Source organism: Streptomyces sp. TAA040, assembly GCF_000424845.1.
Map to the genome: position 1 here is coordinate 1 of NZ_AUKR01000022.1, position 87,731 is coordinate 87,731.

General features: G+C 72.1%; 73 protein-coding genes, 1 tRNA gene and 2 pseudogenes. 41 read left to right on the top strand and 35 right to left on the bottom strand.

From position 1 onward, the window contains the following. Nucleotides 1–251: 251 nt before the first annotated feature. From H300_RS27500 to H300_RS27515, 5 genes are all read right to left on the bottom strand, one after another. Nucleotides 252–5,468, bottom strand: coding sequence for an RHS repeat domain-containing protein (locus H300_RS27500; protein WP_486583924.1), 5,217 nt, complete (start codon nt 5,466–5,468; stop codon nt 252–254). A gap of 31 nt (nt 5,469–5,499) precedes the next feature. After that, nucleotides 5,500–7,581: a hypothetical protein gene (locus H300_RS32530; protein WP_028428485.1), complete on the bottom strand. Its 2,082-nt coding sequence runs from the start codon at nt 7,579–7,581 to the stop codon at nt 5,500–5,502. A gap of 65 nt (nt 7,582–7,646) precedes the next feature. Next, nucleotides 7,647–9,137: an FG-GAP repeat domain-containing protein gene (locus tag H300_RS27505; RefSeq protein WP_199779204.1), complete on the bottom strand. Its 1,491-nt coding sequence runs from the start codon at nt 9,135–9,137 to the stop codon at nt 7,647–7,649. A gap of 436 nt (nt 9,138–9,573) precedes the next feature. Beyond that, a complete protein-coding gene (locus H300_RS27510; protein ID WP_078516100.1) occupies nt 9,574–10,662 on the bottom strand; it encodes a choice-of-anchor A family protein in 1,089 nt (362 codons plus the stop codon). A gap of 171 nt (nt 10,663–10,833) precedes the next feature. Next, a complete protein-coding gene (locus H300_RS27515; RefSeq protein WP_051270152.1) occupies nt 10,834–12,855 on the bottom strand; it encodes an MFS transporter in 2,022 nt (673 codons plus the stop codon). Nucleotides 12,856–13,091: 236 nt separating this feature from the next. Between H300_RS27515 and H300_RS29385 the strand changes: the two genes are divergently transcribed. Both H300_RS29385 and H300_RS0117615 read left to right on the top strand, forming a co-directional pair. Continuing rightward, nucleotides 13,092–13,979, top strand: a complete 888-nt coding sequence (locus H300_RS29385) for a peptidoglycan-binding domain-containing protein (RefSeq protein ID WP_028428486.1) — start codon at nt 13,092–13,094, stop codon at nt 13,977–13,979. Between the two features lie 215 nt (nt 13,980–14,194). After that, the gene (locus tag H300_RS0117615; protein WP_051270153.1) at nt 14,195–14,893 is read left to right on the top strand and encodes an HAD-IA family hydrolase; all 699 of its coding nucleotides are present in this window, start codon (nt 14,195–14,197) and stop codon (nt 14,891–14,893) included. A gap of 64 nt (nt 14,894–14,957) precedes the next feature. Here H300_RS0117615 and H300_RS0117620 read toward each other — a convergent pair whose 3' ends face one another. After that, nucleotides 14,958–15,542, bottom strand: coding sequence for a TMEM165/GDT1 family protein (locus tag H300_RS0117620; RefSeq protein ID WP_028428488.1), 585 nt, complete (start codon nt 15,540–15,542; stop codon nt 14,958–14,960). Nucleotides 15,543–16,058: 516 nt separating this feature from the next. Here H300_RS0117620 and H300_RS0117625 point away from each other — a divergent pair. Continuing rightward, a complete protein-coding gene (locus H300_RS0117625; protein WP_078516101.1) occupies nt 16,059–16,751 on the top strand; it encodes an HNH endonuclease family protein in 693 nt (230 codons plus the stop codon). Between the two features lie 172 nt (nt 16,752–16,923). Then, nucleotides 16,924–18,969, top strand: coding sequence for an FAD/NAD(P)-binding protein (locus tag H300_RS27530; protein WP_078516102.1), 2,046 nt, complete (start codon nt 16,924–16,926; stop codon nt 18,967–18,969). Between the two features lie 12 nt (nt 18,970–18,981). Here the strand turns inward: H300_RS27530 and H300_RS0117635 are convergent, their stop codons facing one another. Beyond that, nucleotides 18,982–19,617, bottom strand: a complete 636-nt coding sequence (locus tag H300_RS0117635) for a superoxide dismutase family protein (protein ID WP_078516103.1) — start codon at nt 19,615–19,617, stop codon at nt 18,982–18,984. Between the two features lie 167 nt (nt 19,618–19,784). On the opposite strand from H300_RS0117635, the gene H300_RS0117640 reads away from it, so the two are divergent. Beyond that, complete coding sequence (locus tag H300_RS0117640; protein ID WP_028428491.1) at nt 19,785–20,429, top strand: VTT domain-containing protein; 645 nt, start codon at nt 19,785–19,787, stop codon at nt 20,427–20,429. A 132-nt stretch (nt 20,430–20,561) separates the two neighbouring features. Here H300_RS0117640 and H300_RS0117645 read toward each other — a convergent pair. Next, nucleotides 20,562–20,633, bottom strand: a tRNA-Val gene (locus H300_RS0117645). A gap of 114 nt (nt 20,634–20,747) precedes the next feature. Here H300_RS0117645 and H300_RS0117650 point away from each other — a divergent pair. After that, nucleotides 20,748–22,010 (top strand): coiled-coil domain-containing protein, encoded by a 1,263-nt coding sequence (locus tag H300_RS0117650; RefSeq protein WP_199779207.1) that lies wholly within the window; start codon nt 20,748–20,750, stop codon nt 22,008–22,010. A 32-nt stretch (nt 22,011–22,042) separates the two neighbouring features. After that, entirely contained in the window at nt 22,043–22,261 is a 219-nt protein-coding gene (locus tag H300_RS0117655; RefSeq protein WP_028428493.1) for an FmdB family zinc ribbon protein, read from the top strand. A gap of 102 nt (nt 22,262–22,363) precedes the next feature. Here the strand turns inward: H300_RS0117655 and H300_RS0117660 are convergent, their stop codons facing one another. From H300_RS0117660 to H300_RS0117670, 3 genes are all read right to left on the bottom strand, one after another. Next, nucleotides 22,364–23,158 carry a hypothetical protein gene (locus H300_RS0117660; RefSeq protein ID WP_028428494.1) on the bottom strand — a complete coding sequence of 265 codons (795 nt, stop codon included), beginning with the start codon at nt 23,156–23,158 and terminating at the stop codon, nt 22,364–22,366. A 116-nt stretch (nt 23,159–23,274) separates the two neighbouring features. Next, complete coding sequence (locus H300_RS0117665) at nt 23,275–25,797, bottom strand: phosphoribosyltransferase domain-containing protein (protein WP_028428495.1); 2,523 nt, start codon at nt 25,795–25,797, stop codon at nt 23,275–23,277. A 180-nt stretch (nt 25,798–25,977) separates the two neighbouring features. Next, the gene (locus H300_RS0117670; RefSeq protein ID WP_028428496.1) at nt 25,978–27,150 is read right to left on the bottom strand and encodes an HpcH/HpaI aldolase/citrate lyase family protein; all 1,173 of its coding nucleotides are present in this window, start codon (nt 27,148–27,150) and stop codon (nt 25,978–25,980) included. A 199-nt stretch (nt 27,151–27,349) separates the two neighbouring features. Here H300_RS0117670 and H300_RS0117675 point away from each other — a divergent pair, with 199 nt between their 5' ends. Further along, a complete protein-coding gene (locus tag H300_RS0117675) occupies nt 27,350–28,264 on the top strand; it encodes a TerD family protein (protein WP_028428497.1) in 915 nt (304 codons plus the stop codon). A 68-nt stretch (nt 28,265–28,332) separates the two neighbouring features. Here the strand turns inward: H300_RS0117675 and H300_RS0117680 are convergent, their stop codons facing one another. The 6 genes from H300_RS0117680 to H300_RS0117705 form a co-directional block, all read right to left on the bottom strand. Next, a complete protein-coding gene (locus H300_RS0117680) occupies nt 28,333–29,088 on the bottom strand; it encodes a Tellurium resistance (RefSeq protein WP_051270154.1) in 756 nt (251 codons plus the stop codon). 156 nt (nt 29,089–29,244) lie between these two features. Next, nucleotides 29,245–30,390: a DUF475 domain-containing protein gene (locus H300_RS0117685; RefSeq protein WP_028428499.1), complete on the bottom strand. Its 1,146-nt coding sequence runs from the start codon at nt 30,388–30,390 to the stop codon at nt 29,245–29,247. 73 nt (nt 30,391–30,463) lie between these two features. Continuing rightward, on the bottom strand, nt 30,464–31,051 hold the full coding sequence (locus tag H300_RS0117690) for a TerD family protein (protein WP_028428500.1): 588 nt from the start codon (nt 31,049–31,051) through the stop codon (nt 30,464–30,466). Nucleotides 31,052–31,245: 194 nt separating this feature from the next. Next, nucleotides 31,246–31,821: a TerD family protein gene (locus H300_RS0117695; protein WP_028428501.1), complete on the bottom strand. Its 576-nt coding sequence runs from the start codon at nt 31,819–31,821 to the stop codon at nt 31,246–31,248. Nucleotides 31,822–31,921: 100 nt separating this feature from the next. Then, nucleotides 31,922–32,389 carry a peroxiredoxin gene (locus H300_RS0117700; protein ID WP_028428502.1) on the bottom strand — a complete coding sequence of 156 codons (468 nt, stop codon included), beginning with the start codon at nt 32,387–32,389 and terminating at the stop codon, nt 31,922–31,924. Between the two features lie 172 nt (nt 32,390–32,561). Then, nucleotides 32,562–33,002: a DUF3052 domain-containing protein gene (locus H300_RS0117705; protein ID WP_028428503.1), complete on the bottom strand. Its 441-nt coding sequence runs from the start codon at nt 33,000–33,002 to the stop codon at nt 32,562–32,564. 491 nt (nt 33,003–33,493) lie between these two features. Between H300_RS0117705 and aceE the strand changes: the two genes are divergently transcribed. Together aceE and H300_RS27535 are read left to right on the top strand one after the other, a co-directional pair. Continuing rightward, nucleotides 33,494–36,226 (top strand): pyruvate dehydrogenase (acetyl-transferring), homodimeric type, encoded by a 2,733-nt coding sequence (gene aceE, locus H300_RS0117710; RefSeq protein WP_028428504.1) that lies wholly within the window; start codon nt 33,494–33,496, stop codon nt 36,224–36,226. Nucleotides 36,227–36,418: 192 nt separating this feature from the next. Next, complete coding sequence (locus H300_RS27535; protein WP_051270155.1) at nt 36,419–37,156, top strand: potassium channel family protein; 738 nt, start codon at nt 36,419–36,421, stop codon at nt 37,154–37,156. Here H300_RS27535 and H300_RS0117720 read toward each other — a convergent pair. Continuing rightward, complete coding sequence (locus H300_RS0117720) at nt 37,087–37,602, bottom strand: peptidase inhibitor family I36 protein (RefSeq protein ID WP_078516104.1); 516 nt, start codon at nt 37,600–37,602, stop codon at nt 37,087–37,089. The two genes, H300_RS27535 and H300_RS0117720, sit on opposite strands and share 70 nt — an antisense overlap. A 308-nt stretch (nt 37,603–37,910) precedes the next feature. Between H300_RS0117720 and H300_RS27540 the strand changes: the two genes are divergently transcribed. Beyond that, nucleotides 37,911–39,119 (top strand): alpha/beta hydrolase, encoded by a 1,209-nt coding sequence (locus tag H300_RS27540; RefSeq protein WP_486583923.1) that lies wholly within the window; start codon nt 37,911–37,913, stop codon nt 39,117–39,119. Between the two features lie 56 nt (nt 39,120–39,175). Next, entirely contained in the window at nt 39,176–40,075 is a 900-nt protein-coding gene (locus H300_RS0117730) for a DUF4429 domain-containing protein (RefSeq protein ID WP_028428506.1), read from the top strand. Between the two features lie 64 nt (nt 40,076–40,139). Here H300_RS0117730 and H300_RS0117735 read toward each other — a convergent pair whose 3' ends face one another. Continuing rightward, nucleotides 40,140–40,661: a MerR family transcriptional regulator gene (locus tag H300_RS0117735; protein ID WP_028428507.1), complete on the bottom strand. Its 522-nt coding sequence runs from the start codon at nt 40,659–40,661 to the stop codon at nt 40,140–40,142. A gap of 132 nt (nt 40,662–40,793) precedes the next feature. Between H300_RS0117735 and H300_RS0117740 the strand changes: the two genes are divergently transcribed. Continuing rightward, complete coding sequence (locus H300_RS0117740; RefSeq protein WP_028428508.1) at nt 40,794–41,621, top strand: serine hydrolase domain-containing protein; 828 nt, start codon at nt 40,794–40,796, stop codon at nt 41,619–41,621. A 129-nt stretch (nt 41,622–41,750) separates the two neighbouring features. On the opposite strand, the gene H300_RS0117745 is transcribed toward H300_RS0117740, so the two are convergent. Beyond that, the gene (locus tag H300_RS0117745) at nt 41,751–42,422 is read right to left on the bottom strand and encodes a pirin family protein (protein WP_028428509.1); all 672 of its coding nucleotides are present in this window, start codon (nt 42,420–42,422) and stop codon (nt 41,751–41,753) included. Between the two features lie 141 nt (nt 42,423–42,563). On the opposite strand from H300_RS0117745, the gene H300_RS0117750 reads away from it, so the two are divergent. The 5 genes from H300_RS0117750 to H300_RS0117770 all read left to right on the top strand — a co-directional run bounded on the left by H300_RS0117750 (nt 42,564) and on the right by H300_RS0117770 (nt 47,744). After that, the gene (locus H300_RS0117750) at nt 42,564–43,769 is read left to right on the top strand and encodes a helix-turn-helix domain-containing protein (protein ID WP_028428510.1); all 1,206 of its coding nucleotides are present in this window, start codon (nt 42,564–42,566) and stop codon (nt 43,767–43,769) included. A 94-nt stretch (nt 43,770–43,863) separates the two neighbouring features. Further along, on the top strand, nt 43,864–44,838 hold the full coding sequence (locus tag H300_RS0117755; RefSeq protein WP_028428511.1) for an ACP S-malonyltransferase: 975 nt from the start codon (nt 43,864–43,866) through the stop codon (nt 44,836–44,838). Nucleotides 44,839–44,852: 14 nt separating this feature from the next. Further along, on the top strand, nt 44,853–45,857 hold the full coding sequence (locus tag H300_RS0117760) for a ketoacyl-ACP synthase III (protein ID WP_028428512.1): 1,005 nt from the start codon (nt 44,853–44,855) through the stop codon (nt 45,855–45,857). A gap of 41 nt (nt 45,858–45,898) precedes the next feature. Next, nucleotides 45,899–46,147: an acyl carrier protein gene (locus tag H300_RS0117765; protein ID WP_028428513.1), complete on the top strand. Its 249-nt coding sequence runs from the start codon at nt 45,899–45,901 to the stop codon at nt 46,145–46,147. A gap of 331 nt (nt 46,148–46,478) precedes the next feature. Continuing rightward, nucleotides 46,479–47,744, top strand: coding sequence for a beta-ketoacyl-[acyl-carrier-protein] synthase family protein (locus tag H300_RS0117770; protein WP_028428514.1), 1,266 nt, complete (start codon nt 46,479–46,481; stop codon nt 47,742–47,744). Nucleotides 47,745–47,870: 126 nt separating this feature from the next. Here the strand turns inward: H300_RS0117770 and H300_RS0117775 are convergent, their stop codons facing one another. Then, the gene (locus H300_RS0117775) at nt 47,871–48,365 is read right to left on the bottom strand and encodes a DUF3145 domain-containing protein (RefSeq protein ID WP_028428515.1); all 495 of its coding nucleotides are present in this window, start codon (nt 48,363–48,365) and stop codon (nt 47,871–47,873) included. 313 nt (nt 48,366–48,678) lie between these two features. Between H300_RS0117775 and H300_RS0117780 the strand changes: the two genes are divergently transcribed. From H300_RS0117780 to H300_RS0117790, 3 genes are all read left to right on the top strand, one after another. Next, a complete protein-coding gene (locus H300_RS0117780) occupies nt 48,679–49,596 on the top strand; it encodes a GDSL-type esterase/lipase family protein (protein WP_028428516.1) in 918 nt (305 codons plus the stop codon). Between the two features lie 496 nt (nt 49,597–50,092). After that, nucleotides 50,093–51,259 (top strand): mandelate racemase/muconate lactonizing enzyme family protein, encoded by a 1,167-nt coding sequence (locus tag H300_RS0117785; RefSeq protein WP_028428517.1) that lies wholly within the window; start codon nt 50,093–50,095, stop codon nt 51,257–51,259. A gap of 44 nt (nt 51,260–51,303) precedes the next feature. Next, a complete protein-coding gene (locus tag H300_RS0117790) occupies nt 51,304–52,359 on the top strand; it encodes an alcohol dehydrogenase catalytic domain-containing protein (RefSeq protein WP_051270162.1) in 1,056 nt (351 codons plus the stop codon). A gap of 366 nt (nt 52,360–52,725) precedes the next feature. Here H300_RS0117790 and H300_RS0117795 read toward each other — a convergent pair whose 3' ends face one another. Continuing rightward, entirely contained in the window at nt 52,726–53,742 is a 1,017-nt protein-coding gene (locus H300_RS0117795) for an MDR family NADP-dependent oxidoreductase (RefSeq protein ID WP_028428519.1), read from the bottom strand. 86 nt (nt 53,743–53,828) lie between these two features. On the opposite strand from H300_RS0117795, the gene H300_RS0117800 reads away from it, so the two are divergent. Then, nucleotides 53,829–54,296 carry a MarR family transcriptional regulator gene (locus H300_RS0117800; protein WP_037980862.1) on the top strand — a complete coding sequence of 156 codons (468 nt, stop codon included), beginning with the start codon at nt 53,829–53,831 and terminating at the stop codon, nt 54,294–54,296. A gap of 95 nt (nt 54,297–54,391) precedes the next feature. Here H300_RS0117800 and H300_RS0117805 read toward each other — a convergent pair whose 3' ends face one another. From H300_RS0117805 to H300_RS27545, 4 genes are all read right to left on the bottom strand, one after another. After that, entirely contained in the window at nt 54,392–55,255 is an 864-nt protein-coding gene (locus H300_RS0117805) for an SMP-30/gluconolactonase/LRE family protein (protein WP_028428521.1), read from the bottom strand. Further along, nucleotides 55,252–56,031: an IclR family transcriptional regulator gene (locus tag H300_RS0117810; protein WP_078516106.1), complete on the bottom strand. Its 780-nt coding sequence runs from the start codon at nt 56,029–56,031 to the stop codon at nt 55,252–55,254. The genes H300_RS0117805 and H300_RS0117810 overlap by 4 nt, the downstream gene beginning before the upstream one ends. A 220-nt stretch (nt 56,032–56,251) precedes the next feature. Continuing rightward, a complete protein-coding gene (locus H300_RS0117815) occupies nt 56,252–57,415 on the bottom strand; it encodes a PucR family transcriptional regulator (protein ID WP_051270163.1) in 1,164 nt (387 codons plus the stop codon). Nucleotides 57,416–57,465: 50 nt separating this feature from the next. Beyond that, nucleotides 57,466–57,711, bottom strand: coding sequence for a hypothetical protein (locus H300_RS27545; protein WP_037980864.1), 246 nt, complete (start codon nt 57,709–57,711; stop codon nt 57,466–57,468). Between the two features lie 221 nt (nt 57,712–57,932). Between H300_RS27545 and pgfA the strand changes: the two genes are divergently transcribed. From pgfA to H300_RS29390, 12 genes are all read left to right on the top strand, one after another. Continuing rightward, nucleotides 57,933–58,910, top strand: a complete 978-nt coding sequence (gene pgfA, locus H300_RS27550; protein WP_037980866.1) for a cell envelope lipid trafficking protein PgfA — start codon at nt 57,933–57,935, stop codon at nt 58,908–58,910. 131 nt (nt 58,911–59,041) lie between these two features. After that, nucleotides 59,042–60,262, top strand: coding sequence for a glycosyltransferase family 4 protein (locus H300_RS27555; protein WP_037980868.1), 1,221 nt, complete (start codon nt 59,042–59,044; stop codon nt 60,260–60,262). Between the two features lie 10 nt (nt 60,263–60,272). Beyond that, entirely contained in the window at nt 60,273–61,013 is a 741-nt protein-coding gene (locus H300_RS0117835; RefSeq protein ID WP_028428524.1) for a class I SAM-dependent methyltransferase, read from the top strand. Then, the gene (locus H300_RS27560) at nt 60,997–65,295 is read left to right on the top strand and encodes an alpha-(1->3)-arabinofuranosyltransferase domain-containing protein (protein WP_051270156.1); all 4,299 of its coding nucleotides are present in this window, start codon (nt 60,997–60,999) and stop codon (nt 65,293–65,295) included. The genes H300_RS0117835 and H300_RS27560 overlap by 17 nt, the downstream gene beginning before the upstream one ends. Beyond that, a complete protein-coding gene (locus tag H300_RS31165; protein ID WP_106966867.1) occupies nt 65,292–66,647 on the top strand; it encodes a condensation protein in 1,356 nt (451 codons plus the stop codon). Before H300_RS27560 ends, H300_RS31165 begins: the two co-directional genes overlap by 4 nt. After that, nucleotides 66,647–67,369 carry a class I SAM-dependent methyltransferase gene (locus tag H300_RS0117850; RefSeq protein WP_028428525.1) on the top strand — a complete coding sequence of 241 codons (723 nt, stop codon included), beginning with the start codon at nt 66,647–66,649 and terminating at the stop codon, nt 67,367–67,369. The genes H300_RS31165 and H300_RS0117850 overlap by 1 nt, the downstream gene beginning before the upstream one ends. Nucleotides 67,370–67,371: 2 nt before the next feature. Continuing rightward, entirely contained in the window at nt 67,372–68,451 is a 1,080-nt protein-coding gene (locus tag H300_RS27570; protein ID WP_199779205.1) for a DMT family transporter, read from the top strand. Then, nucleotides 68,441–68,653 carry a Trm112 family protein gene (locus H300_RS0117860; RefSeq protein WP_028428526.1) on the top strand — a complete coding sequence of 71 codons (213 nt, stop codon included), beginning with the start codon at nt 68,441–68,443 and terminating at the stop codon, nt 68,651–68,653. The genes H300_RS27570 and H300_RS0117860 overlap by 11 nt, the downstream gene beginning before the upstream one ends. Next, on the top strand, nt 68,650–69,534 hold the full coding sequence (locus tag H300_RS27575; RefSeq protein ID WP_078516107.1) for an FkbM family methyltransferase: 885 nt from the start codon (nt 68,650–68,652) through the stop codon (nt 69,532–69,534). The genes H300_RS0117860 and H300_RS27575 overlap by 4 nt, the downstream gene beginning before the upstream one ends. Beyond that, a complete protein-coding gene (dnaG, locus tag H300_RS0117870; RefSeq protein WP_028428527.1) occupies nt 69,504–71,405 on the top strand; it encodes a DNA primase in 1,902 nt (633 codons plus the stop codon). The genes H300_RS27575 and dnaG overlap by 31 nt, the downstream gene beginning before the upstream one ends. 237 nt (nt 71,406–71,642) lie before the next feature. Next, a complete protein-coding gene (locus H300_RS27580) occupies nt 71,643–72,839 on the top strand; it encodes an RNA polymerase sigma factor (protein WP_486583925.1) in 1,197 nt (398 codons plus the stop codon). 161 nt (nt 72,840–73,000) lie between these two features. Then, nucleotides 73,001–74,122, top strand: coding sequence for a hypothetical protein (locus H300_RS29390; RefSeq protein ID WP_158678381.1), 1,122 nt, complete (start codon nt 73,001–73,003; stop codon nt 74,120–74,122). Between the two features lie 81 nt (nt 74,123–74,203). On the opposite strand, the gene H300_RS0117890 is transcribed toward H300_RS29390, so the two are convergent. The 4 genes from H300_RS0117890 to H300_RS31545 form a co-directional block, all read right to left on the bottom strand. Then, nucleotides 74,204–75,655: an FGGY family carbohydrate kinase gene (locus tag H300_RS0117890; protein ID WP_028428528.1), complete on the bottom strand. Its 1,452-nt coding sequence runs from the start codon at nt 75,653–75,655 to the stop codon at nt 74,204–74,206. A gap of 175 nt (nt 75,656–75,830) precedes the next feature. Next, complete coding sequence (locus tag H300_RS0117895) at nt 75,831–76,241, bottom strand: rodlin (RefSeq protein ID WP_028428529.1); 411 nt, start codon at nt 76,239–76,241, stop codon at nt 75,831–75,833. A 361-nt stretch (nt 76,242–76,602) separates the two neighbouring features. Beyond that, complete coding sequence (locus H300_RS0117900; RefSeq protein WP_028428530.1) at nt 76,603–77,013, bottom strand: rodlin; 411 nt, start codon at nt 77,011–77,013, stop codon at nt 76,603–76,605. A 471-nt stretch (nt 77,014–77,484) separates the two neighbouring features. Continuing rightward, the gene (locus H300_RS31545) at nt 77,485–77,640 is read right to left on the bottom strand and encodes a hypothetical protein (protein WP_158678382.1); all 156 of its coding nucleotides are present in this window, start codon (nt 77,638–77,640) and stop codon (nt 77,485–77,487) included. Between the two features lie 161 nt (nt 77,641–77,801). Here H300_RS31545 and H300_RS0117905 point away from each other — a divergent pair, with 161 nt between their 5' ends. Next, complete coding sequence (locus H300_RS0117905; RefSeq protein WP_028428531.1) at nt 77,802–77,972, top strand: hypothetical protein; 171 nt, start codon at nt 77,802–77,804, stop codon at nt 77,970–77,972. A gap of 215 nt (nt 77,973–78,187) precedes the next feature. Continuing rightward, complete coding sequence (locus H300_RS31910; protein ID WP_199779206.1) at nt 78,188–78,364, top strand: hypothetical protein; 177 nt, start codon at nt 78,188–78,190, stop codon at nt 78,362–78,364. 113 nt (nt 78,365–78,477) lie between these two features. Here the strand turns inward: H300_RS31910 and H300_RS0117915 are convergent, their stop codons facing one another. Next, complete coding sequence (locus tag H300_RS0117915) at nt 78,478–79,563, bottom strand: lytic polysaccharide monooxygenase (RefSeq protein ID WP_028428532.1); 1,086 nt, start codon at nt 79,561–79,563, stop codon at nt 78,478–78,480. Nucleotides 79,564–80,650: 1,087 nt separating this feature from the next. Here H300_RS0117915 and H300_RS27590 point away from each other — a divergent pair. Further along, nucleotides 80,651–81,079 (top strand): annotated as a pseudogene (locus tag H300_RS27590) (SAM-dependent methyltransferase); the annotation flags it as partial. A 372-nt stretch (nt 81,080–81,451) separates the two neighbouring features. On the opposite strand, the gene H300_RS30430 reads toward H300_RS27590, so the two are convergent. Next, complete coding sequence (locus H300_RS30430; RefSeq protein ID WP_486583926.1) at nt 81,452–82,531, bottom strand: ISAs1 family transposase; 1,080 nt, start codon at nt 82,529–82,531, stop codon at nt 81,452–81,454. An 813-nt stretch (nt 82,532–83,344) separates the two neighbouring features. Here H300_RS30430 and H300_RS0117930 point away from each other — a divergent pair. The 3 genes from H300_RS0117930 (at nt 83,345) to H300_RS0117940 (ending at nt 84,625) form a co-directional block, all read left to right on the top strand. Further along, nucleotides 83,345–84,010 carry a Crp/Fnr family transcriptional regulator gene (locus H300_RS0117930; protein WP_028428534.1) on the top strand — a complete coding sequence of 222 codons (666 nt, stop codon included), beginning with the start codon at nt 83,345–83,347 and terminating at the stop codon, nt 84,008–84,010. An 84-nt stretch (nt 84,011–84,094) separates the two neighbouring features. Then, nucleotides 84,095–84,268 (top strand): hypothetical protein, encoded by a 174-nt coding sequence (locus tag H300_RS31550; protein ID WP_158678383.1) that lies wholly within the window; start codon nt 84,095–84,097, stop codon nt 84,266–84,268. Between the two features lie 33 nt (nt 84,269–84,301). Further along, entirely contained in the window at nt 84,302–84,625 is a 324-nt protein-coding gene (locus H300_RS0117940) for a hypothetical protein (RefSeq protein ID WP_028428535.1), read from the top strand. Nucleotides 84,626–85,352: 727 nt separating this feature from the next. Here H300_RS0117940 and H300_RS27595 read toward each other — a convergent pair. From H300_RS27595 to H300_RS31555, 3 genes and pseudogenes are all read right to left on the bottom strand, one after another. Next, a pseudogene (locus H300_RS27595) lies at nt 85,353–86,440 on the bottom strand (IS3 family transposase); the annotation flags it as partial. Nucleotides 86,441–86,639: 199 nt separating this feature from the next. Further along, nucleotides 86,640–86,828, bottom strand: coding sequence for a hypothetical protein (locus tag H300_RS31170; protein WP_106966869.1), 189 nt, complete (start codon nt 86,826–86,828; stop codon nt 86,640–86,642). Nucleotides 86,829–86,883: 55 nt separating this feature from the next. After that, nucleotides 86,884–87,033 carry a hypothetical protein gene (locus H300_RS31555; RefSeq protein ID WP_158678384.1) on the bottom strand — a complete coding sequence of 50 codons (150 nt, stop codon included), beginning with the start codon at nt 87,031–87,033 and terminating at the stop codon, nt 86,884–86,886. Nucleotides 87,034–87,196: 163 nt separating this feature from the next. On the opposite strand from H300_RS31555, the gene H300_RS0117960 reads away from it, so the two are divergent. Next, nucleotides 87,197–87,731: IS630 family transposase (locus H300_RS0117960; protein ID WP_028428536.1), on the top strand; the 535-nt coding region annotated here is incomplete at its 3' end.

Consider the following 87,731-nt stretch of genomic DNA (forward strand, 5'->3'; position numbering starts at 1 on the left):
GGATGGCGTACTCCTCGCGGATCGCGTGGATCCGGGACCGCCGCCAGCCGCTCCAGCAGGCCGGGCACGTCCCGGCCCAGAGCCGGAGGATGAGGGCTGAGCTGGTCAAACGCGGGCGATATCAGAGATGATGCGTCGGCAGGCACGGGCTTCCCAGGATCACAGAGCGCAGAGAACTCCATGATCACGGACGTCCGTGCCTGCTTCGTACCGGACCCCACCCAACCCGGTAAGACGTCAGCAACCGGACGTCATCCGACTACGCCGAAGCCCTGGGCCAGGCCGGTCGGGTCCGACAGTGTGACGGGGCTGTTGTTGGCGTAGGCGTAGCCGTTGATCTGCTGCGGGCTGGTGTAGTCGATGAGCGGGTCTACGGAGATGAACTTGCCCAGCCCGGGATCGTACTCGCGTGCCCCGATATGGACGAGACCGGTCTGTTCGTCGATCGTGCCGCCGACGAAGCCCTTCTCGCCGGGCCACTCACCCGTCGCCTCACCGCGTTCGAGTCCGTAGGGATCCGAGCGCCGCTGCGACACCGCTCCGGTGGCCGAATCGACGGCGAGTTCACCCGTGCCGTGGTGGTCGGACGCGAGCAGGGCGACCTTGTTGTCGTCCGTGCGGACGGCGACGGTCTTTCCCGCGAACGAGTAGTAGCGGGTGGCTTCGACCTTGCTGGAGCCCTTCGCCTGGCGTAGCTCCATCCCGGGCAGGTAGATGGTGGTCGCGCTCGCGTCGCGGCGCAGGACCCGGTTGCCGCCGGCGTCGTAGACGTAGGTCGCCTTGGTGCCGTCGGCCTCGGTCGACTCCTCCAGCTTGCCCTGGGAGTCCCACTTCAGCTGCTGCTCGTTGCCGCCGATGACCCGCTCGGTGGTGTTGCCGGTGGCGTCGTAGGCGTACGTGGACTGGCTGTTGACGTCGGCCGTCTCCTCGACGACCTTGGTCACCGCGTGCGGGCCGGCCGCTCCCTCACCGTAGGTGAAGGTGCGGGTGGCGTCCTTCGAGGCGTCGAGTCCGGTGTCGTGCACGACCTCCTTGGTCCGGTTGCCGATGGCGTCCGTGGTGTACGACTTCCAGTAGGGCGCCGGGCCGCCGAGCGCCTCGGTGCCCGGTGCCGCCTCGCAGGCGGTGGGACGCGAGCCGTCCAGCGTGCCGCCGACCGTGCCGTGCCCGGTGGCCTGCTCCACGGTGGCCTGCGGTGTCCACGCCTCTGCGAGCCGCTGGCCGGTGTCGTAGGCGAAGCACTGGGTGTCCGCCTCGCCGGTGGCCGCGGTGTCGGAGACCGACAGGACGTTGCCGGCCTGGTCGTAGGAGTAGTGGGACTCCTTCAACGTCTCGGTCTGTGAGGACAGGTCGACCACCGCACGGGCGAGGCGGTCGGTCCCCTTCTCGTACTCGAAGGTCTGCCACAGCCGCTGTCCGTCACCGGTGGAGAGGGACAGCTGCTGGAGCTGGCTGGTGTTGGAGTACCGGGCCGAGGCGTAATTCGCCTTGCCCCGAATGGAGGTGGGGCGCTGGAGGTCGTCGTAGCTGAAGACGACCGACTCGGTGCTCAGCCCGCCGGCAGCCGGCATTCCCATGCCTTGCTGGCTGCCGTCCCGGTTGTAGGTGTTGGTGAAGACGTAGACGCCGGCCAGTTCGTCCTCGGAGTCCGGAACCGAGTACGCCGTCTTGAGCGGCCGGTACATCTCGTCCATCGACTGAATGACGGTCGCGAAGTACTCGTCGCCGCCATTGACGTAGCGCAGCGAGGCCCATGCCTTGCCGAGCCAGCCGGCCCGGTCGTAGCGGGTCTCCGTGAGCTGGGTGCCGGTTTCCGGCTCTCCCCCCCAGGTGCTCAGGGTGCGGCCGAGCTTGTCGTAGACGGTGGAGGTCTTCTCGCCGCGGGCGTCCGTCGTGGAGACCGGCCGGTCCAGCGCGTCGTACACGGTGGTGGACGTTCCGGCGTCCGGGTCGATGCTCTTGACCTTGCGCCCGAGCTGGTCGTACTCGTAGCGCCAGGCGTTGCCCTGGGCGTCGGTCACCTTGGAGAGCGAACCGGCGGGCGTGTACGCGTACGTGGTGGCGTCGTAGCCGTTGCCGGGGCCGGCGGAGCCGTCCGGGTCGGGTGCGGCGCCGTGCCAGTGGCGCAGCTCGGTGGTCTGGCCGTCGGCGTCGGTCAGGGTGGTGGTCGGCACGCCCCCCTGGGGCGGGTCGACGTGGGTGCGGTCGCCGTCGTACTCGGTGGTGGTGCGCCACTGCTCCTCGCCGGCGACGGCGAAGATCTCCGCAGTGGGGCGACCGAGGCCGTCGTACTCCGTCCTGGACTGTGCGCCCACCTCCCCGTCGCTCACGATCAGCAGCTCGTCCGAGGGAGCGCCGGTCGCGTTGTACGTGGAGTTGGTCTGCTTGATGTTGCCCGTGCCGTCGTAGAACGAGTCGGCGACCATGCGGCTGCCGTCCGGCCCCTCGGTCTGCTTCTGCCGGGGTCTCAGCATGCCGTCGAAGAACTGGTACTCCACGCCGTAGGAACCGCTGATCTCGACCTTCTCGGTCTTGATCACGACCGGTTCGTCCCGGCGGATGTCGTAGGAGTACTTGAAGCTCGGAGTCTGACCCTTCCTCCGTTCCGGCATCCAGACCGAGGCCAGCCGTCCCAGGGGGTCGTAGGCGAGGTCGGTGCGCACGCCGTTGGGGTCGGTCTGGCCGGTCGACTGGCCCCAGGCGGGTGCGTAGTCGGTGGTGGTGACGTGCCCGAGTGCGTTGGTGACCTCGGTCTGCGAGATCAGGCCGTTGACGTCGGTGTAGTCGGTGGTGGTCTCTGCGCCGTCGGCGTCGGTCTGCGAGGTCGCGCGGCCGAAGGTGTCGTAGGCCGTGGTGCCGGTGAGCTGGTAGGTGCCCTCGCTGCCGTCGTGTTCGGTCAGCCGCTCGGTCGTGGTGGCCTCGCCCCTGGTGGGCGTGTCACCGAAGTCGCCGCCGTCGTAGCCGGTGCGCTCGTCGGCGAGGACCTGGGTGCTGCGGTCCGGCGTGGCCGAGCACCTGACGGAGACCTTCTCACTGCGGGAGGGCAGTTCGTAGAGGTGCTTGGCGGGGTTGTCGGCGTACCACAGGCGGGTGCAGGTGTCGTCGGCCGCGGTGGAGGTGTCGCCGAGGTCGTCGGTCCTGAGCACCCGTCCGTTGTTGCCGGCACCGGTGTCGTAGGTCGACACGGATTCGGTGGTGCGCCAGCCGCCGTCGGACAGCCGCCGGTAGCCGCGGGTCGACTCGGTCCGGACGAGCGTGGCCTTCGTGGTCTTCCACGGCTTCGTCTGGGTGGCGGTGTCGTGCTTCCACGGCTCGTTGATCACCTTGGCGATGACCTCGGAGCCGTCGTAGGTCCGCGACTCCAGCTCGAACCCGGTGTAGTCCTGGTGACCGGTGTAGGTCTTTCCGGTGGAGTCGGTCACCTTCTCAGTGCGGCTGCCGCCGCCGGGCTTCTTGTCGCCGTGCAGGCCCTGAAGGTAGGTGTGGTCGACGCGGTTCGGCATGGTCTCGCCGTTGCCGCTGGTGACCGTGACCTTGCCGTAGCCCTGCCACTGGTCCCAGGTGAGGTTCTCCTCGTCGGTGATGCCGTCGGGCTCGGCGTGCCGCCAGCCGGCGGGCCCCTGGTAGTCGTACCGGGTGACGAGGTCCTCGCCGCCGCCGGTGCGGTCGGTCTCGATGATCTCGGCGACGACGTACTTGTGGAACCAGTCGGTGACCGGGTCGATGCTGCCGGGCGGAGTCCACTTCACCGGGTAGCAGCGCTTGGTCTGCTCGCCCGGTTCGGGCAGCGCGTCGGCCTTGCACTGCGTCGGCGCGTAGTTGACGTCGAGCTGCGAGCCGGTCTCGGTGAGGACGGCAGCGAGGCGGAACCGGTGGAAGGGGGCGATGTTGTCGCCGTCCTTGTCGACCCGGTTGACCAGTTGCGTGCCCTGGAGTTCCAGCGAGGGCAGCTTGGCGCTTCCGCCGACCTTGCCCTCGTGGTCGATCTCCGACAGCCACAGGGTCTTGGAGTCGTCACCGTTGTCGGTGAAGAGGTGGGTGAACTTCCAGGCGTCGACGTCGGTCCAGCTGTCGGCGCCGGACCGCATCTGGGTGGTGATGCCCGTCAGCCGCTTGCGGGTCCAGAAGGTGGCGGCGGACTGGCCGGCCTCGCACTCGGTGCCGGCCTTGCAGTAGCGGTCGACCGGGGTGTCCGGCCAGTGCCGGGCGTTGGAGTCCTTGAAATCGGCCGGGTCGCAGTCGAAGTCGGACGTCGGCAGGCACCGCTCGGCGGTGTGGAAGACGACCCGGGCCGGGGCGGCCTCCTCGAACACCTCGCCGTCGCGCTGGCCGTACTCGACGCGCTTGAGGTACCCGCCGCGGGTGTACGCGGTGCCGTCGACGTCGGTCTTGCCGTTCAGCGCGTAGTGGTTGGTCTCCTTGCCGTACACGTACGACATCACGTTGCCGCGGCTGTCCTTGACGTAGTCCAGGTTCCAGCGCCACGCCTGCCGGCAGTGTGACTTGCTGAACGTGTCGTCGTAGCAGGGCTCGCCCTTGTCGTCGCCGAAGACGGGGACGGTCCACGTGGAGTCGGTCTCGGCCTTGCCGGACGTCCAGCCCGGGCGGCGGTTGAGGCCGAAGGAGTACTCGGTGCCGTCGGTGGTGGTCACCTTCCAGTGCTCACCGTCGTTGTCACCGTTGGTGGCGCCGGTGAGCTTCTCGATCTTGGCGCCGCTCTCGCCGGTGACGTGCCACTTTCCGGTGTCGTCGTCCTTCAGCAGTTCACCGGAGGCACCGTCCAGCATGAGCGTGGCGTTCTCGAACGCCCAGCACTGCTCCGCCGAGCTCTTGTGCCCGTCGTCGGCGCAGGGCTTGTAGCGGCGCTCGATGTAGCCGGGCTCGTAGGAGAAGCCCTCACCGACCCAGCTCCCCTGGTTGTTCGTCGCGGCCGTGCGGCCGTCGACGGCCTGCGAGGAGTAGCTGAGCCCCAGGGTGGGAGTCAGTCCGCCGGGGGTCGGGACTGTGCGGAACGGGTAGCTCCACGAGAAGCCTCCGGAAGCACCGGCCATCGACCAGCTCGACGAGGGGGAGAGCGGGGTGGCCTTGTAGTCGCCCTGCTCGGAGGAGTCCCCCGCGGTGACGGCGAGCAGCGGGGTCGCCTGGCCCGCCTGAGTGGAGACGCCGGACTTCGCGGGCAGCGCCTCGACGTCCGCGGTCAGCGTGCCGCTGGCGCGGTCGTTGACCGAGCGGAGCGGCTTGGGGAGTTCCCGGCACTTCTTGCTGCCGGGGTCGGCGTGGGTGGCGCATGCCGGGAGTTCGACGAGTTGCAGACGTCCGGCGTAGTCGCCGCCGAACGCCTCGGCGAACTTCGTGTAGTCGACGGAGAGCTTGACCCGGCCGGGCTGCTCGGAGCCGTCCGTGCGCTGCACCTTCAGCAGTGCGGCGCTGCCCAGTTGCTTCGCGCGGCCGTGGTCGAGCGAGATCACGTCGACCGTGGCCGGGGTCGCCGCCGCAGCCTCAGCCCGGGAGTTCGCCGGGGCCTTCTTCTTCGCCGCCGGTGCGTCGGCCTTGCTGACCTTGACGGGGACGCCGCCGACCTTCGTGGCCTTGCCGGCCGACTCGGGAACGGCGAGGGACTTGGTGTCCGCGTCGGGCCAGGACGTCTTGCCGAGCGTCTTGACGGCCGCCTTCGCGGCCGGGTCGGCCGGACGCGGGGCTGTCGTGGCCTTGCGCCCTTCGGCCGGTTCGCTCTGCCCCTGGACCTCGGGGCGCTCTCTCTCGGTCTTCAGGTCGATCGGTGCGGCCTGCACCGTGCCGGTGGTGACCACCATGCACAGGCCGAGCACGAGCGACCCGAGGAGTCGGCGTGGTATGCGCCGACTCAGCAGTCGTCCCTGAAAGGACTTCACATGCCTCGGCGCGGATGACCGGCGGCTTCTCCGTGTAGGGGCGGTCCTCGCGCCACACGCACGTGCCGCCCGGGTTGGACGACATCAGCCGGTGGTCGACCTGCTCGGGCGGGTTGTTGTAGCTGACCGAGAGATAGGTGTTGCCGCAGACGCGCTTCCACTCGCCGAAGCGGCTCTCGTCCTCGGCGCGCAGCCCGAGCGACAGCGACGACCAGCCGCCGTTCGCCGCGGACCGCACCTCGCTGGTGAGTTCGCCGCCCTCGAAGTGCAGGTTGGCCTGGCTGGAGCAGGACGTCGGGGAGATCTTCCGGTCCACCGTCATCAGGTAGTCGTCCCAGTCGTCCTTGGTGTTGCTCCAGTTGCTGGACGAGGTGACGGTGTAGTTCTTGCCTCCGATCCGGTAGAGCCGGACCGGCTCCGCCTTGGCGTCGGCCCAGTACACGTGGTTGAGGCGGGCGGAGAGCGTGGCGCCCAGGATCTGCTTGTTCTTGTAAAAGGACATCGGCATCGTGTAGAGCAGCCGCCGCTTGCCGACGCCGTTGCAGGAGACCGGGTTGTAGTCGGTCGGGCAGCGGCCCATCCCGGCGCTGCCGGAGTACTTCCAGTCCTTCGCGGTCGGCTTGCCGGACATCACGGAGGTCCACGCCGTGCGCGAGGTGGTCTTCTGGATCGGGTCGATGACGACCGGGAAAACGGTGTCCTCCGCGTCCAGCACCTGCTGGTCGGGGAGCAGCGTGACGGAGTCCGCATCCACCTCCATCTCCACCGGGAAGGTGCGGCCGCCGCCGCTCGGGCCCTCCAGGTCGGCCCGCTCGGCGGACCGCCTGTTCCCGGCGTCCCGCTCCTCGGCGACCGGTCCGTTCCGGTGGGCCGCCGGGCGCACCCCGGTGGGCTGGGCGGTGCTGCCGGAGTCGTCGGCCGGTGGGCCCTCGGTCATGGCGGCGGAGTCCCACATCACCGGCGGCGCGGCTTCGAAGACGGTGCCTCCGACCTCCGTGTCGGTGGCGCGCAGCGCTCCGTCCTCGGTCTCGCCCATGGTGAGGCCGTCGGTCCGGACGCCGATCTCGACGCGGTCCAGGGCCTCGTTCTGCGCGGCCTCCGGTGTCCTGACCACGAGCAGGTGGCCGAGCCCGTCCACCTCGGCGCGGGCCACGAGGTCCACTCCGGGCAGCACGTCCGGGTAGGTGGCCCTGTTGCCCTCGACGGTCGGTTCCGGAAGCGCACCGCCCGGCCAGCTGAGCGCGAACTCGCGGCCCGCCTTGCGCATCCGGGCGAACGGCCCGTCGCCACCGGCGGAGAACTCCAGCTCGACGGTGGCCGCCTTGGGCGAGTAGTTGCCGTTGGAGCGCTTCGCCAGGGTGTCGTCGACCTTCACCCAGGCGCCGTCGCGGACCGTGCGCACCGGCTCGGCGTACTCGACGGCGGTGAACGAGCCGTCCGGGTTGGCGAAGACCTCCCGCCGCTCCTGGCGGAGTGCGGTGACCTCCACCCGCTCGCCGTCCTGCTCGGCGGTCCGCTGCGCCCGGTCCTCGGCCCGGCGGACCGGGTCGGTCGCCGGATCCGCCTGGGCCAGCGGCTCGGTGGGCAGGTGCGGATCGGGCGCGGCGACCAGCGTCGCCAGCACTCCGAGCGCGACGGCCGCGACGGCCGCGGTGCGCGATGCCGCAGTGCGGCGCGGTCGTGCGGACACGGTGGTGCTTCCCCGTTCTGCCTGGCGTCGTCGCCTGTCCGTGAGAGGTCTGCGGATACCGCGCATCAGCGCACCACCGCCCCGAAGGCCGTCCGGTCGGCGGGCAGCCCGTCGGCTCCGGGCCGGTGCGCGGTGACCGGGTCGGTGCCGTCGGCCACGACGTTGCCCCACGGCAGCCGGTGGACGCCGTGGTCGGCCTGCGGGCCGTAGGGCACGGCCACGTACAGCTCCTGGGCGGTGGCGTGCAGGCTGGTGCCCAGGTACTCCTGGTTGCCGGGCTCGCCGGGCAGTCCGGTGATGCCCTTGCTCAGCCAGACGTCGCTCGCACCGGCCTCTCCCACCAGCGGGAAGACGTGCACGGCGCCCGCGTCGCGCACCCCGTCGCCGCCGTCCTTGCCGGGGATGCCGACGGCCAGCAGCATGGTGTCGGGACGGCCCACGGACGACGGCGCGGTGTTCACGGCGGCCAGGTGGCGGCCGAAGTAGTCGCCGTCCTCGCCGACTCCGTGCACTCCGGAGTACGCCTGGTGGATGTCGGCGGTCTGGAGGATCGTTCCGGCCGCCTTCACCTCGATGACCACGACCCGGCCCGCGTCCTCTCCCGTGGAGGTGTCCTCACCGGGTGAACCGATCGCCAGCAGTGAATGGGTGGGCGAGGAGGTGTTGTCGGTCCGGAAGGGCACCATCTCCAGGGCGGCGCCGAACTCGTCGCCCGCCTCGGCGAGGCCGTTGACGCCGGGAGTGTCCTGGTCGATGCCGGCGAGCGGCGTGGGGACGTCGTCGGAGTTGACGGTGTGGCTCATCACCTCGACGGCGCCGGAGAAGGTCTCGGTGCCGATGGCCTCTCCCGGTACGCCGAGGGCGAGATGCCTGGGCGACGCGGCGACGGCGTAGCCGAGGCGGTCGTCCTGCTCCACCACTCCGGACACCCCGGGCTTGTCCTGGTGGACGGCGATGTTGTGCGAGCCGCGGACGTAGTGGGAGGAACCGGCATCGTGGATGGAGCCGAGGTCCTCACCCGGGACGCCGATCAGAAGGAACGGTTCACCGGACGCGGTGTGTCCGGCCGCGAGCGAGAAGCCCATCCAGTCCCCGGCCTCGGCGGCGGAGCCCGCCATGCTTCCGGTACCGGCGCCCTGACGGTACTGCTTGGCGGCCGGCCCCTGGCCCAGCCCGTCGGGCGAACCGTGGATCACCTGGACGAGCCCCGCTTCGGGAACGTCGCCGAGTGCCTCGTACGGAATACCGACGACCAGGTCGCTGCATCCGTCCTGGTTGGCGTCGTGGACGGCGAGCGCGTGCCCGTAGCGGTCGCCCGCCTCCGGGGCGCCGGGTATGACGTCGAGGGCCTGCGATATCTCCGCGGTGCCCTTGCCGTCCCCGTACACGATGTCCACCAGCCCGGCCCGCTCCTGCCCGTCGACCGTCGCCTCGGGGTCGGCGACCGCGACGTCGGTGACACCGTCGCCGTCGAAGTCGGACTCCGTTCCTGCCTGGCAGCCCGCGGCCGCCTGCGCGGCGGTCGCGCCCCCAGCGGTCCGAGCGGCAGGGCACACCACGCCACTGTCAGCCCGGCGGCGGCGATCATGGCCAACCGCCTCGTTCTTCGCTTCCGCACCGCAATGCCCTCCGTCGTGATGCCAAGATCACCGAGCATCCTCACGGAGCGCTAACACTGCTGACAACAGGTCATATCCGGTATAGGCCAGTACGGATCGTCACGGATTGATCACGATGCGCGGGCGGGTGGAACCGGAGTGGGAGACTCCGCACTTCGCCACCCGACCCGCGCCGAGGCACGGCGGTGAACTGCGGGAACACCGCGCGCCGCCGGCACGGAACGGCCCTCGTCACCCCGCCTCGCCCCGTATCCGCCCGCTGCGGGGCGTGTTGGGCGGCAACGGCCCGCACTGACGCCGTGCGGGCGGTGACCGCGCCTTACCCGCGGCTCCGGCGCACGGCGGCACCGCGCCCGCGCCGGGCCCTCCGAGGTCACCCCCCGGAGGGGCGTCGGCCTCGCGAGCGGAAGAAGGCAGCCGTGTACAGTCCGGCGCCCGCGAGCAGCGCGCCGGTGGCGCCGGAGAGCAGGGCGCGGAGTTGGCCGGGGCCGGTCTCGGCGAGGTCGCCGCTCCCGGTCGCTCCGTTCGGCTCGTGCTGCGGCGCGCGCGTGGTGTCCGTGACGGTGAGGCAGCCGGTGAACGCCTCGTGCCGCGTCTCGACTTCGCTCCCGGAAAGGGTGCGGGCGATCACCGTGCCGTCCACCGAGCCGCCGATGCCGAGGCGGACCTCGGCGGCGGGCGCGAGGACCGTGCCCGGCCAGGTGGTGCCCTGCTGCTTCACGACCAGTTCGGCCTCGGGGAAGTTCCACAGCAGCCGGCCGGCCAGCCCTTCGGGGCCGCTGATGCGCGAGGTGCCGGCGGACGACATGTCGTACGCGTCCCCGCTGACGTTGACCAGCGCGGTGGCGCCCTCGGGGATGTCGAGGACGATCCGCTCCGCTGCGGCCAGCCGCTCCGCGCTCACCGGGAAGACGTTCAGGTCGGCGTAGGTTCCGGCGAAGATGGTGACCACCGTTCCGTCCTCGGTGGTGGAGGTGGTCTCGCCGTGGGCGGGGAGGTCCGCGAGTTCGGCGGCGAGGGCGCGCAACTGCGCGAACTGCGCCGCGAAGTCGATCGGTACCGCACCCTCGGTGGTGTCTCCCGAGCGCAGTACCGGGGTACGGCCGCGCAGTTCGCCGTAGACGGCCGTGCCGCGCTCCAGGACGGTGAACGCGTCGCTCCCGGCGGCGCCGTTGTGCAGGACGCCCCCGACGACGAGGGTGTCACCTCCCGGGACGGGAGCGTTCTTCGGGACGCGGCCGCCCACGCTGAAGCCGTCGGTGAAGTCCGCGTCGCCGCCGACGGCGACGGCTCCTCCGCTGCCGGAGCCGCGTACCGCGTCGTGCTCGACGAACTCGCTGTAGGAGCGCGCGGTACCGAGGCGGTCCGCGCAGGCGGGGGCGGCAGCGCCGGCCTGGGGGGCCAGCACCAGCGCCAGCATGCCGCCGGACAACAACGCAGCGGCGCGTGGGGGGAGGCGCATATCACGAATGATCGCCAGCTGACGACCCCCGGTCAAGCCCGTATTGCCGGATCTGCCGGGACCGCTCCCGAACCGTTGCGGAGTGCCGCCCCGAACCGTTGCCCGGCAGGCCGTTGCCCGCCGGAGAACGCCCGCCCTGCCGCTGCCCGTTCGACGGCGCCGGGCCGCCGCTCAGACGTGGTCCGGGTCCTGCCGGGGCGACTCACCGTCGCCACCGCCGAGTTCGGCGGAGAGTTCGTGGACGAGTGCGATCAGGTCGCGTGGACGGTCCGGGCCCCACCAGTCGCCGAGCAGTTCGGCGAGCGCGTTCTCCCGTGCCACGGCCAGCCGGGAGGCGGCGTCGTGGCCGGTGGCGGTGAGCATCATCGGCAGACCCTCGCGGTAGGCCAGACCGCGTTCCTCGACCTGCCGCGCCCCGGCGGCGACGATCGCGCGGTCGATGCCCACCCGGTCTGCCAGCAGGGCCGGTTCGACGGACCCGTGCCGGTGCATGCGCAGGAGCAGCCAGCCGGCGGCCGGGCGCAGGTCCAGTCCCGCCGCCCGGGTCAGCCGGGCGTACAGGTCGCGCTGCCCCTCTCTGCTGCTGAGCACGGTCAGGGCGCGGAGCAGTTCGTCCCGGGAGGAGCGGTGCACGGGGTTGGCGGCCAGCGTCTCGCTGCTGTCGGGGGCCTGCACACTCGCCCGCAGCGGGGTCTCCTTCAGGAACCAGGCGAGGACGAAGGCGAGGAACGCCGCGGGGGCGGCCCACAGGAAGACGTCGGTGATCGAGTCGGAGTAGGCGGCCAGGGCGTCGGTACGGGTGTCCGGTCCGAGTTCGGACACCGCGCGCGGGTCCTCCGCGAGCGAGTCCGCGGTGACTCCGGGAGGCAGGGCGCGGCCCTCCAGCGCGTCGTCGAGGCGCGGCGCGAGCCGGTTGGCGAAGATCGTCCCGAAGACGGACACCCCGACCGAGGCTCCGATGGAGCGGAAGAACGTGGCTCCGGAGGTGGCCACGCCCAGGTCCCGGTAGCCGACGGCGTTCTGGACGACGAGCACCAGGACCTGCATCACGAGGCCGAGGCCGAAGACGAAGACGAGGAAGGCCAGGCTCATGCGCAGGTCGCTGCTGCGCTGGTCGAGGTCGTGCAGCAGCAGGAGTCCGGTCACGATCACCGCGGTGCCCACCACCGGGAAGACCTTCCACCGGCCGGTGCGGCTGATCAACTGCCCGGAGAGCGTCGAGGTGGTGAGGATGCCGAGCACCATCGGCAGCATGTGGACGCCGGAGAGCGTGGGCGAGATGCCGTGCACCACCTGGAGGAAGGTGGGCAGGTACGTCATCGAGCCGAACATGGCGAAGCCGATGACGAAGCCGATCACCGAGCAGATGGCGAAGGTCCGGTTGCGGAAGAGGCGCAGCGGCAGGACGGGTTCGGCCGCGGTGCGCTCCACTGCGACGAAGCCTGCGAGGGCCGCCGCGCCCAGCAGGCCGACCCCGATGAGCTGCCCGGAGTCCCAGTCCCAGGTGGTGCCGCCGAGGGAGGTCACCAGGACGACGCTGATCGCCGCCGAGGCGATCAGCGCGGTGCCGAGGTAGTCGATCCGGTGCTTCTCGCGGTGGCGCGGGATGTGCAGCACGGCGGCGACGACGGCCAGCGCGGCGGCGCCGAGCGGCAGGTTGATGTAGAAGACCCACCGCCAGCTCAGTTGGTCGGTGAAGACCCCGCCGAGGAGCGGCCCGAGCACGCTCGTGGTGCCGAAGACCGCGCCGAAGAGGCCCTGGTAGCGGCCGCGTTCGCGGGGCGGCACGAGGTCGCCGACGATCGCCATGGACAGCACCATCAGTCCGCCGCCGCCGAGTCCCTGCACCGCCCGGAAGGCGATCAGCTCCCCCATGTTCTGGGACAGCCCGCAGAGCGCGGAGCCGATCAGGAAGATGACGATGGCGCTCTGGAAGAGCTTCTTCCGGCCGTACTGGTCGCCGAGTTTGCCCCAGAGCGGGGTGGCGGCGGTCGCGGCGAGCAGGTACGCGGTGACGACCCAGGACAGGTGGTCGAGCCCGCCGAGGTCGCTGACGATGGTGGGCAGGGCGGTGGAGACGATCGTCTGGTCGAGCGCGGCGAGCAGCATGCCCATCAGGAGGGCGCCCATCGCCAGGTACAGGTGACGCCGGGGCTGACCGGTCCCCGGCTCGGCCGTCGGCGCGTGCGTCATCTCCCCATGGTGCGCCCCGGGAAGGGCCGCGTCCTGTCGGATTCGGCCATCGGCGCCCCGCCGCGCGGGGCGGGCGCGGGCACGGGCGCGGGCGCGGGCGCGGGATGGTGGGGCGACCGGTGCGGCGGCGAGGCGGTGGGCGGGCGGGAACCGTCCGAGGGGGCGCGACCCGTCCGAGGGGGCGCGACCCGTCCGTTACGCTGTGGCACGCTCTTTCGAGGAGGGGACCCAGGAGAGTGAACGGAGCAGAGAGCAACCGCGGCTGCCCGGATTGCGGCGGCCCGGAGGGCTGCCGGTGCACGGCGGTCCAGGCCGTCGTGCAGCCCTCGGAGTCCCCGGGTCCGGGCCCGGATCCGGCGGACCTCGCGCTGTTCGCTCCGGAGCCGGACCGGCGTACGAACGAACGTGTGGCCCTCGGCGGGAGCGGGCACCGCAGGCCGGTGGACCGGTGGGCGGCGGTGGGCGGTGCGCTGCTGGCGGTGACGGGCTGCGCGGTACTCACCGGGGCCCTGATGTCCGGGGGCGGCACGGAGTCGGCACTGCCCGACGGCGGCCTCACCCCTCCGGCTCCGAGCCTCACCGCTTCCGAGGAAAGAGTTCCGAGCCCGTCCGGGTCGGCCTCGTCCGGCGGCGCCGCGCCGGAGGCGGACGCCTCCTCGGCCGAACCATCGGCCGGCAGCAGCAGTGCCTCCGCCGCGGCGGAGGACGCACCGACCGAGAACGCGTCCCCGACGTCCGCCGCGCCCGACGGGGACGGGGGCGCGGCGAACGAGCCGGAGGCGCCGCCCGCCCGGGACGGCGAGCCGGAGGCGGGCCGCGGGGACGGGGACGACGGCGAGCGCGGCGAGGACACCGGCGGGGACGGGGACGACAACGGCGGGCAGGGCGACGGGCAGGGTCAGCGGACCCTCCGGGAGGGTGACAGCGGTCCGCCGGTGCTGGAGTTGCAGTACCGGCTGTGGCAGGCGCGTTCGTACCAGGGCGCGTTCCACGGGGAGTACGACCGTAACGTGGTGTCCGCGGTGAGCCGCTTCCAGAGCGTCCACGGCGTGCAGGGCGACCCGCCCGGCCAGTACGGGCCGAACACCCGCAGGGTGCTGGAGGAGCGGACCGGACGGCGCTGAGCCCCGCGGTGCGGACGGTCCGGGCAGCGAGGCGGTGCGGTGGGGCCGGGCGTCCGGTTCGGTGCGGTTCGCACCCCGAGCAGTATGGCGCCGGGGACCCTTCTTTTTGTAATGTGGAAAAACAAATTGGTTCCGCATGCCGTGCCGCGTCCGACGGCGGGGTCCCCACGGTGGGTGGAACCGCTTCTGTCCTTTCCACCTTGGAGCCGCCAGCCATGGCAGAGACCACACCCCCCGCCCCGGCCAGCCGCCCGTCCCCGGCGCCCGTCACCCTGACCGCTCGGGCGCTGCTGCTGGACATGGACGGCACCCTGCTCAACTCCGACGCCTCGGTCGAGCGGGTCTGGCGCGAGTGGTCCGCCGAGCACGGACTGGACGCCGACGAGGTGCTCAAGGTCGTGCACGGCCGCCAGGGCTACGCCACGATGGCGATCGTCCTCCCCGACCGCCCGATGGAGGAGAACTACGCCGACAACCGGTGGATGCTGGCCAGGGAGACCGCCGACACCGAGGGCGTCGTCCCCGTTCCGGGCGCCGCCGCCTTCCTCGCCTCGCTGATCCAGCTGCCGCACGCCCTGGTCACCTCAGCGGACGTCGCTCTCAGCGACGCCCGGATGCGGGCAGCGGGACTGACGATGCCCGCCCGCCGGATCAGTGCGGAGTCGGTCAGTGCGAGCAAGCCGGACCCGGAGGGCTTCCTGAAGGGCGCCGCGGAGCTGGGCGTCGCCCCGGAGGACTGTGTCGTCTTCGAGGACTCCGAGGCGGGCATCGCCGCGGGCACGGCGGCCGGTATGCGGGTCGTGGGAGTCGGCCACCGCGCCGCGGCCTTCGCGCCGACGGTCCACGTGGAGAATCTGGAGGACCTGCGGGTCATCGCCCTCCCCGACGGCCGTATCGAGCTGCGCCTGCCCTGACGGCGGCCTCCGGTCCCGGCGGGCCGCCGGGGCCGGAGGCGGTTCAGCCGTTGAGCGCCTCGGCTCAGCCGTTGAGCGCCTCGACGAGGCTCCAGACACCGAGCACGCACATCACACCCGCGGCGATCCGGGTGATCAGACGCAGTGGCACCCGGCGCATCAGGGCGCGGCCGCCCAGGATGCCGAGACCGGCCACCGACCAGAGCGCCAGCACCGCACCGAGCCCGACGGAGAGCGGATCGTCGTACCGGGCGGCCAGGTTCGCCGTCATGATCTGGGTGAGGTCGCCGAACTCGGCCACCATGATCAGACCGAAGCCGCTGCCGGCCACCCGCCAGAACGACTGGTCGGCGGGCTCCTTCACCTCGTCGTCCTCGTCCTCCCCCTTCTGCCGGAGCAGGACGGCGGCACCACCGAGGAAGAGCAGGCCGGTGACAGCGGCCAGCAGCCGCTGGGGCAGCAGCCCGAGCACGCTCCCGGCGGCGACCGCCAGCAGCACGTGCACGGTGAAGGCGGCGGCGACTCCGACGAAGACGTAGGAGGCGCGGTAGCGGGTGCCGAGCACCAGGCCGGCCAGAGCGGTCTTGTCGGGCAGTTCTGCCAGGAAGACGACGCCGAACACCACGGCGACGACGGTCATGCTGAGCACGGGATTCCTCGTTCGTTCGGGCCGCGACGACCGGCCCACGGGAGTTTGCGGACACACCTCGGCACGACAGCGTCCAGGACACTGCGGCCGAAGGTCTCGCCGGCACCACCTGCGGTGGTGCTCCGGGCGCCGGGGCGGACGAGCCGCCCGGTATGTCGACGTTCCGGCGAGGAGCCACTCCCCTTCAGACCCGCCCACCCTACGGCATCGCCCCGTCCCCCTCCCCTGGCCGGGCCGCTGCCCTCCGGGCCAGGCGTACGGGCTGTGCTGCGCGCTCCACGGCGGACGGAGTGCGCCGTCGGCGGTCCGCCCCGGCCCCGGTGCCCCTGCCGGGACGCAGAAAGGGGCCCCGCCCTCTTGATGTGACGTGCGCATGTCGCCACGCTGTTACCTGCTGCCCGCGGAACGGCAACCCCGCGCGGACAGTATGCGTCGGGCAGCAGTCCCGCCGCAGACAACAGACAGTCCCCCGCAGCCCCTCGATCGGCTGCGACCCCCACACCCCAGGGAGTCCGTATGGGCAGGGCACGCATCGCACTCACTCGTCTCTACGCGCGTCACCCCTCCCCTGTCCGGGCCCGCCCGCGGCGGCCGGTCGCCGTCGGAGCCGCACTCGCCGGGCTGCTGGGCGGCTCCGTCCTGCTGACGGCGCCCGCCCAGGCCGCGCCGCCCGCACCCCCCTCCGCATCCCAGGCCCGCACCATGCTCGCCGGGCTGACCGTGAGCGCCGAGGCGTCCATGGACGGCTACGACCGGGACCTGTTCCCGCACTGGCTGAGCCAGGGCGGCAACTGCAACACCCGCGAGGTCGTCCTCCAGCGCGACGGCAGCAACGTCCAAACCGACAGCGCCTGCCGCGCGGTGAGCGGCACCTGGCACTCGGCGTACGACGGCGCGTCCTTCACCGACTCCTCGGACCTGGACATCGACCACATGGTGCCGCTCGCGGAGGCCTGGCGGTCCGGTGCGCGGGGCTGGTCGGACGCCAAGCGGCGGTCCTTCGCCAACAACCTGAGCGCGGCCCAGCTGATCGCCGTCTCCGCGAGTTCCAACCGCTCCAAGGGCGACCGGGACCCGGCCGACTGGATGCCGCGCGCCTCCTACCGCTGCACCTACGCCCGCTCCTGGGTATGGATCAAAAACAACTACGACATGACACTCGATTCCACCGAGAAGTCGGCACTGACCAACACTCTGGCCGGTTGCTGACCGAAAACCACCGCTCACGGCCCGTCCGGTGCGTGATCCGCCCCACAGCGTTGGCGGATCTTCCGGACGGGCCGTCGGATGTTCCGGACACACGGCATCATGGCCCCCGACCGCACCGCACAGCACCGCACCGCACAGCACCGCACCGCACCGCACCCAGGGGAGTCACCAGGTGGCCGCACTCCATGACCGTTCCGTAGCCGTCGTGGGAGCGGGCCCCCGCGGCACCAGTGTGCTGGAGCGACTGTGCGCCTCCGCGGGGGAGTTGGCCCCGCCAGGCGGACGGCTCGTCGTGCACCTCGTCGACCCCTCGCCCCCGGGGGCCGGGCGGGTGTGGCGCACCGGGCAGCCCCCAGAGCTCCTGATGAACACCGTCGCCTCGCAGGTGACGCTCTTCACCGACGACAGCGTCCCCTGCGAGGGACCGATACGGCCGGGCCCGAGCCTGTACGCGTGGTGCCGGCGCCGGCACCCGGGCCTCCTCGGTCCCGACGACTACCCGACCCGCGCGCTGTACGGCGCCTACCTGGAGTGGGTTTTCGAGGAGATCGTCCGAACCGCCCCGCCCGAGGTGACGGTCCGGGTGCACCGGGATCGCGCCGTGCGGCTGACGGAGGCCGCCGACGGCACCCAGACGCTGCGACTGGCCGAGCAGAGGCCGCTGTGCGGACTCACCGCGGTCGTCCTCGCCCAGGGCCATCTAGCGGTGGCCCCCGACGCGTCCCAACTCCGCCTCTCCGCGCACGCCGAGGAGCACGGGCTGACGTACCTGCCACCGGCGAACCCCGCGGACCTGACCGAGCACCTCGACGCGCTCGCCTCAGACCGCCCGGTGCTGCTGCGCGGTCTGGGCCTCACCTTCTTCGACCACGTGGCGCTGCTGACCACCTGCCGGGGCGGCCGCTTCACCGGGGACGCCGCCGGCCGGCTGCACTACGAGCCGTCCGGCCGGGAACCCGCGCTGCTGGCGGGGTCCCGGCGCGGTGTGCCATACCACGCACGCGGAGACAACCACAAGGGCGCGCACGGCCGCCACCTCCCGCTGCTGCTCACCCCGGACGTCATAGCGCAGTTCCGCAAACGTGCCGACTGCGGCGACCCGCCGGACTTCCTCGACGACGTCTGGCCCCTGGTGGCCAAGGAGGTGGAAACGGTCCACTACGAGGCGCTCCCCGCCCTGCGGAAGGCGTTCGCCCGGGACGCGTCCGCCGCGGGCGCCTTCCGCAACCGCTTCCTGGGGGCCGCGCACGGCAGCTCCGAGGAGGCGGCCGTACTGGACGACTTCGGCATCCCGGCGGAGCAGCGCTGGGACTGGCGCGCCCTCGGCCGTCCGACGGCGGACCGCACCTTCGCCTCCCCGGCGGACTACCGCGACTGGATCCTGGAGCGGCTGCACGAGGACGTCGCGGAGGCCCGGCTGGGCAACCTGCGCGGGCCGGTCAAGGCCGCCCTGGACGTACTGCGGGACCTGCGCAACGAGTTGCGGCAGATAGTCGACCACCGCGGCCTCGGCGGCACCTCCCGGCGGGACCACCTGGACCGCTGGTACACCCCGTTGAACGCCTTCCTCTCGATCGGCCCGCCCCGGCAGCGCATCGCCGAACTCGCCGCCCTCGTCGAGGCCGGCGTTCTGCGGCTGATCGGACCCGCCCTGGAGGTGCGTGCCGACCCGACCGGGGTCTTCACCGCCCGCTCCCCCGAGGTACCCGGCTCCGAGGCCGCGGCGACCGCCCTGATCGAGGCGCGGCTGCCCGAACCCGACCTGCTGCGCACCGCCGACCCGCTGTTGGCCGACCTGCACGCGACCGGCGGCTGCCGTCCTCACCTCGTGGACAGCTACCGCACCGGTGGCCTCGACGTCACCCCCGGCCCCGGACGGCTGATCGACGCCTCCGGCCGGGCGCACCCGCGCCGGTTCGCGCTCGGGGTGCCCACCGAGGGCGCGCGCTGGGTGACGGCCGCCGGAGCGCGTCCCGGCGTCGGCTCGGTCACGCTGCTGGACAGCGACACCGTCGCCCGTGCGGCCCTGCGCGCCGTCCGGGAGACCGCCGCCCCCGGCCGCCCGGCCCCGACCGGTGGCCACGGGGTCCCGTCCCCCGCAGGCGGCGCCTCTCCCGCCGTCCCCGGCTCCGAAGCGGCACCCGCATGCACGGCGGACGTGCCGGAGCAGGCCGCCACCGCACGAGCGGGCGGCGGCGAGCGCCCCGTCACGGCGTGACCGCCCGTACCGCTATGCGGGGGCGAAAGGCACGGTGAAACAGGCGAGGCGGCCTCCCGCCGTGCCCGCCTCCCCGTGGCCGGCGCGCGTCGGCCGCTCGTGGAGCACCACCGACCGGGCCTCCCCCACACGGAAGGACCACTGCTGCCACGCCGTGGCCTCCCCTGCACCCTCCGGCCCGGTGGTGAGGTCGAGCCACACCTCGTTGTACGGATTGGCGAAGGACGGGTCGGTGGAGGGCTGGAGCGGGTCCTCACGGTGCTGGTAGTGCGGCCCCGAGTCCGCGGGCGCGGCGCCGCACGGCCGGGTGTGCACGTGGGCGCCGTACGCGCGCTCCGGCTCGACACCGCGCACCGCGAGGCGCACTGCCGTCCGTCCGCCCCCGGTCCGCTGCTCGACCGTGACCCGGGCGCCCTCGGGGACCACCGACCGGTCGTAGGTGACCGCGCGCGGCACTCCGTGGCGGCCGGGAGCGGCGAACGTCCCGCTCGCCGGCAGGAGCGGCTCGGCGTCCACGCTCCGCCCGGACGCCGCCGCGACGGCCCGGCCGTCCTGGCCGGGGTGTCCCGGCGGTGCGGCCTGAGCCGCGCTCAGCGGAACTGTCATGAGCACCGCTGCCGTCGCGGCGGTGGTGAAGGCTGCTGCCATGCTGCTTCTCCCGCTTCCTCGTCCTCCCGGCGGCACGCCGGACGGGGGCCACTGTGACCCCCGCTCCCGGGTGAAGTCCGCGACACAACCCCGCAAAACCCGTGCGGGGGAGCCGGGCGTAGGCTGGACGGCGGAGCCGAGCCGCAGGGGCCGGGCGAGGAGTCAAGGTGCTGGAAACGCTGGGAACACTGATCTACGCACCGTGGATCTACGCCCTCATCGCGCTTTCCGTGATCCTCGACGTGTTCGTCCCCCTGCTCCCCAGCGGGGTCCTGGTGATAGCGGCCGCCACCGTCGCCGCGGGCACCACGGCCGCCGACATGTCGCAGCTGGCCGTCCGACCGGCCGGCAGCGCGCTCCCCGAGACCTTTCTGCTCGTGCTGTGCGCCGCCACCGCCTCGGTTCTCGGGGACCTCGCCGCCTACCACGTGGCCCGACGCGGCGCGCGGTGCACCGCGCGGCTGGAGCGCTCCCGACGGGTCGCCGAGAGCCACCGCCGACTGGGCAGGACGCTCGCCCGGGGCGGACCGCTGATGGTGCTGGCCCGGTTCGCGCCCGCCGGCCGCTCCGTGATGAGCCTGGCCGCCGGGGCGGCGCACCGCCGCCCGGCCGACTTCGTGGCCTGGTCAGCGGTGGCGGGGTTGGCCTGGGCCGGCTACGGCGTCACGGTCGGCTACTTCGGTGGCCAGCTCTTCGGCGTGAGCTGGGGCAGCGCGGCGCTGTCGGTGGTCGCGCTGGCAGCGGCCGGCACGCTCGCCGGCTTCGTGCTCCGCCGCCGCCCCGCCGAACCCGTCGAGCCGGCCGAACACTGACTGACCGCATCGGTGGGCACGCTCGGGCCGGGCGGTCCGGAACGGGCGTCTTCCGCAGGCGGAAGCCGCGGCGCCGGAAACACGCCGAGGGCCGCCGCAATGCTGCGGCCCTCGGAGCAGGCTGCTGTGGGGTGGGCGCAACAGGGATCGAACCTGTGACATCTTGCTTGTAAGGCAAGCGCTCTACCGCTGAGCTATGCGCCCGGGACACGATTGCCGTGACAGCGTACCGCAACGGCACCCGTGTGTTCGTGCACGCCGGATGGGACAATGGAGCCCGGTGGACCCACGGAACTCGGAGAGGACTGCGTGACAGCGATGAGCGGGGGCGGTGCGCGGCGCTGGGGCTGGGGCAGTGGACGCGCGGAGGCGGTACGTGCCGATGCGCAGGCCGCCAAGGACGCCGCCGCCGCCGCCTTCTACGAGCTGGACACCGCACAGCGCGACCTGCGCGTCTCGATCGAGGCCATCGGCGCGGTCGACCGCTCGCCCCCGGCGCGGAAGGCCGTCGGCGACTTCGCCAAGTTCGGCCGGCGCATCGACCAGGTGAGCCACGACTACATCGCGGTGGTCGACGGCCACGACCTGGACGGCGAGGGGCTGGACGCGAGCGCCGCGAACCGGGCGCTACAGGAGTTCAACCGGGTCAAGGGCCAACTGGGCCAGGCCCGGTGGGATCTCGACCGTTTCGGCCAGAGCCTCGGCTCGCTGCTGGAGCACGCCGAGAACCAGCTCGCGCAGGTGGCTCCGGCGGTGGGACGCGCCCGGCAGTCGCTGCTCGCCGCCACCCAGGCGCTGGACGAGATCCGCTCGGGTGGCCTGAAGGCCGGCGATCTGGCCGCGAGGCTCGCCGAGCTGGGTCCGGAACTGACCAAGCTGAACGAGGGCGCGGGGCAGCACGGCGTACGCGAGACCATCCGCCGGGCCGAGCGGGTGCAGCGGCAGGCCGAGACGATCGGTGAGGAGGCCCGCCGGCTGCCGGAGCGCGCCGCGGAGCTGGACCGCAGGCTGGCCTCGCTGCGGACCCGGGCGCAAGCCCTGGCGACTCGGGCCGAGAAGGTCGAACCGGTGCTGAGCGAGCTGCGTCGGCGCTTCTCGGCGGATTGCTGGCAGGACCTCCAGCAGGTACCGCAGCAGGCGGCCGCGGCCGCGCGGGAGGCCGAGGAGAAGGTGCGCGACGCGCAGCGGGCGCGGGAGGCACAGCGCTGGGCGGACGCGACAGCGCTGCTCGCCTCGGTGCGGGCGCTGCTGCACACCGCGGACGACGCGGTGGCAGCCGCCGGGGACCGGCTCCAGCGGTTGAACGAGGTGTCGTTCGACCACGCGAAGGAGACCGAGCGGGTCCGGTTCTCCCTCCGCGACGCGCAGCGGCTGGCGATGGCCGGTCGCAGCACCCCGGAGCTCCGGCACGCCCAGCCGCTGGACGACGCCGTGGCGCGTCTGGAGAAGGCGCTGGCCGAACTGGAGAGCGGCGGGCGGCACCCGGACTACTGGCGTTTCCTGACCGAGTTGGACGCGATCAAGCAGACGACCGCCCAGGTCGTGCAGGACATCCGGGACTCCCGCGCCGCCGGCAGGTGAGCGAGGGCTGCCCGGGTGGCTATCCTGCCCCCATGCCCAGATACGAGTACCGCTGCCGCGAGTGCGGGACGGACTTCGAGCTGTCCCGCCCGATGGCCCGGTCCAGCGCCCCCGCGACCTGCCCCGGCGGACACGAGGACACCGTGAAGCTGCTCTCCACAGTGGCGGTCGGCGGCAGCGCCGCCCCCTCCGCCGCCCCCGCACCCGCCTCCAGTGGGGGCGGCTGCTGCGGTGGCGGCTGCTGCGGCTGAGGCCCCGAACGGCCGGTCGGCCGCTCCTGCCGCCCTGCCGCCGCTCGGGTGCGGCGGCAGGGCGGCTCCGGCCGAGGGGGGCTCCGGCCGGGGGCTTCGTGTTCAGTCGACGACCCGCAGGGCCTCGCGCAGGATGCGCTCCCCGGCGCTCACGCCCGTCTCGGGCAAGCGGGCGATGTGCGGGGCCGTCCAGCCCGTCTCGGCCAGCTCCCCGTGGCCGGGCTGCCAGCCACCGTCGGCTGCCTGCAGTAGGTCGGCGTCGAGCAGCGAGTCGCCGGCCCCCAGGACGCGGGTGGCACCCGTCCGGCGAGCGACCTCGGCGACGGCCGCGCTCTTCGTCAGCGGCTGTGGAACCGCGTACACCTTGCGCCCCTGCAGGGACACCCGCCAGCCGAGCGGCCCGGCCCACTCGGCGAGTTCCTTCACCCAGTTCGCGGGCAGCAGGGAGCGGTCCACCACGAGGTAGGCGAAGAGGTCCTCGGCGACCCGTTCCTTGAGCAGCCAGGAGGAATCCGCCGCGGCCCGCAGGTGCTCGCGGACCTCGGCGAGCGGAGCGCACTCCGCCCCGAGCCGATCGGCCACGGTGCGCTGCCACTCCGGGTCGGACTCGCCGTCCACCAGCAGGTGGCCGCCGTTCGCGCAGATCGTGAAACGTGCCGCCGGGCCCGGCAGTCGGATGCGCGCGTACTGCTCGCGAGTACGGGTCGTGGTCGGGACGAAGACGGCGCGGGCGGCGAGTTCGGCCAGCAACCCGGCCGCGGTCTCGGTGACGTAGGACAGCGGTTTCGCCTGGTAGACCTCGACGCACAGCAGTCGGGGGGCCTCGGCGTCCGGCATGTCCAGCGCCAGCGCGGCGGCCGAGTAGATGAGCGTCCGATCGAGATCGCTGGCGACCATGGTGCTGCCCGTGGCCGGGCCACGCGACGTGCCGGCCGGGTCGATGTCGCGGTGGGCCCGGGTCTCCGGGGTCTCCGGGGTCTCCGGGCTGGTCGGAGTGCCGGGGAGGGTGGGGGTCACCGGGCGGCCTTTCCGTCGGCACCGGTGGCGCCGCGCGTGTAACGGGGATGGATGAGGCCGACGCAGGTGTACGGCAGCCCGTCGACCTCCTCGACGGGTACCCCGCGCTGCTCGGCGAGCAGCCGGACGTGGTCGAGGTCGGCTCCCGCGTCGCGGCGGGCCAGGATGCGCCAGGGAACCCGGCGCAGGAGCACCCGGGTGGTCTCGCCGACACCGGGCTTGATCAGGTTGACGTCGCCGATGCCGTACTCCTCGCTGATCCGCTCCACTGCCCGCCAGCCGTCCCAGGTGGGGATGCGGTCGGCGCCGGCGAGGTCGCGGGCGGCCTCCCGGACCTCGGTGACGACATCGGCGAAGTGGGTCTCGACCTCGTCCAGGAAGTACCGGGAGAGGTCGGCGTCGGCGAGTTCGCGGTAGAACTTCGCGCCGTGGAAGTCGTCCGGGCCGACCAGGTCCGGCCGCAGGACGGTGCGGGATACCAGCCCGGAGACGGTCGAGTTGAGGCAGGCGGAGGGGATCAGGAAGTCCTCGCGGGTGCCGTAGGTGGCGACGCAGCCGCCCGGGTCCGCCAGCACCGCGAGCGAGGGGTCGAAGCCGGGGAAGCCGACGAGGGCCTCGCGGAGTTCGTGGGTGATGGCTCCCTTGCCCGTCCAGCCGTCCACGAACACCACCGAGGCGGGGTCGTGGTGGGCGGCGAGCCAGCGCAGCGCGGTGGTGTCGATGCCCCGGCCCCGGACGATGGAGACGGCGTAGTGCGGCAGGTCCAGCCCGTGCGAGTGCCGCGCCCAGCGGCGCATCAGCACGCCGACCGGAGTGCCCGCCCGTGCCAGCGAGGCGAGCACCGGCCGGACTCCCGGGCGTTCGGCGAGAACCGTCTCGGTGACGGTGCCCACGGCGAGAGCGATACGGCGGGCGGAGACCTTCAGCGCGGCGTGGAAGAGCTGCTGGTACTCCGGGCTCGGCTGGTACTCGATGGGCAGCGACTCGGCGTAGTGCGCCCCGCCGCTCTGGATGGACTCCTCGCGCTCCTCGGTCGGCGCCTCCAGCGAGACGGCGGAGAGGTCCTGGAGGAGCCAGCCGCAGTCGTCCGGCGCGTAGGAGGAAAACGCCGGTCCACGGAGCGGACTCGGCAGCGACGACCCGCGGAGCGGTTCCGCCTGCCGGGGGGCGGAGTGGTGCACGGGGTCGGGGAGGACAGTGAGGACCACCCGGCGGGTGTGGGCGGCCAGGCGGGCGAGCAGCCCGTCCGGGGCGTGCAGCGCGGGGGTGTCGCCCGCGGTGTCCGTGACGAGGACGATCGCGTCGTAGCCCGGCCCGCCTGCGTCCTGGACGTTGTAGGCGTACCTCGTCCCCGGCCCGTCCACCGGGTCGTCGTGCGCGGGGAACACGATCCGGGTGCGGATGGCGTACCCGGGGTCGTCCACCGGCAGCACGGGCGAACGGGTGGTCGTGGAAAAGCGGACCTCCGCGTCGGCCGCGCCCGTCAGGGCGTCGGCCAGCCGCAGCGGAACGTACATCAGCTCCTCGGTCCCCAGCACGAGCACGCGTGCCGGGTCGCTCGGCAGTTCCGACGCGATCCGCCCGGCGAGCGCGGGAAGGGCGGTCTCCAGGCGGTGCCGGTCCGCCGGGGTGAACCCGTGGCGGCCGCCCACCGGGAGCCCGGTGGGCCAGTCGAGCACCGCCCGCACCACGTCACCGACGGGGGCGTCCCCCTCGCTGCCGGGACCGGGGGCTTCTCCCTCGGAGGTATCGGCTCGGGCGGGGGCCGGGGCGGCGGGGGCCCCGGGAGCGGCGTCACCGGTGGGGCCGTACCGCTCCAGCAGTACGGCCGCGCGGTCCAGCACGTCCGCGGGCAGCGCGACGGTACCGCGGCCCAGGGCGACGACGTCCACCCTGGCTCCCAGGTCGGCGGCGAACTTGTCCAGCCCCGAGACGTCCTCGGGCGCGCGCATGTCCACCAGGGCCACCACGACGTAGTGCCGGCGAGGGTGGGCGCGGTGCAGGGAGGCGAGAGTGTTCCGCAGCGTACGGCCGGTGGAGAACTCGTCGTCCACCAGGACCAGCGGGCCGTCACCAGCGAGCATCCGGGGATCGTGCGGCAGCAGCAGGTGGGAGGTGTGGTGGGAGTGCTCCTCCTCGAATCCGCCCGCTGGAGCGACACCGGGGACCGGACGGCGAGTGGAGTGCACGTAGGGGGCCGCCCCCAGCCCGTCGGCGACGCACTGCCCGAGACCGGTGGCGGTCTCGGCGTAGCCGAGGACGACGGCACGGGCGCTTCCGACCTCGCCCAGCAGCTCGCGCACCCGGTCACCGAGCCCGAAGGCGGTGCCATAGACCACGTCGGGGCACTGCGGCACGTGCTTGCCGAGCACCTGGGAGACCAGCAGGTGGGCGCGGCGGGGGTTGCGGCGCAGCGCCAGACCGAGGAGGTCCCGGACGCCTTCGCCGGTCAGCTCCACCCCCAGCTGCTCGGACACCCACGTGCCGGACCAGGTCGTGCTGTCGTTGTTCTCGCTCACGGTGTTCATCCTGCTCGCAGTGGGACGGGGCGGCCGCGCGGCCACGCGGGCCGTGGCGCGGTACGGGGGCGGACGGGCGGCGGCGGAGGGCGGCCGGTGCAGTGGCGCCCGTGCCTCGCAGGCACACACGGACGCGGCCCGGAACACGGTCTGGAACGCGCGGACGGGCGCGGGCCCGGGTCACTTGAGGCCGGCCGCGAGCAGATCGACGAAGTCGACTTCCTCCCGGGCCACACCGAACACCTCAGCCCTGAGCAGGGTGCGTTCGGCCCAGGCCCGGTGCGGCTTCACCTCGTTCATCTTGTTCGTGTAGGCCGAACGGAGCACGCCGCCGCCGGTGCGCTCGGGCCTGAGGATGTCGCCGGCGTCGCTGAACTCCTCGTGGCTGACCACGGACAGCGCGTGGACCGGCGCCACATGCGAGGGGTGGATGCAGGTCTTGCCGAGCAGCCCGTTCACCCGGTCGAGCTGTATCTCGCGCAGCAGTCCGTCCATGTCGTGCTGGATCAGGTCGGCACGCAGACTCTCGGCGCCGCGGCCGGCGAACGGGCTGCGGCGGAGCTGCGGCTTGAACATGCGCTCCTGGATGCGGAAGTACTCCCAGACCGGACCGGTGATGGTGAACCCGGTGCCGTCGAAGCGGCCCAGGACGTTGACCACGTCCGCGATCACGGTCGCGACGAGCTTCACATCGTAGGCGGTCATGTCGGGGGTCCGGCGCAGGCCGTACGCCGAGCAGAAGTCGGTGACCCCGATCCGCAGCGCGAGCACCCGGTCCCGGTACTTGTCGACGGCGCGGGCCACTCCGGCGAGGGTCGCGGTGCGGCTCTCCAGGTACATCAGTTCCGGCGACTCCAGGACCGGCATCGCGAACAGCCTCCGGCCGGCGCAATGCTCCGCGTCCGAGAGCGCCTCCAGAAACGGGACCCCGCGATCCTCGGTGAACTTCGGCAGCACGAACCCGGAGAGCAGCCGGGCGGCCGAGCCGAGCCGGCGGACCAGGTCGGTGATCTGCTCCGGCTCACGCACCCGGACGAAGACCAGCGGATGATCGGCCGGAGTGTCCGGAATGACGCGGTGCAGTTCCACGAGCTGGGCGACGAGGTTCGTCTCGGCCGCGGCGACCTCGTCGTCGGCGATGGAGTCCTCCAGGCAGAGCACCATGGAGACCACGCCTCGGCGGACCTGCTTCACGATGTCCTCGGCCAGCCGCGGACGCGTGGCGGGGCTGTACAGAGTCGCCCCGAGCGCGACGGACAGGGTCCGGCTCGGGCCGTCGGGGGTGAACTCCCCCGGCTCGCGGTGGAAGAGCGAACGCCGGACGTCCGGAGGAAGATGTCGAAAATGACGCATGGGCCCCCGTTTCGCCGCTGGTTCACCGGGCTCACTTCTGGGGCCCCGCATGTCATCGTACGTGCGAGAACCGGCCAAAGGTCCCCACGGCCGTGAACTTCGCCTTGCCGCCCGCTTGACCTGGGCGGTCCTCGCGGGGCCGCGCCGCCTGCGGCCGCTGCGTTGTCCCGGACACCGCCCGAAGGGCAGGATGACGGGTATGACGCACGCAATGGCCAAGGGCTCGAACATCCAGCTACAGGCGGCGGCGGTGCGGGCGGTGCTGCGCTGGACGTCCGGAGCGGACGCACCCGACGTCGACGCCTCCGCGCTGCTGCTCGGCGCCACGGGCCGGGTGCGCTCCGATGCCGATTTCGTGTTCTACAACCAGCCGAGGCACCCGTCCGGCCTGGTGCGTCATTTGGCCAAAACCCGTGAGCCGGAGGGCTTGACCGACACCGTCGAGGCGGACCTCACCGCGCTGGACGAGACGGTCGACCGCGTGCTGCTCACCGCCTCGGCCGACGGCGGGACGTTCGCCCAGGTGGAGGGCGGTCTCAGGCTGCTACTGCGGGACGCCGCCAGTGGTGAGTCGCTGGCCCGCTTCGATATCGCCCCGGAGACCGGCGAGGAGACGGCGCTGATCTGCGGCGAGCTGTACCGGCGCCAGGGCGGCTGGAAGTTCCGGGCTCTGGGCCAGGGGTACACCAGCGGCCTGGTCGGACTGGCGACCGCGTTCGGGGTGTCCGTGGACGACGGCGCGGACGTGGACGACGGCGCGGACGCGGAGCCGACCGGTCCGGAGGCGGCGGCAGTCCCAGGGGCCCGCGGGTCCGCGGAGTCGGCCAACCGGGATGGGACACCGGCCGCAGGGCCGGAAACCGACCCGGAGGCGCCCGAAGCGGCTGCCCCGGAGCCGCCGGGTCCGGCGGAGCCGGCTCCGCTGCCGCCGGAGCCGATGCCCGGCCATCCGACGGTGCCCGCTGCCGCTGGCTACGGCTATCCGCAGCAGCCCGGGCACCCGCCGGCGGGCTACGGGTATCCGCAACCGGTTCCGCAGCAGGCCTACGGTTACCCGCAGCCGGATCCCGCCTTCACGCTGCCTCCGCAGGGACCGCAGTTCCTCGAGCGCTGACTCCGCCAGCGCCGTGGCGGGGCGGAACGCTGGGGGTCGCGGCGGGGCGGGGACGGGCAGGGGGCGGCTCAGCGGCGGGAGGGCGACTTGTAGCCGCGCCCCCAGGTCAGCCCCCAGCCGTAGAGCCGGTCGAGGTCGGCCTGGAAGCCGTAGACGTAGCGGACCTCCCGGCGCACGACGAACTCGCCCTTCTCGTGCTCCATCATCAGCACCGCGCAGGACCGGGCGTCCGGGGCCCGCTCGTCCAGGCCGACCTCGATGTGGGAGCCGTTGCTCGGGACCAGCGTCACCACGGCGTGGGTACGGTCGAACGCCGGGGTGCCGTCGTAGATGTACACGAACACGAGGAGCCTCTTGAGGTTCTCACACTGGTCCATGTTGACGTAGATCGTCTCGCCGCTGCCCGAACCGAAGCGGTCGTCGCCGCTGAGTTTGACGTAGGGCGGCTCGTTCATCGCCCCCTGGAAGCCGCCGAGCGGCTGGACGACGCCCTTGGTGCCGTCCGTCAGTTCGTACATGCAGGCCAGGTCCAGGTCGACGTTAACCATGCCCTGCGTGTGGGCGTGGACGGGCTCCGGCTTCAGCATCTCCAGCGGATGCCGCAACGAGGCGCGGCGGCGGGGGCGCTCGTGCAGGTCGGAGGGCCTCATCCGCCAGGAGAGGTTGATCCGCATGGTTCCACTCGCCGCGCCCTCCCGGGTGAGCGAGATCCTCGGGTAGCGCTTGGTGAGTTCGGTCGCGTAGGTCGACGAACCGCCCACGGTGTCGAACTTCGGCCCCCGGCGGGTGATACCGCTCCTCCAGTGCTGCCACAACGAAACCACACGTGCCCCCAATCCCCGACGCCCCCGGGCTCGATCATGCCGCGGGGCGGCCGCCCGCCGGACCGCTCCGAGCCTCTCGGCCCGGACCGCCGTGACAGCCGCCCCGTAGAGAGCGTTCCGCAATCAGTCCCCGGTGACACCGGGTTTACGCGACATTCACACGCCGGAGGTCACCTTCGGCTTCGCCGCGGCACCACCCTCTTCTCCGCCCTCGCCCGCTTTGCGGCGGTTGTGGAGGATCGAGGACCAGAACGAGATACCGATCAGCGTGATCCCGATCATGCCCGTGATCACCTCGTGGATCTCCCACCGGATGGTGACGAGCAGGATCGCGGCCAGCGCGCCGATCGCGTAGTGCGCGCCGTGCTCCAGGTAGACGTAGTCGTCGAGCGTGCCCTGGCGGACCAGGTAGACGGTGATCGACCGGACGTACATGGCGCCGATGCCCAGGCCCAGCGCCATCCAGAAGATGTGGTTGGTGATGGCGAAGGCGCCGATGACTCCGTCGAACGAGAAGGACGCGTCCAGCACCTCGAGGTACATGAAGAGGAAGAAGGCGGCCTTGCCGGCCACGCCCACCGCGGTGGTCTCCTTGCCGGAACGTTGCGCGGCCTCCAGCGCCTCCTGCTCGCGCTCGTCGTCCTCCTCCAGCTTGTTCTCGAAGTGGCCGGAGAGGCCTCCCACGATCAGATACGTGATCAGGCCGGCGATTCCGGCGAGCATCACCGTCCCTGACTTGTCCGCGTGGCCGGCGTACTGGTGCGCCACCGGGGCGAGCAGTGTCGCCGTGCCGAGCAGCACGATCAGGGCCAAGCAGACGGCGAGCCCGTCGACCCTGCCCAGGCGGGACAGCGGGCGCTCCAGCCAGCCGATCCACTTGTGCTCGCGCTCGTCGAAGAGGAAGTTCAGGAAGATCATCAGCAGGAACATCCCGCCGAACGCCGCGATCGCCGGGTGGGCGTCCGTGACGATCTGCTCGTACTGGCCGGGCTCGCGCAGGGCAAGGTCCACCGCTTCGATCGGCCCCAGTTGCGCGGTCACCGCCACGATCGCGACGGGAAACACCAGCCGCATACCGAAAACGGCGATCAGAATGCCGATCGTGAGGAAGATCTTCTGCCAGAAGGCGTTCATCTTCTTCAGCACACCGGCGTTGACCACCGCGTTGTCGAAGGACAACGAGATTTCCAGAATGGAGAGGATCGCCACGACGGCGAAGCCCTCCCACCCCCAGAAATAGGCGGCGAAGGCCAGCCCGGCGGCAGTGACGCCGAAGGACCAGCCAAAGGTTCTCAGAACCACTGCATTTCCCATCTCTCGCACGAAGATCCCCCACGCACCGAGCGCGACCGGACCGCGTGGCGCGCGCCGTCCTCTACGTCACGTTGACGCCGAAGTCTAGAGCGATGCCGCGCAGGCCGGACGCGTACCCCTGCCCAACAGCCCGGAACTTCCACTCGGCTCCGTAGCGGTAGAGCTCACCGAAGATCATCGCCGTCTCGGTGGAGGCGTCCTCGGTGAGGTCGTACCGGGCCAGTTCCTCGCCGTCCGCCTGGTTGACCACCCGGATGTAGGCGTCGGCCACCTGACCGAAGGTCTGCCGCCTGGCGTCCGCCTCGTAGATCGAGACCGGAAAGACGATCTTGCCGACACCGGCCGGCACCAGGGTGAGATCCACCAGGACTGTTTCGTCGTCGCCCCCGCCGGTCCCGCCGGTCCCGCCGACGAGTTCGTCACCGGTGTGCTCGACCGAGCCCTCGGGGCTCTTCAGGTTGTTGTAGAAGACGAAGTGGTCGTCCCCCAGCACCTTTCCCCCGGAACACAGCAGGGCGCTCGCGTCCAGGTCGAACGCGGCGCCGGTAGTGGACCTGGGCAGCCAGCCCAGCCCGATCCGTACCTGCGCGAGGTTCGGCGCGGCCTTCGAGAGGGAGACGTTGCCCCCCTTGGCGAGTGTGACACCCATGTACTGCTTCCTCTCCCCGATGTGTGACGACTACTCCAGCCGAACCGAGCGGCGCCGCACACCTCCTGAAACGGGAAGTCTGCGGCGCCTGCTGCTGCCGGGACCGGGAGCGCCCGCCCGGGAGCCGTCCCGCTGGAGGGCTCGGCCTCCGGCCCGGTCCCCTCTCCAGGGACGTTGCTGCGGTGCGGAACGGTTCAGACGTTGACGCCGAAATCCTGTGCGATGCCGCGCAGCCCCGAGGCGTAGCCCTGGCCGATCGCCCGGAACTTCCACTCGGCACCGTGCCGGTAGAGCTCACCGAAGACCATGGCTGTCTCGGTGGAGGCGTCCTCGGTGAGGTCGTACCGGGCCAGCTCGACGCCGTCCGCCTGGTTGACCACCCGGATGTAGGCGTTGCGCACCTGGCCGAAGCTCTGCTGCCGGGTCTCGGCCTCGTAGATCGAGACCGGGAAGACGATCTTGTCGACGTCCGCGGGCACCGCGGCCAGGTTGACCTTGATGGCCTCGTCGTCGCCATCGCCCTCACCGGTGGTGTTGTCACCGGTGTGCTCGACGGAGCCGTCGGGGCTCTTGAGGTTGTTGAAGAAGACGAAGTTCTGGTCGCTCGCGACCTTGCCCTGCGGGTTCGTCAGCAACGCGCTCGCGTCGAGGTCGAACTCCGACCCCGTGGTGGTACGGGCATCCCATCCCAGACCCACCAGGACGGCCGTCAGGTTCGGGGCTTCCTTGGTCAGCGAGACGTTGCCGCCCTTGCTGAGGCTGACTCCCACAAGTCCTCCCAATAGTTCTTGATCCGGGAGCACGGTGCGTGCCCCCGTTTCTGCGGATGCTTACTGCGGAACGACTCGATCCTAGTGATCGGTTCCCTGCTCAGGGGGAGCGAAGTTCCGCGAGTACCTTCAGGTACTCCTCCGGGTCGCGAGCGTCCGGGAGGCCGTTGACGACGCTCCAGCGCACCGCGCCCTCCTTGTCGATGACGTAAGTGCCGCGCACGGCGCAGCCCTTGTCCTCGTCGAACACCTCGTAGGCGCGCGACACCCGGCCGTGCGGCCAGAAGTCCGAGAGCAGCGGGAAGGCGAATCTCTCGGTATCGGCGAATACGCGCAGGGCGAACGTCGGGTCGTTGGACAGCGCCAGCAGTTGCACCTCGTCGTTGACGAGCTCGGGCAGCACTTCACCGAGCGCCTGCAGCTCGCCGGTGCAGGTGCCGGTGAACGCGTACGGGAAGAAGACCAGCACGACGTGCTTCCTCCCACGGAAGCCGGGGAGCGCGACGGTCTCTCCGTGCTGGTTCCGCAGCGAAAAGTCGGGAGCGGCAGTGCCGACCTCGATGGCCATGGGCGGGTTCGTCCCTCCACTCGTTCGGGCTCCCAGCCTACGGGCTGCGCCATCGGCCCCCGGTGCCGGGAAAGCCGCGCGCCCCCGACGGCGGAAGCCGTCGGGGGCGCGCGGAACTGCAGCATTGTTCAGGGGCAGCGGACCGGAACGCCGTGCTCCGGGTCGGCTCGGATCAGCCCTTTCCGGCGCGGCTGGCCTTCGGGGTGACCAGACGGCTTCCCGTCCAGTCCTTGCCCAGGTTCAGCGGCTTGGTCTGTTGCAGTCCGGCCGTCTGGGCGGCCTCGCCGATGTCACTCGCCTCCACATAGCCGTCGCGGCCGGTCTTCGGCGTCATCAGCCAGATCGGGGCTCCGTCGTCGACCAACCCGATGGCGTCCACCAGCGCGTCCGTCAGATCGCCGTCTTCCTCGCGGAACCACAGCACCACGGCGTCAGCCAGGTCGTCGTACTCCTCGTCGACCAGCTCACTGCCCGTGATGGCCTCGATTCCCTCGCGGAGTGCCTGCTCGGTGTCCTCGTCGTAGCCGAGCTCCTGGACCACCTGTCCGGGCTGGAAACCCAACCTGGCGGCAGGGTTCGTCCGCTCCTCCGCGTGGTCCGCGGTCGCGCTCACGGATTGCCTCCTGACATCTTTCGAATGTGTTGGTGTCCCCGCGCAGGCGCGAGGTACTTGGGCGTAGTCCACACGTGCCGGGCGGATCGCGCAAGTACCCAGCCGTCTGTCCCGCCCAAACGTTGACGTCTCGCCCCACAAGGCGCAAGTCGCGGTGATCTGCGACACAGCGGCCGGGCCGGCCGCCGCCCGCCCGGCTCCCGGTCGCCCGTTGACCCGACAGCAGGATCACGGAGCGACCTCCCCCGGCCGCCCCGGCCACCGCAGGGGCGACAGGGCCGAACGGCCGTACGCCGCTCCTCGGCGGGGTGGGCGTAAGGTTGCGGTTTGGCCGACCGCGCCGGCGACGGCGTGCGGCCGCGTTCGACGGGCCTTCGCGGCCGGAGGCAGCCGCAGTTACCTCGCAGTAGAGATGACGTACGCGCCCCAGCGGTACACGATGGGAGTCGGCGCGACACCAGCAGAGCAAGACCGAGCAGCGAAGGAACAGCGTGGCTTCCGGATCCGATCGCAACCCGATCATCATTGGCGGCCTTCCCAGCCAGGTCCCGGACTTCGATCCCGAAGAGACCCAGGAATGGCTCGACTCGCTCGACGCAGCCGTCGACGAGCGGGGCCGGGAACGTGCCCGCTATCTGATGCTCCGCCTCATCGAGCGCGCCCGCGAGAAGCGTGTGGCCGTGCCGGAGATGCGCAGCACGGACTACGTCAACACGATCGCGACCAAGGACGAGCCGTTCTTCCCCGGCAACGAGGAAATCGAACGCAAGATCCTGAACGCGACCCGGTGGAACGCGGCGGTGATGGTCTCCCGCGCGCAGCGGCCGGGCATCGGGGTCGGCGGGCACATCGCCACCTTCGCCTCCTCGGCCTCGCTCTACGACGTGGGCTTCAACCACTTCTTCCGCGGCAAGGACCAGGGCGACGGCGGCGACCAGGTGTTCTTCCAGGGGCACGCCTCTCCCGGCATCTACGCACGTGCCTTCTTGCTGGACCGCCTCTCGGAGACCCACCTGGACGGTTTCCGGCAGGAGAAGTCAAAGGCACCGGACGGGCTCTCCAGCTATCCGCACCCGCGGCTGATGCCGGACTTCTGGGAGTTCCCCACCGTCTCGATGGGTCTGGGTCCGATCGGTGCGATCTACCAGGCCCGCATGAACCGCTACATGGAGGCCCGCGGCATCGCCGACACCTCCAAGTCGCAGGTCTACGCCTTCCTCGGGGACGGTGAGATGGACGAGCCGGAGTCTCTCGGCCAGCTCTCCATCGCCGCACGTGAGGGACTGGACAACCTCACCTTCGTGGTGAACTGCAACCTCCAGCGCCTGGACGGCCCGGTCCGCGGCAACGGCAAGATCATGCAGGAGCTGGAGTCGCAGTTCCGCGGCGCCGGCTGGAACGTCATCAAGCTCATCTGGGACCGCTCCTGGGACCCACTGCTCGCCAGGGACAGGGACGGGGTGCTGGTCAACAAGCTCAACACCACGCCCGACGGCCAGTTCCAGACCTACGCCACCGAGACCGGCGCCTACATCCGGGACCATTTCTTCGGTGGTGACCACCGGCTGCGGGCCATGGTCGAGAACATGACCGACGAGCAGATCCTGCACCTGGGCCGCGGCGGCCACGACCACCGCAAGGTGTACGCAGCGTACAAGGCGGCCAAGGAGCACAAGGGCCAGCCGACGGTGATCCTGGCGCAGACCGTGAAGGGCTGGACGCTGGGCCCCAACTTCGAGGGCCGCAACGCGACCCACCAGATGAAGAAGCTCACAGCCGAGGACCTCAAACGCTTCCGCGACCGGTTGCACCTGCCGATCACGGACAAGGAGCTGGAGGACGGCGCGCCGCCCTACTACCACCCGGGCCGCGACTCCGAAGAGATCCAGTACATGCACGACCGGCGGCACGAGCTCGGCGGTTACGTGCCCACTCGGGTGGACCGCTCCAAGCCGCTGCAACTTCCCAGCGACAAGACCTACGCCACGGTGAAGAAGGGGTCGGGCCAGCAGTCGATCGCCACCACGATGGCCTTCGTCCGCCTGCTGAAGGACCTGATGCGGGACAAGGAGATCGGCAAGCGGTTCGTGCTGATCGCGCCGGACGAGTACCGCACCTTCGGCATGGACTCCTTCTTCCCGTCGGCGAAGATCTACAACCCGCTCGGGCAGACCTACGAGTCCGTGGACCGGGAGCTGCTGCTCGCCTACAAGGAGTCGCCGAACGGGCAGATGCTGCACGACGGCATCTCGGAGGCGGGCTGCGCGGCCTCGCTGATCGCCGCGGGCTCCGCCTATGCGACGCACGGCGAGCCGCTGATCCCGATCTACGTCTTCTACTCGATGTTCGGCTTCCAGCGCACCGGTGACCAGTTCTGGCAGATGGGCGACCAACTGGCCCGGGGCTTCGTGCTCGGCGCCACCGCGGGGCGGACCACCCTCACGGGTGAAGGCCTCCAGCACGCGGACGGCCACTCGCAGCTGCTCGCCTCGACGAACCCGGCCTGCGTGGCGTACGACCCGGCCTTCGGCTTCGAGATCGCGCACATCGTGCAGGACGGTCTGCGGCGGATGTACGGGGAGAACGCCGAGGACGTCTTCTACTACCTGACCGTCTACAACGAGCCGACCCCGCAGCCGGCCGAGCCCGAGGGCGTGGACGTGGAGGGCATCCTCCAGGGCCTGCACCGCTACCGCGAGGGGGAGCGGGGCAGCCACGCGGCACAGATCCTGGCCTCCGGGGTGGCGGTGCCCTGGGCGCTGGAGGCCCAGCGAATCCTCGCCGAGGAGTGGGACGTCAAGGCCGACGTGTGGTCCGCCACCTCCTGGAACGAGCTGCGCCGCGAGGCGGTCTCGGTGGAGCGGCACAACCTCCTGCACCCGGACGAGGAGCAGCAGGTGCCGTACGTGACCCGCAAGCTCCAGGACGCTCGGGGGCCGGTGGTCGCCGTGTCGGACTGGATGCGGTCGGTACCGGACCAGATCTCCCGCTGGGTGCCGGGCACCTACCAGTCGCTGGGTGCGGACGGCTTCGGTTTCGCCGACACCCGCGGGGCGGCCCGCCGCTTCTTCCACATCGACGCGCAGTCGATCGTGCTCGGGGTGCTGACCGAGCTCGCTCGGGAGGGCAGCATCGACCGCTCGGCACCGAAGCGGGCGCTGGACCGCTACCAGCTCCTCGACGTGAGCGCGGCGGACCCGGGCGCTGCTGGCGGCGACGCCTGACGAACGGGACGAGTCCCACTGCTGCGGCCCCGGCGGGGCAGGCCACCCGGCCGCCCTCGCCGGGGCCGCGGTGTGCCCGGCTCCGGGGCCACAGTGCCGCCCCCCATAAGATGCGGCAGCGTGAACGCACAGAGGGAGACCGAGCGGGGGATACGGGCCCGGGAGTGGCAGCGGCGCACGGAGGCGCCCCTGATGGCGATGGCGGTGCTGTTCGCCGTCGCCTACGCGGTGCCGATCGTGGTCGAGGACCTGAGCAGGCTGCTGCTCCGCGCCTGCCAGGTCGTCGAGTGGACGGTGTGGCTGGCGTTCACCGTCGACTACGGGGTACGGCTGGCCCTGGCGGAGGACCGCTGGCGCTACGTGCGCCGGCACCCCTTCACTCTGCTCGCCGTCCTGGTGCCGCTCCTTCGGCCGCTGCGGCTGTTGCGGCTGGTCTCGGCGCTGGTCCTGGTGGGCCAGCGGGCCCGGCTGGTCAGCCAGGTACGGCTGACCACCTACGTGGCCGGTGCCTGCGCGGGGCTGCTGGTCTTCGGCTCGCTGGCGGTGCTGGAGGTGGAGCGCGACTCCCCCGACGCCACGATCCACACGCTCGGGGACGCCGTGTGGTGGGCCTTCACCACGATGACGACCGTGGGGTACGGCGACACGGCCCCGACCACGAGCATGGGCCGGGTGCTGGCCGTCGGGCTGATGCTCTCCGGGATCGCGCTGCTCGGTACCGTCACCGCGAACATCGCCGCCTGGTTCATCGCGCGCTCGGACCAGGACGAAGCGGACTACGCACGGCACACCGCGGCGGTGAACGAGCTGACCGAGGAGGTGCGGCAGCTCCGCGAGCATGTGGCAGAGCTCTCGGCCGCTCATCGTTCCCAGACCTTGAACGCGCGCACGGCGTACGGGGACTCCGGGGCCCATGAGCCGGAAGGGTAGGTTTGGAAGTCACCGGTGTCGTCGCAGACAGCGCTCTGGTAGGCCGTGACCGGTCTGCCCACGCGGTTCGCCAGGGCAGCCGCGCCGGCGCTCTCCGGAAAGGCCGTGCACTCCCCCGTTCCGGTGTCGAGCAGCTCGTAGGAGTAGCGGTCGCCGTTGAACCCCGGGTACTGCCACAGGCAGACACTTCCCTGCGCGCAGTCCCCGAGCCGGGGCGCCGCGTGCGCCGGAGTCGCGGGGCCGAGCGTCGTGACGAGGGCCGCCGAGGCCGCCAGGACGGACAGGCGGCGGAAGAGCACCGCGGGACTACGGGACGGCTCGGCACCGGAGGCTCGCCCCTCCCTTCGTCGGCCGGTTCCCCGACGGGTGGCGGCCTCGCGTCCGACGGTGGGTGTGAAGGGAGAGACGGCGCGGCAGCTCCGGGCGGGGGTGGTGGTGCTCTGCATCGGGGGCTCCTCGGCAGGAATCTGCACCGGCTGCGGGAAGCCCCCGCGACCGGTCTGTGACCAGGCTCGATGCCCGTCCCTCTCCTCGCCAAGAGCAAGCCGCCCGGTTCACCGGGACGAAGGCCGGAGTTGTCCACAGTCGCGTGCCCGTCCACAGGTTCCGCCCCATGGAGGCAGCCCGGCGTCGTCGTCCGGCAGAATTCGGACCGACGGCCGACCCGCGGGCCGCCGGGGAAGAGCAATCGAAACGTGAGATCCCTCACGCCTCCCCTTCCCCTACGTACTGCGTCTCCTAGGGTGTGTCCCCTGTGAACTCCCTGCCCGAATTCGCCCCGCCACTCCCCGCTCCCGGCCTCACGGACGTCGCGCTGACCGACTCCGCCGGCTGGCGGGTCGTCCTCACGCTCGCGATCGTGCTCGTCCTGTTGGCGACCACCGGATGGACGGCGCTGCACAACCGCCACAGCGAGCCGGGACCGCGCGCCGTCGCCCTCCAGGAGTGGCGTGACGACACCGTCGGCGGCCGCTCCCTGCCTCCGGCCGACGCGGACCCGACACAGATCGCCGTGTTCTTCGGCTCGCTCGGGCGGGCGACGCAGCGGAGACTGGCCCGGCGCCATCCGCTGATGGTCGGAAACCTTGACGGCGTCCCGGTACCACTGCGCTACCGGGCGAACCGCTTGGCGCTGACCGCCGCGGTGGAGCAGGAGAGGCGGCGCACCACCGACGACCGACTGACCGAGGCCGGGCAGCACACCGCGGGGCGCCGGATGAACCGCTTCGCCTCCCTGCTGAAGGCCGGTCGGCAACTCCTCGCCTTCGACCCCTCCGGTCGCGGCCGGGCCGCCGAGGTGTTCGGCGACCTGAGCACGGCGAGGCGGATATCGGTGGTGGTGCCCGGCGTGGACACCGATCTGCTCACCTTCGAGCGGACCCGTCTGAAATACACCGCCCCGGTGGGGATGGCGCAGGCGCTGCACGCCGGCCAGAGCCGCCCAGGCGGCGACGAGGGCACTGCGACGATCGCCTGGGCCGACTACGGCGCCCCCCGGGGCGTGGGCACGGACGCCGCCACCGGCGAGTCGGCCCGCAAGGGTTCGGAGCGGCTGAACCGGATGGTCGGCGCACTGCCGGGAGCGGCGACGGTGGCGCTGATGTGCCACAGCTACGGCTCCGTGGTCTGCGGGCTCGCCGCGCACGAGGCACCGGAACGGGTGACGGACATCGCCGTCGCCGGCAGCCCCGGTGTGCGGGCCGACCGGGCGGCGGACCTGGAGGGCGGGAACATCAGGCTGTGGGCGGCCCAGGCCACGGACGACTGGATCGCCGAGATACCGCACCTGGAACTCGGCGGCCTGGGCCATGGCCCCGACCCGGCCGCGCGCCGGTTCGGCGCCCGGCTGCTGAGCACCGAGGGCGTCACCGGCCACACCGGCTACTTCGTGCCGGGAAGCACCACGCTCCGCAGTCTGGCAGCTCTCGGAACCGGTGATTACGGTTCCGTCGCCCGGAAGTAACGAGTGTGCATGCTTCCGGGGGGACGCACGGGCGGAGGACGCATACGATGGCCCTCATGGGTGACGTACTGGCTGGGATCCACTCCACCTGGGAGTTCGGGACCGACTCCGTGCTCATCCGCTTCGAACGGGGTATCCGCACACCGAAGCTCTTCCATGTGCTCCGCGAGCGGCGTGTCCCGTACGAGGCGCTGAGCAGGATCGACGTGTCGCCGGGTGGCCGGCGCGGCACGGTGGCGCTCCGGGCGGTGCCGCGCTCCGGCGCGGACCCCCTGCTGGAGGTGGCCGGCGGGCAGCTCAAGGAGGCCACCGACCCGTACCGGCTGCTGCTGCCTGCCGAGCGGGTGGAGCAGGCCGAGCGGTGCGCCTCCGCCGTGCGCGAGCGGCTGGGTCCGGAGGCCGCCGAGGCGTCCGACTCGCTGCTGGTGGCGCCTCCGCAGGCACCGCTCCAGTTCAAGGCGTACGACGGCAAGGCGGCCTTCGACGGCGAGGCGGTGACCTTCCGGTGGTTCCGCACCGGCGCCAGCTCGGCGAAGTGGAAGGCGGGGAACCAGAGCTTCCCGATCGAGGAGCTGACCGGTGTGCGGTGGCGCTCTCCGGAGCTGCTGAACGGCCACCTGCGGCTGCTCCGGCTCGCCGACCCACCGGACGGCCCGGCGGAGCCAGCCGACCAGGACCCGGCAGCAGTGGTCTTCGGCCTGGGCTACGGCCTGGTGCACGAGTCCCTGCCGCTGGCAGCCGCCGTGCTGGCCGCGGTACGGGAGACCGACCGGGCGGCGGTCCCCGCGCACGCCTCCGGGGTCTCGGCGCCGGGGCAGCAGGCCGCGGCGGCCCTTCGGGCGGATCCGGCGGACATAGCGGAACGCATCCGCCACCTCGGCGAGCTGAGGGACGCGGGCCTGGTGACGGCCGACGAGTTCGCCGAGAAGAAGTCGGAGCTGCTGGCGGAGCTCTGATCCCTGCGGGCGCGGCCACGGGGGCACGGACCTGCGGCCGCGCCGGGTGAGCACCGGCCGGGGCTCACCCGGCGCGGCCGCCCCCCGGAGCAGCCGCGCCTTCCGCGCTCCGCACATCCGCACGCTGCCGGGCGTCCGCGTAGAGGTCGATTTTGTAGTCGAGCACAGAGAGGGTGCCCCGGAGCTCGTCGATCCGTCGCAGCACGTCCTCGCGGGTCCGGACGAGCAGCTGCTCCCGCTCGACGACGGTCTGCGCACCTTCCCGCACCAGCTCGGCGTAGCGGACCATGTCCGCGACCGGCATACCCGTCAGCCGGAGTTTGCCGACCAGGGCGAGCCAGTCGAGGTCCCGGTTGCTGAAGCGCCGCTGCCCGGTGTGCGACCGGTCGATGTGGGGCATCAGGCCGATGCGCTCGTACCACCGCAGGGTGTAGACGCTCAGGCCGGTGGAAGCGGCGACCTCACTGATCGTGTACCGGTCCTCGCCGTCCGGTCGTCGAAGCACCGCCTGCTCCGCCGCCCCCGTCCCGGCCGGACGGTCGGGGCGGGCGACTGCGGTGCAGGCATGGGGTTCGGTGACAGCCATACCGAAACGCTAAGGGGTTCGAGCGCGCTCCAGGCAAGAGGGCACCTCACGGTGTGTTGGCCGGCCGTCCGGGGCCACGCTCCGGCCCCGGCGCCCACGGGGCGGTACGGCACAACGCTTAGGCTCGGGGTCATGGACAGCCTGCGGAAGATGGACAACTGGCCGGTGCCCGCGGCGGCTGCCGCCGTGGTGCGCGCCGACGGGACCCTGGCCGGCAGCCACGGGCCGGCGGATCGGCGCTTCGCCCTCGCCTCGGTGACCAAACCGCTGGCCGCCTACGCCGTGCTGCTCGCCGTCGAGGAGGGAGCGGTCGAGCTGGACGAACCGGCCGGACCCCCCGGTTCGACGGTCCGCCATCTACTCGCCCACGCCTCCGGGCTGGCTTTCGACGAGCACCGCACGATGTCGGAGCCCGGCAACCGGCGGCTCTACTCCAACGCCGGTTTCGAGGTACTCGGCGACCACCTGAGCAAGGTGACGGACATCCCGTTCGCGGAGTACCTGCGGCAGGCGGTGCTGGAGCCGCTCGGCATGGACTCCACCGAACTGACCGGCTCCCCCGCGAAGAACGGCGTCTCCACCCTGTCCGATCTCACCCGGTTCGCCGCGGAGTTGCAGCACCCCCGCCTGCTCGCCCCGCAGACCCTCGCCGAGGCGACAGCACCGGTGTTCCCCGGGCTGTCGGGTGTCCTGCCCGGCTACGGGCACCAGCAGTCCAACGACTGGGGGCTCGGCCTGGAGATCCGCGACGGCAAGTCCCCGCACTGGACCGGGTCCCGCTCCTCCCCGCGGACCTTCGGCCACTTCGGGCAGGCGGGCACCTTCCTGTGGGTGGATCCCGACGCCGGCGCCGCCTGCGTGGCTCTGGCGGACCGCGCCTTCGGGACCTGGGCCATCGAGGCCTGGCCGCCCTTCACCGACGCCGTGCTGGACGAGCTGCGGGCCTCCGCGCCGGCCTGAGGAGTCGCGGCCGGACGGCGGAGGAAAGCCAGTCGTCCGGCCGCGTATTCCCGGCGCGCGCGACGCGCCGGAGCAGGCACCCCCGGCGCACGCCGTTCCCGGAGCGCCTCCGTGTGCCAGGGGGTGCTCTCAGCCGTAGGAGGGCTCGGCGTGCATCTCCCACATCAGGCACTCGCTGTACCCCGCCGCGGTGGCGTCCGCCGGTTCCGCCCCGATGATCCGCGCCGCGTCGCCCGCGGCGAGTTCCTCGCTGTCGAGCCGCAGCCCGCCGCGGACGAGGTGCACGTATGTCCACGGTGACTGAGGCACCGCGGTCCGCTGCCCGTCGGCCATCCGTCGCACGTGCAGCACCGCGTCGGCCCGGGACAGGGCGTAGGGGGTGCCGTCGGCGATGCCGCGCACCACCTCGTACTCCGGAACGCCGCCGAAGACAGTGGGCACCAGCCACATCTGGAGGAAGCGCAGCGGTTCCGGACCCGCGTTCCGCTCGACGTGCCGGATGCCGCCGCCGGCGCTGAGCCGCTGCACGTCGCCGGGTCGGACGACGCACGTGTGCCCAGCGCTGTCCTGGTGGGTGAGTTCCCCGGAGAGCACCCAGGTGACGATCTCCAGGTCCCGGTGGGCGTGTTCCGTGAAGCCCGCTCCGGGCTCCAGCCGCTCCTCGTTGCAGGCCACCAGCAGGCCGAAACCGGTGTTTCGCGGATCGTAGAAGCCGGAGAACGAGAAGGCGTGCCGCGTCTCGATGCCGGCCCGGGGCTCGCCTCCCCGGTACCTCTCCGCCGCGCGTCGCACCGTGAGCATGGCTGCCACCGTACCCGCGGGCCGGCGGGATCACGTGGGACGCGCGGGGGGGCCGGACACTTCCGCGCCCGGGTCGGACGCCGGAGGGGGAGCGGGTACCCGTGTCGTCCCGAGCGGGTGGAATGAGGCAGGCTTGACCCCGTGCCCGAATTCGCTGAGTCCACCCCGAGCCCCCTGCCGGAACACCCGCATGCCGCCACCCTGCGGCGTCTGGAACAGTTCTCCGGCAAGCTGGCGAACGCCGCGATCAGCCGGATGGACGACCAGTTGTCCTGGTACCGGGCGATGCCTCCGGAGAACCGTTCCTGGATCGGTCTGGTGGCCCAGGCGGGAATCGCGGCGTTCACCGAGTGGTTCCGGCACCCGGAGGCACCGCAGGCGATCAGCACCGACGTGTTCGGCACCGCGCCCCGGGAGCTGACCAGGGCGGTCACGCTCCGGCAGACAGTGGAGATGGTCCGCACCACCATCGAGGTGGTGGAGACGGCCATCGACGAGGTGGCCGCGCCGGGTGACGAGTCCGTGCTCCGCGAGGCCCTGCTGGTGTACGCCAGGGAGATCGCCTTCGCCACCGCGCAGGTGTACGCGCAGGCCGCCGAGGCCCGCGGGGCGTGGGACGCCCGACTGGAATCGCTCGTGGTCAACGCGGTCCTGTCCGGGGAGGCGGACGAAGGCACCGTCTCCCGGGCGGCGGCTCTGGGCTGGAGCGCTCCGGAGCACGTGGCGGTGGTGCTCGGCACCGCGCCGGACGGCGACAGTGAACTCACCGTGGAGGCCATCCGCCGCGCGGCCCGGCACGCCAGGATCCAGGTACTGACCGGGGTGCTGGGCACCCGGCTCGTGGTGGTGGCCGGCGGGTCCGACGATCCGCTGAAGACCGCCCGGTCACTGATCGGACCGTTCGCGACCGGGCCCGTGGTGGCCGGTCCGGTCGTCGGCGACCTGCTGTCGGCCACCGGTTCGGCCAAGGCCGCCGCGGCAGGGCTGCGAGCGTGCGACGCCTGGCCGGACGCCCCGCGGCCGGTGCTCGCGGACGACGTCCTGCCGGAGCGCGCGATCGCCGGGGACCCGGCCGCTCGGGACCTCTTGGTGGAGGAGATCTACAGGCCGTTGGAATCGGCGGGCTCCGCGCTGCTGGAGACACTCAGCGTGTACCTGGAACAGGCCAGTAGTCTGGAAGGCGCGGCGAGGATGCTGTTCGTGCACCCCAACACCGTCCGCTACCGGCTGCGACGTGTGACCGACGTCACCGGCTGGTCGCCCTCCGACGTGCGTTCGGCTTTCACCCTCCGCATCGCCCTGATCCTGGGACGACTCAGGGCGGGCGAGGAGCGAGTCCGCGTCTGACGGACGTCTTTGTCGAGGCCCCACAATTCCCCCGACCGTTCTTCGTCCCGGTCCCCACCGGCGGGGACCCGCGCCCACAAGAGAGAGTGGGAGAGTGCTCGTACTCGTCGCTCCAGGCCAAGGCGCTCAGTCGCCCGGCTTCCTGGCTCCCTGGCTCGAACTCCCCGGTGCAGCGGACCGCCTCGCGGCATGGTCCGAGGTCGCCGGGCTTGACCTTGCCCACTACGGCACCGAGGCCGACGCGGACGCGATCCGCGACACCGCGGTGGCCCAGCCGCTGCTGGTCGCGGCCGGCATGCTCGCCACGCACGCGCTGCTCGACGGCTCCGAGCCCGGCGACACGGCGGCCCCCGGGACCCTGGCCCAAGCCGCAGCCGCCGCGGGGGTGGCGGTGGTCGGCGGACACAGCGTCGGAGAGATCACCGCAGCGGCGACCGCCGGTGTGCTGAGCCCCGAGGACGCCATGAAGGTCGTCCGCAAGCGGGGAGAGGCCATGGCGGAGGCGGCGGCCGTCACCACCACCGGCATGTCGGCGGTGCTCGGCGGCGACTCCGAGACCGTGCTGGCCCATCTGGAGAAGCTCGAACTAACCCCCGCCAACGTCAACGGTGCCGGACAGATCGTGGCCGCCGGCACCGCCGAGCAGCTCGCGGCGCTCGCCGCGGACAAGCCGGCCGGCGCCCGGGTGATCCCCCTCAAGGTCGCGGGGGCGTTCCACACCCGCCACATGGCGCCGGCGGTCGACGCGCTGACCGAGGCGGTGCAGCAGGTCCGGGTCAGCGACCCGGGGCTGCCGATCGTCTCCAACAAGGACGGCGGGGTCGTCCCGGACGGCACCGGCTTCCTGTCGCGACTGGTCGGGCAGGTGGCCAACCCGGTGCGCTGGGACCTGTGCATGGAGACCTTCCGGGACCGCGGCGCCACGGCGTTGATCGAGGTGTGCCCGGGGGGTGCCCTCACCGGCCTGGCCAAGCGCGCCATGCCGGGAGTGAGAGCTCTCGCGCTGAAGAGCCCCGCGAACCTCGACGCGGCCCGCGCGCTGATCGCCGAACACGGCACTGCCGAATAGGAGCCCCGAAGTCCATGACCTCGAGAATCAAGCCCCCGCAGGGCGCCCCGTACGCGCGCCTCCTCGGTGTGGGCGGATACCGGCCCACACGTGTGGTGCCGAACGAGGAGATCCTGAAGCACATCGACTCCTCCGACGAGTGGATCAGGTCCCGCTCCGGGATCGCGACCCGCCACTGGGCCGGACCTGACGAGACCGTCGCCGAGATGACGCTGGCCGCGGCCGGCAAGGCCATCGCGGACGCCGGACTGGCCCCGGAGCAGGTGGACGCGGTGATCATCTCCACCGTCTCCCACCTGAAGCAGACGCCGTCCATCGCGACCGAGATCGCGCACCGGCTGGGCACCGACCGGGCGGCGGCGTTCGACGTGTCCGCCGCCTGCGCCGGATTCGGCTACGGGCTGACAATCGCCAAGGGACTGATCGTCGACGGCAGCGCCCGCTATGCGCTGGTGGTCGGTGTGGAGCGCCTCTCCGACCTGACGGACCTGGAGGACCGCTCCACCGCCTTCCTGTTCGGCGACGGCGCCGGCGCCGTCGTGATCGGCCCCTCGGACGAGCCGGCCATCGGCCCCAGCATCTGGGGCTCGGAGGGCGACAAGGCCGACGCCATCAGCCAGACGGTCTCGTGGGAGGAGTACCGCCACGGCCGTCCGGAGAAGTTCCCCGCGCTGCGCCAGGAGGGCCAGACGGTCTTCCGGTGGGCCGTGTACGAGATGGCCAAGGTCGCCGCCCAGGCGCTGGAGGCCGCGGGCGTGGCTCCGGAGGACCTGGACGTCTTCATTCCGCACCAGGCGAACATGCGGATCATCGACTCGATGGTGAAGACTCTCAAACTGCCGGAGCACGTGACCGTCGCCCGTGACGTGGAGACGACCGGCAACACCTCGGCCGCCTCCATCCCACTGGCGATGGAGCGGCTGCTGGCAACCGGCCGGGCGAAGAGCGGCGACACCGCTCTCGTCATCGGCTTCGGGGCGGGTCTCGTGTACGCCGCGACGGTCGTTACTCTCCCCTAGTCCGCTCATCCCCAACGAAACACAGCAGAAGGAGCGCCAACATGGCCGCTACGCAGGAAGAGATCGTCACCGGTCTCGCCGAGATCGTCAACGAGATCGCCGGTATCCCGACCGAGGACGTCCAGCCGGAGAAGTCCTTCACCGACGACCTGGACGTCGACTCGCTGTCGATGGTCGAGGTCGTGGTGGCCGCCGAGGAGCGCTTCGGCGTGAAGATCCCGGACGACGACGTCAAGGGCCTCAAGACCGTCGGTGACGCCACCGAGTACATTCTCAAGCACCAGGGCTGATCCCGTGCGGCTGCGGGGCGGCACCGGACGTCCCGCACCGCCCGGCCCCGGTTCGGGGCAGGCGGCCCGCGCACACCGGGTACGGCACCTCTGCCGCAGAGGGACCGCGTCCGGCACCGCGGGGAGCGCCGGGCCACTGCCCCGCAGGGACCTGGTCCCTCCCGGCGACGACTGCGTGTCGCAGCACGTTTCCCACGATGTCCGACTGCTCCGGAACATCCTGTCGTGCCCGGACGTTCCACGACTGCCGCATTCTTCGTACCGTCGCAGCAGGTAGCTGCGCACAGCCAACTGCTCAGGGAAGGCCAGCCCTTCCCGGCAAGGAGTTCAGGTGACCGCGAACGACCGAACCGTGGTCGTCACCGGTATCGGCGCCACGACGCCGCTTGGTGGCGACAGCGCATCGACCTGGGAGGCGCTCACCGCCGGACGCTCCGGCGCCGCGCGGCTCACCGAGGAGTGGGCGGCGGAGCTGCCGGTCCGGATCGCCGCGCGAGTGGCGGTCGAGCCGTCGGAGATGCTCCCGCGGCCGCAGCTCCGCAAGCTGGACCGCTCGGCCCAGTTCGCGCTGATCGCCGGCCGCGAGGCCTGGAACGACGCCGGGTTCGAGGGCCGTGCCGGCGAGGACGCTGCGGAAGTCGATCCCACCCGCCTCGGGACGGTGATCGCCTCCGGGATCGGCGGGGTCACCACGTTGCTCGACCAGTACGACATCCTCCTTGAGAAGGGGGCCCGCCGCGTCTCGCCGCACACCGTGCCGATGCTGATGCCCAACAGCCCGTCGGCGAACGTCGGCCTGGAGGTCAACGCACAGGCCGGGGTGCACACCCCGGTGAGCGCCTGCGCGTCCGGCGCCGAGGCGGTGGGCTACGGCGTCGAGATGATCCGCACGGGCCGCGCCGACGTGGTCGTCTGCGGCGGCACCGAGGCGGCGATCCACCCGCTGCCCATCTCGGCCTTCGCCAACATGATGGCGATGTCCAAGAACAACGAGGACCCGCAGGGCGCCTCCCGCCCGTACGACACCGGCCGGAGCGGTTTCGTCCTCGGTGAGGGCGCAGGCGTGGTGGTCCTGGAGTCGGCAGAGCACGCCGAACGGCGCGGCGCCCGCGTGTACTGCGAGGTGCTCGGGCAGGGCCTGTCCGCGGACGCGCACCACATCGCGCAGCCGGAACCGACCGGGCGCGGGATCGCCGCCGCCCTCCAGAACCTGCTGGACCGCACTGACCTCAAGCCCGAGCAGGTCGTGCACCTCAACGCGCACGCCACCTCGACCCCGCAGGGCGACATCGCCGAGATCAAGGCGCTGCGGCAGGTACTGGGCGAGGACCTGGAGCACGTGGCGGTGTCCGCGACGAAGTCCATGACCGGCCACCTGCTCGGCGGAGCGGGCGGTATCGAGACGGTCGCGACAGTCCAGGCGCTCCAGTTCCGGACGGCCCCGCCGACGATCAACGTGGTGGACCTCGACCCCGAGGTCGACGCCGACATCGTGCGCGACACCTCCCGGGCCCTGCCCGAGGGGACCATCGCGGCACTCAACAACTCCTTCGGCTTCGGCGGCCACAACGTGGTGCTGGCCTTCCGGAGCGTCTGAGCAGCGCCGCGCCCCGCACGGGCCCTTCCTTCCCCGGTCGTACCCGGGGAAGGAAGGGCCCGTGCCGTATCCGTGCGGCGAGGGCCGGCGCGGGTCGACTGGTCGAAGGGTCGGCGTCGTGGCTGGTCAGACCACCTGGTGGAGCCACCGGACGGGGGCACCCTCGCCGGCGTGGCGAAACGGCTCCAGTTCGTCGTCCCACGGCTTGCCCAGCAGCTGGGCGACCTCCGCAGCGAGCTCGCTCTCGCCCGCCGCTGCCCTGACCATCGCGGCCCTCAGCCGGTCCTCCGGGATCAGGATGTCGCCGTGCATGCCGATGACGGCGTGGAAGATGCCCAACTCTGGGGTGGCGCTGTAGCGCTCGCCCTCGACACCGGTGGAGGGCTCCGCCGTGACCTCGAATCGCAGCAGGTGCCAGCCGCGCAGGGCCGAGGCGAGTTTCGAGGCGCAGCTCGGTTCACCCTGCCAGGAGAACTCCGCGCGCCAGGCGCCGGGAGCGGCGGGCTGTCTGATCCAGTCGAGTCCGGCGCGGTCGCCGAGCACGCCCGCGACCGCCCACTCGACATGCGGGCACAGCGCGCGCGGCGCGGAGTGCACGTACAGGACACCTCGTGTCGTCACCGGGACCTCCACTGCGGTTCGAGGGTCGCCTTCCCCAGCGGCCTCGAATCCCTACCGGTCGGTGCGCCGGTCAGCGCCTGACATTGTGCCCCATCAGCCGCTCCCTCACCAGCTTCCGGGTCACCAACAGTAAACACCATCGGCGAGAATTCTTCGCAAAAGGGACGGCCGGTGACCCGTGGTGAAATGACGCTCGCTCAGCGGCTCCGACCGCTCCGCACGGGAGGCGCGTTACGCGTCCGGACGGCGTGTCGCGGTACCGTCGGCGTCAGGGGGAGCCGGTCCGATCCAGTCGAGGAACAGGGGAAGCTGAGTGGTGGTCAGGAGAACGGGCCCGCACGGCCGCGCAAGGGCCGCCGCGGCCGCCCTGTCGTTCGTGCTTCTCGCCGGTACGGCGGCGTGCAGCGGCGGGGAGGACGGCGGCACACCGCAGGAACCGGCACCCCGCAGCAGCACAGGCAGCCCTCCCGCCTCCTCCCCCGGCACGCCCGGCACGGTATGGGGAGGTGCGCCGGAGACGATCGCCGCGCTCGGGGACTCGATCACCACCGGCTTCGACACCTGCGCGCTGCTCGTCGACTGCCCGGAGGCCTCCTGGTCGACCGGTTCCGAGGACGGCATCGGCAGCCTGGCACAGCGGCTGCTGCCCGAGCCGGAGGGCCGCACCTGGAACCACGCCGTCGCCGGGGCCGTGATGGCCGATCTGCCGGGGCAGGTGGAGAAGGCGGTCGCGAACGGACCCGACCTGGTGACGGTGCTGATCGGCGCCAACGACGCCTGCGCTCCGACGGTCGCCCGGATGACGCCGGTCGCGGAGTTCCGGGAGGACTTCGCCTCGGCGCTGGCGAGCCTGCGCGCCGGGTCGCCCGACTCCCGCGTCTACGTGGCGAGCGTGCCCGATTTGCTGCGGCTGTGGTCGGAGGGGCTCAAGAACGAGCAGGCCGCCCAGGTCTGGGAGTTCGGAGTCTGCCAGTCGATGCTCAGCGAGCCGGACGCCGTGGACGCGGCCGCCGGGGAGCGCAGGGCGCAGGTCGACACCCGGGTCCAGGAGTACAACACCGCGCTGGGCGAGGTCTGCGCCGAGGACGAGCTGTGCCGGTACGACGGCGGCGACGTGCACGAGTACCGCTTCACCGGGGACGAGCTCAGCGCGTACGACTGGTTCCACCCGAGCAGGAGCGGTCAGCGGATCCTGGCGAGGCTGGCCCACGAGAACCTGACCGGAGGCTGAGGGAAGGGCGACGGTGTAGAGCGGGACGACCTTCCGGCCCGGACGGAAGCCGGTGTCCCGCAGCCGCACATGCGCCCGGTGCCCCCTCGTCCTCCGCCGCCCACGTCGACGGAGAGGTAGCTCCACTCGGTGTGGCCGAGTCCGTGACCGAGGGAGATGGCCGGGACGGCACCGCCCGCTTCCCCCGGCGCAGCCGACGAACACCCCTCCTCGTGGTGCGGCTCACCCCCCGGCGGGTGTTCCTTTCGGCGGTACGGTCGCACCCGGCCGGACACCGGAGGCCTCAGGGCTCCTCCCCCGCGTGCCGGATGGTCGAACCGCCGCGTCGGCGGGCGCCCCGCCGCTGGTGCGCGACACGTTCAGCGAGTACGTGCGCGGCCATTGACGCGCAGTGCGGCACCTCATTACGTTCGATCCACTATTTCGAACGGTTGACGAAATTTCGAACAGCGCGCCGCCGTGCGCGCCGGCACACCGAGCGAGGGGTCCCACTGCCGTGCGCATCACCCACCTCACCACCCATGTCGTCGGAACTCCCTGGCGCAACCTGACGTACGTCCGGGTGCACACCGACGAGGGTCTCGTCGGTGTCGGGGAGACCCGGATGCTCGGGTGCACCGACGCCGCCCTCCTCGGCTACCTCAAGGAAGCCGGGACCAACCACGTAGCGGGGTCCGACCCGTTCGCCGTCGAGGCCCCGGTCCGCCGGATGAAGTACGGCGACTACGGGCGCGCCGGGGAGTTCGTGATGCCCGGCATCGCCTGCGTGGAGACGGCGTGCTGGGACATCAGGGGCCAGGCGCTCGGGGCGCCGGTCTGGGAGCTGCTCGTCGGGCGGGTGAACGACCGGGACAAGGCCTACGCCAACGGCTGGTACACCGTGGAGCGCACCCCGGAGGAATTCCCCCGGGCCGCCCGCGGGGTGGTCGAGCGCGGTTACCGGACGCTGAAGCTGGACCCGTTCGGCGCGGGCCGGTTCGAGCTGGACCACCCCGAGACGCTGGGCGCGGTCGCCCTGGTGGAGGCGGTGCGGGACCCGATCGGGCCGGAGGCGGAGCTACTGGTCGCGATGCACAGCCGGTTCGGCCCGTCGACGGCGGTGCGACTGGCCGGCGAGCTGGCGCCGTTCCGGCCGGCCTGGCTGGAGGAGCCGGTGCCGCCGGAGAACCCCAAGGCGCTGGCCAAGGTCGCGGACAGGGTGGACCTGCCGATCGCCATCGGGGAGCGGATTCACGACCGCGCGGAGTTTCGGGAGCTGTTCGAGTCGCAGGCCGCCGACATCACCCCGCCGGACGTGGGCCACCTGGACGGCCTCTGGGAGACCCGTAAACGGGCCGCCACCGCGGAGACCCACTACGTGAAGGTGGCCTCGCACAATGTGGGCGGGCCGGTGCTCACCGCGGCGAGCCTCCATCTGGGGGCCTGCACCCCCAACCTCAAGATCCTCGAACACTCCAACGACTTCGCCGACGCCGGCATCCGCTCGGTGGTCAAGGGTGCACCCGAGGTCGTGGACGGCTGGTTCCCCTCCTCGCTCTCCCCCGGGCTCGGTGTCGAGCTGGACACCGACGCGGCGGCGGAGTTCCCGCAGCAGCAGGCCCGGTTCGACCCGTGGGCCGAGGGCTGGGAGAAGCGAAACCGCCAGGCGGGGACGGCGGCGTGAGCGCCGCGGGCGGGGGCGTCGCGACGTCCGCCGGCGGCGCCGCCGTGAGCCGTGCGGACGGGGACGACCGCGGCAGCAGGGCGGACGGAAGCGTCCGCGCGGTGGTCGTGGACCGGCCGGGCAGCCACCGGCTGGTGACGGGACCGGCCGCCGACCCGGGGCCCGGGGAGGCCCGGATCGCGGTGGCCGCCGCGGGCGTCTGCGCCAGTGACCGCGAGATCTGGGAGGGCACCAGAGCCCCCGGTTACGTCCGGTACCCGATCACCCCCGGCCACGAGTGGTCCGGCACCGTCGAGGCGGTCGGCGAGGGGGTCGGTGAGGACCTGCTCGGGCGCCGGGTGGTGGGCGAGGGGTTCCGCGCCTGTCTGTGCTGCGCGCGCTGCCGGGAGGGGACGCCGAACCTGTGCGAGGCCGGCTACCGGGAGACCGGGTTCACCGAGCCGGGTGCCTTCGCCGAGGTGCTGACCGTCCCCGCGCGGCTGCTGCACGTGCTGGCCGACGGCGCGGACCCGGCCGCCGCGGCGCTGCTGGAGCCCGCCGCCGTGGTGGCCGCGGCACTGCTCGCAGCCCCGCCCCGGGCCGCCGACCGGGTCGCGGTGATCGGCGCGGGCACCCTCGGGCTGCTCGCCGTGCAGTTGCTGGCGGCGGCCTCTCCGGCCGAGCTCGCCGTCGTCGACCCCCGGGTGGGCCGGGCGGAACTGGCCCTCGGCATGGGGGCGTCGGCCGCCCTGCGGCCGGCCGACGCGGTGGCCGAGCGCGGGCGGTTCGACCTGGTGGTGGAGACCGCCGGCGCGCCGGGCACGGCACGCGACGCCTGCCTCCTGGCGCGGCGCGGCGGGCAGGTCGTGCTGACCGGCATGTTCCAGGAGGGGGCCGAGGGCATCGATCCGGTGGCGCTCTCCGTCGGCCAGTTGACCATCCGTTCGGTCTTCGGTGCCTCGCCCGCGGCCTGGGCCCACGCGGTACGGGCCTTCGGCGCGGGGCTGCTCGACCCGGCCCCGCTGATCACCCACGAGCTCCCGCTGAGCGGTTTCGCGGAGGCGGTCGCGCTGGTCGGCAACGGTTCCGCCGAGGTGGGGAAGGTGCTGCTGAGGCCGTGACCCCGGCGGCGGCCCCGCCGACCCGTCGCCCCCACGCCCGTACCCCTCCCGCCCCGGGCCCCGTGCCGTCCCGGACCGCTCCCACCATCCCGCGCCGCCGCGTATTTGCCTCGGCCTTGGCCCACTCGTCCGCCGTGGTCAGCGCGGCGATCCGCTCACGCGACTGAAAGGTCGGACAGATGGCGCTCGAGAGCGAGCAGGTAGGACACGTCGGTGGTGAAATGGTCGCACCCGACGCGCCGGAATCTGACCGGGCACTCACCCCCACCGGCCTGGACGTGGGAGGGCTCCTCACATCCCCCCTGACAGTCTCGTTTGAGACGCCCGACGCGTCCCGCGAGGGGCGCGTCGGACGGGGCGTGCTGCTCACTCGCCGAGGTTGACGACCATCTTCCCGGTGTTCTCACCGCGCAGCATGCCGAGGAAGGCGTCGACAGCGTTCTCGACACCGGCGACCTCCGTCTCGTGGTACCTCAGCTCGCCCGAGCGGATCCAGGCCGCGGTCTCCCGGACGAACTCCGGCCGCACGGAGTCGTGATCGGCGACCAGCATGCCCTGGATGCGCAGCCGCTTGCCGATGAGGAGGGCGAGGTTGCGCGGGGCCGGGGTCGGCTCGGTGGCGTTGTACTGCGAGATCATGCCGCAGACGGCGATCCGGCCGTGCAGGTTGAGCCGGCCGATCGCCGCCTCCAGGTGGTCGCCGCCGACGTTGTCGAAGTAGACGTCGATGCCGTCCGGGGCCGCCTCCTTCAGCTGCTCGGCCACCGGGCCGTCCTTGTAGTTGAAGGCCGCGTCGAAGCCCAGCTCCTCGGTGAGCAGGGCGACCTTCTCGTCGGAACCGGCGCTGCCGATGACCCGGGAGGCTCCCTTGAGCCGGGCGATCTGTCCGACCTGACTGCCGACCGCTCCCGCCGCGCCGGAGACGAACACCGCGTCGCCCGGTCGGAGGGAGGCGACCTCCAGCAGTCCGGCGTAGGCGGTCAGCCCTGGCATGCCCAGGACGCCGAGGTAGGTGCTGAGCGGCGCCTCGTCCGCGGAGACCCGCTGGACCCGGTCGGCGTCCGCGGTCGCGTGAGTGCGCCAGCCGAGGCCGTGCAGTACGTGGTCGCCGGGGGCGAAGCCCTCGGCCTCGGAAGCGAGCACCTCGCCGACGGCGGCGCCGTCCATCGGGTGGTCCAGCCGGAACGGGGGAGCGTAGGACTTGACGTCGTTCATCCGGCCGCGCATGTACGGGTCCACGGACATGTACAGGTTCCGGACCAGGATCTGCCCGGCCCGCGGGGCCGTGACCGGTACCTCGCGCAGCGCGAAGTCCGCGGGGCGGGGCCAGCCGTCCGGACGCGCCACGAGGTGCCATTCACGGCCGGTGGTGGGCAGGGTCATCGGACTACCTCCAGATGGTTAAGGTGATGAAACAATACTGCATCTGCATATTTCACGTTGTCAAACAAGTGGGTATCGTGTCGGGCATGACACCGCGCAGGAACCCGCCCGATCCGCTGACCCGGGAGGTCGTCACGCTGATCGGCGCGGTGGTGAGCCGCTACCACGAGGAGTACGACGAGGCGGCGGCCGCGTACTCCCTCACCGGCGCACAGGCCCGGGTGCTCGCCCTGCTGGCCCACGGGCCCACACCGATGCGCAGGATCGCCGACCGGCTCAAGTGCGAACCCTCCAACGTGACCGGCATCGTGGACCGGTTGGCGGCCCGCGGCCTGGCGGAGCGGCGGGCGGATCCGGCCGACCGCCGGGTGAAGTTGGCGGCCGCGACCGAGGAGGGCGCACGGACGGCGGCCCTGCTGCGGGAGTCCCTCGGCGATTTCGCCGGGGAGCCGCTGGGCCGGCTCTCCGTACCGGAGCGCACCTCGCTGCGCGACCTGCTGCAGCAGATGCTCGACGCCCCCCGCCGCGGAGAACGCGCCGACGGCAGCCGCTGAGCGGGCCCGGACCACCGGGGGCCGCTCAGCAGCTGCCGTCGGCCGGGGTCCGCTGAGCCGTTCCGTCCGCCGGAGGGCTCAGCCGTCCCGTCCACTCAGCCCGCGAAAGGCAGCTGCGGGAGTCCCTGGCCGGCGTCCGGCAGGACGAGCACCGATCCGGCGAGCGGCTGCCGCGCCGGATCGGTACCGATCCGGGCGGTGGTGAGGTAGAGGTCGCGCAGGCCGGGACCGCCGAAAGTACAGGCCGTCACCCGGTCGGCGGGCACGCGCACCGTCCGGTCCAGTCGGCCGTCCGGCGTGTAGCGCCGCACGGCGCCGCCGTCCCACAGCGCGACCCAGACGCAGCCGTCCGCGTCCACCGCGATGCCGTCCGGGCAGCCGGCGCCCGACTCGACCGCGGCCACCGGCCGGCGGCCGGCGACCTCCTGTCCGCGCACGTCGAAGACGTCGATCCGGCCGGTGGGAGTGTCGACGTAGTACATCAGCGAGCCGTCCGGGCTCCAGCCGATGCCGTTGCTCACCGACACACCGGTCAGCACGGTGCGCGTGGTGCCGTCGGGTGCTGTACGGGTCAGATTCCCGCCGCCGTCCCGCGCGTCGTAGCGCATGGTGCCCGCCCACAGCGAACCGTCCGGGGCGACGCCCGCGTCGTTCCCGCGCCGCCCGGACACCGGGTCGCGGTGCAGCCAGCGGAGGGGGCCGCCCGGACGCTGCACGGCGACGCCGTCGCGCAGGTTGAGCACCAGCCCGCCGTCAGCGGTCGGCTTGGCGGCGCCGACGTGCTGCTCGGTGGTGCGCACGGTGCGGCGGCCGGACCCGGGGTGCCAGCCGTGCACACGGGAGCCGAGGACGTCCACCCAGAGCAGCCGCTCGCGCGCGGTGTCCCAGGTGGGCCCCTCGCCGAGGGCCGCTTCGGCCCGGACCGCGACGTCGAGCCGCCGTGCGGCCCGGGCGCTCACGCCGCGCTCCGGTGACCGAGCCGGGCCGACAGGTCGCCGGCACCCTCGACCGCCAGGGACTCCAGCTCCGCCCGGCGGCGGTCGTCCCAGCGGATCGTCGGCACGGAGACGGACATCGCCGCCACCACCTCGCCCGCCGCGTCGCGGACCGGCGCGGCGACACAGCTCACGTCGGGATCGGACTCGCGCTCCTCGACGGCGACTCCCCTCCGCCGCACCTGCTCCAGCGCCTCGCGCAGGGCTTGCACCGAGGTCAGCGACCGCTCGGTGAGCGCCGCCAACGGTGGTCCGCCCGGTTGCGGGAGCCGCGCGTCGAGCGCCTCGGGCGGGAGCGCGGCGAGCAGCATCTTGCCGACCGCGGTGCAGTGCGCGGGCAGCCGCCGCCCGGCGGCGGAGACCATCCGGACCGCGTGGGTGCTGTCCACCTTGGCGATGTAGATGACGTCGGTGTCCTCCAGCACCGCGACGTGGACGGTCTCGCCGCAGCTCTCCGCCACCGCTCGCGCCACCTGGAGGCCCTCCGCCACGAGGTCGAGCTGCTCGGCGTAGCGGCTGCCGAGCTGGTGGGTGCGCACACCCAACCGGTAGCGGCCGGGCTGCTGCGGCACCGGGACGAGGTAGCTGCGGGCGCAGAGCGTGCTGATCAGCTCGTGCACACTGGTGCGCGGCAATCCCAGCCGACGGGTGATCTCCGGCGCGGAGAGCGTGCCGTCGCCCTCCAGGAAGAGCTCCAGAATGTCCAGCGCCCTGGTCACAGCCGGAACGGATCTCCCCATCGCCGGCCCTCCCCTCTCCCGGCGGTCGGCGGAGTGGTGGCCGCACGACGCGCATGTTCGACATCCCGACGACTGACCGGAATAACGGACAAGGTATCCGGCGGTGCTCGTGCCGGGCAATGGGCGGGAGAGGGCCGTGGGCTGCGGGGTTCCCGCCTTCCGGCCGTCCACACCTCCCGCACCGGGGAGGACGGTCGGGCGGGCCCGCCCGACCGTCCGCTCAGTCCAGTTCGCCACGCAGCCGCTTGGCGCGCAGCACCAGCTCCATCGCGAACCGGCGGTCGGGCTCGTCGATGCCGCCGCCCCAGAGCTCGCGGACCTGCCGCAGCCGGTAGCGGACGGTCTGTGGGTGCACGCCGAGCCGCTCCGCCACCTCGGGGGCGCCGCCCCGGGTCTCCAGCCAGGCGAGCAGGGTCGCGGCCAGCCGCCGGGCGTGCGTGGGGCCGCAGTCGTCGAGGGGCGCGAGCAGGTGCCGCTCCAGATCGTCGATCAGTTCGGCGGGCGGCAGCAGCACCAGTGCCTCGGTGTGTTCGGTGCAGTGCAGCAGTCCGCCCGCCGGCAGCAGGCCGCGCTCGATGAGGGTGACGGCGGTCCGGGCCCAGCGCAGCGACTTCGCCGCGTCGACGAGCGGCACCGGGGGGCCGATCGTGCCCGTCCAGCCCACGGTGGCACGGCGCAGCCGCTCCGCCCGCCCGGGCGCGTCCGGGTCGGGCACGATCATCAGGGGCAGTTCCCGCTCCATGTCGAGCAGGACGTCGGAGCCCACCGCGGGCGGTACCGACTCGCGCGCGGGGCGGACGAGCACAGCGACCGCCACCGTTTCGGGCAGCGCCCATCCGATCCGGGCGGCGCGTTCGGCGAGCGCGGCGGCGTCGATCGGCTGGCCCTCGTGCTCGGGCAGCAGCAGGTCGAGCAGGCGGCGCTGCAAACGCAGCCTCTCCCCCGCCTGCCGGGCCGCGGCCTCGGCGTAGCCGCGCACCGACTCGGCAACCAGACCGTCCAGGTACTGGAACCCCGACTCGGCCAGTTCGTACATCGCCGGAGCCGGGATCTCCGACTGCTGGCCGATCTCCGCCAGCCGCCGCCAGGCCAGCCGCACCCCGAGCCGGTAGATCGCCTGGAGCGAGTCGAGACTGCGGCCCTGGAGCAGTTCGCCCCGGCCGAACTCCTGGAAGACGCGTGGGTGGACGTGCGGACTGCCGAGGCCGGTGGCCAGGTGCTCGACGAAGTGCTCCAGCGCCCGCCGGATGCCGACGAGCGAGAGCGGCTCCCCGGACTCGTCCAGGATGACGGGCAGGCTGGGGTACTGACGGCGGATCTCGCGCAGGATGTCCTCGGCGAGCACCGGGATCTCGTCGCTGGCCCGCTCGGTGAACAGGTGCATCCGCACAGCCGGTACGTCCCGCCAGGCGGAGTTCGCCGTGGTCTGCACCGTCACCCCCCGGCTGCCCGGGTCGTCCCGTCCGTCGGTGCGGGTTCCTCCTCGGGAGCGGTCGGCTCGCCGGACGCGGTGTCCGGCGCGGGGGCCGAGGCGTCCCGGCCGGATTCGGGAAAGTGCACCAGCGGGACGTTCGGCTGCTCCGGCGGGGCGTTCAGCAGCGCAACCGCGCCCATCGCCGCACCCACCGCGAGCAGTGCTGCGGCGATGCAGGTCAAAACAGCTGCGAGGAGTCTGGGCATGTCGCGGCGAACCTCTCTGCGTGGTGGCACGTCACCAGCAGTCGCCCCCGACACCAGTTCGTGTCGCGAGTGTGTAAGGGCATTGACGCGCTGTCAAGGGTTCGCTTACGGTCACCGGCCCAGACGGCGTTACCGGCCGTCTTCACTTCTTGTACGAACGCGCCGCACTCAGCCATGAGCGCGCGGTACCTGTGCACCTCTGCCTTCCGGGAGCTTCCGCCATGCGCCGTTCCGCCTCGCCGTTGTCGCTGATCCTGCTGGGAACGGGGGTCTTTCTGCTGGTCCTGGCACCGCTGCTGACCTGGTACGTCGAGCCGCGCGCCAAGCGCACCCCGATCGACGTGGACCAGACCACGGTGTTCACCGGCCAGGGCCGGTACTTCGACCAGGAGGCCCTGGAGACCAAGGACGACCAGCTCCTGACCATCACCCGGCGGGTGCTGGGGGACGTCGCCGGCAGCGAGAAGGACGACGTGGCGATCTGGGACGTGTCGACGACGATCGACAACCCGGAGACCCTGGAGCTCGCCGACCCCCGCAAGTCGTTCCGGTGGACCACCGAGCGCTGGGTCACCGACCGTGCCACCAACGCACCGGTGCACTGCTGCGGGGAGGCGCCCGCGCGGTTCGCCGGTGACGCCTACCTGAAGTTCCCCTTCGACGTCGAGGAACATGGTTACCGCTGGTGGGACGGCACGCTCGGTGACACCGTGCCGCTCCGCTACCGGGACCGCAGCAGCGTGCTCGGCTACGAGGGGCTGCGCTTCACCGGCCGCGTCGAGCCCACCCGGACGGGCTCGCGGCAGGTACCGGGACGCCTGGTCGGGCTCCCCGAGCGGCCGCAGGTGATGGCCGAGGAGTGGTACGCGAACTCGGGTGTGGAACTGATCGTGGACGAGCGCACCGGGCGCATCCTCAAGGCCGCCATCGGCCCCCGGCTGACGCTGCGCGCGCCCGGTGGCGACAAGGACGAGGTCGTGCTGCTGGAGTCCGAGCGGATCGCCTTCACCGAGAAGACCCAGCGCGGCCAGGTGAAGCTGGCGAAGGCGGACAGCGGGCGCCTGGAACTCGTCGGCGAGACGGTGCCGGCCGCCGGCGGGGTCGCAGGGCTGGTCCTGGCGGCTGCCGGAGGCACGCTGCTCGCCCGCGGCAGGCCCGCGAGGGCCGGTGCTCACTCCGGTGACGAGACTGACCGGTAAGTAACCGCGAGATTGTCATACCGGTGAGTAGCCCGATCGCCGTCCGCGGCGAAAACTGAGCCTCCCGAAACAGCAGCCGCGCCCCCGGCTCCTTTCCTCGCCCCTCGACCCTCAGACGAGTTGGAGCACCGATGCCCCAGCACGTACCACCGCTCGCCGACCGCGGCTCCGCGGCCCCGGTGACCGCGTCCCTCGGAGCCGCGGGGCCAAAGGCCCCGGTTCCCGGGCCGGTCCCCCGGACCGGCGGCCTCCCCTTGCCGGGAGCCGCGCCTCAGCGGATCGTCTTCCTGGCCCGGCGCGACCTGGGCAACCCGGCCGCCGGCGGTTCCGAGCTGCTGATCGACCGGATCGCCGGCGGGCTCACGGAGCACGGCCACCGGGTCAGCCTGCTGTGCGGCGGTCCGGCCGTCCCGCGGGACTACCGGGTGGTCTCCGCCGGAGGGGACGCCGGCCACTTCCTCCGGGCCAAGCGGACCCTCGACCGCCGGATCGGCACCTGCGACCTGCTGGTCGAGGTCTGCAACGGGATGCCCTACCTGGCGCCGCTCTGGCACCGCGGCCCGACGCTGTGCCTGGTCAACCACGTCCACACCGACCTGTGGGGGATGCGCTACCCGGCGCCCGCCGCACGGCTCGGGCGCCGACTGGAGCACTGGGCCCTCGCCGGCATCCACCGCGGCAACCTGATGGTGGCCGTCTCCGGCTCGACCGCCGCGGCGCTGCGCGGGCTCGGCGTGCCCGACGAGCGGATCCGGATCGTGCACAACGGCGTGGAGGAACCCGGCCCGCTTTTGCCGAAATCCCCCGAGCCGCTCTTCCTCGCGATGGGCCGGCTCGTCGAGTACAAGCGCATCGACCTGCTGCTGCGGCTGTGGGAGCGGGTCCGCCCGGTCACCGGGGGCCGGTTGGTGATCGTCGGTGACGGCCCCGAACGCGGGCGGCTGGAGGCGGCGGCCGGCCCCGGTGCGACCTTCGCCGGGCACGTGAGCGAGGCGGAGAAGCACCGGCTGCTCTGCGCGTCCTGGCTGCTGCTGCACCCCTCGATGGTCGAGGGGTGGGGGCTGGTGGTCATGGAGGCGGCCGCCCGCGGCACCCCCGCAGTCGGCTTCGACATCCCGGGGCTGCGCGACTCCGTGGAGGACGGCAGCACGGGTCTGCTGGCCCGCGGCGAGAGCTCGTTCGCCTCGGCCTGGTGCACCCTCGCCCTGTCCCACGGCCGCCGCGCGGCGATGGGCCGGGCGGCCCGCGACCGGGCGGACCGGTTCCGCTGGTCGCAGACGGTGGACGGCTTCCGCGCGGTCGCCGCCGAATCCTTCGCGGCGACGACCCGCGATCCGATCAGACGGGGATGAAGTGGCGCCACTGAAGGACCCCTCCGTCCGCAGGTCGCTCGCCCTGTTCCGGGCGTTCCGCCGGGAGCAGACGGACCCCCAACACTGCTACCGGCTGCTGGCCGAGGACTCCGCCGCCCAGCTCGAACGCCACCTCCCGCTGCGCGGGGCGACCGTGGTCGACGTCGGGGGCGGCAGCGGCTGGTTCACCGAGGAGTTCCGCCGCCGCGGCGCGCGGAGCCACCTCTTCGAGCCCGACCCTCGGGAGTTGCACGCCGGCGGGCGGCGGCCCGCGGCCGCCGTGCTGGCCGACGGCTACCTGCTGCCAGTGGCCGACGGAGCGGCCGACATCGCCTTCTCCTCCAACGTGCTGGAGCACGTCGCCGACCCGCAGACGTTCCTCAGCGAAATGGTCCGGGTCACCCGGCCCGGCGGACTGATCTACGTCTCCTTCACCAACTGGTACTCGCCCTGGGGCGGCCACGAGACCGCTCCCTGGCACTACCTCGGCCACCGCCGCGCACGGGCCCGCTACGAGCGGCGCCGGGGCCGGCCCGCCAAGCACGTCCTCGGCGAGAACCTGTTCGCCGTGCACATCGGTCCCACCCTGCGCCACGTCCGGGGCCGCGACGACGTCGAGATCGTCACGGCCCGCTCCCGATACTGGCCGTTCCTGGCCGGCGCCGTCACCCGGATCCCGGGTCTGCGCGAGTTCGCCACCTGGAACCTCCTTCTCATCCTGCGGCGGTGTTCCCATGTCGACGACCACTGATTCCACCCTCCCTCTCGCACCGACCGGGAAGGAGCCGGAATCGGCGGAGCAGCCCCGCGGCAGACGCTGGCTGCTGGGGTTCTTCGGTGCCGCACTGCTGGCCTTCGTGCTCGCCGCGCCCGGCAGCATGACGTTCGAGACGAAGCTCGGCGTCGCCCTGGACCCGTGGAAGTTCCTCGGCGACCTCGGCCAGGTCTGGTCGGACGGCTCGGGTTTCGGCGGCATCGCCGACCAGTACATCGGCTACGCCCTCCCGATGCTCCCCTTCTACGCTCTGGCCGACCTGCTGCAGGTCCCGATCTGGCTGGCCGAGCGGCTCTGGCTGGCCCTGGTGGTGACCACCGCGTTCTGGGGTGCGCTGCGTCTGACCGAGCGGCTGGGCATCGGCTCCGCCGCCGCCCGGCTCCCCGCCGCCGCGGCCTACGCGCTGTGGCCCACCTTCACCATCATCGTGGGCTCCACCTCCGCGGGCGCGCTGCCCGGGGCGGTGCTCCCATGGGTGCTGCTGCCGCTCGCCTCCACCGTGCTCTCCCCCCGGGTCGCCGCGGCCCGCTCCGCGCTGGCGATCCCGTTCATGGGCGGCGTCAACGCCGCCTCCACTCTCGCCGCGCTCCTGCCGGTGGGACTGTTCCTCCTCACCCGCACCGGGCGCCGCCGGCGGGCACTGCTGGCCTGGTGGATCCCCGGTGTGCTGCTGGCCACCCTGTGGTGGGTCGTGCCGCTGCTGCTCCTCGGCGCGTACGGCGAGGACTTCATGCCGTACGTCGAGCAGGCCGTCAACACCACCAGCACCATGTCGGCTGTTGAGATGCTGCGCGGCGCGGGCAACTGGGTGGCGTACCTCAACTTCGGCGAGGCATGGCTGCCCGCCGGGTGGTTGCTGGCCACCGGGGTGTTCGCCGTGCTCGGCACCGCGCTGGCCGCCGGGCTGGGCCTGGCGGGCCTGGCTCGCCGGGACATGCCCGAGCGGCGCTGGCTGGTGCTGACCGTGCTCACCGTCTCCGCCGTGATGCTCGCCGGATACGGCGGCGCGCTCGGCGCCCCGTTCGCCGAGACCGTCCAGAGCTGGCTGGACGGCCCGCTCAAGCCGTTCCGCAACATCTACAAGTTCCAGCCCGGCCTGGCACTCGCGCTCGTCCTGGGGCTGGCCCACCTGACGACCGCGCTCGCCAACCGCCGTCGGCCCGCCCCGCCGGGCCGACGTGCGGCGACGCAGCGCGGCCGGCGGTTCCTGCCGGTACTCGCCGCGGCCCTGGTACTACCCGCGATGGCGCTGCCCTACGCCGGCGGCCAGGTCCTGCAACCGGGCGCGTTCGACAAGCTCCCCCGCCACTGGGAGCAGACCGCCGACTGGCTCGCCGACCAGGCCCCGAAGACCCGCGCTCTGGTGGTGCCGGCGACCGCGCACGGCATCTACACCTGGGGTTCGCCCATCGACCAGCCGCTGCACGTGCTCGCCGACTCGCCGTGGGCACAGCGGGACTACGTCCCGTTCGGCACCCCGGGCGAGCGCCGGTCGCTGGACGCGGTCGAGCAGGCGCTGATGAGCGGCGGCGAGGTGCCCGGCCTCCGCGGGTTCCTGGCCAGGGCCGGACTGCACCACGTCGTCGTCCGCAACGACCTCGATCCCGACCAGATCGGGTACGTCCCGCCGCAGACCGTCGCCCGGACCCTGGAGTCCTCGGGCTATCGCCGAGTGGAGAGCTTCGGCCCGCTCACCACCGGTGGCCGGATCGCCCCGGAGACCCCGGTGGAGATCCAGGGCTTCTACCCCCGCCAGCGGTCGGTGGAGATCTGGGAACCGGAGGGGCAGGACCGGCCCGGAACCGTCGCGATGCAGGCCGTCTCGGACACCGTGCAGGTCAGCGGCGGACCCGAGGCGCTGCTCCCGCTCTCCGCCGACCCGGCGTTCGCGGACCGGGCCGCGGTGCTCACCGGCGACGCGCACCCCGGACTGGACGAACCCTCCCTGCGGGTCACCGGCGACGGGCTGCGCCGGGCCGACACCCGGTTCGGCCTCGTCAACAACAACACCTCGTACACCTACACCGCGCAGGAGCGGAACCACCCCGGAAGCGCGCAGAACCCGGGCGAGGAGCCGAAGCAGATCCTGCCGGTCGACGCCACGGGGCACCAGACGGTCGCGACCCTGCGCGGCGCCGCGTCGGTCACCGCGTCCAGCAGCGGCAACTGGCTCTTCCACCTGCCCGCGTTCGACCCGGTCCACGCCTTCGACAACGACCCCGCCACCGGCTGGGCGGAGGGCGGCTCCGAGGGAAGCGAGGGCGAGTGGATCCGGATCGGGTTCACCGAACCGACCGCCGTCCCCGGCTCGCTGGAACTGCTGCCGCTCGACGGCGGCGAACTGCGACCCGCGCCCACCGGCGTCCGGGTCGAGACCGAGCGCGGCCGCACCGAGGACACCCTCCAGCCCGGCGGCGGACGCCAGACGGTCGACGCTCCGCGCGGTGAGACCAGGTGGCTGAAGCTGACCCTCACCGACGTCCAGGAGAGCAGGCCCGGACTGACCGGAGCCGGGTTCGGCGAGATCTCGATCCCCGGCGTGCAGGTCACCCGGCTGCTGTCGCTGCCGGCCGACGCCCCGCAGGACGCCTCTCCCGCGGGCGAGCTGTACTCGATGCACCGGGTCACCGACCCGGGCGGGCTGTCCCCGGCGGGCGCGGAGAGCGGCCTGCACCGGGAGTTCGAGGTCGGCGGCTCCGGCGCGCACACTCTCCGGGCGAGCGCCGTCGCGGTGCCGGGGCCGGAACTCGACGCGCTGCTCGACCGGTCCGCACCCGGCACCCGGGAGCGGATCACCGCGTCGGCGGCCTCAACCAGTCCCACCGGGACCTCCCTGAGCGCCCGCAACCTGGTCGACGGCGACCTGACCACCGCCTGGATCGCCGGAGAGGAACCCGTGGTCCACCTCACGTGGCCCGAGACCCGGGAGATCGACTCGATGGTGCTCTCCGGCGCCGGCGGCATCTCGGCCCGGCCCACCGAGGTCGAGCTGTCCTCCCCCGACGGCGCGGTCACCACGGCTGTCGACGAGAACGGATGGGCCCGCTTCGAGCCGATGGAGACCGACGAGCTGACCGTCACCGTCACCGGGACCGCCCAGCGGACCCTGCACAACCCCCTGGCCGGCGAAGCCCTGCAACTGCCGGTGGGCCTCAACGAGATCCACCTGCCCGCGCTGGAGGACTTCAGGGTGACGGCGCCCGGCCCGGACACGGAGTTCGAGCTGCCCTGCGGCGAGGGCCCGCCGATCGCCGTCGACGGCACCCTGCACGCCACCGAGGCTGCCGGCTCCGTCCGGGACCTGACCGAGCGCCGACCGGTGGATGTCGCCCTGTGCGCCGGGGAGGGGGAGGACGGCACCCTCGACCTCGACGCGGGCGCTCACGTGCTGGAGACCGGCGGCGCCGGGCCGCTGGCGGTCACCGCCCTCACCCTCACCCGGGGCGACACCGCGCCCCGCGCCGGCGGCGCGCCACGCACCGCGGAGGCGGGCGACTGGGCGGGCGACTCCCGCGCGGTCGAGGTCGGCGCCGGCGCGGCCGGGTACCTGCGCACCCACATGAGCGCCAACGAGGGGTGGACGGCGACCCTCGACGGCGAGGAGCTGTCCCCGCTGCGCCTGGACGGCTGGCAGCAGGGCTTCCTGGTCCCGGAGGGGTCCGGCGGCACCGTGCGGTTGGAGTACACCCCGTCCGACTGGTACCGGGCCGGTGTCCTCGGCGGCTTCGCGGGCGTCGCGGTCCTGCTCGGACTCGCGCTGTTCCGCCGCCGGTCCGGCACCCCGCTGGGCGAGGAGCGGCCCCCGGAGCCCGGGTGGGTACTCGGCGCACTCGCGCTGACGGCCGTACTGGCACTGGTCAGCGGACCGTACGCCCTCGTCGTCCCGCTGCTCGCGCTGCCGGCCCGACTGCGGCCCGCGCTACTGCCGCCGCTGGCCCTGGCGGGCATGCTCACGGCGGGCGTGTTCACGGCCGCCGCCGCCAGGCCGGGCTTCCCCGACAACGTGGGCGCCTACGGGCACCCGGCCCAGGCGCTGGCGCTCCTCGCGCTCGCGGCGGCGCTGGTGACCGTACCCGTCCGGCGCGGCTCGGACCCGGCGCCGGCCGCCGGGCACAGCGGGCCCTCCCGCCCCGCGGCCGAACCCGTGCCGCCGTCCGCGCACCCGGCTCCGGAGGGTGCCGGGACGATCGGCGCGACCCCGCGGCCGCGGCAGGCCGCGGACCGTACCGTGCCCTCCGGCGAAGGAGCCGAGCGATGAGCACCCGACTGATCCCGTTCCCGACCGTGGACGAGATCTCACGGCACTGCCGCGACGAGACCGAGCCGGACACCGTGCACATCGAGGTGCACCTGCCCGGAGTCGTGGACACCAAGCGGTTGCGGACCGCCGTCCGGGAGGCGCTGGAGCGCCATCCGCGCATCCTGGTACGGCAGTCGGCGCCCCGCTGGTGGCACCGCCGGTACCGCTGGGAGCTGCTGCCCGCACCGGACACCGACCCCGTCGTCCGGCTGGGCGGCACCCTCGCCGCCGCCCGGCGGCGGGCCATGACGGACAGCCCGCCGCTGACCGGCTCGCCGCCCCTGCGGATCGAGGTGTTGGAGCCGGACGACCCGGGCAGCACCGCGGGCGGCACGGTACTGCTCGTCACCCTCAACCACGTCGCCCTGGACGGCCCGGCCTGCCTGCGCGTGCTGGCCACCGCGGCGGAACGCTACGGCGGCGCGGACAACGCCCCCGCACCCGCACCGGTCCGCGGGACCTCCGCACCGCAGGTGCCGAAGACCGCTCCCGGTGGCTCTCCCTGGGAGCGGCCCGCCCGGATTGCCGGGGAGCGCACGGCACAGGGGGCGCCCGAGCCCGGCAACGGCATGCACCTCGCCGCGCTGCCGCTGCCGACCCGGCCGAGGGGGGCGCCGTGGACGGTCAACGACCAGCTCCTGGTCGCCACCTGCCTGACGAGCGTGCGCTGGAACGAGGAGCACGGGCGGCGGGCGCACCCGGTCCGGGTGACCATGCCGGTGGACGACCGGCCGCGCACCGCGGACATGCCGATCGGCAACGGCACCCGTCTGGTGGAGGTGATGTTCGGCGGCGAGGCCCGCCTGCCGCGCGGAGCCGCGACGCAGCGCGACGGGATCGAGCGGCTGCTGCGGGCGACCGCGCTCCGCACCCGGGCGCTCAAGGCGGCCCCGCGCCCTCCACTGGGCTTCAGCGGCGACCTGCTCACCGCGCCCCTGCTGCCGGTGGGCGCGCGGGCCGCGGGGGTCCGGACGCTACGGGCCGCCGCCGGGCCCTGGGCCTCCACCACCCTGCTGTCCAACCTCGGCCGGCTGGCCTACCCGCTGGACTTCGGGGACGCCGGACGGGCCGCCGCCGTCTGGGTGTCCGCCCCGGCGCGGATGCCGCGTGGCCTGTCGGTGACCACCGTGTCCACCGGCGGCCGACTGCACCTGGCGCTGCGCTGGTCGCGCGCCCTGCTGGACGACGACGCGGGCCGGCGGCTGGGCACCCTGTTCGCCGAGTGCCTGGCCGCGACCGCCCCGCCGCCGTCCGGACCGCGGCACCCGAGCGCGCCGCAGGCGCAACGCCCCCGCTCCGGGGGCGCGTGATGGGCGCCCCGGCGGACAGCCTGCGCACGCTGTACGAGGACCCCGGCACACCGGTCGCCTCGGGCGCCGACCGCTCCCGGCGGCAGGCCGCCCTGCTCGCACGGGCGATGGGCTCCTCGCCCGGCACCGTGCTGGACGTCGCCTGCGGTGACGGGAGCGCCGCCGCGGCGGCGGCGGGGACGCTCGCCGCCCACCGCGTCGTCGGCGTCGACTGGTCGCAGGACGCACTGCGCCGGGCGAGCGCCCACCTCACCGCCGTGCGCGGCGAACTGACCGGCCACGGTCTGCCGTTCGCGTCCGGGGCGGCGGACGCGGTGCTGTTCAGCGAGGTCATCGAGCACCTGGTCGATCCCGACGCGGCACTGGACGAACTGCGCCGGGTGCTCCGTCCCGGGGGCCACCTGCTGCTCTCCACCCCCAATCTGGCGGCCTGGTACAACCGCGCCCTGCTCCTCGCGGGCGTCCAGCCGGTGTTCTCCGAGGTGTCGCTGCGCGGCATCCACGGCCGCCCCGGCTCGCAGGTCGTCGGCCACCTGCGGTTGTACACCGCCCGTGCGCTGCGCTCGATGCTGCCGGCCGCGGGCTTCGAGGTCGTCACCGTGGCCGGCGCGCCCTACCACGACGTGCCGCGGCCGCTGCGTCCGTTGGACCGGCTCGCCTGCCGGGCCCCCTCGCTGTCGTCCATCCTGCTGGTGCACGCCAGACGGAGCCGAGGAGACTAGCCGTGTGGTGGGGGGTGTCTGCGGCGCTGTGCGCGAACCTGCTGATCAGCGTCGGTTTCGTCGTGGAGAAGCGGGCACTGTCCGCACTGCCCGCGCTGTCCGCCTCCCGACCGCACCTGCTGGTCCGGCACCTGCTGTGCAGCCCGCTGTGGCTGGTCGGCGCGCTGTCACTGGGGCTGGGTTTCGTCGCCCAGCTCGTCGTGTACCGCACGCTGCCGCTCGTCGCCGCGCAGGGCCTGTTCGTCACGGGGCTGGTGATGCTGATGCTGCTGTCCTCGGTCTTCCTCGGGGAGCGCCCCAGCGGCCGGGAGCGGCGGTCGATGGCCGCCGTCCTGGCGGCCCTCGTCCTGATCGTGCTCTCGCTGCGCGGCAGCCCGGAGGCGATCAGCCGACTCGCCCCGGTGCCGGTCGTGCTGGCCGTCTGCGTCCCCGCGCTGGCCTGCGGGCTCGGCCTGTTCACCGCCGCTGAGCGGCGCGGCAGGCGCCGCCACCGCCTGCCGACCACCGGAGTGCCGTACGGGGTCGCGGTCGGGTTCCTCTACGGTGTCAGCTCTCTCGCCATCAAGGGCGTGGCCGGGCTGCTCGACGCGGACGGGGTCGCCGCCTCGCTGACAGCGGCGCTGGGCTCCCCCTACCCCTACCTGCTGCTCGTCACCGGCTCCACCGGGCTGGTGCTGTCGCAGACCGCGCTGCAACGCTGTCGGGCCTCGCTGGTGGTGCCGGTGTGCACCACGGTGACGTTCCTGTTCACTGTGACGGCCGGGACGGTCGCCTTCTCCGAGCCACTGCCCGAGGAGCCGCTGCGGCTGGCCCTGCGGCTGTGCGGCTCCCTCCTCGCAGTCTCCGTCCTCCTCACCCTGCCCCGCCACGACGGGTCTCCGGCCGCCGTGCCCGGCCCCTCGGTCACCGGCCCGCGCGTCTCCGCGTCTCCACCGCCTCCCGCACCGGCGCGGGTGAACCGCGCCGGGCGGAGCGGCCGGACCGTCAGCGCCACCGCCCCCGCGCATCCCGCCCGCGCCCCGCGCTCCCTCCCCCGTCCCCCGCACGCCCCCCGTGAGAGAGGCCATCGCCATGTCCCCTGACGACCCGCTGTTCGCCATCCTGGGCTGCCCCATCGACAAGGGGACGCTGCTCCTGCTGCCCTCCGGCGACGCCCTCTACAACCCCCGGCTCCGCCGCCGCTACCCGGTGCTGGACGGCATCCCGCAACTGCTGCCGTCCTCCGGCGTACCGGTCGACGACGCCGAGCACGCCCGGATCAGCGAGGAGGCAGTGGTCCGATGACGCTGGCCGCCCGACTGGGGCCCCGGCTGCCGCCCGCAGTGGTGGCGGGGGCCGCCGCCGCGCTCTACCCGCGCTTCGAGCCCGAACTGCGCCGGCTGGCCGACTTCTGTCCGCCCGGCGGCACCGCGGTGGACGTCGGCGGCTGGTACGGCCCCTGGACCCGGCGGATGGCCCGGCGCGCGGACCGGGTCGTCACCATGGAACCCGTACCGCACCTCGCGTCCGCGCTGCGCCGGACCGTGCCTGCCAACGTCGATGTACGGCAGGCCGCCGCCACCGATCACGAGGGCCGCGAGACGTTGTGGCTGCCGCCGGGCGGCCGGGGCGACCGCGGCGTCTCCTCGCTGGTCCGCCGGGAGCGGGTGCACACCGTCCCGGTCGAGGTGCCCTGCCTCCCCTTGGACGCGCTGGACCTGACCGGGGTGCGGCTGGTGAAGATCGACGTGGACGGCGGCGAGATCCCGGTGCTGCACGGTGCGGCCCGGCTCCTCGACCGCTGGCGGCCCGCCCTCTTCGTGGAACTGGAGAGCCGGATCCAGCCCTTCCAACCGGTGCTGGACCTGCTGGACGGGCACGGCTACCGAGGCTGGGTGCTCCCGGGCCGGACCTGGGTGCCGCTGGACCGCTTCGACCTGGCGGGCCACCAGGAGCGGACGGCGCACGTCGCCGAGCACGGGCTGCTGCGCCGCACTCTCACCCCGCGCCGACGGTACGTGAACTCCGTCCTGTTCCTCCCGCACGGCCGGGCCCCGGGCGAAAGGGCCGGCGCCCGAACCGGCGACCGCGCGCCGGCCCCACCCCGGCGGGCTGACCGGCGGGGCCACCCGCTCCGGGCCGTACACTGCTGGACGTGGCCGGCAGGATCAATGACGAGGACGTGAAGGCGGTGCGGGACGCGGTCCCGATCGACGCCGTCGTCTCCGAGTACCTCCAACTGCGCGGCGCCGGCGGGGGCAACCTCAAGGGTCTCTGCCCCTTCCACGACGAGAAGTCGCCCTCCTTCCACGTCAGTCCGAGCAAGGGCTTCTACCACTGCTTCGGCTGCCAGGAGGGCGGGGACACCCTCGACTTCGTGATGAAGGTGGACCACCTCTCCTTCTCCGAGGCCGTCGAGCGGCTGGCCGCCCAGGCCGGGGTCACCCTGCGGTACGAGGAGGGCGGCTACGGCCGCGCCAGCCAGCAGGGCGAGCGGACGCGACTGGTCGAAGCGCACCGGGCCGCCGCCCAGTACTACGTCGAGCAGCTCGGCAGCCCGGAGGCGGAGGTGGGCCGCCGCTTCCTCGGCGAGCGGGGCTTCGACCAGTTGGCGGCGGAGCACTTCTCGGTCGGCCACTCCCCCGCCGGCTGGGACCACCTCACCCGCTTCCTGCGCGGGAAGGGGTTCACCGACAAGGAGCTGATCCTCTCCGGTCTGTCCCAGGACGGCCGCCGCGGCCCGATCGACCGGTTCCGCGGCCGGCTGATGTGGCCGATCCGGGACATCACCGGCGAGGTCGTCGGATTCGGCGCCCGGAGGCTCCGCGAGGACGACAACGGCCCCAAGTACCTGAACACCCCCGAGACCCCGATCTACAAGAAGTCGCACGTCCTGTACGGCATCGACCTCGCCAAGCGAGACATCGCCAAGGAGGGCCGGGCGGTGGTCGTCGAGGGCTACACCGACGTGATGGCCTGCCATCTGGCCGGGGTCACCACCGCCATCGCGACCTCCGGGACCTCCTTCGGCGAGGGGCACATCAAGATCCTCCGCCGGCTGCTGATGGACAACTCCCGCTCCGAGGTGGTGTTCACCTTCGACGGCGACGCCGCCGGGCAGAAGGCCGCGCTGCGGGCCTTCGAGGACGACCAGAAGTTCGCCGCCCGCACCTCGATCGCGATCAGCCCGGGCGGGATGGACCCCTGCGAGCTGCGACTGGCCAAGGGCGACGCCGCGGTGCAGGAGCTCATCGACGGGCGCGCGCGGCTGTTCGAGTTCGCCCTGCGCTCCGTCGTGGACCGGCACGACCTGGACTCGGCCGAGGGCCGCTCGGCCGCGCTGGAGGACGCCGCCCCGATCGTGGCGCAGATCAAGGACGGCTCGCTCCAGCACGAGTACGCCGTCCGCCTGGCCGGGCTGCTGGGCATCCTGGACACCCAGTTCGTGGTGCGCCGGGTCGGCCGGCTGGCCCGCTGGAAGCGGGAGGGCGGCGGCCGACGCAGCGGCCCTCCCCGGTCGTCCGCCCCCGCGGCCCCCGTGGCGGAACCCGCCGTCCGGATCAGCGGGCCCCCGCTCAACCTGCGCAGCCCGGCCCACCTGGTCGAGCGCGAGCTGCTGAAACTGGCCCTCCAGTTCCCGCAGCTGGTGTCCCCGGTCTTCGATGCGTACGGCGCCGACGAGTTCACCGCACCACCGTACGCGGCGGTGCGCACGACGATCGAGGCCGCCGGAGGCACCTCCGGCGCGGACGGCGACTTCCTGCCCCGCGTCCGGGAGGCCGCCCCCGACGACTCGGTGCGCAAGCTGGTCACCGAGCTGGCGGTGGAGTCGCTGCGCAACCCCGGCAGCGGGGAGCCCGACCCGTCCTACGCGGGTGAGCAGCTCGTCGCGGTGCGACTGGCAGCCGTCCGGACCAGGGTCGCCGAGCTGGAGGGGTCCGCCCGGCGCCTCGACGCCCAGGGCGCCCACGACAGGTCCGCCGGGATCTGGCAGGACCTCTGGGTGCTCCAGCAGTACGCCACCACGCTGCGCGAGCGCGGCGCCGCCGCCCTGTAGCGGCGCCCTCGGCACCGCGGCGGAGCCGCCGCGGGGAAGCACCGGGACGGGCACCGCCCCGCCGCGCTCCGTAGCGGACTCCTGCCCCCCGGTAGCGGATCGGCCCAGAAACTGCGCGCAGACCCCTACTGGGCGGGGTGTGTCGTACCCCACACTGAGAGCGGTGCCTGAGTCCTCGGAGCGCGATTCCCCGGCCCACGGATCCGCTCACCGCGGCGGGACCCGAAGACGGCGCAGCTGCTGCCGTGCCGGTCCCGCCCAGTACGCCGCCCCGACCGGCAGCGATCATCTGGAGGTCGCCCCGTGCAGACCCGGACCCCTTCCACCGCCGTGCTGATTGCTCCACACCGGTCCACCGATCCGCCCGCGGCGCCACCGGACACCGGCACTCCCGGCCGCGTGCCGCCGCGGGAGGCCGTCCCCTACGACACGCGCGACGGCGCGGTACCGCTGGAGGCCGTCCCGCCGCAGGGCCCGGCCCCGCGGCCGGCGGCCGAGGCCGCCGCGCGGGCCGGGACCGGCGCCCCGTCCACCGACCTCTTCCGGCAGTACCTCCGGGAGATCGGTCGCATCGCGCTGCTCAGCGCCGCCGAGGAGGTCGAGCTCGCCCGCCGGGTCGAGGCCGGGCTCTTCGCCGAGGAGCGGCTCACCCGGCCGGAGCCCCTGGACAGTGCCACCGCCCTGGACCTGGACCGCCTCGTCGTCCTGGGCCGCCTCGCGAAGCGCCGACTGATCGAGGCGAACCTCCGGCTCGTGGTCTCAGTCGCCAAGAGGTACGTCGGCCGCGGGCTGACCATGCTGGACCTGGTGCAGGAGGGCAACCTCGGGCTGATCCGCGCCGTCGAGAAGTTCGACTACACCCGCGGGTACAAGTTCTCCACCTACGCCACCTGGTGGATCCGGCAGGCGATGACACGGGCGCTCGCGGACCAGGCGCGCACCATCCGGGTGCCGGTGCACGTGGTGGAGCTGATCAACCGGGTGATCCGCGTGCAGCGCCGCATGCTCCAGGAGCACGGCAGCGAGCCGACCCCGCAGCAGATCGCGGACCACCTGGACCTGCCCGCGGCCCGGGTGGTGGAGGTGCTGCGACTGGCCCAGGAGCCGATCTCGCTGCACGCACCGGTCGGCGAGGAGGACAACGTCAGCCTCGGCGACCTGATCGAGGACAACGACGCCGCCTCCCCCGCCGAGTCCGCGGCCTTCATGCTGCTGCGCGAACACCTGGAGGCAGTGCTCTCCACCCTCGGCGAGCGGGAGCGCAAGGTGGTCCAACTGCGCTACGGGCTCGCCGACGGGCAGCCGCGGACCCTGGAGGAGATCGGCCGGATCTTCGGCGTGACCCGGGAGCGCATCCGGCAGATCGAATCGAAGACCCTGGGCCGGCTCCGCGACCACGCCCTGGCCGACCAACTCCGCGGCTACCTGGACTGAGGCCGCCCCGGTGCCCGCGCGGCACGGCCGGGGCGGCGGAGCAGTCAACCCCCGTACTGGCGTCCGATCCAGGCAGTCGGCCGAAAACCATCGCATTACCGGACCTTCGGACGGGCAGGTAAGGACGGCCTGTCACATGAGCAGAAGGACCAGGGGATTGCATGGGGTGGAGAGACGTGCTGACAGCCGTCAAGGCGCTGCACGAGAGGATGACCGACCCGGACACCGGCGTCGCCGCACTGCAACGGGAGATCGTGCAGGGCCGGGAGCGCGTGCTGGAAGCATCCGAGGCGGTGGCCGCGGGTATGCGGCACGAGGCGAAAGAACTGCGTCAGCGGCAGGACCGGATGCGGAGCGAGCTCACCGAGACCCGCGGTGAGGTGCAGACGCTGCGAGTCGAACTGGCCCAGGGGCTGCGGCCCGCCGCGGCCCGCACCGAACGGCCGCCCGAGGGTGCGCCCAAGGCACCCGCGCAGCCGGACGGGAGCCCCGCGAGGGCGCAGGAGACCGCGGAGACACAGGCACGAAACGAGCCGGACGACGCACCTGCCGAACGCGCCGCCGGGCACGAAACGCTCCCGGGCGCACCTTCCGGCGGCGTGCTGCCCGGCAGCACGCGAGGGGTGCGCCAGCGCACCGGAAACCCCCACGAAACGGTCGTCGACCCGACCGGAGCAGAAGAGGAACCCATGAACCGGTCCGCCCCCCAGCCCCCGGCCGAGCAGCCGGACACCCCGGCCACCGAGGAGCTCAAGCAGGCGGTGGAGGAGGCCTTCCGGGGCGCCCCCGAACCGCACACCGCAGCCGTTCCGCCGCGCGGCGGAACGGCGGGGACGGCAGGGACGTCCGACCCGCCCGACCCGCGGATCGCGCACGGCCTGCGGCTGCTGCGGGCGGCGTCCCTCTCCTCGGCGATCCTGCTCTGCCACCGCGACGGCTGGGAGTTCCTGACCCGCCTGGCGATCGGCCACCCGCGCTTCCGCATGCCGCCGTCCGTCGCGGACCGCGGAGAGGGACGCGTGGAGCTGGCCCTGTCGGGCCCGTGCCTGGTCGCTCTGCTGATCAGCCTCTGGGACACGAGGCGGGAGGCGGACTTCCTTGAGGCCGACTGGGCGCTCGCGGCCGCCGCCTACGAGCGGATCGCCCGCGCACTGGACACACCCACCGGACCCGGGGGGCGGCGAACCGTCCTCCTCACCCTGGACGACGGTCTGCCGGACACTCCGGGAGACCCGGACGGTACGGCGCACCACTCGGACGCACCAGCGCCGACATCCGCCTGAGGAGAGGGAGGCACACAGCCCCGCGGACGATGCCGGCCCCCGGCCCGTCCGCGGGGTGCGCCCCCGCCCGAAGCGGCGGCCTCACCCCGGGAAGGCCCCCGGGTGGTGCTGGTCGCGCACGGCAATGTACTGCTGGCGGACAGCCTGACCCACCGGCAGTGCCTCCCCGCACTCGAACCGGCGGCTCTCGGCCGCGGGCCAGCGCGGCGGTTCGTGCGCGGAGAGAGTCCCCTGGGAGACGCCGAGCGCCCACGCCGCCTGCCGGGCGGCGCCGAGCGTGGTGTAGTCGGCCGGCTGGGGAACGACGACCGGCGTCCCGAACAGCGCGGGGGCGAGTTGCTGCACCGCGTCGAGCTCGGCCGCCGAGCCGAGCAGGAAGACCCGCTGGACCCGGACCCCGCGGTTCCGCAGCACGTCCAGCGCGTCCGCGAGCCCGCAGAGCATGCCCTCGAAAGCGGCCCGCGCCAGGTGCTCGGGCTTCATCGACTCCCGGCGCAACCCGGCCAGGGTGCCCGCGGTGTGCGGCAGGTCCGGGGTTCGCTCGCCCTCCAGATAGGGCAGGAGCACCAAGCCGTGGGAGCCGGGAGTGGACTTGAGCGCCAGCTCCGACAGCCCGGCCAGGTCTGTGCCCAGGAGTTCGGCGGTGCCGCGGAGCGCGCGCACGGCGTTCAGGGTGCGCACCACCGGCAGCTGCATCCCGGTGGCGTCGGCGTACGAGGTGATGATCCCGCCAGGGTCCACCAGCGCCTCGTGGTGGATGGCGGAGACCGAACCGGAGGCTCCGAGCGACACGACGGCGTCGCCGAAGCCGACCCCCAGGCCGAAGGCCGCGGCCATGGTCTCGCCCGTTCCCGCCGAGATCAGCAGCCCTTCGGGAGTCCGTCCGGCGATGTCGGCGGGACCGATCACCTCCGGCAGCGCGACCCGGTGACCGAGGGCCACCTCCACCAGGTCCGGACGCCACGTGGCGGAGGCTGCGGACCAGTACCCCGTCCCGGAGGCGTCACCGCGGTCGGTCGTGCGCCGCTCCGGGCGTCCCAGTAGCTGCCAGATCAGCCAGTCGTGCGGTTGCAGCAGGGCGGTGATCCGGCCCGCCGCCTCCGGCTCCTGGCGGGCGAGCCAACGCAGCTTGGCCACCGGGTGGCCGGCCTCCGGCACGCCGCCGACCGCCCGCACCCAGGCGTGCTTGCCACCCAGGGCGTCGACCAGGTCCGCGGCGGCGGTCTGGGCCCGGGGGTCGTTCCCGATCAGTGCGGGACCGATCGCGTTGCCGCCGCTGTCGAGCGCGACGAGCCCCTGCTGCTGGGCGGAGACGCCGATGGCCTGCACGCCCTCCAACAGGCCGCCGCCGGCGGCCTGCCCCAGCGAGACCAGCCACGCCTGCGGGTCGATCTCGGTGCGCTTGCCCGCCCCGCTCCCCTCCGGGACCGGATGCGGGGCATACCCCTGCTTGATGACGGCGCCCGTCTCGGCATCACACACCACGATGCGGGTGAGATCCGACGAGCTGTCCAGACCGGCGACTATCCCCATGGGAGAGATGATGCCGTATGGCCCCGGGTGCTCGTTCCGCACCCTTCGCCCCCGCCGGACACGGCCGGACACGGAGCAGCCCCCGCCCCGGTGCGGAGTACGCGGGACGGAGGGCTCAGCCGCGCGGCCCCGGCCGGCCGGAGTCGCCGTCCGGAGCCGCCACTGCGCAGAGGTGTCAGCCGCGGGCCGAGACGGAGCCGTTCTCGGACAGCACCGGGATGTCGTTCAGCACGTGCGACAGCGGGTCGTCGCCGTCGATCTGGGTCGAGTTCTCGGAGCAGTTCTGCGCGTTCGAGCTGGTCAGGATGTCCTGGACGGTGACCGGGACGACGCCCACGACGCTGCCGACGTTCAGCTTGTCGCCGAGGACGGTGGCGCAGAGCTTGTTGGCGGTGTCGTTCACCAGGCTCATGTTCGGGCTCATGTAGCCGCCCGTGGTGGTGTTGCCGTACTTCTGCATGGCGTGGTTGCCGTTGGTCGTGGTGTGACCCTGGTCACCGACCGCCATGGCGGGGGAGGCGGCGATGGCCGACACGCCGACGACGGAGGCCGCAGCAGCGGTGGTGGCGAGAACCTTCTTGATCACGAGGTTTCCTTTTCTTTCCAGTCTGGAATTTCCCGCTGCCGGAGGCACGCGCGGTCCCCGCCCAGCGGAGGTCGAACAAGGGAAATCACCGCTCCGTGCCACGGCGTCCCCGCGCCCGGCAACCGCCGGCAGCGGGCTGGAGCGAGCGCTCGCACACCGGGGCCCCGGAGAGAGGGGCGAGGCGTGGTGTGCACAGCCGCGGCACACACGCGTCGTCGTCCGTTCCCGAGAGCCCCGCGGGCGCGCGGCAGCCCGCCGGCCCGTTGCGGCGACGGTGCGGGGCAGCGGAACGCGGTGGCACGGAGTGGGGGCGCTCCCGGGCCGCGGAAGTGTCCGACGACCCGGGAGCGGAGAGCGACGGTCAGTCGCGGACCGAGGCCGCGCCGTTCTCCGAGAGGATCGGGATGTCCGACAGAACGTGCGACAGCGGGTCGTCGCCGTCGATCTGGCTGGAGTTCTCGGTGCAGTTCTGTGCGTTGGAGCTGCTGAGCAGGTCCTGCACGGTGACCGGAACGAGGCCGACGAGGCTGCCGACGTTGGCCTTGTCGCCCAGCACGACGACGCAGGGCTTGTTGAGCGAGCCGTTGACCAGGCTCATGTTCGGGCTCATGTAGCCGCCCGTGGTCGTGTTGCCGTACTTCTGCATGGCACCGTTGCCGTTGGTCGTGGTGTGACCCTGGTCACCGACCGCCATGGCGGGGGTGGCGGCAACAGCGGACACGCCGACAACCGAGGCCGCGGCCGCAGCCGTGGCGAGCACCTTCTTGATCACGAGATTTCCTTCTTCCGAGTCTGGAGTGCCCCGCTGCCGGAGCAAACTGGTCAACTCGCAGCGGCCGGAGAAGTTCTGATCCTTCACTCGCTCGGCGGAGTATGAGTATCTTCAGGTCCGCGTCACCCCCGCCCCGCGGAACCCACCCTCCCGAGCGGACCGGCACCGGCCGTGGGAGGGCGCTCCCGGAGGTGCACGGAAGGGGCCGGAGGGCGCGCGTGCGCCCGTACCGCACACCGAGGGGCCCGGTGCGACCTGCGGGTCGCCCCGGGCCCCTCGGGAAGGTCCGGCGCTGCGCCGGGGAGCGGTGGAAGGACGGGGTCCCGCGCGGAGGACTCACGCGCGTGGGGCTTCAGTCCGCGCGGCCGGGTGACGGCGCCGTCCGGCGCGGGCTGCGTGCAGCTCCCTCAGCGTACGGCTCCGGTCCGCGGCGCGGAACGCGGGACTGCGGCGGGCCACCCGGACGCTCGCTCACCTGCGGCTGCTGATCAGGCTCTTGAGCAGGCCCATCCGTCCTCGCGGTGCCGTCGACCGCGCACCCGCGGGCCGACCGGCGGACCCACCGCTGAATTTGCGCAGGGCGGCGGTAATCAGGCCGGCCTTTGCCGCCTTCTTCAACGAGAACATGACACACCCCTTTACCTGGCTGTTCTTCTCGTACGTTCCTCTCCTCGGGTGCCCCGGCCCTCAACTCCCAAACCAAAACACCCGCTTGCGAAACCAGCAGAAAGTCATGTGCATGTCTATGGCGCGGAGGGGAACTCGCTTTGCCAGGAGGTCAATCGATTATGAACGCACTACTTCTTGTCCTGTTGCTGGCCGTGATCCTTTTTGCCGCGGGCTTCGCCGTGAAGGCCCTGTGGTGGATCGCCGTGGTCGTCCTCGTGGTGTGGCTGCTCGGCTTCGTCGTCCGGCCGACCACCGGAGGCGGCCGCCGCGGGCGGTGGTACCGCTGGTAGTCGGCCCTCAGATCGTCGCCGCCCACCGACTCGCCGCTCCGCGCGGCGCGGTGAACGGCGGCCGGGGGTTCGTCCCCGTGGCCGGTGCCCCTGGCGGCGGCCACGGGTCGCACGACACCCGTTCGCCGGAAGCGTGCTGCCGGTGACCACACGGTCACCGGCAGCACGCCCCGTATCCGGAAATCTGATCACGCCGATCGGCAGGAGAAATCAGAATGCTGGCATTCGCCGCCGCAGTGCTCTTCGGAATCGCCTTCATCCTCAATGCGACCGGAACGTCGACCGAAGCCGTCTTCAGTCCCACCAGCCTCACGCTGCTCGGACTGACCCTCCTCGCGGCCCACTCGGGCGGCCTGGGAGGCGGACTGCCCACCCGCGGTCGGCGCCGCTGACCCGAGGGCCGCCGACCCGTGACGCCCGACTGCCGGGCACGTGCCGTACCGGGGTTTCTGCGTGCAGGTGGATCGGGCACCCGCGTGCGGGTGCCCGATCCACCTGCACGGTGCTACGGAGTGAGGCAACCGATCGAGCCGACCGGCAGATTGTTGCCGTTCGAGGTGGCGTTGAAACCGAACGTCACACTGTCGCCCGGTGGGACAGTGCCGTTGTGGTCGACGTTGGTGACCACAACTGCGCCGTCGGAGACAGGGCTCAGGGTTCCGTTCCACACCTGGTCGATGCTGGTCCCGTCGCCCGGCTGCCAGCGCACGGTCCAGCCGTTGAGTGCGGTGGTGTGGTGGTTCATCACCTCGACGGCTCCCTGGAAACCTCCGTCCCAGCGATTCGTCACCGAGTAGACGGCCATGCAACCACTGTGCGGGTCGGTCGGATCGGTCGGATCGGTCGGGTCAGTCGGGTCAGTCGGGTCAGTCGGCTCCCTGATGCCGGTCACCTCTCCGTTCCCGCCGTCGAAGACGATGTCCGAGCAGGAGAAGAAGTTCTCCTGACTGTCCGACCGCACCCACTGGATGAACATGATCGCGTCACCGGAGCGAGCCGAGGGCAGCTCCAGGTCCCAGTAGTAGTGGCCGGACTCGCTGCCCGGCGAACCGGACTGGGGCGGATCGGTGACGGTCTCGACGAGGTCCAGGTCGTCCCAGCCCAGCGGCGTCGTGGGCGAATAGCCGGGCTTGGAGATGTACACCCGGAACTCACCCGGGTGCGCGGCCCAGTTGCTGTACTTGATCCCGATCGTCTCCCCTGAGGTCAGGTGCGTCCGGGGCCAGTCCGAGCGCGCGGCGTTGTATCCGGTGAAGTCGTACGGCGACCGGTCGCCCGCACTGCACAACGTGCCGTCCGGGACGTAGCCCGGACCACGCCCGCCCGCCTGGGAGTCGAGCACGGCGAACCAGTTGTACAGCGCGTTCGAGCCGCTCTCCGCGAGCGCCGCCTTGCACGCCTCGTTCGTCGGGTCGAGCGCACCCGTGCCGGTCTTGGCGTCCAGATAGCAGAGGTAGGTCCGCGACCCGGGTGTCATCGCCACACCGTGCGCCTGCGCGCTCTTCTGACTGATCAGGACCAGCCCGAGCCCGCTGAGCAGGGTTGCCAGTACCGCCAGTAAGGACAGCGATCGTTTCGCGTTTCGCGCCATGGTGTCTCCTGTGCGGGAAGAGGTGTCCGTCTGTCGACGGACGTGGGATCCGATCTGGTCAGCGGGGGTTCCGCACACCGCGTCGTCACCGCGGGAACACTGCCGGTGCCGACGTCGCGCACGTCGTTGACGAGGAGCACGGGCCCTGAGGGCAGCCCGGAGAGAGGTCGCCGGCACGCCGGAAAGGACGCCGCGTGCAAGGGATCCGCTCGCCGGAGAACGCCCCGGTGCAGGGAAGCCCTGGAAACCGCGTCGGTGGGATCGCTCCCACCGATCGCACTTCTGGCGACTGTAAGAGTAAGTGGTGTCCATGACAACCCGTCGCACACCGATCGTTCGCACGGATCCGCCGGAGCGCAGCACGGCGCCCCGGTCGGTGCCGCCCTTCACTCTCGTGAGAGACCTCGCGGCAGCGCGGAGTGCCGCAAAGGGCCGGACCAGAGACGCCGACGTGCGTTGGCACGCCGCGACGGCGGTTCCGCACCGCACGGAGCGCGGCGTATACCGTGGGAAGCCGACCCGGAGATCCCCGTTCCCCGGGTCGGACCGATTGCGCCCGATCGCTGCGGTGGGCGGGTGGGACTCGAACCCATAAGCGTGACGCCTCTCACCTGCGATGATGCCGAAACACCGGACATAGTCACCCGTTTCCATCCGACTGGATCCGGCTCGATCCCGCACGGGTGGCTATCGGTTAGGTGTTCGCCACACCGCAGTTCATCGCGGGCCTTCGGCCGCACGGGACCGCTGCAGGCAGCCCTCCCCTTCCTGCCGCTGAGGCACCCCGAGCCCCTGTGAAGCGGTCCAGTCCTCACGGCCTGGGGCTCCCTGCGGTAGTCACGTTCCGTGGTGGAGGACCATCCCTCCTGCGGGAAAGCGACGCTTGTCTCCCGGCAAGACCGCGACAGCCCGCACGCGGCCCGTGCCGTCACCCGCGAGACGCCCGCCCGGTCATGCGGGCGGACGTCTCGCGTCGGAACGTCTGGCGCACGGCGCCCCGGCCCGGCCGCCTGGTCGTGCCGCCGCCATGATGCGCGCGAATCTCTGTCGTCAGCTCGAACGGCATGCGTCGCGCCTCTCGCGGGCCCGCCGTGCGGTCCAGGCGCTGCGGCCCGGCGGCTGGCTGCTCCTGGAGGACGCCGACCCCGCCCCGCAGCCGCTGCTGCGCCCGGACGAGTCGGGTCCCGAACAGCGTCTCGTCAACCGGCTGCGGTCCGGCTACCGCACCCTGATGGCGGCGCGCGGCGCGGACCTCGCGTACGGGCGGACCCTGCCGAGGAGGGTGCTCCGCGAAGCCGGTCTGGACGATGTGCAGGCGGACGCGTACTTCCCGATCACCTCGCCGGCGTGCGCGGTACTCGAGGATGCGACGGTGCGACAGATCCGCCACCGTCTGGTGGAAAACGGAATCGCCACCGACGAGGAGATCGACCGCCATCTGGCGAACGTTGCCACTGGCCGTCTCGACCTGGCCACCGCCCCGATGATCTCCGCGTGGGGCCGCCGTCGCCCGTAACCGCCCCCCGACCACTGCTCAGGTGTCGCGGCGCCGCCGACGCCCGCCGGCCGCGAGCTGTGATTCGGGCGTACCAACGCTCCGGCGAGTGCCGCCGCCCTTTCACGTGGCGACGATCGAGTGGGGCGGCAAAGGTTTCCGGACCGGCATCCGTGATCCCCTGCAGCCGTGTCCACGCCACTCCCCAAGTCGCTCAGCGCGATCAGAGGATCGACGCGCCGGTCCAGCGCCTGCGACAAGATAGCCGGAGCGATCCCTGAAGGCTGGACGCCTCCGACCCACTGGCCGACCCGCCCTGTCAGGCAGCGCGGGACGAGCACTGGTTCACCGTAGTGCTCAACTATCGCCTGGCGCAGGGAAGACAGGGCTTGATCAAGTTCCTGGAGCGTCCGGGTCGCCGGTGATGCCCAGGATTCGGAGTGCGTGTTCGGGTTGGTGGTGGATGGCTCGGGTGGTCTTGGCGATGTTGTCGGCTCCGAGGATCTTCAGCGCGCCGATGGCGAGGTTGCGGAAGGCGGCCATGGCGCGGGGCGCGGTGCCGGTGTGGACGGTGGAGGCGTCCTCGGCGAAGGTGACATCTCGGATGTGGTGCGAGGAGTTCTCCACTCCCCAGTGCCCACGGATTGCGGCGGCCAGGTCGGCCGGGCCGGCCTGGTGGGCGTCGAGGCTGGTGACAGCGTAGACACTCTCACGACTCTCGCGGCGGCCGGTTTCCTTGCGGCGACGGTGGACGCGGATGGCCAGGCGGGCGTGAGGGAAGGCGATACCTCCGAGTTCGTCGGCGATGGCGCAGGTCTTGATCGAACGGGACTCACCCCGACCGTGCCCGGTCTGCGAGCGGGTGTGCTGGACAGCGATGTCCCGCCACGGCAGAGCCGCGAGCTGGCTGTGAGCGATGGGCTGGTTCGTCTTGATCACGGCGATGTAGTGCGCCTTCTTGGTCTCGACCAGCCAGGAGATGTTCGCCTTGACCGAGTGCAGGGCGTCGAAGGTCACCGTGACACCGGCCAAGTCCAGCGGCGCGAGCAGCGGCTTGAAGTGCCTGGTTTCATTCGTCTTCGCTCCGACCTCCACTTGGGCGAGCGTCGCGACGCGGCCGTGGGTGACCGCCGAGAGCAGGTGACGGCGGGCCGTGTCCCCGCGGGCGGAGCCCTTGAGCGCCTTGCCGTCCACGGCGATGACACGCCGTGACTCGGAGGTTCCGGCTGACTCGACGGCCGTACGGTGCCGGTCCGCGAGGTAGGCACCCACCGCCCGATCCAGGGCATCACCGTCAACTGCCCCCAGCACACGCCCGATCGTCGCCGCCGACGGACAGCGTCGCCACCTGAGTGGATGGCGACGGATACCGAGAGCCGCCAAGAGCCGGCTGGAGGCGTGTACACCCCATTCAGCCAGCTCATCGATGCTCCTCGCACCCGAGATGACCGCACAGGCACAGACCAGCAAGATCGCCGTCAGGGAGTACCACCGGCCTCGCCGCGAGCGCGGATCGGGCACCGAGCCGAAGTAGGGACGCAGGTCAGCGACCCGGTCCGCGTCCAGCGGACCCAGCTTCAGCAGGACGGCGGGGATAGGGGAAGATACTGCGGCAGGCACGGGCCACCTCATGATCAACGGGCTTAAGACACCACGATGATCACGAAGCCCGTGCCTGCTCTGCTATCCGCCCCAACCGGTCCTACCCGACCAACCGCACGCCTCCGGAACTTGCATCAGCCCTGCAGGGAAGATGCCCCACAGCCACCCAGATCGAAGCTTCGGCTTCCGTGCCAAGACCTCGCAACGCGATCACGGTCGGTCCTCCCGAGACGGCTCCAGCAGACAAGGCTGCCTTTGAGGAAGACGAAGACGCCGTACCGACCAACCGACCGGTGACGATCTTTGACCACCTTGCCCCCCGGCCCTTGACCCCATTCCGGGCGCTGCGGATTGGCGGTTCCCTCTTGTAGGCCAGCTACTCGACAAGCGGGAGCACCCCACATGAACGCCTTCGCCAGCACGGACGACGCCATGAACGCCGAACGCCTGGCCAGCATCGGTCTGCCACGGAACCGCGTCCCTCTGGAAAGGCCGCTCGTGATGCCGGAGGGCGTGAGAGTTGAGCGCCCTCCCCGTGATCTCTCCCACGGCGTGCCAAGGGGAGGAGCGCGGTGAGCGCTGCAACTTCCGCCGTCGTCGTGACCGCGTGCGAGTACGGCATGAACCAAAAGGCCGTGCCAGCGTAGTTCTACACATCCTTATGCGCAGAACTACACTCGAACCATGCAGAAGGATGCGACATCACCGCTTGAGGACGAGGGCCAGCTCCGTGAGCTGGAAAGTCTCGGCACCCCGGTCACCTTCCAGGCCGGGCAGACGATTTTCACGGAGGGCCATCCGTCCCATACCGTTCTCCTCCTCAAGAAGGGGCACGTGATTGTGAGCAAGGCCGGAGACGGCTCGGAGACCCTCCTCGCGACCCGAGGCCCGGGCGTCGTCTTGGGCGACGAAGGCGTCCTCATGTCCGAGGTTCGGTCCGCCAGCATTCGCGCCCTGACCGAGGTGTCCGGCGTGGACGTTTCGGCCGAGACCCTCCTCCGCTTTATTAACGAGAAGAAGCTGTGGTCCGAGATGTACCGCAGCGCTGTCATCCGCCGCCGCGAGTCCGACGAGGAACGAGCTCTCCTCGCGCGGCACAGCGTCAAGGTCCGCCTGGCCCGATGGCTGGTGGCGATGGCCGAGGAGATGGGCGAGCAGACGGGAGGCGACTGGCTGATCGACGTCGCCTTTTCCCAGCAGGACATCGCGAGCCGGATCGGCTCCTCGCGGGAAGGAGTCGCCGCGGCACTCCGCCACCTTCGGGAAGAAGGGCTGGTCAGCACGGGGCGCCAGACGCTCATCCTGCACGATGTCCACGATCTGCGCGCTACAGCACAGCTGAATGAGTAGACGTACGCATTCCTATGTGTAATTCTACACATACTAGAGTGGACTCCTTCCAGCGGAGTCCACGCGTGAACACATGGGGGAGTTTTGACTCTTCAGGTGATCGGAGCCCTGTGCATTCTCGTCTCCCTGATCGGCGAGGGACTGAAGATCAGCGAGGTGGAGGTCCGCCGGCTCTCTCGAGCCCGCGCGATCACACTGGCCGCGCTGGGCGTTCTCTTCATCGCCTTGCCACTGGTGACAGGAGGCCTCGGCTCCTGACCTTCAACCCGTCCGACGAATCCGTGGTGAACCGTGTCAGAGCAACTGGGCCCCTTCCAAGGCATATGGGATGCATGGATCGAGGTCGAGCAAGAGATCGCCCAAAAGCCGCTGGAGCACTTCGAGCGAGCGACTCAAATTCAGTTCGAGGAGCTGAAGGAGCACCTCGCCCGAGGTGACCGTGAAGCGGCGGCCCGCGAGCTCGTCGACGTCGTGAGCATCGCTCTGAACCATCTCCGGAACCTCGGGTTCACTGCGCAAGAGATCGCGGAGGTAGCACAGGACCGGGCGGATCGGCGGATGAAGGGCCAGGCGAAGGAGATCCTCGAGAAGTACAGGAAGACCTACGGGATCTAATGCTGTGACCGCACAGCTTCGCCGGGATGGTCCTTGTGGCGGGTTGGACGTGGGTGACGTCCGATCCGACCGATGGACGCGTGGTGGCCGAGCCCGTTCGTATGCGAAGACTGACCGATCAGGAGGATCAGAAGTCGCGCGCCGGGGCAGCATGTCGGCCACCGCGAGCCCCACACCGCATCTGCTGCTGACATCGAGTTCGGCACCCCTGCCGACGCTCCCCTGTCCCGCACCGAATCTGGCTCGAAACGTCCGCGGACCTGTGCCTACGGTGCGCACGATGAGCAGCGTTTTCGGAGAATTGAGAGCACGAGTGAGCACGACTCCAGCAGCATCGGTGAGCGGAGCAGAGCTACGACGGCGAGTTCGCGCTGTCGAAGCGCTCCAGGCGAAAACCCGGGAGATGGCTGCGGCCAATGTGCTGACCACCCGCGAGGGGGCGGTGAAGGCCGCACGGGCAAAGGACGAGGCCGACGTCGCGACGCGGGAAGCCGCCGCCGTAACGCCGAGTTGGTCTCGGAGCTTCTGGGTGTGCCGGCGGAAGAACTGGAACGCGAAGCAAAGCCTGTTACCGCCGCTCGCGCGAAAAAGATCATCGAATCGCTGCGGGCCCGCGCCACGCGGCCCAGTCCCACCCGGGCCCGCAAGCCTTCGGGCGGATGTGGCGGATGCGGTTTCCTTGACCTCGGGCATCCCGGGGGGTCCCCTGAAGCGTGGACACCATTTGCTATGCGGCAGAGGCCAGCGTAGCTGATCGCTGCTCGAAGGCGATCGGGCTGATGTAGCCAAGCCCCGAGTGCCTGCGTCGCGTGTTGTAGCGGGTGACCCACCGGAACACCGCGAGGCGGGCCTCGCGTGCTCCTGACCAGTGCCTCTTCCCTAGCAGGGTCTCTCTTTTCAGGGTTGCGTTGAAGCTCTCCGCGGCGGCGTTGTCCGCGCTGGTGCCGACCGCGCCGCGCGAGCGGGTCACACCGAGCCGGCGGCACACCTTCGCGAACTCCTTCGACGCGTATTGCGCGCCGTTGTCGCTGTGGAAGATCGCCCCGTCGAGGCTGCCGCCCCGGGTGCGGGCGGCGGCTTCGAGCGCGTCGGTGACCAGCTCGGTGCGCATGTGGTCGGCGATCGACCAGCCCGCGAGCCGCCTGGATTGGAGGTCCAACACCGTTGCGAGATACAGGAATTGACCATCGCCGATGGGTAGATACGTGATGTCGCCGACGTACTTGGTGTTCGGTTCGTCGGCGGTGAAGTCGCGCCGCAGCAGATCCGGCACCGGGGCCGCTTCCGGCTCGGGGATCGTGGTGCGGACCTTCTTGCGCAGGTGCACGCCCTGGAGGCCGATGCGGCGCATCACCCGCTCGACGCGCTTGTGGTTGACGTGGCTCCCGGCGGCCTTCAGCTCGGCGGTGATGCGCGGGATGCCGTAGGTGCCGTCGGACTCCTTGTGGATCTCCCGGATCCGCCGCGCGAGGCGGGCATCGTCCCGGGCTCGCGCCAGGCGGGCCGGGGCGGCCTTCAGTCACCGGTAGAACCCGGGCCTGGAGACCTCCAGGACCCGGCACAGCCGTTTGACGCCGAACGCGCCTCGATGATCATCAACGAACTGGAAACGGCTCACCAGTTGGTCTCGCCGGCGAAATACTTCGCGGCCCTCCGCAGGATCTCCCGTTCGGTTTCCAGCTCCCTGATCCGGGCCCTGAGCTGCTTGTTCTCTTCTTTCAGCACATCGTCGGAGGTTACCTCGGCAGTCTGTGCCGCCCGCGGCGAGCCGCTGGTGCCCGCCGTGTGGCCCCTGCGGCCCCGCTCGGTGCGCACATTACTGAAGCGCGTTCTTGGGGTGTGAGCGCGGCCGGTGGGCTCGGCCGCGGCTTGGCTTCTGGACGGGGTGGCGGGTTGAGGCGGCGGTAGTGGGTGGCGCGGGAGCGTCCGGTGAGCCGGCAGGCCGCGGTGGTGCCCAGCTGTTCGGCGATCGGGCCGAAAGCGGCACCGATCGCGGGGGCGACGACGGAGTCGTTCAGTCCGCGCTCTCGGAGTGCAGTGCCAAGAGCGCGTGTGCTTTTCCCAGGACGTCCAGTGCGGCGTCCCGCTTGACCATGTCCTTCTCCAGCCGGGCGACCTTCTTGCGCAGCCGTTCCACCTCGGCCTGCTCGGGGGCCTTCTTCGGCCGGGCCGGAGAGGTTCGCCGGTCGGTCAGCGTGGCCATCGCCCCGGCGTCGCGGGCCTGGCGCCACTCGATGATGTGCGAGTGGTACAGCCGCTCACGGCGCGGGATCGCGCCCTTCTCGCCGTGTCGGAGCGGCGTCGTACTCGGCGACGATCCGCAGTTTGTACTCGGCGGAGAACGTGCGCCGCTTCGGCTTCGGTGCCGGGTCGCCGCCCTGGTCAGGCGCGGGGGTGGTACTGGCCATGCTGAAGGACTCCTCATCTCACCCATCCAACGTAACCCGGACACACCGGACGTCTCAAACGAGACTGTCAGAGAGGGAGAAGACACGCCATCACAGACCGCACATGACCAAGCCCTACTAGTGTCCTGAGTCGGTAGTCCGCGTGCGGTTGTAGGGTAGGGTAATGCCTGGTCCGAAGCCGTTGCCGTTGGAACTTTCCGATCACGAACGCCGGGTGCTGCGGGGTTGGTTGCGCAAGCAGACCGCGTCGCAGGCACTGGTGCTGCGATCGAGGATCGTGCTGGCGTGCGCGGAGGGCCGGCCGAACGCGCAGGTCGCGGACGACCTGGGCATCTCACGGGAGACGGTGCGCAAGTGGCGGTCCCGGTTCGCCGCGGACCGACTGGAGGGCCTGGTGGACCGGCCACGCTCGGGGCCACCGCGGAAGATCACGGACGAGCAGGTCGAAGCCCTGGTCGCCAGGACGCTCGGCCAGACGCCGCCGACGGGTGATTCGCACTGGTCGACGCGTTCGATGGCCCAGGCGGCAGGCATGTCGCAGTCGGCCGTCTCGCGGATCTGGCGGGCGTTCGGCCTCAAGCCCCACATCGTGGAGACCTGGAAGCTGTCGACCGACCCGCAGTTCGTGACCAAGGTCCGCGACGTGGTGGGCATCTACCTCGCCCCGCCGGAGAACGCCCTGGTCCTGGCGGTCGACG

Bases quoted from the DNA above. Each gene is read 5' to 3' on its own strand.
- H300_RS27560 (WP_051270156.1), top strand. From the start codon at position 60,997: ATGTCGACGACCACTGATTCCACCCTCCCTCTCGCACCGACCGGGAAG.
- H300_RS27535 (WP_051270155.1), top strand. From the start codon at position 36,419: ATGGCGATGGCGGTGCTGTTCGCCGTCGCCTACGCGGTGCCGATCGTG.
- H300_RS0117660 (WP_028428494.1), bottom strand. From the start codon at position 23,158: ATGGTCGCCAGCGATCTCGATCGGACGCTCATCTACTCGGCCGCCGCG.
- pgfA (WP_037980866.1), top strand. From the start codon at position 57,933: ATGCGCCGTTCCGCCTCGCCGTTGTCGCTGATCCTGCTGGGAACGGGG.
- H300_RS0117765 (WP_028428513.1), top strand. From the start codon at position 45,899: ATGGCCGCTACGCAGGAAGAGATCGTCACCGGTCTCGCCGAGATCGTC.
- H300_RS0117670 (WP_028428496.1), bottom strand. From the start codon at position 27,150: ATGCGTCATTTTCGACATCTTCCTCCGGACGTCCGGCGTTCGCTCTTC.
- H300_RS31555 (WP_158678384.1), bottom strand. From the start codon at position 87,033: ATGGCCAGTACCACCCCCGCGCCTGACCAGGGCGGCGACCCGGCACCG.
- H300_RS0117850 (WP_028428525.1), top strand. From the start codon at position 66,647: ATGGGCGCCCCGGCGGACAGCCTGCGCACGCTGTACGAGGACCCCGGC.
- H300_RS0117635 (WP_078516103.1), bottom strand. From the start codon at position 19,617: ATGGCAGCAGCCTTCACCACCGCCGCGACGGCAGCGGTGCTCATGACA.
- H300_RS0117905 (WP_028428531.1), top strand. From the start codon at position 77,802: ATGAACGCACTACTTCTTGTCCTGTTGCTGGCCGTGATCCTTTTTGCC.
- H300_RS27555 (WP_037980868.1), top strand. From the start codon at position 59,042: ATGCCCCAGCACGTACCACCGCTCGCCGACCGCGGCTCCGCGGCCCCG.
- H300_RS0117890 (WP_028428528.1), bottom strand. From the start codon at position 75,655: ATGGGGATAGTCGCCGGTCTGGACAGCTCGTCGGATCTCACCCGCATC.
- H300_RS0117650 (WP_199779207.1), top strand. From the start codon at position 20,748: ATGAGCGGGGGCGGTGCGCGGCGCTGGGGCTGGGGCAGTGGACGCGCG.
- H300_RS31170 (WP_106966869.1), bottom strand. From the start codon at position 86,828: ATGGCCACGCTGACCGACCGGCGAACCTCTCCGGCCCGGCCGAAGAAG.
- H300_RS0117915 (WP_028428532.1), bottom strand. From the start codon at position 79,563: ATGGCGCGAAACGCGAAACGATCGCTGTCCTTACTGGCGGTACTGGCA.
- H300_RS0117690 (WP_028428500.1), bottom strand. From the start codon at position 31,051: ATGGGTGTCACACTCGCCAAGGGGGGCAACGTCTCCCTCTCGAAGGCC.
- H300_RS0117795 (WP_028428519.1), bottom strand. From the start codon at position 53,742: ATGACCCTGCCCACCACCGGCCGTGAATGGCACCTCGTGGCGCGTCCG.
- H300_RS0117730 (WP_028428506.1), top strand. From the start codon at position 39,176: ATGGGTGACGTACTGGCTGGGATCCACTCCACCTGGGAGTTCGGGACC.
- H300_RS27575 (WP_078516107.1), top strand. From the start codon at position 68,650: ATGACGCTGGCCGCCCGACTGGGGCCCCGGCTGCCGCCCGCAGTGGTG.
- H300_RS0117860 (WP_028428526.1), top strand. From the start codon at position 68,441: ATGTCCCCTGACGACCCGCTGTTCGCCATCCTGGGCTGCCCCATCGAC.
- H300_RS0117625 (WP_078516101.1), top strand. From the start codon at position 16,059: ATGGGCAGGGCACGCATCGCACTCACTCGTCTCTACGCGCGTCACCCC.
- H300_RS0117700 (WP_028428502.1), bottom strand. From the start codon at position 32,389: ATGGCCATCGAGGTCGGCACTGCCGCTCCCGACTTTTCGCTGCGGAAC.
- H300_RS27545 (WP_037980864.1), bottom strand. From the start codon at position 57,711: ATGCCCAGACTCCTCGCAGCTGTTTTGACCTGCATCGCCGCAGCACTG.
- H300_RS0117720 (WP_078516104.1), bottom strand. From the start codon at position 37,602: ATGCAGAGCACCACCACCCCCGCCCGGAGCTGCCGCGCCGTCTCTCCC.
- H300_RS0117675 (WP_028428497.1), top strand. From the start codon at position 27,350: ATGACGCACGCAATGGCCAAGGGCTCGAACATCCAGCTACAGGCGGCG.
- H300_RS0117615 (WP_051270153.1), top strand. From the start codon at position 14,195: ATGGCAGAGACCACACCCCCCGCCCCGGCCAGCCGCCCGTCCCCGGCG.
- H300_RS31910 (WP_199779206.1), top strand. From the start codon at position 78,188: ATGCTGGCATTCGCCGCCGCAGTGCTCTTCGGAATCGCCTTCATCCTC.
- H300_RS0117760 (WP_028428512.1), top strand. From the start codon at position 44,853: ATGACCTCGAGAATCAAGCCCCCGCAGGGCGCCCCGTACGCGCGCCTC.
- H300_RS0117745 (WP_028428509.1), bottom strand. From the start codon at position 42,422: ATGCTCACGGTGCGACGCGCGGCGGAGAGGTACCGGGGAGGCGAGCCC.
- H300_RS0117800 (WP_037980862.1), top strand. From the start codon at position 53,829: ATGACACCGCGCAGGAACCCGCCCGATCCGCTGACCCGGGAGGTCGTC.
- H300_RS0117740 (WP_028428508.1), top strand. From the start codon at position 40,794: ATGGACAGCCTGCGGAAGATGGACAACTGGCCGGTGCCCGCGGCGGCT.
- H300_RS31545 (WP_158678382.1), bottom strand. From the start codon at position 77,640: ATGTTCTCGTTGAAGAAGGCGGCAAAGGCCGGCCTGATTACCGCCGCC.
- H300_RS31165 (WP_106966867.1), top strand. From the start codon at position 65,292: ATGAGCACCCGACTGATCCCGTTCCCGACCGTGGACGAGATCTCACGG.
- H300_RS0117655 (WP_028428493.1), top strand. From the start codon at position 22,043: ATGCCCAGATACGAGTACCGCTGCCGCGAGTGCGGGACGGACTTCGAG.
- H300_RS27510 (WP_078516100.1), bottom strand. From the start codon at position 10,662: ATGCGCCTCCCCCCACGCGCCGCTGCGTTGTTGTCCGGCGGCATGCTG.
- H300_RS0117735 (WP_028428507.1), bottom strand. From the start codon at position 40,661: ATGGCTGTCACCGAACCCCATGCCTGCACCGCAGTCGCCCGCCCCGAC.
- H300_RS0117930 (WP_028428534.1), top strand. From the start codon at position 83,345: ATGCAGAAGGATGCGACATCACCGCTTGAGGACGAGGGCCAGCTCCGT.
- H300_RS0117810 (WP_078516106.1), bottom strand. From the start codon at position 56,031: ATGGGGAGATCCGTTCCGGCTGTGACCAGGGCGCTGGACATTCTGGAG.
- H300_RS27515 (WP_051270152.1), bottom strand. From the start codon at position 12,855: ATGACGCACGCGCCGACGGCCGAGCCGGGGACCGGTCAGCCCCGGCGT.
- H300_RS0117815 (WP_051270163.1), bottom strand. From the start codon at position 57,415: ATGCACCTGTTCACCGAGCGGGCCAGCGACGAGATCCCGGTGCTCGCC.
- H300_RS29390 (WP_158678381.1), top strand. From the start codon at position 73,001: ATGGGGTGGAGAGACGTGCTGACAGCCGTCAAGGCGCTGCACGAGAGG.